Source organism: Kribbella sp. CA-294648 (assembly GCF_050943845.1).
GTDB lineage: Bacteria > Actinomycetota > Actinomycetes > Propionibacteriales > Kribbellaceae > Kribbella.
Genome location: NZ_CP191981.1, coordinates 1,918,871 through 2,033,529, shown reverse-complemented (window position 1 = coordinate 2,033,529; position 114,659 = coordinate 1,918,871). Strand labels below are relative to the sequence as shown.

The 114,659-nt window shown below is 64.7% G+C and carries 105 protein-coding genes and 10 pseudogenes (1 of these 115 cut by a window edge); 40 read left to right on the top strand and 75 right to left on the bottom strand.

The annotated features are described in order from the left end of the window. Positions 1-27: 27 nt before the first annotated feature. The 5 genes from ACQPYM_RS09880 to ACQPYM_RS09860 all read right to left on the bottom strand — a co-directional run bounded on the left by ACQPYM_RS09880 (position 28) and on the right by ACQPYM_RS09860 (position 3,209). On the bottom strand, positions 28-600 hold the full coding sequence (locus ACQPYM_RS09880) for a hypothetical protein (protein ID WP_433018168.1): 573 nt from the start codon (positions 598-600) through the stop codon (positions 28-30). Between the two features lie 74 nt (positions 601-674). After that, positions 675-1,313: a COG4315 family predicted lipoprotein gene (locus tag ACQPYM_RS09875; protein WP_433018165.1), complete on the bottom strand. Its 639-nt coding sequence runs from the start codon at positions 1,311-1,313 to the stop codon at positions 675-677. An 11-nt stretch (positions 1,314-1,324) separates the two neighbouring features. Next, positions 1,325-1,816, bottom strand: coding sequence for a Rieske (2Fe-2S) protein (locus ACQPYM_RS09870; RefSeq protein WP_433018162.1), 492 nt, complete (start codon positions 1,814-1,816; stop codon positions 1,325-1,327). Between the two features lie 23 nt (positions 1,817-1,839). Further along, complete coding sequence (locus ACQPYM_RS09865) at positions 1,840-2,454, bottom strand: DUF6529 family protein (RefSeq protein ID WP_433023236.1); 615 nt, start codon at positions 2,452-2,454, stop codon at positions 1,840-1,842. Positions 2,455-2,783: 329 nt separating this feature from the next. Then, on the bottom strand, positions 2,784-3,209 hold the full coding sequence (locus tag ACQPYM_RS09860) for a hypothetical protein (RefSeq protein WP_433018159.1): 426 nt from the start codon (positions 3,207-3,209) through the stop codon (positions 2,784-2,786). A 170-nt stretch (positions 3,210-3,379) separates the two neighbouring features. On the opposite strand from ACQPYM_RS09860, the gene ACQPYM_RS09855 reads away from it, so the two are divergent. Beyond that, positions 3,380-3,979, top strand: coding sequence for an anti-sigma factor (locus ACQPYM_RS09855; protein WP_433018156.1), 600 nt, complete (start codon positions 3,380-3,382; stop codon positions 3,977-3,979). 71 nt (positions 3,980-4,050) lie between these two features. Here the strand turns inward: ACQPYM_RS09855 and ACQPYM_RS09850 are convergent, their stop codons facing one another. From ACQPYM_RS09850 to ACQPYM_RS09825, 6 genes are all read right to left on the bottom strand, one after another. After that, on the bottom strand, positions 4,051-4,647 hold the full coding sequence (locus tag ACQPYM_RS09850) for an RICIN domain-containing protein (protein WP_433018153.1): 597 nt from the start codon (positions 4,645-4,647) through the stop codon (positions 4,051-4,053). 12 nt (positions 4,648-4,659) lie between these two features. Further along, complete coding sequence (locus ACQPYM_RS09845; protein ID WP_433018150.1) at positions 4,660-5,412, bottom strand: hypothetical protein; 753 nt, start codon at positions 5,410-5,412, stop codon at positions 4,660-4,662. Between the two features lie 141 nt (positions 5,413-5,553). After that, positions 5,554-5,838, bottom strand: coding sequence for a GNAT family N-acetyltransferase (locus ACQPYM_RS09840; RefSeq protein WP_433018147.1), 285 nt, complete (start codon positions 5,836-5,838; stop codon positions 5,554-5,556). A 417-nt stretch (positions 5,839-6,255) separates the two neighbouring features. Continuing rightward, positions 6,256-7,461, bottom strand: a complete 1,206-nt coding sequence (locus ACQPYM_RS09835) for an aminoglycoside phosphotransferase family protein (RefSeq protein ID WP_433018144.1) — start codon at positions 7,459-7,461, stop codon at positions 6,256-6,258. Beyond that, a complete protein-coding gene (locus ACQPYM_RS09830; RefSeq protein WP_433018141.1) occupies positions 7,458-8,033 on the bottom strand; it encodes an RNA polymerase sigma factor in 576 nt (191 codons plus the stop codon). The genes ACQPYM_RS09835 and ACQPYM_RS09830 overlap by 4 nt, the downstream gene beginning before the upstream one ends. 278 nt (positions 8,034-8,311) lie before the next feature. Then, on the bottom strand, positions 8,312-9,301 hold the full coding sequence (locus ACQPYM_RS09825; RefSeq protein ID WP_433018138.1) for a methyltransferase: 990 nt from the start codon (positions 9,299-9,301) through the stop codon (positions 8,312-8,314). Positions 9,302-9,359: 58 nt separating this feature from the next. Between ACQPYM_RS09825 and ACQPYM_RS09820 the strand changes: the two genes are divergently transcribed. Both ACQPYM_RS09820 and ACQPYM_RS09815 read left to right on the top strand, forming a co-directional pair. Beyond that, complete coding sequence (locus ACQPYM_RS09820) at positions 9,360-9,827, top strand: MarR family winged helix-turn-helix transcriptional regulator (RefSeq protein ID WP_433018135.1); 468 nt, start codon at positions 9,360-9,362, stop codon at positions 9,825-9,827. 102 nt (positions 9,828-9,929) lie between these two features. Beyond that, positions 9,930-11,072, top strand: a pseudogene (locus ACQPYM_RS09815) (IS3 family transposase). Positions 11,073-11,615: 543 nt separating this feature from the next. On the opposite strand, the gene ACQPYM_RS09810 reads toward ACQPYM_RS09815, so the two are convergent. Further along, positions 11,616-11,741: a hypothetical protein gene (locus ACQPYM_RS09810; RefSeq protein ID WP_433018132.1), complete on the bottom strand. Its 126-nt coding sequence runs from the start codon at positions 11,739-11,741 to the stop codon at positions 11,616-11,618. Between the two features lie 329 nt (positions 11,742-12,070). Here ACQPYM_RS09810 and ACQPYM_RS09805 point away from each other — a divergent pair, with 329 nt between their 5' ends. Both ACQPYM_RS09805 and ACQPYM_RS09800 read left to right on the top strand, forming a co-directional pair. After that, positions 12,071-12,817, top strand: a complete 747-nt coding sequence (locus ACQPYM_RS09805) for a helix-turn-helix domain-containing protein (RefSeq protein WP_433018129.1) — start codon at positions 12,071-12,073, stop codon at positions 12,815-12,817. Beyond that, positions 12,817-13,293 (top strand): NUDIX hydrolase, encoded by a 477-nt coding sequence (locus tag ACQPYM_RS09800; RefSeq protein WP_433018126.1) that lies wholly within the window; start codon positions 12,817-12,819, stop codon positions 13,291-13,293. The genes ACQPYM_RS09805 and ACQPYM_RS09800 overlap by 1 nt, the downstream gene beginning before the upstream one ends. Positions 13,294-13,297: 4 nt before the next feature. On the opposite strand, the gene ACQPYM_RS09795 is transcribed toward ACQPYM_RS09800, so the two are convergent. From ACQPYM_RS09795 to ACQPYM_RS09780, 4 genes are all read right to left on the bottom strand, one after another. Then, entirely contained in the window at positions 13,298-13,759 is a 462-nt protein-coding gene (locus tag ACQPYM_RS09795) for a PPC domain-containing DNA-binding protein (protein WP_433018123.1), read from the bottom strand. After that, positions 13,746-15,191: a helix-turn-helix transcriptional regulator gene (locus ACQPYM_RS09790; RefSeq protein WP_433018120.1), complete on the bottom strand. Its 1,446-nt coding sequence runs from the start codon at positions 15,189-15,191 to the stop codon at positions 13,746-13,748. The genes ACQPYM_RS09795 and ACQPYM_RS09790 overlap by 14 nt, the downstream gene beginning before the upstream one ends. Before the next feature lie 84 nt (positions 15,192-15,275). Further along, complete coding sequence (locus ACQPYM_RS09785) at positions 15,276-15,821, bottom strand: HD domain-containing protein (RefSeq protein WP_433018117.1); 546 nt, start codon at positions 15,819-15,821, stop codon at positions 15,276-15,278. Between the two features lie 10 nt (positions 15,822-15,831). Beyond that, positions 15,832-16,578, bottom strand: coding sequence for an XRE family transcriptional regulator (locus tag ACQPYM_RS09780; protein ID WP_433018114.1), 747 nt, complete (start codon positions 16,576-16,578; stop codon positions 15,832-15,834). A gap of 716 nt (positions 16,579-17,294) precedes the next feature. Between ACQPYM_RS09780 and ACQPYM_RS09775 the strand changes: the two genes are divergently transcribed. Beyond that, positions 17,295-17,486: a hypothetical protein gene (locus ACQPYM_RS09775; protein ID WP_433018111.1), complete on the top strand. Its 192-nt coding sequence runs from the start codon at positions 17,295-17,297 to the stop codon at positions 17,484-17,486. Beyond that, positions 17,452-18,279, top strand: a complete 828-nt coding sequence (locus ACQPYM_RS09770) for an SAM-dependent methyltransferase (protein WP_433018108.1) — start codon at positions 17,452-17,454, stop codon at positions 18,277-18,279. The genes ACQPYM_RS09775 and ACQPYM_RS09770 overlap by 35 nt, the downstream gene beginning before the upstream one ends. A 477-nt stretch (positions 18,280-18,756) precedes the next feature. Here the strand turns inward: ACQPYM_RS09770 and ACQPYM_RS09765 are convergent, their stop codons facing one another. The 5 genes from ACQPYM_RS09765 to ACQPYM_RS09745 form a co-directional block, all read right to left on the bottom strand. Further along, entirely contained in the window at positions 18,757-18,969 is a 213-nt protein-coding gene (locus ACQPYM_RS09765) for a helix-turn-helix domain-containing protein (RefSeq protein ID WP_433018105.1), read from the bottom strand. Next, positions 18,953-19,279: a hypothetical protein gene (locus ACQPYM_RS09760; RefSeq protein WP_433018102.1), complete on the bottom strand. Its 327-nt coding sequence runs from the start codon at positions 19,277-19,279 to the stop codon at positions 18,953-18,955. The genes ACQPYM_RS09765 and ACQPYM_RS09760 overlap by 17 nt, the downstream gene beginning before the upstream one ends. Before the next feature lie 7 nt (positions 19,280-19,286). Then, the gene (locus ACQPYM_RS09755) at positions 19,287-20,210 is read right to left on the bottom strand and encodes an ImmA/IrrE family metallo-endopeptidase (protein WP_433018099.1); all 924 of its coding nucleotides are present in this window, start codon (positions 20,208-20,210) and stop codon (positions 19,287-19,289) included. Positions 20,211-20,241: 31 nt separating this feature from the next. Then, positions 20,242-21,441 carry a hypothetical protein gene (locus ACQPYM_RS09750; RefSeq protein ID WP_433018096.1) on the bottom strand — a complete coding sequence of 400 codons (1,200 nt, stop codon included), beginning with the start codon at positions 21,439-21,441 and terminating at the stop codon, positions 20,242-20,244. A 124-nt stretch (positions 21,442-21,565) separates the two neighbouring features. Continuing rightward, positions 21,566-21,910: a hypothetical protein gene (locus tag ACQPYM_RS09745; protein ID WP_433018093.1), complete on the bottom strand. Its 345-nt coding sequence runs from the start codon at positions 21,908-21,910 to the stop codon at positions 21,566-21,568. 38 nt (positions 21,911-21,948) lie between these two features. On the opposite strand from ACQPYM_RS09745, the gene ACQPYM_RS09740 reads away from it, so the two are divergent. Continuing rightward, positions 21,949-23,367, top strand: coding sequence for a tyrosine-type recombinase/integrase (locus ACQPYM_RS09740; protein WP_433018090.1), 1,419 nt, complete (start codon positions 21,949-21,951; stop codon positions 23,365-23,367). After that, entirely contained in the window at positions 23,364-23,705 is a 342-nt protein-coding gene (locus ACQPYM_RS09735; protein ID WP_433018087.1) for a helix-turn-helix domain-containing protein, read from the top strand. Before ACQPYM_RS09740 ends, ACQPYM_RS09735 begins: the two co-directional genes overlap by 4 nt. 865 nt (positions 23,706-24,570) lie before the next feature. Here the strand turns inward: ACQPYM_RS09735 and ACQPYM_RS09730 are convergent. Next, positions 24,571-24,870 carry a hypothetical protein gene (locus ACQPYM_RS09730; protein WP_433018084.1) on the bottom strand — a complete coding sequence of 100 codons (300 nt, stop codon included), beginning with the start codon at positions 24,868-24,870 and terminating at the stop codon, positions 24,571-24,573. 257 nt (positions 24,871-25,127) lie between these two features. Here ACQPYM_RS09730 and ACQPYM_RS09725 point away from each other — a divergent pair, with 257 nt between their 5' ends. Further along, a complete protein-coding gene (locus ACQPYM_RS09725) occupies positions 25,128-25,253 on the top strand; it encodes a hypothetical protein (protein WP_433018081.1) in 126 nt (41 codons plus the stop codon). Between the two features lie 397 nt (positions 25,254-25,650). Beyond that, complete coding sequence (gene mobF / locus ACQPYM_RS09720; protein WP_433018078.1) at positions 25,651-29,205, top strand: MobF family relaxase; 3,555 nt, start codon at positions 25,651-25,653, stop codon at positions 29,203-29,205. Positions 29,206-29,926: 721 nt separating this feature from the next. On the opposite strand, the gene ACQPYM_RS09715 is transcribed toward mobF, so the two are convergent. Beyond that, positions 29,927-30,076 carry a hypothetical protein gene (locus ACQPYM_RS09715; protein WP_433018075.1) on the bottom strand — a complete coding sequence of 50 codons (150 nt, stop codon included), beginning with the start codon at positions 30,074-30,076 and terminating at the stop codon, positions 29,927-29,929. A 606-nt stretch (positions 30,077-30,682) separates the two neighbouring features. On the opposite strand from ACQPYM_RS09715, the gene ACQPYM_RS09710 reads away from it, so the two are divergent. After that, positions 30,683-30,844, top strand: a complete 162-nt coding sequence (locus ACQPYM_RS09710) for a hypothetical protein (RefSeq protein ID WP_433018072.1) — start codon at positions 30,683-30,685, stop codon at positions 30,842-30,844. A gap of 477 nt (positions 30,845-31,321) precedes the next feature. Here the strand turns inward: ACQPYM_RS09710 and ACQPYM_RS09705 are convergent, their stop codons facing one another. Further along, positions 31,322-31,750 (bottom strand): SRPBCC family protein, encoded by a 429-nt coding sequence (locus tag ACQPYM_RS09705; RefSeq protein WP_433018070.1) that lies wholly within the window; start codon positions 31,748-31,750, stop codon positions 31,322-31,324. Between the two features lie 509 nt (positions 31,751-32,259). On the opposite strand from ACQPYM_RS09705, the gene ACQPYM_RS09700 reads away from it, so the two are divergent. After that, positions 32,260-32,475: an IS3 family transposase gene (locus ACQPYM_RS09700; RefSeq protein ID WP_433018067.1), complete on the top strand. Its 216-nt coding sequence runs from the start codon at positions 32,260-32,262 to the stop codon at positions 32,473-32,475. Positions 32,476-32,948: 473 nt separating this feature from the next. Next, on the top strand, positions 32,949-34,205 hold the full coding sequence (locus tag ACQPYM_RS09695) for a cytochrome P450 (RefSeq protein ID WP_433018064.1): 1,257 nt from the start codon (positions 32,949-32,951) through the stop codon (positions 34,203-34,205). Between the two features lie 868 nt (positions 34,206-35,073). Here ACQPYM_RS09695 and ACQPYM_RS09690 read toward each other — a convergent pair. The 3 genes from ACQPYM_RS09690 to ACQPYM_RS09680 all read right to left on the bottom strand — a co-directional run bounded on the left by ACQPYM_RS09690 (position 35,074) and on the right by ACQPYM_RS09680 (position 39,814). Beyond that, positions 35,074-37,665 carry an ATP-binding protein gene (locus ACQPYM_RS09690; protein ID WP_433018061.1) on the bottom strand — a complete coding sequence of 864 codons (2,592 nt, stop codon included), beginning with the start codon at positions 37,663-37,665 and terminating at the stop codon, positions 35,074-35,076. 64 nt (positions 37,666-37,729) lie between these two features. Then, positions 37,730-38,740, bottom strand: a complete 1,011-nt coding sequence (locus ACQPYM_RS09685) for an N-acetylmuramoyl-L-alanine amidase (protein ID WP_433018058.1) — start codon at positions 38,738-38,740, stop codon at positions 37,730-37,732. A 150-nt stretch (positions 38,741-38,890) separates the two neighbouring features. Then, positions 38,891-39,814, bottom strand: coding sequence for a hypothetical protein (locus ACQPYM_RS09680; RefSeq protein ID WP_433018055.1), 924 nt, complete (start codon positions 39,812-39,814; stop codon positions 38,891-38,893). 939 nt (positions 39,815-40,753) lie between these two features. Between ACQPYM_RS09680 and thrS the strand changes: the two genes are divergently transcribed. The 3 genes and pseudogenes from thrS (at position 40,754) to ACQPYM_RS09665 (ending at position 43,684) form a co-directional block, all read left to right on the top strand. Further along, entirely contained in the window at positions 40,754-42,013 is a 1,260-nt protein-coding gene (gene thrS / locus ACQPYM_RS09675) for a threonine--tRNA ligase (protein WP_433018052.1), read from the top strand. Between the two features lie 216 nt (positions 42,014-42,229). Next, positions 42,230-42,469: pseudogene (locus ACQPYM_RS09670) on the top strand (transposase); the annotation flags it as partial. Positions 42,470-42,826: 357 nt separating this feature from the next. Next, on the top strand, positions 42,827-43,684 hold the full coding sequence (locus ACQPYM_RS09665) for a hypothetical protein (RefSeq protein WP_433018049.1): 858 nt from the start codon (positions 42,827-42,829) through the stop codon (positions 43,682-43,684). Between the two features lies 1 nt (position 43,685). On the opposite strand, the pseudogene ACQPYM_RS09660 reads toward ACQPYM_RS09665, so the two are convergent. The 9 genes and pseudogenes from ACQPYM_RS09660 to ACQPYM_RS09620 all read right to left on the bottom strand — a co-directional run. After that, positions 43,686-44,506, bottom strand: a pseudogene (locus ACQPYM_RS09660) (transposase); the annotation flags it as partial. Between the two features lie 788 nt (positions 44,507-45,294). Further along, a pseudogene (locus tag ACQPYM_RS09655) lies at positions 45,295-46,538 on the bottom strand (IS256 family transposase). 1,464 nt (positions 46,539-48,002) lie between these two features. Next, positions 48,003-49,643 carry a 2-succinyl-5-enolpyruvyl-6-hydroxy-3-cyclohexene-1-carboxylic-acid synthase gene (gene menD / locus ACQPYM_RS09650; RefSeq protein ID WP_433018046.1) on the bottom strand — a complete coding sequence of 547 codons (1,641 nt, stop codon included), beginning with the start codon at positions 49,641-49,643 and terminating at the stop codon, positions 48,003-48,005. Continuing rightward, positions 49,640-50,566, bottom strand: coding sequence for an o-succinylbenzoate synthase (locus tag ACQPYM_RS09645; protein WP_433018043.1), 927 nt, complete (start codon positions 50,564-50,566; stop codon positions 49,640-49,642). Before ACQPYM_RS09645 ends, menD begins: the two co-directional genes overlap by 4 nt. Before the next feature lie 15 nt (positions 50,567-50,581). Continuing rightward, complete coding sequence (locus ACQPYM_RS09640; RefSeq protein ID WP_433018040.1) at positions 50,582-51,490, bottom strand: 1,4-dihydroxy-2-naphthoyl-CoA synthase; 909 nt, start codon at positions 51,488-51,490, stop codon at positions 50,582-50,584. Next, on the bottom strand, positions 51,487-52,545 hold the full coding sequence (gene hisC / locus ACQPYM_RS09635) for a histidinol-phosphate transaminase (RefSeq protein WP_433018037.1): 1,059 nt from the start codon (positions 52,543-52,545) through the stop codon (positions 51,487-51,489). Before hisC ends, ACQPYM_RS09640 begins: the two co-directional genes overlap by 4 nt. Positions 52,546-52,590: 45 nt before the next feature. Further along, positions 52,591-53,868 carry an isochorismate synthase gene (locus ACQPYM_RS09630; RefSeq protein ID WP_433018034.1) on the bottom strand — a complete coding sequence of 426 codons (1,278 nt, stop codon included), beginning with the start codon at positions 53,866-53,868 and terminating at the stop codon, positions 52,591-52,593. Between the two features lie 149 nt (positions 53,869-54,017). Then, a complete protein-coding gene (locus tag ACQPYM_RS09625) occupies positions 54,018-55,304 on the bottom strand; it encodes a threonine aldolase family protein (RefSeq protein WP_433023234.1) in 1,287 nt (428 codons plus the stop codon). Next, positions 55,189-56,136 carry a cupin domain-containing protein gene (locus tag ACQPYM_RS09620; protein ID WP_433018031.1) on the bottom strand — a complete coding sequence of 316 codons (948 nt, stop codon included), beginning with the start codon at positions 56,134-56,136 and terminating at the stop codon, positions 55,189-55,191. The genes ACQPYM_RS09625 and ACQPYM_RS09620 overlap by 116 nt, the downstream gene beginning before the upstream one ends. Before the next feature lie 205 nt (positions 56,137-56,341). On the opposite strand from ACQPYM_RS09620, the gene ACQPYM_RS09615 reads away from it, so the two are divergent. Continuing rightward, positions 56,342-56,788, top strand: coding sequence for a riboflavin kinase (locus ACQPYM_RS09615; protein ID WP_433018028.1), 447 nt, complete (start codon positions 56,342-56,344; stop codon positions 56,786-56,788). A 30-nt stretch (positions 56,789-56,818) separates the two neighbouring features. Here the strand turns inward: ACQPYM_RS09615 and ACQPYM_RS09610 are convergent. After that, a pseudogene (locus tag ACQPYM_RS09610) lies at positions 56,819-57,286 on the bottom strand (RNA polymerase sigma factor). Positions 57,287-58,070: 784 nt separating this feature from the next. Then, positions 58,071-58,463: a response regulator transcription factor gene (locus ACQPYM_RS09605; protein ID WP_433023233.1), complete on the bottom strand. Its 393-nt coding sequence runs from the start codon at positions 58,461-58,463 to the stop codon at positions 58,071-58,073. A gap of 217 nt (positions 58,464-58,680) precedes the next feature. Between ACQPYM_RS09605 and ACQPYM_RS09600 the strand changes: the two genes are divergently transcribed. After that, positions 58,681-58,914 (top strand): hypothetical protein, encoded by a 234-nt coding sequence (locus tag ACQPYM_RS09600; RefSeq protein ID WP_433018025.1) that lies wholly within the window; start codon positions 58,681-58,683, stop codon positions 58,912-58,914. A 30-nt stretch (positions 58,915-58,944) separates the two neighbouring features. Here ACQPYM_RS09600 and ACQPYM_RS09595 read toward each other — a convergent pair whose 3' ends face one another. From ACQPYM_RS09595 to ACQPYM_RS09580, 4 genes are all read right to left on the bottom strand, one after another. Continuing rightward, positions 58,945-59,199 carry a hypothetical protein gene (locus ACQPYM_RS09595; protein WP_433018023.1) on the bottom strand — a complete coding sequence of 85 codons (255 nt, stop codon included), beginning with the start codon at positions 59,197-59,199 and terminating at the stop codon, positions 58,945-58,947. Between the two features lie 335 nt (positions 59,200-59,534). Further along, positions 59,535-60,263, bottom strand: a complete 729-nt coding sequence (locus ACQPYM_RS09590; protein ID WP_433018020.1) for a hypothetical protein — start codon at positions 60,261-60,263, stop codon at positions 59,535-59,537. A gap of 5 nt (positions 60,264-60,268) precedes the next feature. Continuing rightward, positions 60,269-60,574 (bottom strand): AAA family ATPase, encoded by a 306-nt coding sequence (locus ACQPYM_RS09585; RefSeq protein ID WP_433018017.1) that lies wholly within the window; start codon positions 60,572-60,574, stop codon positions 60,269-60,271. A gap of 9 nt (positions 60,575-60,583) precedes the next feature. Further along, entirely contained in the window at positions 60,584-60,733 is a 150-nt protein-coding gene (locus ACQPYM_RS09580; RefSeq protein WP_433018014.1) for a hypothetical protein, read from the bottom strand. Between ACQPYM_RS09580 and ACQPYM_RS09575 the strand changes: the two genes are divergently transcribed. The 3 genes from ACQPYM_RS09575 to ACQPYM_RS09565 all read left to right on the top strand — a co-directional run bounded on the left by ACQPYM_RS09575 (position 60,722) and on the right by ACQPYM_RS09565 (position 61,860). Then, complete coding sequence (locus ACQPYM_RS09575; RefSeq protein WP_433018011.1) at positions 60,722-61,195, top strand: sensor histidine kinase; 474 nt, start codon at positions 60,722-60,724, stop codon at positions 61,193-61,195. The two genes, ACQPYM_RS09580 and ACQPYM_RS09575, sit on opposite strands and share 12 nt — an antisense overlap. A gap of 197 nt (positions 61,196-61,392) precedes the next feature. Next, on the top strand, positions 61,393-61,515 hold the full coding sequence (locus ACQPYM_RS09570; RefSeq protein ID WP_433018007.1) for a hypothetical protein: 123 nt from the start codon (positions 61,393-61,395) through the stop codon (positions 61,513-61,515). Positions 61,516-61,539: 24 nt separating this feature from the next. After that, the gene (locus ACQPYM_RS09565; protein ID WP_433018004.1) at positions 61,540-61,860 is read left to right on the top strand and encodes a helix-turn-helix domain-containing protein; all 321 of its coding nucleotides are present in this window, start codon (positions 61,540-61,542) and stop codon (positions 61,858-61,860) included. 8 nt (positions 61,861-61,868) lie between these two features. Here the strand turns inward: ACQPYM_RS09565 and ACQPYM_RS09560 are convergent, their stop codons facing one another. Continuing rightward, positions 61,869-62,321, bottom strand: a complete 453-nt coding sequence (locus ACQPYM_RS09560) for a gamma-glutamylcyclotransferase family protein (protein WP_433018001.1) — start codon at positions 62,319-62,321, stop codon at positions 61,869-61,871. After that, positions 62,302-63,006, bottom strand: a pseudogene (locus ACQPYM_RS09555) (cupin-like domain-containing protein); the annotation flags it as partial. The pseudogene ACQPYM_RS09555 and the gene ACQPYM_RS09560, both read right to left, overlap by 20 nt. 359 nt (positions 63,007-63,365) lie before the next feature. On the opposite strand from ACQPYM_RS09555, the gene istA (ACQPYM_RS09550) reads away from it, so the two are divergent. From istA (ACQPYM_RS09550) to ACQPYM_RS09525, 6 genes and pseudogenes are all read left to right on the top strand, one after another. Beyond that, complete coding sequence (gene istA, locus ACQPYM_RS09550; protein ID WP_433017860.1) at positions 63,366-64,601, top strand: IS21 family transposase; 1,236 nt, start codon at positions 63,366-63,368, stop codon at positions 64,599-64,601. Continuing rightward, positions 64,601-65,401, top strand: coding sequence for an IS21-like element helper ATPase IstB (gene istB / locus ACQPYM_RS09545; protein ID WP_433017863.1), 801 nt, complete (start codon positions 64,601-64,603; stop codon positions 65,399-65,401). The genes istA (ACQPYM_RS09550) and istB overlap by 1 nt, the downstream gene beginning before the upstream one ends. Positions 65,402-65,876: 475 nt before the next feature. Further along, a pseudogene (locus tag ACQPYM_RS09540) lies at positions 65,877-65,990 on the top strand (helix-turn-helix domain-containing protein); the annotation flags it as partial. A 137-nt stretch (positions 65,991-66,127) separates the two neighbouring features. Further along, a complete protein-coding gene (locus tag ACQPYM_RS09535) occupies positions 66,128-66,292 on the top strand; it encodes a hypothetical protein (protein ID WP_433017998.1) in 165 nt (54 codons plus the stop codon). A gap of 162 nt (positions 66,293-66,454) precedes the next feature. After that, positions 66,455-67,279 (top strand): hypothetical protein, encoded by an 825-nt coding sequence (locus ACQPYM_RS09530; RefSeq protein ID WP_433017995.1) that lies wholly within the window; start codon positions 66,455-66,457, stop codon positions 67,277-67,279. A gap of 116 nt (positions 67,280-67,395) precedes the next feature. Then, on the top strand, positions 67,396-67,599 hold the full coding sequence (locus ACQPYM_RS09525; protein ID WP_433017992.1) for a hypothetical protein: 204 nt from the start codon (positions 67,396-67,398) through the stop codon (positions 67,597-67,599). Here ACQPYM_RS09525 and ACQPYM_RS09520 read toward each other — a convergent pair. Next, the gene (locus ACQPYM_RS09520) at positions 67,589-67,873 is read right to left on the bottom strand and encodes a hypothetical protein (RefSeq protein ID WP_433017989.1); all 285 of its coding nucleotides are present in this window, start codon (positions 67,871-67,873) and stop codon (positions 67,589-67,591) included. The two genes, ACQPYM_RS09525 and ACQPYM_RS09520, sit on opposite strands and share 11 nt — an antisense overlap. Positions 67,874-68,055: 182 nt before the next feature. Between ACQPYM_RS09520 and ACQPYM_RS09515 the strand changes: the two genes are divergently transcribed. Together ACQPYM_RS09515 and ACQPYM_RS09510 are read left to right on the top strand one after the other, a co-directional pair. Continuing rightward, a complete protein-coding gene (locus ACQPYM_RS09515; protein WP_433023231.1) occupies positions 68,056-68,241 on the top strand; it encodes an aromatic amino acid lyase in 186 nt (61 codons plus the stop codon). A 71-nt stretch (positions 68,242-68,312) separates the two neighbouring features. Beyond that, the gene (locus ACQPYM_RS09510; protein WP_433017986.1) at positions 68,313-68,906 is read left to right on the top strand and encodes an aromatic amino acid lyase; all 594 of its coding nucleotides are present in this window, start codon (positions 68,313-68,315) and stop codon (positions 68,904-68,906) included. A 522-nt stretch (positions 68,907-69,428) separates the two neighbouring features. Here ACQPYM_RS09510 and ACQPYM_RS09505 read toward each other — a convergent pair. Continuing rightward, complete coding sequence (locus tag ACQPYM_RS09505; protein WP_433017983.1) at positions 69,429-69,686, bottom strand: WhiB family transcriptional regulator; 258 nt, start codon at positions 69,684-69,686, stop codon at positions 69,429-69,431. A 223-nt stretch (positions 69,687-69,909) separates the two neighbouring features. On the opposite strand from ACQPYM_RS09505, the pseudogene ACQPYM_RS09500 reads away from it, so the two are divergent. Next, positions 69,910-71,237: pseudogene (locus ACQPYM_RS09500) on the top strand (IS3 family transposase). 505 nt (positions 71,238-71,742) lie between these two features. Here ACQPYM_RS09500 and ACQPYM_RS09495 read toward each other — a convergent pair. The 19 genes from ACQPYM_RS09495 to ACQPYM_RS09405 form a co-directional block, all read right to left on the bottom strand. Then, entirely contained in the window at positions 71,743-72,021 is a 279-nt protein-coding gene (locus tag ACQPYM_RS09495; RefSeq protein WP_433017980.1) for a hypothetical protein, read from the bottom strand. Further along, complete coding sequence (locus ACQPYM_RS09490) at positions 72,018-78,665, bottom strand: polymorphic toxin type 17 domain-containing protein (RefSeq protein ID WP_433017977.1); 6,648 nt, start codon at positions 78,663-78,665, stop codon at positions 72,018-72,020. Before ACQPYM_RS09490 ends, ACQPYM_RS09495 begins: the two co-directional genes overlap by 4 nt. Continuing rightward, complete coding sequence (locus ACQPYM_RS09485) at positions 78,658-79,077, bottom strand: DoxX family protein (RefSeq protein ID WP_433017974.1); 420 nt, start codon at positions 79,075-79,077, stop codon at positions 78,658-78,660. Before ACQPYM_RS09485 ends, ACQPYM_RS09490 begins: the two co-directional genes overlap by 8 nt. 894 nt (positions 79,078-79,971) lie before the next feature. Next, entirely contained in the window at positions 79,972-80,277 is a 306-nt protein-coding gene (locus ACQPYM_RS09480) for a hypothetical protein (protein WP_433017971.1), read from the bottom strand. A 690-nt stretch (positions 80,278-80,967) separates the two neighbouring features. Continuing rightward, complete coding sequence (locus ACQPYM_RS09475; RefSeq protein WP_433017968.1) at positions 80,968-81,342, bottom strand: hypothetical protein; 375 nt, start codon at positions 81,340-81,342, stop codon at positions 80,968-80,970. Further along, positions 81,339-82,838, bottom strand: a complete 1,500-nt coding sequence (locus ACQPYM_RS09470; protein WP_433023229.1) for a type IV secretory system conjugative DNA transfer family protein — start codon at positions 82,836-82,838, stop codon at positions 81,339-81,341. The genes ACQPYM_RS09475 and ACQPYM_RS09470 overlap by 4 nt, the downstream gene beginning before the upstream one ends. A gap of 257 nt (positions 82,839-83,095) precedes the next feature. Further along, positions 83,096-84,361: an ATP-binding protein gene (locus tag ACQPYM_RS09465; RefSeq protein ID WP_433017965.1), complete on the bottom strand. Its 1,266-nt coding sequence runs from the start codon at positions 84,359-84,361 to the stop codon at positions 83,096-83,098. Continuing rightward, positions 84,361-85,761, bottom strand: coding sequence for an SCO6880 family protein (locus ACQPYM_RS09460; protein ID WP_433017962.1), 1,401 nt, complete (start codon positions 85,759-85,761; stop codon positions 84,361-84,363). The genes ACQPYM_RS09465 and ACQPYM_RS09460 overlap by 1 nt, the downstream gene beginning before the upstream one ends. Next, positions 85,761-86,873 (bottom strand): hypothetical protein, encoded by a 1,113-nt coding sequence (locus tag ACQPYM_RS09455; RefSeq protein WP_433017959.1) that lies wholly within the window; start codon positions 86,871-86,873, stop codon positions 85,761-85,763. The genes ACQPYM_RS09460 and ACQPYM_RS09455 overlap by 1 nt, the downstream gene beginning before the upstream one ends. Before the next feature lie 208 nt (positions 86,874-87,081). After that, positions 87,082-87,369, bottom strand: a complete 288-nt coding sequence (locus ACQPYM_RS09450) for a DUF6112 family protein (protein WP_433017956.1) — start codon at positions 87,367-87,369, stop codon at positions 87,082-87,084. A 12-nt stretch (positions 87,370-87,381) separates the two neighbouring features. Then, positions 87,382-87,936 carry a CHAP domain-containing protein gene (locus ACQPYM_RS09445; protein ID WP_433017953.1) on the bottom strand — a complete coding sequence of 185 codons (555 nt, stop codon included), beginning with the start codon at positions 87,934-87,936 and terminating at the stop codon, positions 87,382-87,384. After that, positions 87,933-88,535 carry a hypothetical protein gene (locus ACQPYM_RS09440; protein ID WP_433017950.1) on the bottom strand — a complete coding sequence of 201 codons (603 nt, stop codon included), beginning with the start codon at positions 88,533-88,535 and terminating at the stop codon, positions 87,933-87,935. Before ACQPYM_RS09440 ends, ACQPYM_RS09445 begins: the two co-directional genes overlap by 4 nt. 198 nt (positions 88,536-88,733) lie before the next feature. Then, positions 88,734-89,447 (bottom strand): hypothetical protein, encoded by a 714-nt coding sequence (locus ACQPYM_RS09435; protein ID WP_433017947.1) that lies wholly within the window; start codon positions 89,445-89,447, stop codon positions 88,734-88,736. A gap of 50 nt (positions 89,448-89,497) precedes the next feature. Next, the gene (locus tag ACQPYM_RS09430) at positions 89,498-90,541 is read right to left on the bottom strand and encodes a toprim domain-containing protein (protein ID WP_433017945.1); all 1,044 of its coding nucleotides are present in this window, start codon (positions 90,539-90,541) and stop codon (positions 89,498-89,500) included. Positions 90,542-90,544: 3 nt separating this feature from the next. Further along, on the bottom strand, positions 90,545-91,450 hold the full coding sequence (locus ACQPYM_RS09425; protein WP_433017942.1) for a hypothetical protein: 906 nt from the start codon (positions 91,448-91,450) through the stop codon (positions 90,545-90,547). Between the two features lie 88 nt (positions 91,451-91,538). Continuing rightward, the gene (locus ACQPYM_RS09420; protein ID WP_433017939.1) at positions 91,539-91,718 is read right to left on the bottom strand and encodes a hypothetical protein; all 180 of its coding nucleotides are present in this window, start codon (positions 91,716-91,718) and stop codon (positions 91,539-91,541) included. Positions 91,719-92,457: 739 nt separating this feature from the next. Then, complete coding sequence (locus tag ACQPYM_RS09415; RefSeq protein ID WP_433017936.1) at positions 92,458-93,174, bottom strand: aspartyl/asparaginyl beta-hydroxylase domain-containing protein; 717 nt, start codon at positions 93,172-93,174, stop codon at positions 92,458-92,460. A gap of 29 nt (positions 93,175-93,203) precedes the next feature. Continuing rightward, positions 93,204-94,058 carry a TauD/TfdA family dioxygenase gene (locus tag ACQPYM_RS09410; RefSeq protein ID WP_433017934.1) on the bottom strand — a complete coding sequence of 285 codons (855 nt, stop codon included), beginning with the start codon at positions 94,056-94,058 and terminating at the stop codon, positions 93,204-93,206. A gap of 274 nt (positions 94,059-94,332) precedes the next feature. Next, entirely contained in the window at positions 94,333-95,217 is an 885-nt protein-coding gene (locus tag ACQPYM_RS09405; protein ID WP_433017931.1) for an AAA family ATPase, read from the bottom strand. A gap of 17 nt (positions 95,218-95,234) precedes the next feature. Between ACQPYM_RS09405 and ACQPYM_RS09400 the strand changes: the two genes are divergently transcribed. Then, complete coding sequence (locus tag ACQPYM_RS09400) at positions 95,235-95,564, top strand: hypothetical protein (RefSeq protein WP_433017928.1); 330 nt, start codon at positions 95,235-95,237, stop codon at positions 95,562-95,564. A gap of 385 nt (positions 95,565-95,949) precedes the next feature. Here the strand turns inward: ACQPYM_RS09400 and pepN are convergent, their stop codons facing one another. The 4 genes from pepN to ACQPYM_RS09380 form a co-directional block, all read right to left on the bottom strand. Then, positions 95,950-98,367 (bottom strand): aminopeptidase N, encoded by a 2,418-nt coding sequence (gene pepN, locus ACQPYM_RS09395; RefSeq protein ID WP_433017925.1) that lies wholly within the window; start codon positions 98,365-98,367, stop codon positions 95,950-95,952. A 623-nt stretch (positions 98,368-98,990) separates the two neighbouring features. Next, on the bottom strand, positions 98,991-99,839 hold the full coding sequence (locus tag ACQPYM_RS09390) for a hypothetical protein (RefSeq protein WP_433017922.1): 849 nt from the start codon (positions 99,837-99,839) through the stop codon (positions 98,991-98,993). 355 nt (positions 99,840-100,194) lie between these two features. Continuing rightward, positions 100,195-100,857, bottom strand: coding sequence for a DDE-type integrase/transposase/recombinase (locus ACQPYM_RS09385; protein ID WP_433017919.1), 663 nt, complete (start codon positions 100,855-100,857; stop codon positions 100,195-100,197). A 105-nt stretch (positions 100,858-100,962) separates the two neighbouring features. Next, complete coding sequence (locus ACQPYM_RS09380) at positions 100,963-101,406, bottom strand: transposase (protein WP_433017916.1); 444 nt, start codon at positions 101,404-101,406, stop codon at positions 100,963-100,965. 211 nt (positions 101,407-101,617) lie between these two features. Between ACQPYM_RS09380 and ACQPYM_RS09375 the strand changes: the two genes are divergently transcribed. The 4 genes from ACQPYM_RS09375 to ACQPYM_RS09360 all read left to right on the top strand — a co-directional run bounded on the left by ACQPYM_RS09375 (position 101,618) and on the right by ACQPYM_RS09360 (position 106,576). Continuing rightward, positions 101,618-102,133 (top strand): GNAT family N-acetyltransferase, encoded by a 516-nt coding sequence (locus ACQPYM_RS09375; RefSeq protein ID WP_433017913.1) that lies wholly within the window; start codon positions 101,618-101,620, stop codon positions 102,131-102,133. An 828-nt stretch (positions 102,134-102,961) separates the two neighbouring features. Continuing rightward, entirely contained in the window at positions 102,962-103,954 is a 993-nt protein-coding gene (locus ACQPYM_RS09370; protein WP_433008778.1) for an IS481 family transposase, read from the top strand. Positions 103,955-104,162: 208 nt separating this feature from the next. Then, complete coding sequence (locus ACQPYM_RS09365) at positions 104,163-105,791, top strand: MFS transporter (protein ID WP_433017910.1); 1,629 nt, start codon at positions 104,163-104,165, stop codon at positions 105,789-105,791. A 599-nt stretch (positions 105,792-106,390) separates the two neighbouring features. Beyond that, positions 106,391-106,576, top strand: coding sequence for a hypothetical protein (locus tag ACQPYM_RS09360; RefSeq protein WP_433017908.1), 186 nt, complete (start codon positions 106,391-106,393; stop codon positions 106,574-106,576). Positions 106,577-107,694: 1,118 nt separating this feature from the next. On the opposite strand, the gene ACQPYM_RS09355 is transcribed toward ACQPYM_RS09360, so the two are convergent. Next, a complete protein-coding gene (locus tag ACQPYM_RS09355) occupies positions 107,695-107,952 on the bottom strand; it encodes a WhiB family transcriptional regulator (protein WP_433023227.1) in 258 nt (85 codons plus the stop codon). Between the two features lie 201 nt (positions 107,953-108,153). On the opposite strand from ACQPYM_RS09355, the gene ACQPYM_RS09350 reads away from it, so the two are divergent. Next, complete coding sequence (locus ACQPYM_RS09350) at positions 108,154-109,032, top strand: tetratricopeptide repeat protein (protein WP_433017905.1); 879 nt, start codon at positions 108,154-108,156, stop codon at positions 109,030-109,032. Between the two features lie 868 nt (positions 109,033-109,900). Here the strand turns inward: ACQPYM_RS09350 and ACQPYM_RS09345 are convergent. Beyond that, positions 109,901-110,278: a hypothetical protein gene (locus tag ACQPYM_RS09345; protein ID WP_433017902.1), complete on the bottom strand. Its 378-nt coding sequence runs from the start codon at positions 110,276-110,278 to the stop codon at positions 109,901-109,903. A 900-nt stretch (positions 110,279-111,178) separates the two neighbouring features. Beyond that, a pseudogene (locus ACQPYM_RS09340) lies at positions 111,179-111,572 on the bottom strand (SDR family NAD(P)-dependent oxidoreductase). Between the two features lie 832 nt (positions 111,573-112,404). On the opposite strand from ACQPYM_RS09340, the gene ACQPYM_RS09335 reads away from it, so the two are divergent. Both ACQPYM_RS09335 and ACQPYM_RS09330 read left to right on the top strand, forming a co-directional pair. Continuing rightward, complete coding sequence (locus ACQPYM_RS09335; RefSeq protein WP_433017899.1) at positions 112,405-112,863, top strand: COG4315 family predicted lipoprotein; 459 nt, start codon at positions 112,405-112,407, stop codon at positions 112,861-112,863. 170 nt (positions 112,864-113,033) lie between these two features. Further along, on the top strand, positions 113,034-113,558 hold the full coding sequence (locus tag ACQPYM_RS09330) for an RICIN domain-containing protein (protein WP_433017896.1): 525 nt from the start codon (positions 113,034-113,036) through the stop codon (positions 113,556-113,558). A 94-nt stretch (positions 113,559-113,652) separates the two neighbouring features. Here the strand turns inward: ACQPYM_RS09330 and ACQPYM_RS09325 are convergent, their stop codons facing one another. After that, positions 113,653-113,727, bottom strand: coding sequence for a hypothetical protein (locus ACQPYM_RS09325; protein ID WP_433023225.1), 75 nt, complete (start codon positions 113,725-113,727; stop codon positions 113,653-113,655). Here ACQPYM_RS09325 and ACQPYM_RS09320 point away from each other — a divergent pair. Then, positions 113,726-113,938: a hypothetical protein gene (locus ACQPYM_RS09320; RefSeq protein WP_433023530.1), complete on the top strand. Its 213-nt coding sequence runs from the start codon at positions 113,726-113,728 to the stop codon at positions 113,936-113,938. The two genes, ACQPYM_RS09325 and ACQPYM_RS09320, sit on opposite strands and share 2 nt — an antisense overlap. Here ACQPYM_RS09320 and ACQPYM_RS09315 read toward each other — a convergent pair. Next, positions 113,917-114,438 carry an ATP-binding protein gene (locus tag ACQPYM_RS09315; protein WP_433017893.1) on the bottom strand — a complete coding sequence of 174 codons (522 nt, stop codon included), beginning with the start codon at positions 114,436-114,438 and terminating at the stop codon, positions 113,917-113,919. The two genes, ACQPYM_RS09320 and ACQPYM_RS09315, sit on opposite strands and share 22 nt — an antisense overlap. A gap of 85 nt (positions 114,439-114,523) precedes the next feature. After that, positions 114,524-114,659: pseudogene (istA, locus tag ACQPYM_RS09310) on the bottom strand (IS21 family transposase); it runs 1,393 nt beyond the window's last position.

Below are 114,659 nucleotides of genomic sequence, written 5' to 3'. Positions count from 1 at the left end.
CGAGGCAGCGGATGAGGGGCTCGTCGCTCAGTTGCCCTTCGGCACCACGGGCTTGCCGTCCGGGCGGACCGCCGACCAGTTTCCGGCGGCTCCCTCGCCCAAGGTGTCCGTCGCGGTCTTGTCGTCCTTGAACCGGTACAGCGGCCACCCGTTGAGGGTCACCTGCTGGTAGCCGTCGGCCCGAGTCACCGTGCCGACTAGTTGCGGATCGATTCCTGTGATTTGCAGCTTGCTGCTATCGGTCACCGCGGGCGGCCAGGTGAGGACACAGTCGTTGGCGCAGTTCACCTTCGGCGGTTTGTCCTCGTCTTTCTCGAACCGGTACGCCGTCCAGCCGTTGATCGTGACGATGTCCGTCTGTCGGCCCGCTACCGTCCCGGTCCGCACCGCCAGCGAGATCGGGGCCGGCGTCACCTGGATCGACGGTGACTCCGCCACCGCCGACGGTGCGGGCGCCGATGTCGTCGCGGACGCGACCGGCGTACCGGATCCCGCCGGCGGCGTCGCCGGGCCGGTAGCCGGCGTACTGCTCTGACCGCAGCCGGTCAGTCCTGCGATCACCGCGCCCGCGGCGATCCCGAACCACAGTTTCTTCATCATGTCCCCTGGTATCGGGTCGGTCTGGTGCCGAGCAGTACGAGTGCTCGGTGCGAATCGGATCGCAGGTTTCGCCCTCAACCGGCTGACACTGCGTTCTTGCCGTTGGGCGAGATCGCGCGCCACGTGCCCTTGAGGCCCTCACCCAGGACGTCACCCGGGAGCTGGTCCTGCGCGAACGTGTACAGCGGCCAACCGTTCAGAGTCGCCTGGCGGCTGCCGTCCGGTCGAGAGACAGCACCGAGCAACGCGGGATCGACACCGTCACCAGCGACCGGCTTCTCCTGGTCTTTCGACAGGTACAGCGGCTTCCACGCCGCCAGGCATGCCGCGCTTCGGCACACCGATCGCGGCGGGTCGCGGTCGTCGAGGACGGACAGGTACAACGTCTTCCCTGCCGCGTCTACGGCGGTCTGCCCGAGTTTCGTCGTACCAGCCTTCACGAGCGCACCAGCCACCTCGGCCGAAGGGTCATCGGTGGCGGTCGGCATGCCTGGAGCCGGAGTCCCGGACGCACCGGCCGATGGTTCCGCGGACGGGGTGGGGGTCGGGGTCAGTTGCTCGGCAGTCGGCGGAGTCGGCGCTGTTGCCGGCGCGGAGGGCTGTACTGCGGCCGTGGGCGCGGCGGTCACGACCTGGCCGACGACAGGACTGAAACAAGTGATCGTCACCGCCGCGCCCAGTAGCCAGACGGTGGTGGGGAGGTTCTTCAGCATCGCTACCGCCCTCAGGCCTGGAAGATGGCGCCGTTGCGCTCTTCGACGGCGATCGGAGGAAGCGGCTTCTTCGCCGGGCCGCCAACGGGTTCCCCGCTGCTGACATCGAACTTGCTGCCATGACATCGGCAGTTGATCGTGCCGCCCTCGACCGAAGTGACAAGACATCCCTGGTGGGTACACACCGCCGAGAACGCGTGCGGTGCACCGCTTCCGTCCCGGGTGACCACGACCTTCTGGTCGGCCAGTACGACGCCCCCGCCTGCGGGCACCTTGTCAGCGCTGGTCAGTGCGGCGGCACCACCACCGGCCGGGCCTTCCGAAGCGGGCGCCGAGCTCGGCTGACCGCCCGAGCTGGGCTGACCAGCAGGCGCGGGATTCGGGGCAGCCGGCGGAGCAGCCTGCTCCACGACGCACCCGGTCAGCACCACGCCGACGGCCAGACTGCCGCCGGTCAGGAGCACCGATCGCCGGCTCATGTCGTTGCCGGGTTGGTCTTTCATGACATCTCCTTTGATCTTCCGGGTCATCGCAACGGCACGTCGGACTGGCTGAAGTACCACACTGAGGCGGTCGCCCACGCGCCGATAAGCAGGGCGAACAGCAGGCCACCGCACAACGGCAGAGCCCAGCCGGGCAACCGCTTGGTGCGGAGGGCAAGCATCTTGGTAGCGAACGCGCCGTAGAACGCGCAGCCGAAGACCGAGTGCAATCCGGTCCGGAGGTCGAAGGTGCTGAACCCCAGACTCCACAGGCAGTGGTAGGCGACCGGGAGCGTCAGCACAAACGCGATCGAACCGCTCCAGCGGTGTGCCTGCGCAAGCCACTGAGGTGCCGTGCGTTCGGTCGGCAGCCTCCCCCACATCCACGCCGCGGAGATCACCTGGGCGATCGCCAGCACCGCGGCGAAGGTGGCCAGCCATGCCTTCATCGGTGTCATTGCCGTGAACCCGATCAGCAATGCCAGCGGCCGACCCGTCGGAGCATGGGAACGTCCATACGTCCCGAGGGCGACTGCCACCAGTCCACCCGCCAGAGCCGGCACGATGAGCGTGCCCGCTCCCGGCGATCGAGGTCGTTGATGCCGTCGGGTACCGCTGCGCAGAACGACCGTATCGACCTGCTCCGCCTTCGAGTCCATGATTGTGCGCCCCATCCGTGATGTGTTCTCACGCGGCTGTACGTCGCCCCGGGCGCGATCGGATCACCAGCGGCGGCCGTGAAAGATAGGTAGCGATCACCGATTCACGGACGCCGTCGGCAAGCCAACGCTCGACCCAGGACACCGCGAGCGGAGGGTCGACGACCGAGGAACGAATCGAAGATGTCGGCGGAATGACCTGCCCCGGGTGCGGCGAACCGGCGAGGGTCGAGGATCGATTTGTGCTGTATTGAGCTACTGGACGACCGGTACTGCATGTGCGGACGGTCTGTAACGCCCAGCACAACTTCGAGGAACCGCTGACGGGACTAGCGGGGTAGCTCGCCGACCAGAATCGGCCCGTCCTCGCCGGGCATCGTGACGGTGATCGTCGCGCCAGGCGGGGCAGCAGCAGGCCGAAGCACAGCTTGGCCCTTGCCGCCGGAGAGCCGGAACTCCCCGATCGCCCGTACGTCGGCGCCGTCACCTTCGCCGAGCCAGGCCCGGTAGACCGCCTTGGCCGAAGGCAGGCCGGTGAAGTACAGAGTGATTTCGAGGCTGCCGTCGGGCACCTGCCGCAGCGTGCCCTTGGCGCGAGCAGTTGGCATCAGTGCGGTCCCGGTCAGGCCGATCGCGACGCGATCGGCCCGAATCTCTCCGAGGATCCGCTGCTCGAGGTCGCCCGGGAGGAGTGCCCAGACAGCCTCGCTCCTCAGAATGTCCCCGATCTCATCGAGCTCGTCGTCCCTCGCCATCACTCACCTTTCCTGATCCACATGCTACAAGCGTTTCGGACAACCGGTCTGCTGTGCGTCGGCGTAGTGCTCAGCAAGCAACGGTTCCGAGTCTCCGAGCTCGGTCGACAGGGAAAGTGGGATTGAGGTCGATGTACGACGAGAACGGTCTCGGGGATTCGCGAGAGGCGATGCCTGCGCATTCCCTCGGCCTTGACACCGACGTGACCGAGATCCTCCGGGATGACACGGTATGGAAGCAGCCTCCGGCGTGGCTCGAGGCGAAGGTGACCGAACAGCTCAGGGAGTCGGCCGCTCCGCGGTCGACCAACGTGGTGCCGCTCCGGCGCAGACTCAGCGGTGCGGGGGGCGGTGTACGGCTGGCCGCGGCTGCGGCCGCATTGTTGGCGTCGGCCGGTGCCGTGACCGCCGTGCTTGCCGGCTCGAGAGGTGCTGAGATGACCATGGCCGGTACGGCTCTCGCGCAGGGCGCCTCTGCCAAGGCCTCCGTTATGGAGACGGTGTCGGGCATCGAGTTCGCGCTGGACGTTGATGGTCTTCCGCCGGCACCGGCCGACAGCTACTACCAGGGCTGGGTCAAGGGCAGCAAAGGTCTCGTGTCCATCGGCACCTTTCACCTGCGCGGCGGCTCGAAGAACGTTGTCCTCTGGTCCGGCGTCTCACCAAGTGACTACCCAACAGTGACTGTGACTCTTCAGCACATCGGCGAAGGTCCGGCATCGTCCGGCCGAATCGTGCTCACCGGGGACATCCCGGACCTGACCGGCTGATCCGGACAGCACGAAGGCCGGGGCGCCCTGTAGGGGCCCCGGCCTTCGTGTTTTCGTCAGTGTCGGTACTGTCAACCGATCTCGACGAACCTCTGGAAGAACTTTTGATTGGTGAGCCCGCGGGCGATCGGCTGGAGCGTCGCGGCCGTGCCGGACTTGGTGAAGATCAGCTTGGTCCAGTTGTTCTGGAAGGTGTGTGGATTGGTCTGGCCGCGCGACAGGTCCTTCCATTGCTGGCTCAGGCTGCCGTCGCATTGACGCGCGACGAGTCTGGCGCCGACCCCACCGCTCTGATCTGATCCACCCGCCAACCCGGCCTCCCGACCAAGCTCGATGTCCAGGCACAGCCGGGTCGCCCGATTGCGGAGCAGCCGGAACCCCGTGTTCGGAGCGGGGATCTCGGCCCACTGCAGGGTCTTGGGCGTGTTCGGGTCACCGACGTTCGCGCCGGTGAACCGCCGGTCAGGGGTGAACGCCTTGACGAACTGAATCGGCGTGTTATTGCGTGCCGACGCCGGCTCGAACTGCTTGAGATCGGCGCTGACACGGCTACCGTCGGCCAACGTCCGGAACGTATCGGCGGCGTACGACGGCTGGACGAACGAAACGCCCGCGATGACGGTGGCGCCCGCCATCAGCGCCGTTCGACGGGTGAACGGGAACTTCATCGTGACGACCTCTCAGAGGGTTGCGGCCAGGTGCTCTCGAACCGCTGTACGTCGCCTCACCGGCTGCTGGATCGTTTCGACCGGAACCTTGGGAGCCATCACGGCCTGCGTCGTGGCCGTCGACATCAGCGCGAGCGCATGTCCCGCCTTCGAACTCGTCTCGTCCCGACTCACGTACCGGATGCATTTATTCCCGTCGACCACTTCGAAACCGCTGCGCCGCGCCAACGTGGTCAGGCGCTGGAGATTCGCGCCGTCCAGCACCATCGGCTGGACGTACACCTTCTCGCCGGTGAGCGTCTCGACGTAGGGCCATTCGATCGGGCCGCCGATCGCCCGGTGGTAGCGGTAGCGGCCAGTCGTGTTCACTGGGGCGCAGATGAGGTAGCTCAACGCGGTAGTCGCGCCGGCCAACTCCACCGCGATCGTCGCGGCCTGGACCGCGAGCGGACCGGCACCGGGATGGATCGACCACACCTCGCCCACCTCCACCACGTCGTCCGGCGGCAGGTGAGTCAGATCGGGCAGGCAATGGCTCTGACCGAACCGGTCCAGCCTGTGCATCGCGAACCCGGCGAGCATCCGGTCCGGCGTACTGCTCGTCTCGTCGAACAGAGCCCACAGCTCGCCAAACGCCAGATGCAGTCTGCCCACCATCGACGACGGCTTCTCGACGAAACCGTCGGCACGCGCTGCACGCGCCTGGGTCATTCCTTGCTCGAACTGTTCGCGTTCGGTCTCACTTTGAAGCAGCCGAAGTTCCATGGCGTTCCTCCTGGCGGACGGGATCGGGTCGTTGCCGCCTGCATCGATCAGCAGACCCGTGTCGGTTCGACACCACGAAGAGTGCCCGACCGACTCCGCCACCGGATGGGGATTACCCACCAATCTCCCACCCAATCTCGGTCACGACCGACGGACGAACGCTGCCTGTTCGTACTGGGCGAACGTCGAGAAGCCAAGTCCCCAGTAGCACGCCACCGCCGCGGCAATGCAGGCAGCAACGTCCAGCGTGATTTCGTCGGCGGTCTCCATCAGCTCCTGACAGAGCCGCGCACAGGTGGCTGTCGCCAGTCCCAGTCCCAGTCCGCGGTATGCCGGATGCGTCGCGACATTACCGAGTTCTTGAACAGCAAGTTCGAGCTGCAGAACAGGCTCTCGCTGATGCGGCTGGCCTTCAATGGACAGCACATGGTCGAGATCGGCCCGGGTGTTAACGGGCTGAGGATGATCAAGGTGTCGTGACGACCCACCCGACTACACCCAGGCGGGGTGCTCGGCGCGGCACCCCGCCTGGTGACTCCCGAGATTTTCAGGAAGCCTCGGCGTGTGCGGTCTCACGCAGGTGGGCAGAAGCTGAGCCAAGCGCCGCTGGGGCTGGAATCTCGAGTGAAACCTGGTGACGGTGGAGGCCACGGGAAGCGGCCCTGGACGCCGATATGTACATCATCAACGACGAAGACCTGACCTCGCCTCGACGATACCGGGTCAGCGACCGACAAGTGGGGTCTTGCTCAGGATTGGTTCTAAACTCGACCGATATCGGGTGGACGCGCGAGTATCACCGGACAGGAACTTGGTCAACGCCGGCATGAGTGCCGCCCGGCACTACTCGCCGCGCAGTTGTGCGTACGCGGTCAGGGCCGCGCGGATCTGGGCCGCAGGGTCGCCCTCGTGGTATACGCGCTCGTCTGGTTCGATGTTGTCGAGGAAGCGCTGGTAGGTGACGGCGCCGATGAGGCGGGCGAGGACCCGCATCGGCAACAGCGACAGGTGCGGCTGGCTGTTCGGGTACTGCTCGCGCCAGGCCACGGCCCAGGTTTCGATCAGCGAGGGGTGCTGGTCCGCTGGTAGCCAGCCCAGTAGTCGGTCGAGGTCCGTGGCTGGGTGGCCGCGGTAGCTGTCCGCCCAGTCGACGATCAGCCGCCGCGTTCCATCCGAGCGCCAGTTCCCTGGGTGGAAGTCGCCGTGCACCAAAGTGATCGGGAGTCCGGCGGATTCCAAATCGGCAACGATATCCGGCAGACCGTGCAGGAGTTGCTCTGCCTGTGCGCGCTCGTCGGCGGTCAACTGCCGGCCGGCGTCGCCGGCCAGGAGTTTGTCCAGTTCGCCATATAGGTCGTGCGGCAGCAGTTCCGGCACGTTCACAACGCGCTGAGCGAGCGCCGCTTGGACCGCCACCCACCGACTGACGACGTCGTGTGCGGTTTCGGGGTCCGGTTCCCAGCAGTCGACCCCGGGCGCGTGTTCGAGCAGCGACCAGCGGTTGACCGTGTCTACGGCGACCACTCGCGGCGCAAGCCCGGGATCGTGCCTCCGCACCTGGTCGATGACCTCGGCGTCGATGCTCTGGAAGCTCCTGGTCGCTTTGGCCCAGACGTCCTCGAGTCGGATCAGGCAGGAAAGGTTCCACGTCTTCACCTGCACGGGCCGACGTACCCCTACCTGCTCGGTGGCCCACTCGATCAGGTGGTGCGGACCGTCGGCGTCCGCCCATGGCGCCCGGAGCGGATGAGATCGCGCAATTTCCGGCCACTCGGCCATCGGGGTTCGGTCGAGCGCGTCGGATCGGGGCTGTGAGGTGACCTGGACGTGGTAGACGACCCGGCCCCCGTACCCGACATCGGTCCGGTCGGCGTGGACGAGGCGCAGGACCAGGGCGGGAACGCCCAGCAACGTTTCCAGACGTGCGGTGGTGTCGGCGATCTCTGACCACCACGGCCGGTCGGCCTCGAACGGAGCTGTACGGCCGAGGTACTGGTCGCCGAGGCTGACGAGCCCCTCGACTGTCTTCGTGTCCGTCGCGAGAGTCATTCCGAGTCCTTGAGGTGGGTCAGGAGAGCGGCCAGATTGCGTTGGGCGCGGGCGGTGCGGCTCTTGACGGTACCGAGGGCGATGTTGAGCAGGCTGGCGATCTCGCTCTGGGAGTAGCCGTCGTAATAGGCCAGTTGGAGGACGTTGCGTTCGTCGGGGTGAAGCTGGTCGAGCGCCTCGCGCACCTGCCAGGTCTTCCACACCATGTCGACGTCCAGCTCGCGGGTCGGTTTATTATCGGCCGTGGAGTCGGTCTCGTGGTAGCCGAACACGTTGAGCGACAGGTGGTCCGTGTGCCGGCGTTCGCGGCGGTAGACGTCGATCGCGGCGCGTCGCGTGATGGCGTAAAGCCAGGGTTTGAGGCTGCGGGCGGGATCGTAGGTCGACGCGGCCTGCCACGCCTGGACGAAGGCACGTTGGACGGCGTCCGCCGCCATATCCCGGTTACCGAGCATGCTGTACGCCGCGGAGTACATCGGGCCGGAATAGAGCCGGAAGATTTCGGAGATGACGGTCTCGTCGCCGCGGTAAAAGCGCGCTTCGAGGCTCGCCAAGTCGGGGGTGGTCGTCATCTCGTTCCTTGTCTGGGTCGCGGCCGGCGAAAGGCGCCGCCTACTCAAAGCGAGCGCTCCTTTGAATTTTCGGGCGGACCGCAGCAGTACGACATCGGTAGCCACTACGTACTCAATCTCGAGGACGAAACCGGCATGATCATCGTCATCGTCTCCCAAAGCTGACAGTCATCTGGCGGGGTACTGGGGCAGGAGCTCGACGTACGCCACCGGGGATGGACGGATGTACGGCAGATTGCCACACCAGTCGTCCACCGCGCCGGGGACTCGGCTCTCCCTTACCTTGGGAACGCCTCGAGCAATGTAAACCGGTCGTCGCATGGGAAGATGCCACCAGACTGGAAGCCTGCCGCGGTGACAAGTGTGGCCCACTCGGCCTCGGTCCTGTCGTTGCCGCCAGCAATCACCATCATCTCGATGTCGTCGAACTTCGAGTAGTGCGAGCCGTTGCCGGCCGGGATCATCGTCTCCACTACGAGGACCGGCCCACCGCCGCGTCGGATCGAGCGGAGCATCTCCACGGCCTGTTCATCACCGAAGTTGTGCAAGCAACTCTTGACCAAATAGGCATCCCCCGCCGGGACCTCGACGAAGAAGTCACCGGCGACCAGTTCGACTCGGTCCAGGAGACCCGCTGCCTCGAAAGTCTCACGAGCCTTTGGCAGGACAGACTCCATCTCCAGCAGCACACCGCGCACCGCGGGATACGCCCGAAGGAGCTCGACTAGCAGCTCTCCCGAGCCACCTCCGACATCGACCACTGTCCCGAAGCTCGAGAAGTCGTACGACGCGATGATCGGCGCCATCGCTTGGCCATGGAAGCCCGCGGCCGCCGCCCCGAAAATCTGCGCATGCTCGGGATGTTCTTGCAAGTATTCATAGATGCTCTGCCCAAAGACGTGGTCGAATGCCGGCTCACCGGTGCGCGCTGTGTGCGCGACCTGCGCATACGGCGACCAGAACGGCTCGAGCCCGAACATTATCGCCGCCGAGCGCAATGAGCCGGACACATCAGCGCGAAGGAAATGCGCCGTCTCGGTCAAGCCGAAGCGACCATCCTCATCCTCCTCGAAGACGCCGATGCTCGACGCTGCACGCATGAGTCGGTAGAGCGCTCGTGGCTGCGCACCAACGCGCTCAGCTAGCTCGCCCACCGGTAGCGACTTGTCCACCAACTGATCCGCGACGCCGAGCTCAGCCAGCGCTGCGAGCACCGGCGGCACCCACTTCCCCGTCAGGTACTGCATTAGCTGCTGCCGAGCCGTCATCTGAAATCTCTCCCCTAGTCAGGTTGCCTGACCATGAGGGTAAGGTAACCTGACTGCCATGTCAACTCCGATACCCAGGTACTTCGGCCTGTTGCGGCTCGCCTTCGACCAAGCACTCAATGCGATCCTGGCCGAGGTCGGTCCGCTCCATCCTGAACTCCGTCCGGCCCACGTTCAGCTGTTTCGATTCGGCGGAATCGACGGCTCACACACGGCTGAGTTGGCGGTGCACGCCGGCATGACAAAGCAATCCATGCATGAACTGATCACACATCTGGAGAGGCACGGCTACCTGGTGCGCGAGCCGGATCCCGCTGACACCAGGGCACGACTAGTCCGACTCACTCCCGCCGGTCGCAAGCTAGAGCAGCAAATCAGCCACGCGATAGCCAAGGTGCTGGACACGTGGGAGCAGGATCTCGGCACCGAACGCTTCGATCAACTGTGGGAGACGCTCCAGCAATTGACTGGCGGCACGACACCTATCCCAGACCGTTCACGAATCCGCCTAACCGAGTTGGGATGACGACAAGCAGTTGACTCATAGATAGCCGGGGACGGGACTGCCCCCGGTTCGGTTGACTCCTGACCTGTGAGGACTTGGGTCCTTGCTGGAAGGATGTCTGTCATGCCGAAACCTTTTCCTGAGGAGTTCCGTTGTGACGTGGTCGCGGTCGCCCGCAAAGGGGAGGCGCCGATCACGCAGATCGCGAAGGACTTCGGGATCTCCCAGTGGTGTCTGACTCGTTGGCTGAAACTGGCTGACATCGAAGACGGCAACCGACCAGGTGCGACCCAGCAGGAGTCGGCCGAGCTGCGCGAACTGAAGAAGCGCAACCGGCAGTTGGAGCAGGAGAACGAGATCCTGCGCCGGGCCACTGCCTACTTCGCCCGGGACATCAACCCGTAATGAGCTACCCGCTGGTCCTTGATCTGGCCGCTGACGGTATCGCCGTCGCGGTGACCTGCCGGGTGCTCGGCTTCACCAAGCAAGCCTTCTACAAGTGGCGCGCAAGCCCTGTCACACAAGGCGATTACGACGATGCGCACCCGATCAACGCCGCCCGCGAGATCCATGACGACAACCCCGGGTTCGGGTACCGGTTCATCGCCGACGAACTCCCCGCCAAGGGCATCACCGCGGGCGAGAACCGGGTCGCGAGGCTGTGTTCGCAGGAACGGATCTGGTCGGTCCACGCCAAGAAGCGCCTGAATCGCAAGGCCGGTCCGCCCGTGCACGACGACCTGGTCAAGAAGGTGTTCACCGCGCCGGCGCCGAATCTCGTCTGGCTGACCGACATTACTGATAACGCCACCGCCGAGGGCAAGCTGTATCTGTGCGCGATCAAGGACGTCTACTCCAACCGAATCGTCGGCTACTCCATCGACTCGCGCATGAAGGCCTCCCTGGCCTTAGCAGCGCTGCGGAACGCGCTCGCGTTGAGAACGCGGGCTGCCGGTCTGATCGTTCATTCCGACCGGGTAGCCAGTTCCGGTCCAAGAAGTTCGTGAGGTCCTCAAAGCCCACCAGTTACGCGGCTCGATGGGCAGGGTGGGCGCCTGCGGCGACAACGCCGCCATGGAATCCTTCTTCGCCCTGCTGCAGAAGAACGTCCTTGACCGGCAACGCGGGACCAACCGGCACCAACTACGCCTGCCCATCGTGTCCTAGATCGAAACACGCCACCACCGACGGCGCCGGCAACGCGGCCTGGGTAGACTCACGCCCATCGAGTTTGAGACAATCCAACCCGTCGCACTCGCGGCCTGAACCACCAAACCCCGCGAGTCAACTGAACTCGGTGCAGTCCCGACTCCCTGATCGTCGTCGTCGCATCGACCGTCAGTAGACCTACATCCTGCTTTGGCTCGTGACAGTGGAACGGCGGTGGTGGCCCCGAGCAGGTAGAGGTTCATCGGCAGCAGGAACCACCTGGGATCAGTGGGGTCTGGGCGACTGGCAGCTTCCGCTGGTGTCGACGTGGGCACCACAAAGTCGTCTCCGATCTTGGTGAGCATGCGGTCCACCGTCTGTTGTGCGAGCACCGTCCTCACGAGAGCAGATTTTCCACTGGGTGGTACTTCGAGGGCTGTGGCGATCGGGATCCTGAGATCCGCGATCAGTATCGCCTTTCGGTGCCGAGGCGAATCGACAGCATGATGCCGTGGACGGTCGTGACGTAGGCGATCAAGATATCCCGGAACAGATTGGATAGGCGGGGGCGAAGTCGCCGACGTTGTCCATCAGTGCCCGGGACTGGCTCTGCAGCACTCGTACTGCCGGTCACGTTTGGTGTTCCACCCCCGTTGGAGGTCAGTCCGCGGGATAGATGGCATGTCCTTCCCGTACAGCTGTGCGCCAGGTCAGCTTGGTGATCATTATCAGGAGCTCCTGGCGTGCTTTGAGGATGCCGAAGTACCGCTCCTTGCGCGCTTCCATCCGTGGCTCTACGAAGTACTCGATCGCCAGCGGACGAAGACCGCCGTCGCACCGGAGGTGACGATGGAGTCCCAGTTGATCGTCGGCATGTTGCTCCCAGCCTCGGTGAAACGAGCTGACCAGAGCAACTATCGACCGGCCCGAAGATCATAGTTTCACCACGGAAGCGTTGCCCTGACCGCGCGGGGAAGTTATCCACAGGTGGAGGCGTTGGTTCGGCCTTGTCAGCCGTCGAGTTAGTAGCGTGTTGGCGAAGGTGGGGCGGTCAGAGACTCTCGGCGTGTCGCGGGTCGCCTCGAAATGTCCCCAAATGTCTTAGGTTAGGGTCTGTGGCGAACGAACGGCTGCGGGCGGCGATGGTGGAGCACGGGCTCACTAATCTCGCGCTCGCCGAGGAGCTCGGTGTGAACGTGAAGACGGTCGAGCGCTGGGTCGTGGGTGACTTCGTGCCATTCCCCCGCAACCGGCATCGGCTGGCGATCAGGCTCGGCCGGGATGAGTCGTACCTCTGGCCTGACGCGGTGCCGCGGGATCGGGTCACGGCGCTGTCGGAGAGCGAAGTCATCAGGGTCTACCCGCACCGCTCCGACATGCCGAGAGACGAGTGGCTGCGGCTGTTCGAGTCGGCCACGAAAGAGATCGGCGTCTTGGTGTACGCCGGGCTCTTCTTCGCAGAAGACACAGGGCTCGAGCAGATCCTGTTGAAGAAGGCCAAGGCCGGCCTCCGGATCCGGATGTTGCTCGGCGATCCGGACGACCCGCACATCGCCGAGCGCGGCGACGAGGAGGGCATCGGCGACAGTATCGCGTTCAAGATCCGCAATGCCCTGGTGCTCTTCAGCCGACTCCGCGAAACCGACGGCATCGAGTTCCGCCTGCACCGCACGGTGCTCTACAACTCGATCTACATCATCGACGACCAACTCCTCGTCAACACCCACATCTACGGCCTACCCGCACCACGCGCGCCGATTTGGCAGCTCCGCAAGGTCCCGGGCGGCGAACTCGCGCAGCTCTACCGGGACAGCTTCGATCGTGTGTGGGACGTTGCTCAGCCGCTGAACGAGGAGGACTGATGAACCGCCGGATCGACTATTACGACGACCCTGAAGCGCCCACTGCGAACAGCATGGTGCCGTCGGTCAACGTGGTCATCGAAAACCAGGCCAGCGAGATCTTGATGATCCGCCGCTCCGACAACGGCAACTGGGCATTTCCGGGTGGTGCAATCGACCTGGGCGAGTCTGCCTCGCAGGCCGCCGTACGCGAGACCAAGGAAGAATCAGGCATCGACTGCGAAGTGATCGACGTGGTGGGCATCTACACCGACCCCAAGCACATCATCTTGTACACCAGCAACGGCGAGGCCCGGCAAGAGTTCTCGATCGTCCTCCGTGCCCGCGCCACCGGCGGACAACCCACCCCCAGCTCCGAGTCCACCGACGTCCGCTGGGTCCCTCGTTCAGAACTCGCTGACTTGCAGATGGACCGGTCGATGCGGCGCCGGATCGATCACTACCTTCAGAAGGCGGCCACCCCGCACATCGACTGAGCTTTCACTGCTCGAAGGAGAGCAGCGGTACGTCGTACAGGTCTGCGCGAGGGACGCGGCTGAAGCTCGGCGATTTCACCTCGACGACGTACATCTCGGTTAGGAACTGGATCTTCGCTCCGAGCAAGTGGCTGGTGTGCGCGGTGGCTGACTGCGCCTTGAGTCCGACCGAGACGTGGATGTGCGGGAGGACGTTGCCGGTGGCTTCGTCGTACGCCAAGGTGCCGCCGCCAAAGGCCTCGGCGTTCTCGAGGTGGACCGAGCTCCAGACTGGCGCATCCGGGTTCTCGAGCTTGTCACAGGTCCCGACGAGTTGCACCTCGCGCAGGCCGGCGATGAACATCGGGATGAAGCCTTGCCGTACGTCGTGTTCGGCGCAGAATTCGGCCACAGCCGCGTAGAAGTCGTCGCCGTGATCGAAGTGGACGGCGAAGGTGCGGCCCATGGTGAGCTCAGCAGCGTGCAAGACAGACTCCTTCAATCGTGTTGATGTGGGCGATGTAGCGGATCGCGGTATCGAGTCCTCTGGTGGACAGATGCCGGCTGCGCGGTTGAGCGATCCCATCGATACCAGCGGCGGCCAGTTCCTCGCATCTTCGCCGGAACCAGGACCAGGAGATGCCGAGGTAGTCCGCCATCGCTTCCAGTCGTCCAGCAGATCTCTCGCAGGCGATCACAGACTCCACTTCGAGACGTCTGGCGATGTCCCGGTACGTCGACTGGCGCTCCGGCCGGGGACGCGCATCCACGCGCCAAATCCGATCACCCCCAAGCCAGTTGGCCTCGATCGCCCCATCGGCCAGGACGAAGCCTCCAACCTCGCCCGCCGCGGGGTCGGCGGTGAGCTCCACAGTTATCCCGAACGCCTCCATCAGGGCCATCGTGAGAAGCAGAAGGACCCGCTCGTAGCGGGGCGACGTCTCGACCTCCTGCTCCGGCACGCAGAACGCGCGTCGGATGCCGGTGAAGCGCTTGGAGGTGGATCGGAGGTATTCGAGTTTGTGGTTCCACAGAAGCCAGTTGGCGGCCTCCTCTCCGCACTGCTCTCGTGTCCAGAAGAACGGCGCTTCCGACAGCCTTCCCAGATGTGCGCTGATGTGACGCGAGCAGAACGTGGAGCCCAACCACTGGCCGGCTACCGGGTTCAGGTCCGGCACCTCACTCATGGATGCCTCTGATACCGGCTGCTCCACATAGTGAGCCAATCTCATCTGACTGATTTCCAACTGAGCATCGTCAGCTAGCAACGCAGTGTCTGTATTGACCACAGCCCAGATGATGCCAGTCGTGAGTTCATCGATGACATGGGCCGAGGCCACCGGCTGACGATTGGCATGGCGGCCTCGCCGCGGCGCGAACCGGCGACCGTCTGACACGTAGTACTTGCCATCGGCATCGGATGTGACGATAGCGTTCCAGCGATCAGTACGGCGCAGCGACGCCGAAAGCTGGTCTGTGAGTTCGATCATCAGCCAACCGCGTCCACTCGCTTCAGCGACGCAATGATGCAACATCAGTTCGGCGCCCGAGAAAGACCGCCCGGCCTGCAACTCGATGGCTCTGCTCGCCTCGGCTGGAATGACGCCGCGGCTCTCGATCAAGTCAGAAAGGACAACCGGATGTAGCTCGGGCAAGCCGCGGACGGTGCGCCGCTTGTAGAAGCCGAGTTCTTCGGGGTCAGAGGCCCCGAGAATCCGGCAGAGTGCCGCGCGGACGTCAGCGGAAGGCCAGGTGTACCAGCCGCGTTCCCAGTCGGAGATCGATTTGGCGGTGATCACAGTCACCTCGCCTGTGGCCCGATAGATCTCCGCGTTGACCTGATCAGCCAACGCGCCTTGCGTCATCCCGCTGCGCGCAGCCCGCAATGCCTTGTTGGGTTGTCGGTCGGTAGTCCTCATGCGCCCACAATGCAGTACTCGGGAAGAAATCGTTACGGCATCACGGGACATCTGGTCGACATCTCAACGTGTCCGAAATTGCTCTCAGCTATCAGCCAGTCGTAGGCGTACGTTCCGGGCAACTTCTAGCAGGCTTGGCATTGCCCGAGTGATTGACCGATGAACAACGTGGCCCGCCGGATAGCGCTGCAGGATCTCCCCCAGCCGCTCCTCGACATCCACCGGCCGACCATCGACATCAGCAGTCAGGTCGCAGTAGGTCAGCGCCTCGAGCAGTTCGTCTTCCGGAGGCGGGAACTCCTCGATGAGGCTGCCGATACCTCGCTCTGCCGCCTCGATGACGGCGCAGGTGTGCTGGGCGACCAGCCGGTAGACGACCTCGTCTACGCCGAGGACGTCGCGAAGGTACCGCGCGCCGTCAAGCGGATGGAACCCACAGACCACGAGTGTTGAGGAGTAGCCGATGTCGTGGAGCCAGGCGGCCACTTCGATCAACTCAGCATCCGGGCCCAGTACACGGGTCAGCTCGCGCGCACGCCCGGCAACGCCCTGAGTGTGTGCCCATCGCCTGGGCAGTTCCTCAGCGAGCAAGTCCCGAGCCACCAGTTGCGCCTCGGCCGAGCTGATCACCCAGCCGACATTACCTGGAGCCGGCGTCTACCGCAGCCGCCCTTCCAAGAGTCCAGATCCGCTCAAAGCTGGTCAGGTAGGACCGGAACATCTCGCTGTCGACCCCATCGCGGAAGTGGTAGACCGGCGACTGCGCCGCGGGGATGCCGAAGGCGTGCTGGTTCACCAACAGTTGATCGTCGGACCTGTACATGGAGTTGTACAAAACGGTGTCATGCAGTCGCAACTCCACGCCGTCCTGCTGAAGGAGAAGGCTCAGCCAAGCGATCGCATTGCGGATCTTCATGCTCATCGCCTCGCCAATCTCCTCTTCGACGCCTCGACGATCGACGTTCCGGCCCTCCGGATCACCCAAAGCGATTCGTACTCTCACGCCTTGGGCGGCCTTCTGGCCCAGAAGGCCGACGAGCCTCGCATCCTCGGCGAGGAACAGCGCGCTATAGGCAAGGACGCCGATCTCGGACTGCGCCGCGGAGAAGAGCGCCAGCCAACTCTGCTGACTGATTGCCATCCTCCGTGGGTAGACAGCGGCCAATTCGGAGGGCCGCTCTCTGCCTGCACCGAGCGTGCAGAGGCTGGGCCAGAGAGCCGTCTCCTCGATCCCGAGGAGACGGGTAATCGCCGCGCGGGTCTGCGGATGCGGCATCTGACCCTTCAGCCAGTTCCGCACGGTCTTCGGATCCACAGCAAGGCGCGCTGACAGGTCCACCTCCGTCAGTTGCGCGTCGAACATCGCGCGCCGCAGGACTTCGTTCACAATGCCGCACCCTTACCAGCGAGTAGATGTCGGTAAATGTCCACTATGAACGTTAGCACGAAATGTCCCTAAATGTCCGTCGATACGGTCCCGCTGTCCGGTCCCCGCAGGCAGGCTTGGACCACTCTCGGCGGTAGGCGCCGAGTTGTTTGAGAGCGAAGGATCGGCAGCTATGGCCACGAGCGCGGTGCCCTTACCGAGGGTCCGCTCCGTGCGACCGGCTTGGAGCATCTGATGGCCGACCACATCTCCGTGCCGGACGCTGCGACGCGCCAAGGAGTCGCGATGCGCCGAACGTTCCGCAACCTGATCGGCCCACCTAGAGCCGCTGGCGTGCCGTCGAAATGCGCCAACTCCTTTAGGAGCCAACGCCTGAGTCCTCCTAGCGCAAACACCATGATCGAGGCGGGATCGACCCGGACTTCCTCATCCGGCACCCGGCGGCTCACCGCCCGGTCTCGGTCCCGCCTCTATGACCGGAGTCCCTGGCTTGCTCAGCACCCCTGGCTGAGGCCCCTCCCCTGAGAGTCAGGGACTCCACCAGACCGGCAGGTGGGCGCTAGGACCATCATCGACGCCCACCTGCCGTTCCACCTGCCGCCGAGCCCATGTCGCCATCGACTACGTGGGCTCGCCGCGCAGGATTCATCAAATCGGCGGCCCCAAACAGCGGCGTAACCGCTGCCCGGGCCGGACCGGATATAGGAGATCCGATCTTGACGAGCGACATACCCGGAACCGACGCGCAGCTCGCGCAACAGATCAACGCTGTACTCGGACGAGGGCTCCCGGACGGCGAGACCCTGCAGCTGATCCGCCGGCTCGTAGAACCAGCGAGCGCCGAGGCTGCCGGGACCGCGTGGGAGCGGCACGATGACCCGGAGCAGTCCGGCGGCGATCGTGCCTGACGCGATACCGGATCTCTGCCTGGCCGAGGCGAGGATCTGGCGCGTCTGGAACGCGCTTCTCGGCGAGAAGGACAACTTCGCCGCTGACCGAGAGGTCGCTGCCCGGCTCCTCAGGCTCAGCCCTCAGATCGGCGACCTGGCGTCGACGAGCCACTCATTTTCCCAACACGTGTGCGAGTACCTAGCGATGCAGGAAATCGACCAGTTCATCGACTGCAACCCCCGCATGACCAATCCCACCCACGACACTGTGCAGAGGGTGAACAAGAACGCACGGGTTCTCTACGTCAGCGGTGACCCTATCGAACTGGCTCATGCACAGGCACTGCTGAACCCTGACCACCGAACGCATGTGGTCGCCGCGAATATATTCAACGTCAAGGAGCTCTACGTCCGCACCGACGCCGCCGAATACCTCGACTGGTCACGCCCGATCGCACTACTCCTCACTGGGCCCCTTCCACTCGCCCCCGGCACTGCAGCTAATGCTGCCGCGATCATGAAGGCCCACGTTGACCAGCTCTGTCCCGGGTCCTACACAGCTGTAACCCACTGGCTGCAACCGTCAACGGCGGCCAAACGGCGAACCGCCAGCCTCATAGAAGACGAACTCGTCAGCGAGTTCGGCGCGGGAAGGTTCCGGACGCGCAATGAGATCAAGGCTTTGTTCCCCGACCAAGTCCTCGTCGATCCCGGTCTCGTGCAGTGCGACGACTGGCCAATGAAAACAGACGGCCACAAGCGGAACTGGGTCGAGAAGTCCTCTGTCGGAGCCCTGGGCCGAAAGGTCTGACTATGGACACTGACCGATACCGAGGACCACGGCCTGAAGCAAGGCATGGCGGCGGAACTGATAAGAGATGTCGGCTTAGGTAGTAGGCACGCTGAACAGGAGGACAGGATGGAGCCCACCGGTGGAAGGCAGAGCCGGCCGGACGGAGACGCCGCCCGGCTCAGCGGTCACGCCGACGAGCAAGGCGCCGGCTACACACCATTCACCACGGTGGCCTCACCAGCCAGGGTCAGCGAGCGCTGGAGGACCGCAGCCAGGCTCGTGTGGCTCGAGCGATGGTCAGTTCGGCGCGGAGTCCGGTGGTACTTGCCGGATGCATTCAGGCGGCGTGCGAGTGCGCCCGGCCGAGCACCAACTGACCGTGACCCACGACGACGCCGGCCGCTGATGGCCGCTGGGGCAGCGGGTCTCGAGATCTCCAGGCGGCATCATCTGCCTTTCCCAGGCGTTGCCGACGGCCTCGACTCATGATGGGCGTCATGGTGGGTCGTCGTCGGTGAGGTGGCTTTGGAGATTGTTGAACCAGTCGGCGACTTCGCTCGGGTTGTAGCGAAGGTAGCGGCCGACCCTCCGCGCGGGCGGACCGACCTTCTTGGTCCGCCAGCGGTACAAGGTTGCCTTTGGCACCTTCAGGTACGCCGCTACTTCGGCGGCATCCCAGAGCGGTTCCGGTTCAGTCGCCGACGGCATCGGAGCCTCTGCCGGCGCGACGCTCACGCTCTGACTTGATGGTTCGGCGGACCTGGCGAACGCTCCAGCCGAGAATCTCCGCCGCAGCGTCGGCGGAACCGCAGACCTGCGCCAGCTCCGCTATCTCGACCGCCGACCGAGCCTCTGCGGCGGTGATACGTTCATCGCACCGGCGGATCGCAGTCTCCTTAGCCTGGATTGCGCGAGCCAAGGAGGTCTGTGCCTTGATCGCTCGCGCGGTGGCCGCTTCTATCCTCGTCTGGCGCTGACGTGCCCGCAGTAGCGCGGCGACCCTCTCGCTGGCTCCCATCGCCGACTCACAGCTCGGGACCGGAGTATCGCACCAGCCGGTCAGTGTCTTGGGAGATCCCTCTGCTGGCCATTCCCAGCGGGGGCGCTACCTGGTGGCCGGTCGATTCCAGGAACCGCCTTGCAGCGATCACCGCGCGCGTACCGACCGCCTTGATCACCGACTCAGGAGAGCGTGGCTCCTCCGAGACAGCTCGGCTCATGACTTCTTCGAAAGACGGCATTCGCGTCGAGCGTCCGTAGTGAGCCAGCGCGATGTGCGCGAAAGAGTCCGCCTCGATCTCGGCCAGGCCACGACAGGCTCTGGCCTCGCCTGGTGCAGCCGAATGCATGCGCAGGTGGCCAACCTCGTGCGCCAGGCGGCCAATGACGGACAATGTGTCGAGCTGATTCGAGATGATGATCTGCCGAGCGCGATGATCTGTATAGCCGTCAATCTCGGCTGTCCTCGGCCCAACGTCAATGGTGTATCCCTTCGCATACGCGTCACGAATCAGGGACTCCCAGAGGCCGTCGATTGTTGGTGGCAACGGCGTTGGTGATAGCGCGGTCCTGGGGCCGACGGTATGCGCCACATCCCAGACGTTGGCCACTTTGAAGCCGATGATCCCCTGCCGGATCGAGCCTTGTGGATCCATCGTCAGTTCCCCGTCCTTATCCTCGAAGAGGACGCGCGATCTGACCGGTGCGAGGATCTTGATCGCCCCACTCTTCACTACTCGGCGCCCCAGCCTTTCCCACCCGGGCGCCGCGGCGATGAAGTTCGCCTGAGGCATCTGGAGATTGATCAGAACGGCGTTGCCGAAGCCGTACGTCGGGAACTGTGCTGCCGTATCAAGCCAGCGAGCCCACTCGGCTCCAGAGTTCGCCTTGCGGACCTCCTGTGTGAGCACAGTGTGCAAGACCTCGGCACTCACATTCATCCTGCCCATGAGAGAACCTCCTAATGGTTGGCCTAATAACTCAACGGTCAGGACCCGCGGGTTCTTGTCCTTGATCTGAGAATCTGGGGCTCTGGGCAACGAACCGAGTAGACTTCGACAGCTGCGGCGGTGCTGCACGCGCGTGAGTGTCGCCCAGTGGTCGCCGGTGATGAGCCGTGCCGGACAGTTCACGTGCCACGCCGGCCGCCATCGCGAGTTGGTCGGCGCTCTGAGCAAGCGTGTTGGTCAGCTCGGTGAAGTGCATGGGCAGCTCTGAGCGCATCCAGCGCCTGCCTATGCCGGGGCGCACCACGAGGCGAAGCGAGAGAGGCAAGATGCTGGCCACATCACGGCGGGGAACAAAGAAGGTGCCGCTGTAGATCAGGTCGTTCATCGCGAACTGCTGGAATCTCGCGACCCGTGCGGCGGCGTCGACCAACTCGTCGAGAGTATCCAGGGCCTCGAGGGCTCGTCGGCCGTCCGGCACGAGATCCTGCGGAACCAGCAGATCGCCACTGGGACGAAGAAGTGCCTCGAATGCAGCCTTCAGATCGAGGAACGCGACTTCGCCCGGAGTACCGCTCTGACCGCCGACGTCCGACAGCCGTCGCTGCCATGAGCGTGATACTCGAGCGGCCCCGGCATCGAACGCACGTAAAGCCTTCTTCAGTCGACCGAGCACGAATGGGACCTGCGACTCGAAATCTCCGGCGACGGACTCGACGCACTCCGCAAGGTGCCAGGCATATCCAGAGACGGTACGAAGTTGAGAGGTGACGGATCGCAGGTCACGGGTCAGCAGGGTCGCTGGTGCGATGTCCTGGTGTGCTCGTTCCCATCGCACGGCTAACCAGGCGACCTCCGACCACCTGTCCGTCCCATGCCGCGGACGAGTGGTTGTGAGGTTCCGGATAGCGCCAAGACCCGGGCTGTTACGACCCGCCGCGACGACTCGCTCCAGCTGAGCCATCCTTCTGGCCACCCGCCGGTAGTCCTCGGTCCGCTTCGGAACCCCCAGATCACGCAACACGGCCCGCCCCGCGATCAGCGCGATCGCGGCTACCTCCGCACGCGCGGCAACAAGGCCGGCTTGGTCGTCTAGAGCGGTCGCGTTGTAGGAGTCCTGCGCCGCCAGTAGATCGGCACCAGTTCCGAGTACCACGGCGAGTCGCGACAATGCGCCGTCTGCGTCGACGTCTGGCGTGGGTGGCTCGTCGTCGAGGTTGAACTCATCACGCAACCAGCCAAGGTGGTTGCTCGTTGCCCTCAGCACCCCACGCCATCCAGCAATGAGGGCATCTCTGTCCGGCTGCCGGCTCCGATGAACCTCCACCGCTGCGCGTCTCGCGGCACGGAGGAGGTCCTCATATGTCGCGCGCATCCTGGACACTCCGGACGTCTGCCGCGGCCGACCTGAGTGCGTCACCGAGTGCGAGCCGCCAACTGACGTCCTCGATCGGCACGTCCAGGTCGCTCAGCGCCTCGGCGGCTTCGTCGTACAGGGCGGCTGGATCGGCGCTGAGATCGCCGTCGTAGCGGAGGTACGGGACGATCTGGAGGAGTTCACAGACTCGGTACCGGCTGAACGCCGTCATCGCCCATCTGCCATCCGTGGCGGTCAGTTCCGCCGCCTCGACTATCGCCTCGGCTTGGGTGGCCAGCTCGGTCACCCGTCGGCGGGCGTCATCGGCGTCAATGAGGTCGTTCATCACACATCCCTTCGGTTGCTCACGGCCACTCAACGGACGTGCACCCGAAAGTTCGGGACAACCGACAGGCCAAACACCGTCACACTTCTTGCAATCAAGGCGTTTCTAGCGCCGAAACGGCTGGATGCGATCTGGCGACGGTGTGGGATGTGCCGGGTTTTGCGCTCTACCGCTTGTCAGCGGGAGGCCGGTTGTCGCGATCCGGAAGTGACGTTAGCGGAGATCTTGCTGCTCGGGTATCTGGAGAGTTGGCTGACCTGCGCTCTTCCCAGCGCCTCGCGTCTGATGCGATGATCCCGCATCTGATGCGGGCGAGTGGAGAGTGGTTTCCGGTGCAGGATCGCGGTCAGGTTCCGGGCGCGGCCGGCCCGGTTTTGGTCGATGGGGTGTCGCTGTTGCACCCGGAGGAGCAGGTGTTCGAGGCGATGCTGGAGGGGTTTGCGAATCAGCAGTTGGCCAGGAATTTGGCGTTCCCGACGGTGCAGAATCGCGAGCATCACCTGCGGGCGTTTACCCGTCACGCGGATGCTTTCCCGTGGGCGTGGTCGTCGCATCTGGCCGATGACTGGTTCGGTGATCTGCGCGCCGTGCGGCACGTGTCGCGGTCGACCATACGCAGTTACCAGGTTGCGATCCGCGGCTTCTGCAGCTATCTGATCGACCCGGCCTATGGCTGGGCGAGCGAGTGCGAACACCGGTTCGGGACGCATCCGATCCAGGTCATTCACGAGGTCAACGCGGCCGCGCATGTGGCTGATTGCGAGGCCGCGCCGGCGCGGCGGGCGTTCACCCGGGCCGAGTTGCAGGCGCTGTTCGACCATGCCGACGACGAGGTCGCGCGCAAACGTGCCCTCGGTCGCAAGGGTTGGCTGTCGGCGTTTCGCGACGCGACGATCTTCAAGATCGCCTACGGCTACGGGACCCGCCGCAACGAAACCCGGATGCTTGATGCCGCCGATTTCGGCCGCAACCCCGACGGGCCCGAGTTCGGCGAGTACGGCGTCTGCTACGTCCGGCACGGCAAAGCACAACGCGGATCACCACCCAAACGACGCTCCGTCCTGGCGGTCTGGGCCTGGACCAGCGAGGTCCTCGAGCAGTGGTTCACCGAGATCCGTCCCTGCTTCGGGACACCGAACAACTCAGCCGCCTGGCCGTCAGAGCGCGGACCGCGGGTCGGGGTGCAGCAACTGAACAAGCGGCTCGCGGCCTACCGCGACGCACTCGGAATGGAACCTGGCCTGGACTTCCATTCGCTGCGCCGCTCCTATGTGACGCACCTGATCGAGGACGGCTGGGATCCGCGGTTCGTGCAAGAACAGGTCGGCCACGACCACGCCTCGACCACCTCGATCTACACCTGCGTGTCCTCGGACTACCGCACCCGCACACTCCGCAAAGCCCTAGACACCATCGTGTCCGAGGCCTTGAACCCACCAACAGGAGGCACCCGATGAAAGGCCAGAAACGCGCCGTCAGCTACCAGTGGCGGCTGCGGGAAGTGATGGCCGAACACCAGATCTACGCCACCACCGAACTCGTCCCCCTGCTTCACGAACGCGGCATCGACCTGTCCGCCTCGCAAGTCCACCGACTCGTCACCGGCACACCCGAACGCCTGTCAATGGCCGTGCTCGCAGCGCTCTGCGACATCTTCGCCATCGAACCCAGCGAGCTGATCACCACCGACGCAGTCAACATCGGCGTCCGCAAAACAGCCGGCGGCAACCCTCCGGCCAGGGCAGCTGCTGCCGGGCTACGACCCAAACGCGCCCGCATCACCGACCAGCGGTGACTGGCACACCCGATCGCGGACAGACCCGAACAATATGCGCCCGCTGTCACCGGCCCTTACGATCCACAGGCCCTTCACAGCCGGGCGAAGGTCTCCCAACCGGCCGGACAGTGGTCGCCAACAAGCACTGGCCGGAGGGACCGATCTGCTCGGGATGCTTCGCGCGGGCCTGCGAAACCTACGGCCACTGCACCGGCTGCGGCGTCGACCGGATGCTCCCCGGCCTCAGCGCCATCGGCCAAGGATTGTGCACCGACTGCGCCGGCGGCCTCGGTGACTACATCTGCACCCGGTGCGGACAAGAAGGCTGGCGCCACTACGCCGGCATCTGCGGCCGCTGCGTCCTCACCGACCGGCTCACCACCATCCTCGACAACGGCACCGGCACCATCCGCCCCGAACTCACACCACTGTTCGAGTCGATCTGCGCCATGCCCAGACCACGCTCCGGGATCCTCTGGCTGTCCAGACCCCACGTCCCACACCGATCCTGCAAGCTCTCGCCCACGGCAATGTTCTGCTCACCCACGACGGGCTCAGCACCCTCACGCCCTGGCGCTCGATCGCCTACGTCCGCGACCTCCTCGTCGCCTGCGGAACCCTGCCGCCGATCGACCGTTTCCTGTTCCTGTTCGAGCAATGGCTACCGACATGGCTCAACGACATCCACGATCCCGAGCACCGCAAGCTACTGCACCGCTTCGGCACCTGGCACCTGCTCCGACGCCTCAGAACCGTCGCACAAACAGGTCCGATCGGGCACTGCCGCAACCAGAACGCCCGATCCCACCTCCGCCAAGCAGCCGCGTTCCTCACCGACCTATCCACTCGCGGACGCGACCCGGAACAGTGCACCCAAGCAGACCTAGATCGCTGGTTCGCCGCCGCGCCGCGCAGCGCCGGACAAGGCGCCAGGGCCTTTCTGCGCTGGGCCATCGACCACCACCACATCCCACGCCTCGCGCTGCCCGCCACCGTCACCGTCACCGGCCACTCCCCACCGATCAGCAACCGCCAACGCACAGACCTCATCCGACGCATCCACACCGACCACACCATCGCACCGATCGACCGAGTGATCGCGCTGCCCATCCTGCTCTACGCCCAACCACTCACCCGGATCGTCCGCCTCACCCTGGCCGACATCACCCACGACGGCAACCACTTACTGATCCGCCTCGGCGACCCACCCATCCCCGTCCCCGAACCCTTCGCCGACATCATCACCACCTACGTGAGCGGCCGCCCCAACCTCGCTACCGCCACCAACCCCGACAGCCAACTACTGTTCCCCGGCCGACGCGCAGGCCAACCCATCCACCCCACCAGCATCCGACTCCGCCTGCAGAAACTCGACATCCCGACCTCAACGCCAGAACCAGAGCAATCCGCGAACTGCTGCTCCAAGCACCAGCCCCCGTCGTGGCAACAATGCTCAACTACAACAACCAACGCGCAACAAGGATCGCCGCCGAAGCCGGCACCACCTACAAGACCTACGCCGCCAACCGGACCTCCAGCACCACAACAACCACCAGCCAACCCTGACGACCGCAAACCCGCCCCACACCAACCGTTGAACCCACATGAGCTCTGGCGACAGTCGAACAGGACCCACCACCAGTATTCAGTCGCTGAAATGGCTTTATCGAGCTCTTCTCCCGCTCACCGTTGATCCAATTATGGACAACCTCGACAGCCGATACAGCAACGATCCCGGGCCACTGCATCGCGCCTGCGAGTACTGCGCCGCGGTCTTCCTTTCAGGCAGATCCGACCGGAGGTTCTGTTCGGATTCATGCAGGCTCCGCAACTGGCGCAGTCGTCAGAAGCCGACCGGCCGTACTGCGGAATTGCTCGCTGAGATCGAGCGCCTCAAGCACCAAGTGGCAGAACTCGAGCGCACTAACGCTTCTCTCCAGCGCGCTGGTTTGCGGCCAGACTCATGCTGACCATCCACCGGCTGACGGCGGGGGAGGGATACAAGTACCTGCTCCGCCATGTCGCATCGGGCGACATCGACCGCCACCTGTCCACGCCGCTGACGGCGTACTACGCCGACGCGGGATACCCACCTGGCCGCTGGACCGGCAACGGCTTGGCCTGCTTGGGGAACGGTGAGATACGCTCCGGATCGCGCGTGACCGAGAGCCAGATGGCCGCCTTGTTCGGTCGAGCCAAGGACCCGATCACAGGACAGACACTCGGTCGTCCTCACCGGGTTTTCAAGAGCCCCTCTGCGCAGATTCAAGCTCAGATTGACGCGCTGGATTCAGGCTTGGGGGACATCGAGCAACGCGCAGCCATCGAAGACATCCGAGCTTCAGTCATGCGGCAGAAGAGCCAGCAGGCAGTCGCTGGATTCGACCTCACCTTCTCACCCGTCAAGTCAGTTTCGGCGCTCTGGGCGACAACTGATGTAGGTACCCAGGAGCAGATCGTCGCCGCCCATCACGACGCGGTTGCTGACGTACTTAGGCTGATTGAGCAGCACGCAATCCGGACCCGCACCGCAGATGAGGGCATATCACAGATCGACACCCGAGGGATCATCGGCGCAGCATTCGATCACTGGGACACGCGATCGGGTGATCCACAGCTGCACACCCACGTCGTCGTCGCAAACCGCGTACAAGGGCCAGACCTGCACTGGCGAGCCATCGACGGCCGAGTACTTTTCCAATCGATCGTCACCATGTCCGAGATACACAACGTCCTTCTAGCCGACAAGCTGAGCACACGGCTGGGCGTGAACTGGGAACTGAGGCCACGCGGTAGGCGCAGGAACCCCGCCTTCGAGATGACCACTATTCCGGATGAGTTAATCGAGGAGTTCTCAGCCAGAACCGAGCAGATCGAGTCCAATCTCGCGGCTCTTCTCGCCGAGCGCGGAGATGGCCTCGCACCACCTGGCAGGAAAGGGATGTACGTACTACGGCAACGCGCGACCCTGATGAATCGCCCGCCCAAGCACCTCGCACAACCGCTCGAATCACTCATGCACGAGTGGCGCCGTAGAGCTGTCACGAAGATTGGCCGAGAGGTGCTCGAGACCATTCAGCAGTCACTCGACCAAGCGAGTGATCGACCGATGTCTGCGGCAGATCTCAGCCCACAGACGATCGAGGCATACGCAGCCGCAACGGTTATCACGTTGCAAACCAAACGGTCCACCTGGACTCGCTGGAACCTGCTGGCAGAAGCAGCACGGCAGACCCGCCTCATCCGCATGGTGTCGTCTGCCGAGCGATTCGCAGTACTGGAGTCGATCGCGATGAGCGCTGAGCAGCAGTCGATCAGCCTAACTGCACCGGAGATCGTCACGGTGCCAGTGACGAGAGCTGACGGCGCGAGCGTGTTCACGATGCACAACGGCCAGATCTTCACATCACCGGTGATCCTCGGCGCAGAAGCCCTCATGCTGGACCTCGCCCGCGACGTCACCGGTCCCAAGATCCCCGCACCATCGTGTCACGGCCTGAGCTCGGACAAGATAGCGGCGCTTCACCGGATCGCTACCAGCGGTCAGAAGGTCGAGGCGCTGGTCGGCCCCGCGGGCACAGGCAAGACCAGCCTCCTTTCAGCGATGGCGAGTGGCTGGGAATCCGCACATGGCGAGACCTCGGTCATCGCATTGGCGCCGTCTTCGGCCGCGTCGGCAGTGCTATCCGACGCGATCGGGTCGCCGGCCGAGAACATCGCCAAGTGGATTTACGAATCGGCCGGACTCGGAGCCGAGGAACGCCGCGACCGCATCCGGCAGACAGAGAACGCAGTACAAGAAGCTCGCCAAGCTGGACGTCGACGCCGAGAACACCAGCTAGCAGAACTTCTTGCCGCCCTGCGCGCCGAAGAGGATCGCTGGAAGTTTCGATCCGGCCAACTGGTCATCGTCGACGAGGCATCGATGGCCGGCACGATGGAACTCGCCACCCTTGCTCGACAGGCGGACACGGCCGGCGGGAAACTCCTGCTCGTCGGCGACGACGCACAACTCAGTGCAGCCGACACCGGTGGAGCATTCCGGCTTGTTGCACGCGACACCGAGGCCGCCGAACTCAGCGACGTCTGGCGATTCAGCAACACCTGGGAGCGCGAAGCCAGTCTCGAACTACGCGCAGGTGCGCTCGAGGTCATCGATCGATACGACGAACAGAACCGCCTCGACGCGGGTTCGACCGACGACATGGAAGACGCGGCGTACCACGCCTGGCGGGCTGACATCGCAGCTGGCAAATCCAGCCTGCTAGTCGCCGCAGACAACGCCAGGGTCGCCAGGCTCAACGCCCGAGCCCGACTCGACCGGATCATCGCCGGCGAGGTCGAGCCGGACGGAGTCGTCCTCCACAACACCAACCACGTCGGAGTCGGCGACCGCATCGTCACCCGCCTCAACAACCGCCGCCTGCGCTACGGACACCGTCACTTCGTCCAAAACGGCGACGAGTGGACCGTCGTTCATCGCTGGGAGGACGGCTCACTCACGGTCGAAAACGCACACCAGAACCAGGTCACCCTCCCGACCACCTATGTCCAAGAATCCGTCGAACTAGCCTACGCAACAACCGCCCACCGAGCCCAAGGATCCACCGTCGACACCGCCCACCTACTCGTCACCGACCAATTCACTCGAGCCCTCCTCTACGTCGGCATGACCCGAGGCCGCCACAGCAACCACGCCTACGTGGCAACCCACCAATCAACCACCGACCTCCACGAACCACACCCCGAACAGACCATGCAAGACGTCCTCGAAGCCATCCTCGAAAACCCAGGCGTCGAATTCTCCGCCCACGAAGTCATGCGCCAAGAATTCGACAACGCCACCCGCCTCGACCGCCTGATCCCCATCCACGAACACCTCTGCCAACTGGACGCCCGCAACCGCTTCTCCCCCGCCATCTCCACCAGCGGCCTGGACCGCGCCGACCTGGCCGCGCTCGAAGCCTCACCGGCATACGGCCCCCTCATCTCCGCCCTACGCCGCGCAGAAACCGCCGGCCTAGACGTCGCCCAGGTACTACGCCGGACCGTCCAACAGTCATCGCTCAATAACGCCACCGACGTCGCCGCGGTCCTGCACACCAGAGTCGGGCGGCTGACCGCCAGAGCGATCCGCCGCACGAGCCATCACCCACCACTCATCGCCGGACTCGTCACCCCAGCCGATCGCGTCTCCGACCCCACCCTCATCGCCCCGCTCCGCGAACTCGAGGCCCAGATAGCCCAACGCGCAACCTGGCTGGCCGACAACGCGGCGGCTAAAAGGCCGCCCTGGTACCGACCCATCGCCCGAGAACTGCTTATCGAGGTTGCCGCCTACCGCGAGCGCTACAGCATCAGGAGCCGAACACTTCTCGGCGACAAACCACCAGCCAACGCCTTCGCTCAATCCGCTCACTACCAGCGTCTCAGGGCATCGATTCACGAGCCCGCTTGGACGGGTAAGCCTCGCCGTCTAGACGACGGCAGCAGTACGCAGCCATTCCTGCAGATGTAAGCGTGCCATCGGCGGGTACCTCATTTCCGGCGGATGGGAGTCCAAATCCACCCTGGCGGTGGAACTGAGATCTCTACATCGATACTCGGGCCGTAGCGCCAGTGACCGGTCACTACGGGCCCGTGCGCGCAGGTCGAGTTCAGCAACCAGGGCGGATGCTCGGGCGTCATTGGGCGTGCAGGCGCCCTGCGCGCCGTCATCGAAGTTCAGGCCGCGATGCTCGCAGCAGCTCGGCGTGGCTGGTCACATTGTCTGGGTCTCTTCGGTCGGGCCTGCTGCTACCGGACCGTCGCTGTGCGCAATTGTCGAAGTCCGCACCGGTGCTCTCCGTGCAAAGCGTCGGTCACCTGGAAGCCGCCTCGGCGAGCGCAGCCTCGTAGGCGTCCGCGACCTGGAGACAAATGGTCAGGAGTAGGTCCACGCGTGCCGGTGTCAGCCAACCTGGAACGGTACGCGCCTGCTTCTCGGTTCCGGCGAACCCAAACAGTTGGTCGGCTGCGGCACGGAGCTCCGGTGTAGTGAGCGACTCGATGGGGATCCCACTGTTCGTGCCGGCGTAGGAGCTGAAGGGCACCAGGACACGGCCGTCATTGAGGACGGCGACGACCGTCCGACACCTACAACTGATGGACTGCTCGCCTCCAGGACGACATGCTCTGGGGCCGAGCCTTGCCCGATATCCTGCAGCCTGCCATTGCCTGACCAATGCCTTGGCCGCCCGTCACAAGTCCGCGACATCGAACTGATCGAAGCACTCCTCTAGCGTGCAGACCATCTCGGACTGCTTGGCCATTTCGACGGTCGCCGTGAACTGGTTCGGCTCGACCACCGCAGTGAAGAGTGGCGCCCAGGCGCTGTTCTCGATGCGCACTGCTTTGCCTCCACCGGCCACACGGCGATACCTCGTTCATTGTCGGGCTCAGCAAGCTCGTTCAGGTACTGAGCAACCGCGCGGAATTTATCGCGATGCTCCTCCGCCACCACAACCAGTCCACGCGCCCGGCGTGCCACGGCGTAGGCCAGCCCGCGGGTCAGATGATCGTGTCCGCCCGGCCGTATCGGTTCTCAATGACGAACTCCGACCCGTCCTCAACCCGCGCGCCGATGTCGAGGCAAACATGTGTCCGTGTCTGGGCGCCACCCTTTAGCGACTGACCCAGTCGACTGTTGCTTGGCCAAGCATCGCGGCGCGATAGTAGCGCAGCTACGCTCGGCCGCTTCAGCACGGATGCGCGGGCCGCTTTTCAGGAGCGGCACACTCTGTCGTGGGATGTCAATTGAACGCGGGGAGTCCTCCGATTGTCACCGACGTCAGTGGCCGGACCGCGCCGATCCTGACCGCTCATGCCCACGACGCCGGCCCCAGACCCTCGACTACATACGTACAGCACTACCGTCCTGTTCGCCGCCCTAGACCTGTGAAGCGGTCGGTGAGCGCCCGGCAGCACCGCCGGCACCGCACGAGGAGTTGCTACGCTTGCTGAAACTCGTCGACTCCGCCGACCCCAAACCTCTCGACCTGCAACTGGTGCTGGAGAACTACGCAACCCGCGAGATCCGCGAGATGAAGGACTGGCTGATCCGCCTCCCCCGGATCCGCCTGCACTTCGCCCCAAACAACTCGCTGACCGGGGTGTAACGGTGGTTCGCCGGACTCACCAAGCGCAAGTCCGCCGCTCCGCGCACCGCAGCATCACGGAACTCGAGGCCGATGTACGCCAGTGGGATCAACGACTGGAACGCCGACCCCCGCCCTCGTCTGGAGCGAGACCGCCGATGAGATCCTCGACACCCTCGCCGCACACACTGATGACTCACGACGCTAGCGGCGCAACGATAGGTTCGAGGCCGAGCGGGCCACCCTGCGCCACTGCTGCGCGCTTCCGGCTTGGCCGCATTCCGATGCGACGACTGCCTGACGGCGCTCGAAGCCGTCCGCTACAGAGCCTGTCACCAGTGAGCGGCATCATGGTGATCTGCCAGCGCAGGCGGCATGTCGAAAGGGGGCCTGATCTCCCGCAGCTGTGCGCCGCTGGGTATATATGTTGCCGTGGTGCGCTCTCCGGTGTCGGGAACGCCGCCTGCAGTGTCGGGAGTTCCGACTGGTCCCGAGTGGCTACTTGGGTGACGCTGACTCAGCGATCTTCTTCAGACTCTCGACCTCGAGAGCAATGTACTCTCTGGTGAGTTTCGCCATCATTCGGCCGAGAACCCAGCCGAGCGGTCCCTCCTGAATGAGCGTCGCGGTAGCGACCGTGCTTCCAGACACCTCGGAGACTCGATGGCCGCCGGTTGTCTTCACGCCGGGGCCACGTGCGACCCATTCGAAGTACTCACCCTCGATGAGCTCTGTCACCTCCCAGACTGCAACCGGCAGCTTGGGCTGCCGGATCCGGGTACGAGCGCCGATGTAGATCGGACCCTCGTCCAGCCGCTCGACTGAGTCGATCGTCGGACTCCAGGCGGCCCACCTAGCAACGTCACTAAAGATCTCCCACACCCGTCCCGGTGTAGCCTGAATTGTAGCTGAATAATCGAAACGCATGCACACATTGTACAGGGAATTCGCTCCGGTTGCCGCCTGGGATCCCGGCGAGGCCTGTGCGTGAACCGATTGGATGTGGTGATCCGTACTGCGTATCGGACAGGTCTGCTTGAGCGGGCTTTGGGGCGCGGGTGGGATCGCAGCAATTACGGTAGGGCCAGCGATTTGAATAATTGCAATGGCGCGCGTTCGGAGCTTCGTGGGCGAGAATTTCACGGTCTGCTATTGAGAGCGTCTTCGTCTGGCTTGCCCCACTATTGACCGGGCGGTCACGTCCTCCCTTGGGCAAGTTTGGCAACGCCCTAGACGCTCGAGCCACCTCGACGACGGGCTTCAAGATGTCTAACAGACGCGCTGCTGGCGGTGGCGCCGATGGTGCCAACCGCGTCTGCGGAGGAGGTGGTCAACCGTGCGCGGGAAAGAATCTTGCAAGCATGCCCCCTAACGGCCTCGACGTCGATCCATCGCGGCCTTTGGGTGTCATCTTTGTCGGTCGGACGCGAGGGCCAGTGCTGGGACAACGCCGTGATCGAGTCCTTTTCTCCACCATCAAGACCGAACTCATCCGCCGCCACGCCTGGCTTACCCGCAAAACCGCCACCAGCGCGATCTTCGACTACATCGAAGGCTGGCACAACACCCGCCGACGCCACTCCACCCTCGGCTACCTCAGCCCAACACAGTACGAATCCACCATCGCGGAGACGGCCAAGCAGATAGCCTGACCACCTCCTCGACCTAGTCGGTCGAGATGGGTCAATCCTACGGGTCGTAAAGTGCGGCCCGAGATGCGTGAAACATGTTCGGCAACTGCCTTGCCTCATCACGATGTGCCCACGGAGTGGAGATAGTTGTTCCCTTCAATCAGTCAATGGTGTTCCGGGTCACCTCCAGCGCCACAGGCGGCGGGCTGATATCTGTGTCCAGGTTCTCAAGGCGTAGGAGGCCGGGATCTGACACCGCGTCCGCGGCATCTCCAACCTAGTCGACCCCAATCCCTGGAATATCGCGCACAACGCGAGACGCTAATGATGCCCTTCGGCAGGTGCCAGTGACTTGGCGATGTCTTCGGTGCCGACGCCGTGCGCCTGCCATGCATCCGGAAGGCGAGGGCCTGCCGTCGACGCGAACCGATCGGCGCCCGGGCCGCGTATTGGTTGTGACTCGGGGTTGCACGTCGACGCATTGGGGGTTGCCGATGACCGAAACACCGGACCGTATCGGGGTTCCGCCGTTTCCGCTCAACAGACCAACCGGTTGCCCGTTCGACCCGGCCGCCGAATACGCGCCGCTTCGGGATCTCGAGGGCCCGGTAGAGATGTCGACCCCGGCTGGCGTGAATGCGTGGGTGTTCACCCGGTTCGATGACGTCCGCCGTGTGTTGGCCGATCCCCGCCTAAGTTCGCGGTTAGCGCCGTCTGCACACGCCGTACCGGGGGCCGACCTCGACCGCCAGATCGGCACGGCCGCGATACTGCAGGATGACGGAGAACACCACTTGCGACTGCGCCGACTGCTGGCTAGCGAGTTCACAATCAAGCGCATGGAGGCGCTCCGGCCGCGAATTGCGCAGCTGATCGAGGATCGCCTCGACTCGATGCTGCGGAGCGATAGGCCGGTCGACCTGGTCGAGGTGTTCGCATTGCCGATCCCATCGCTGGTCATTTGCGAACTGCTCGGGGTGCCGTACGAGGAGCGCGACCAGTTCCAGCACCGCTCCGCGATCCTCGGCACGGTCGACCGCCGACCGGAGGAGCTCGAACGAGCCGGCGTAGAGCTTGGTCAATACGCCGCCGGCCTAGTACTAGCCAGGCAGGCCAAGCGTGAGGATGACCTGTTGTCACGCCTGATCACCCGCGCAGAGGAACAAGGTGACGCGCTCGCTGTCCCCGAACTCGTGTCAATCGTTCTCACGCTCCTCATCGCCGGGCACGAAACGACTGCGAACATGATTGCGCTAAGCACGCTTGCGTTACTGGGAGAACCGGAGCTGCTTCGAACACTGAGGCACCAGCCCGAGATCTCCGCACAGGCGGTCGAGGAGATGCTGCGGTACCTCTCAGTGCTCCAGTTCGGCCTGTTCCGCCAAATCGAAGACGACATCCCACTCATACACTCGACGCCTGCCGCGATCCCAGCGGACATCAAAGCAGGCGAATACCTGATCGCGGCTCTGCCAGCCGCGAACCGTGACGACCGGGTCTTCCCCGATCCGGATCGAATCGACCTGACTCGCCAAGGGCCAGCGCACCTGGCATTCGGTTTCGGGAGACATCAGTGCCTTGGGCAACAGCTCGCGAGGGTCATGCTCCAAGAAGTCTTCAACCGGCTCTTCCGTCGCATCCCAACACTCAGGCTCGCCGTGCCCGTCGAGCAGATCAGATTCAAGGACAACGCGATGACGTACGGCGTCGCCACGCTGCCCGTAACCTGGGAGCGGGAAAGCCACCGCTGACAAGCCCGAGGTCGACCGCGACGGACGCGTCGACCGTGGACCCACGTACCGGAGGCAGTAGACGACTCGTGCCGTGTTGAGGCTCTGTAGGCGCGTTGGCCGGTGTTGGTGTTGGATCGCCGACTTGTACCTTAGTGTAACGCCTGACCACGCCTGAGAGGCTGACGTCATAGCCGCGTTGAAGGACGGTGCTCGTGCTGCTGCGCGTGGACGCGCGCAGATCAACTCCACACGGCGTGGAGCTAACCCCTCGATCACCGACTGCGGGAGAACACTTACGGCGCCCTCAGCCGACCAGGTCTCGTTGATCCGCGCAGTGATTCACCTCTGCCGAGTGGTCATCAAGCCAGAGGCACTGGATCCGCCGATCTCAGGATGGCCGCTCCCCCTCGGAGCCTCGTTGAGCAAGCTCGTCGCACTCCCAAGCAGGGTCAGCCGTAGCTACTCCCGGGCTACACGATGATCGCCTACTATCTTGCTGAGCGCGTAGTTATGCTGCGCAGCCAGGTCTCGCGCTGCTTCGGGTAAGACCCGAGCGGAAAGCGGGATTCGCAGTGCTGGTCAGGAAATCTCCGACAGCCAGCAAACCATCGATGCTCGGCACGGCCGGCCGACGCTTGCCGAGAGCAACTAAGAGGAACTGCTTGGCCAGTTGCATCACACCGCGGTGGATCACCAAGTTGGTCGATCTGTGCTTCTGATTCACGGCGGCACAGAGGATGGCGACATGCCTGTCCCGCAAGGAGCCGCATCAAGCGACGTAGTCGACAGCTACCTGATGTGGCCGGTGCGACACGGGAAGGAGCCCCGGACACGCTGGTCCGGTTCCGGAGCACACCAACACGCAGACCCGGCGCGGCCGTCGATCTCATGCTCCGTTGAGCTTCTGTGCGTGGCTCGCGGCCTCTCGACGTGTTTTGACGCCTAGACGGCGGAGGATCGCTGAGACATGATGGTCGACGGTCCGGACCGAGATGAAGAGCTGCTCGGCGATCTCGACATTGGTCCTGCCTGTCGCGAGGAGGTGCAGGATCTCCACTTGTCGCTCGGTGAGTTCGTCCGTGGGTCTGCGCCGTTTGCGCGGTATGGACACACCCATGCTCCGGAGCCGTTGACGGACCATCGCAGCAGCCGGCTTGGCGTCGAGGTCGTCGAGGACCTGCACGGCCTCCGTCATGCAGACGACCTCGCCCGAGTCCGCCAGCTCAAGCGCCCGCTCGTAGGGGTCGCCGATCAGCTCCCATGCGGCAGCGGCGCCGCGCCAATCCCCATTTAGCCCCAGCATATACGCCGCCGGCCTCACGTGAGCGGCGGGAGTGATCACGCCTGCTCTGGCCAGGAATCTGAACATCTCACCGAAATCGGCGCGGATCTTCCATGCCGACGCGACGGCATACACCTCCTGCAGAACGTCCTCACGGTTGTTCAGCCATGCCCACTCGGCATACGCCGACGCCGCGTACACCTGAGTCGACCAACTCGGAAGCTCGTTGGACAACGTCCAGGCTTCGGCCAGGACCTTGTCAGCTCCTTGTTCACCGAGCCTGGTCAATATGCGACCATGAATTGCAAGATTAGTGACGATCAGCGCATTTACCGGCTGCTGGCGAGCGGACTCGTTCGATTTACTTACGTGCTCGGCTGCCTCATGGTAGCGGCCTTCTCTAACGGCCAAGAGCGCAGCGTGACACTGTAGGTGCGCAAGATGCATGGCCAACTCATGCTTCGCAGCGAATGACAGCCCGTCATCGAGACATTGCCGCATTTCGTCCAGTTGACATTCGCAGTACAACGCCTCACTCAGAAGGTTGTACGCCAATGCGATGCGCTCGTGAGTCTGCGCCGCTGAGTACGGGCGCCACGGTGGCTCTTCTCCAGACAGGCCCACCGAAATTGCCCTCGCCAAGTGCTGACGGAGGTATTCAAGACCGATCGCGTGCCCCATCTGAGAGTGAGCCACACCTAGGTACTGCAGAGCCTTCCACTCCCCACCCGACTGCAGCGTCAACTCGTGGGCAGCCTCCAGCGCAGCTATGCTTTCCTCGGTCCGTCCGGCACGCAACAGGAAAGAACCGCGTACGATCCCCGAATCGATCTGAAGGTGCATCGAGCCGATTTCACACGACAGCAGATATGCGCGAGTCGCAACTGCCAAAGCCGCTCCGTACTCGTCAGCGAAATGCAGGTATCTGGATTGGCGTATCAGCGCCTCGATCAGCGCAGCGTCTTGGCCGGCCGCCTCGTACAAGCTGATCGCTTCCTCGCCGATGCGTCGCGCGTCGTCCAATCGGCCCGCGACGGCTAGTTCCCAGGCATAGTCGGAGACAAGTGGAGCACGGTCATCCACGGGCAACTCGTCCCAGTACGGCCGTACACCCTCAAGATGGGCCAGAGCCTGGCGATGAGCTCCCGCGTCACTCGCTTCTCGTGCGGCTCGTGGCGCGAAGCGCAAGAGCGCCTTCCGATCGGCGGCCCGATCGGCGTGATGGACGATAGCGGCAGCCGGGGCATCGTCGACCGTCATCAGATACCGAAGAACAACCGAATCAAGCCGGCGTTGGCGCAGGCGCGGAAGCGATTGCTCGACGGCTCGGCGAACCAGTTCGTGTCGGAACTCCACGCCATCCTGTGTAACCTTCAGCAGCTCGCCACGCTCGCCGTCCTCGACGAACTTTACGGTGTCCCCAAGTAAACCTGCCAGGTGCTCCACCGGCATCGGGCCAGGTATAACAGACAGCTGCTCGACGGCGGCTACAGCCTCGTCGCCCAGAGCATGCAGGCGCCTGAGTACAGCGTCTGTGACGGAGTTGGGAATGTCTCCGTCCGGTGCGTCAAGCACTTCGCTCAAATAGAAGGGATTGCCGCCTGTGAGCCGGTACAGCTCTTCTGGGTCACGCCCACTCCCGGCGGCAAGCTGCCGCACTCCCTCGATCGAGAGGGGCTCGAGCTCGATCCGGTGGACCCACGACTCGGTCAGCGTGCCCATGGTCCGGCGAAGCGGGTGTCCATCAATCTCTGCCGAGCGATAACTCATCACCAGGATGGCCGGCAGCCGGTTGATTCGTCGTGCGAGATAGCGGATCACGTCGAGGGTGGCGTCATCCGCCCATTGGACGTCCTCGAGGATTAGCACGGTTGGGCTGGCCAGTTCGTCGATCACTGCCGTCGGCAGGTCCAGATGCTCCTCGGCCGCCAAGGCACGCTCCAGAAGCCCCCCAGAGTCCCGCGCCGCCTCCCGCAACGGCCGCAGCGGTGCGGCAATGAGCATGTCATCGCAGCGCCCCCGCAGCACTCGAATCCGGCGGTCAAGAGACGACGCGAAGAGCTCGATCAATGTTGTCTTGCCGATGCCGGCTTGACCCGCCAGCAGCGCGACAGAACCTTGTCCTCTCAGCGCAGCCTCGGCCAGATCTGACAGCCGCTGGAGATGGCGAGCACGCTCAACGACGGTGGCCTCCATGCCAAGAGCATGGCAGAGAATCCGGCGGCTTGTCCCTGATGATCAGCCAGCGCTTCAACCAGAACTACGGAGTGTCACACGGTTGAGCAATACCGTCACGCGGAGTCAAATGCGAAACGACACTCGCCCGAATCGCGGGCATCGCCACATCGATCGCCGCTCCGAGACAGGTGGAACCAGTCCATTCGCGATGGCTGGAGATCACCGGAACAAACTGGCTAGCTCCGGTCACTGGATTGACGTACCAAGTCTGACCCTGCGGATCCAGTCCGTACGTTTCAACAAGGTCAGCCAAGAGGCGCACCAGGCTCTGCCGCATCACCTCTGGCGTGAACCCAACCTCGCAATCGGTCATCAGTGCAATACCAATGTTGCCGGCGTTGAAGCCCGCAAGATGCGCGGCACTCTCGACAAGTCGCCTGTCGGCACCGGCAGCAGAAGTAAGCAGTCCACCATTGGATCCCACGTATACAACGCCATCGCCGTCAATCAGCCAGTGATATCCGATATCACCGAGACGTTCACAATCCGTATGAAGGAAATAGATAGCTCGCATGAGTGCGGCCGACTCTAGCCCGTCGCAACCTGCGGCGACCTGGTGCAGCGTAATCACTTGCGCCGGCGAAGCGCCGCGAAGCGACTTCGCATCGCGCGATCGAAGGCTCTCGTCCGCTCCCCACCCCGCCCGAGTCACGTGGTAGCCGCCCGCCGGAATTCCTGGAGAACCTCGGCCCGCCCCGTGATCCTCAAGGGCCGCGGCACCCGAAGCCCCTTCGGTGGTGTTCAGGGCGACGACCTGCACCTCAGAAACAGATGCAAGGAACTCTACATTGACCGAGGCGGCCTTTCGTGCGGGCACGACCGACAGGAATCGGCCCTTTCGAAGCTGCTCACCATTTGGGATCTCAGTCCATTCGCCCCACTGGCCGTCAGGGCCGAACCGAACTCTCCCCGCGACTCCGGCCCCCGTCCAAGCGATCCCAACGTAATCGAGAGGAAATCCTGGCTCCATGATCTCCTGCCCCTCATGTGCATATTCGACGAGTGTCGGTGGCGCGTCGGCGACGGGCACCATGTCAATCGGTGACTCACCATCTCGGGGCCACGACGGAAGAGGAACTGTCATTGTTGGGATCTTCCTGCATTGGCTGGATCTGATGCTTTCAGTCGCCCTGACCCACACACAGCGCATGAACCGCCGGCCGCTCTGCATGATCCGGCCAGCTCAGTTGCGCAGCGCCGTGGTCTCGAAGCTCGAAGGCTGATCGGCTCGGCCGGCACGAATCGTTCGCTCCCGCCCGTTGTCGAGGTACTGGATCAGTGCTATTGGGCCGAGGGCCACGTGCCAGCGGGCCGACCAGCCAAGCGGGCCGCTCGCGCCCGTCGATAACGGCCAGCACGCGGGCAGGCAACGGCACCTGCAAGATGGGGCGAGGATCGAATCGAGCTGATCGGCCAATGCGGTCCGCCATCGCCGTATCACCCCTGCCGTGAGGTCAGCGACAGGGAACCGTTGATGCCTGCTCCATTGTTTCGACGGCCCGCGCTGCCGGCAGGAGGTAAACGGATCCCCGAACTTGATCAGCTCTTGCGGCAGAACGTTCCAGTGACGACGCAATTGAAACGTCTTGTCTTCGGCTGGTGCGACAAGCGTCGGGGGCGGCGCCACTGCGCTCGAACGGTCCTGCTCTTCACCAAGCCTAGGGATCGCAATCAGGAGGCGATCTCGCTCTGGGAAAGGCACTCGAAGTAGGCCAGATGGAGAACGCCTTCCACCTGTCTTGGCAAACAGCTGAGGCCCTTCACGAACTCGCCAGCCGCACCGGATCTCATCCATCGATGGCCAGTCGTCCGACAGATCCAAGACCGGATCGACGGAAAGCCCCACGTTTGTGCGCAGCAAGCGTCTGGAGATGTCGACAATAGACCTTCGAATGATCGCTAGAGCCATGGCTTCAAGCCGCGTTCCGGATCGAACGTGCTGTGCGCACGCCAGACCTGGACGGCGAACGCTGCACAACGTCATCCCGACCAGGTTCATCGCCGTGGCGAACGTCGGACCGGCAAGGCGATTGTTTGTCTCCGGCAGTGCGTCATCGTTTCCCGGCTGGCACCGCACCTCAAGCGACGTCTCATCGGTCACGCTCACCGGTCCGCCCTCCTCAAGTCTCCTTCCAAGACTCGGACAAGGGCGGCATCTGAGCATCGGTAATTGCTGCCTATCAAATTCGCCCAACTGCCACACAGCTGCCTACCTGCATGATTTCCCGTGGCACTGCGCCCTGACGGCACCGGCACGCCGCGAAGCTCCCGGAGCGACGGGATATTCATCTCCAAGATCGAGCAGCAACGCTCGTAGGCACCGAGCACTCGCCATTTTCACTGACGTAGCTACAGCAAGACGCAGAGGCAGCCGGGACCTGACCGTCTGCCAGCCCATCGTGCGTTGGGACGAGGGAACCGAGATGGCCCGCTAGTCCGCCATCGCCGCCACAGCCCTTGCGGGCGGTAGAAACCAAGAACCACCCGCCCAGTCACATCCTCGACGACCGCTCACCCCCGAGCGGTTCACTACGCTGGTAGCCTCGGCCGACCACCACGTGTTGCAACGTTGACTAGAACCCGCCTTGCCGCCAACTGGTCAGCATTCGCTGCCGCCGACACGGGCACCGCGTTTCGCGGACCATCGCCGTGGCGCAAGCCGGGGATGCTCTAACTGCTCGCCCACGACCTAGGCGCGGTCGATCCGGGCGACTTCTTTGCGCACCGATGACTCAGGCGAGTCCGCAGGGCACGGCGCGTCAACGAACCTCTGGCGCGTACAACCCTTCGCTGCGCCCCTGACTCTGCCGCCCAAGCATCATCCGCAGTCGATGTCGCGAAACATCCACATAGGGATCGGCCGTGACTATTGACTGTGGTCGGATCCAACTGCGCTGTGACCAACGTATTGCTGCCTGACTGGCAAGGTCGGTACTTGGAACCAAGCTGCAGGTGCGCAGGGATGCGGTAGGCCACAGCACGAAGAAGTCCAGGGCTCCTTCGTGCTCTGTGCTTCCTCGCCGCCCATCATTCGAGGAGCCACACCATGTATGACCATCGCAAGGTCGGGCGGGAGCTCGGTCTGTTCGACTCGGATCCGCTGATTGGAGCCGGCCTGCCCTACTGGTTGCCCGCCGGTGCGGCGATTCGCCACGCCTTGGAGAGGTACATCGCCGAGGTGGAACGAAGAGCCGGCTATCAACAGGTCTATTCACCCGTTCTCGGCAAGCGCGAGCTCTATGAGATCTCAGGCCACTGGGCGAAGTACAGCCACGACATGTATCCGCCGATGGACATGGGCGGCGAGCAACTCGTCCTGCGGCCGAGCATCTGCCCGCACCACGCGCTCATATACCGATCACGCTCACACAGCTATCGCGAGCTCCCACTGCGGTACTCCGAGCTCGGTGGGCAGTACCGGGCCGAGCTGTCCGGAGCGATCGGCGGCCTGAGCCGGGTCCGCGCGATGCAACTCAACGACGCCCACATCTTCTGCAGCCTCGACCAGGTCGCCGAGGAGGCAGGCAACGCGCTCAACCTGATCAACCGGGCGTACGACGACATGGGGATCAGCGCATCGCGGTACGTCCTGGCCCTCCCGTCCGAGGACGCCCCGATCGGCTCGGAGAGCAGCAAGTACGTCGGTGATGCCGCCAGCTGGGCCCACGCCGCCGGACTGCTTCGCGAGGTGCTCGACAACGCCGGCGTGGACTACGAGGAATCACCGGGCGACGCCGCGTTCTACGGGCCGAAGATCGACGTCCAGCTGGCGGATTCGGCCAGCCGTGAGTTCAGCCTGTCGACCGTCCAGATCGACTTCCACCAGCCGGAACGCTTCGGCCTCGAGTACGTCGGTGCCGACGGCAACAAACACCGTCCGGTGATGGTCCACCGGGCGATCGTCGGCAGCATCGAACGCGCCGTCGCCCAGCTGATCGAAGTACATGGCGGCGCCTTCCCGGCCTGGCTCGCGCCGGTGCAACTCGTCGTACTGCCGATCTCCGACGACGAGGAGAAGCTCGCCGTCGAGGTCGCCCGGCGCGCGTCGGACCGCGGCCTCCGGGTCGAGGTCGCACACGCCGACGAAGGCAGCCTCGGCGCCCGCATCCGCGAAAACCGCCTCGCGCCGTATCAAGCCGTCATCGGAGCCCGTGAGGCGGCAGCTGGCGAGCTCGCCATCCGCGACCGCAATGGCCGACAGCGCGACCCGGAACCGGCATGCTCGGCCCTAGACCATATCCGTGCAGAGGTAGATGTGTTGGCGGACCGCCAGGCGATCGCAATTGGCGCCGCCGCGGCGAGCTGAGCGTGCCGACCGCTGGGGTCGGCACATTGTGATGGACTCTTCGCCTGTCCTATTGGATGGACGTCCGGGATCAGCAGCCCTATGCTCCGGGAAGTGGCGTCCAGCAGAGTGGTGTACGGCAGGCCCGGTGACGGGCGTGGCGTAGACGCTTGAAGGCGGTCATCGCGTGATCCTTTGGAAGACTTCTCACAGTGCTTTTGAAGGAGAACTCACGCGATGACCACGAACACCGGTATCGCCCCTGCCCGGTTCCTGCACGACCAGTTGGAGACCGCGTCGCCGGATCTGTTGCGCGACATGCTCAGCACGTGTGTGAACGCGTTGATGGGTGCCGAGGCCGACGCGATCTGCGGCGCGCGGTGCGGGCTGCCCAGCGGCGATCGAACCAGCCAGCGCAACGGCTATCGGCACCGCGATTCCGACACCCGCGCCGGCACCGTGGACCCGGCGATTCCAGCTCCCGGGTTGGTGACCAATGGGGGTGATCAAGTCAGTGGGTGGGAGGCGATCACCAGGGTCGCGGGGCGGCTGGGATGACGACCGAGACGCTGCGCCTGTGGTACGCCAGGCCGCGGTCTATGCCGAGCGCCAGGCCCCGCCCGCAGGACTGATTCGAAGGGCGAGTCCTGGCTCGGGGCGTTTGGTGTCGGTTTGCCGCTTCAGTCAGGGATGGGATCGTCGATCCGTAGCCAGTTCAAACCATCTGCAGGCGGGGTAGGGCGACGTTGGGCTCACGGCAGTGGCACGGCGAACCAATGCCGGGAGCCGGTGCGTACAGCGGTCAGAAGGATCTCTCGATCGAATGGAGTACCTATGCGCCGGTTACTTGCTGGTTTGACCGTACTTGCCGCCGCGGGTGTCGGTGTCATCGCACCCGCCACGGGAGCCGAGGCGGTGGTCAATCCGCTGCGCAACCTTGAACTGACGCAATCTACCGGCTATGCCGGTGTGAGTGAGGCCTACTGTTCGGTGGGCAAGGTGGTGATCGGAGGTTCGTTCCGGAGCAGTCCCGGTGTCTCTACGACATCGAGACTTGGGACATTCAAACCTGTGAGCAAGGTCAACGCAGAAGGCCACCTCGTCTATGGATTCCGCGTGAGCGCGAGTAGGCAGTACGTGACCGCCACCACCCCCCCAATTACCGTGAAAGCCCTCTGCGCCGACTGGGTACATGGATACGAGATCGTTCAACGTTGGGGGTTCAAGAACGCGGTATGGGAGAAGACGTCTAAAGCGACGTGTCCTGCAGGAAAGGTGGTTATCGGATCGGGAGTCGAGGCGACTGGTGGCAACGTCAGCGTGGATGAGGTCCTCCCAAGCACGAACCAGGTTGGTGTCAAGGCGTTCGGCAAGCCTGGCTCATCGGTCGCTTGGGAGCTAGGAGCATATGCGATCTGCTCCTACCCGCTGATTAACCGTTCGGTGGTCAACACGGGCGTAGGCACTGTCGATTCCACAGGAAAGGCGGAAGGCCGCTCACTCTGCCCATATGGAACGAATGTACTGAGCGCAGGGTTTGATCTGATCGAATCACTCGGCCGCGCTGGAATGTACGAGGCATTCTTCGATCAGGTTGGAAGCCGAACCGGCGTCTCGGTGCGCGCAGTACAGGCAGTCTATCCTTCAGCGACATGGCGGACGGCGGCATACGCCGTGTGTGCAGAATGGTGATCTAGCCCGGATCTTTCGTGACTGCGATGTTCGTGGTGGTGGTGGTGGTGGCTTGATGGCCGGTGTGCGGGAGGGTGGTCGAGGCGGCGTTGTGGGTGAGGTGGACGACGGTGCGGCGGCCGGTGCGAGCGATCCTGGCTGCGGTGGAGAATAGCCGCGGGCGTAGGTGTTTGGGTTGCCGCCGGTGTGCCTGGTGGGTGGTTTCGCCGTTGTCGGTGAAGGCGAGTAGTTGCATCCAGGCGGTGAGTTCGCAGGCCAGCGCCGATGGCGCACCAGATCTGGTTCTGGGTGAAGTCGTGCAGTGGCAGGTTTCTGAGTCCGGTTGTTTTGGCGCAGCGAATGCGGTCTTCGGCGCGGGTCCGGCGGCGGTGGCGTAGCTCGGGGTCGGCGAGCTGGCCGCGGGCGGTGTGGGTCGCGAACGCGGTAACCCGCATGCCGTCGATGTCGGTGAGGCGCGGTTGGGTGCCAGGATGAGGGCGTTCCTTGCGGTTGATCACCGGCATCCCGGCCGGGCATGTCGACAGGTTGATCAGGGCGGAGATGTCGGCGACCCCGGCGCCGTCACGGACCCGGCTATCGCTGTCGATCGCCGATGTCCAGGTGTGTTTCGGGATCCGCGGGCAGGGCTTGGGGTGAAGTCGTCGGGCAGGGTGAGCCCGACCGAGTACGACAGCCGGTGGACGAGGATCCAGTCGAGGAACTCGTGGGTGCAGCCGGCCGAGTCGGTACGGATCAGCGCAGGCAGCCGGGCCTGCTCCCGGCCCGACAGCACGGGAGTTGTTTGAGGGCGTCACGGACCACGGCGATGTGGTCGGCGGCAGTCGCGCCAAGAACTCGCGTCCACTCCCCAGCAGGTTCGACCATCACCCTGCCCTATACGACGGACTCCCACTGGTCGGATCGCATGCCCTCGATCACAGCGCTTCCTGGGGCGGGGCTGGGTTCGCGCTCGAAGGGGCGATCGGAGCGAGCAGGCAGGGCGTGCTCGACCCTGCGCACAAGCGCGGGCCAGGTTACCGACTCGAAAGGAAGTGAACGATCCCTTGTCCATAGTCAGTGGTGTCTGTCTGCACCGGCCGCCGCTACCAGCTCCCACTCGGTCCCGTAGCCCGGATGGTTTCGGGGGACCGCAAGCACGCACTAGTCCGGGACGCCGCCAGTTCATCTTGTTGCCATGGCAAAGACGCAGAGGTTGACACCCAGCACGACGCAGAAGACGGCGAGAGGAGCCGCCAGAACCGTCATGCTCTCTTTGACATCGCGCCAAAGAGTACAGCCTTCGCTCGACCGAGCATGCTCACAGCCATCTTCGGCAGGCGACCGCGATATCGGAGTGAAACCCAGAGTCACAGGGGCGATGCAGTCGAGGAGTACCGACAACGAGAAGGGACGATGCACCGCCGACCTGAGCGGACGGGTCGGCCTACAGGTGGGCAGCCCGTCTGGGTGCCGCTGACACGGCGCCACGGTGGTCGCAGGACGATGCCGTTGCTGTCATCTCGGCCGCCAATCTTCACCCGAGGCAATACGGGCTCAGGTGGGGCATCGGTTCGCGGCGGGTCAAGTCCTTTGGAGTGGTGTACGACGGTTTGTGATTCGTCGTTGTCTGGTTAGGCGCTGATCGCGCCGGCGGTAGGGGTGGTGTTGTTCTCCTCGGGGTTGGTGATGAGGGTGAGTCGGCTGCGGTGGAGGACTTCGAGGCCGAGGTAGCGGCGTCCGTCGGCCCATTCGTCGTTGTTCGGCCAGGACGGCGCCGACGAGGCGGATGATCGAGCCGCGGTCGGGGAAGATGCCGACGACGTCGGTTCGGCGGCGGATCTCGCGGTTCAGGCGCTCGTTGGGGTTGTTGGACCAGATTTGTCGCCAGACGTCGCGAGGGAACGCGGTGAACGCGAGCACCTCGTCGCGGGCGTCGTCGAGATGGGCATGCACGGCCGGAAGGCTGGTTTCGATTTGGTCGAGGAGTTTGTCGTACTGCGCGTGGACGGCCGCGGCATCGATCTGGTCGAACACCGAGTGCAGCATCGCCTTGACCCCGCCCCAGGCGTGTTTGGGGCACACGGCCATCAGGTTGGCGGTGTAGTGGGTCCGGCACCGCTGCCAGGAGGCGCCGGGCAGGTTCGCGCCGATCGCATCGACCAGGCCCGCGTGCGCATCGGAGGTGACCAGCGCGACGCCGTTGAGGCCACGGGCGACCAGGTCCTTGAAGAAACTGTTCCAGCCGGCCCCGGATTCCGCAGTACTGGTCGCGACACCGAGGATCTCGCGGAACCCGTCGGCGTTGACGCCGGTCGCGACCATGACCGCGATCTTGATCACGCGGCCTCCTTCGCGGACCTTCATCGTCAACGCATCAGCCGCCAGGAACGTGTACGGCCCCTCGGCCAGCGGCCGTTCCCGGAAGTCGCGGACCAACTCGTCGAGATCCCTGGCCATCACTGACACCTGCGACCTGGACAGGCCGGTGATCCCTAACGACTGCACGAGGCGGTCCATCCGCCGGGTCGAGACCCCGAGCAGGTAACACGTCGCCACCACCGACGTGAGAGCTGCCTCAGCACGGCGGCGCCGCTCCAACAACCAGTCGGGGAAGTACGTGCCTTCACGCAGTTTCGGGACCGCGACATCCAATGTGCCGACCCTTGTGTCGAGCTCGCGGTGCCGGTATCCGTTGCGGGAGTTTCACCCGATCGGGGTCACGCACCCCATACGAGGCACCACAGACACTGTCGGCGTCGGCGGACAACAGCTTGTTGATGAACCCTTCCATCAACTCCCGGAGCAGATCCGGGCCGGCCTGCTCGAGATGCTCGTGCAAGAACTCGGCAGGGTCGATACTGGGTGATGCGGTCATCGCAGTGCTCTTCTCTTCGAGTGGGTTGTGAGAGATTCCTCGAAGAATCACGCGGTGACCGCACCCACGTCTAGGACCGGGTCAGCCACCACTTCGCCGTACACCACTCTGCTGGACGCAACTTCGCCGAGACCTCCGGAGACCGACCGTCACGGCCCAGCCATCGCAACACCAGTCTGCGACCGGGGCCGAATTGTCACCTACAAGGTCAGGGCGTCGCCGAGCTAAGCCGTCTGCCGGGCAGAAGGCGCCGGAAGTTGCCTGACTCGATGGGGCTCCACCGCTCAGGGAGTCATGAGCCGGCAAAATCTGGGCGATGTCTCCAGCTTTAGGTCACCGCCCCGGGCCGACTTCCCTAGGGCCATCGGCTGGACCTGACAGTCTCAGTGCCTGGCTTGAAGTCGCTGTAGTACGGCGCAAGCTGTGGCCAGTGTGATGAAGAGAGGGCGGAGAACAGAGTCGATTCCCAAGCCCGCTTCGGATCGCTGAACGATCTGGCGAGCATCCCTGGCACGATCGCGAAGCCGATTGTGCCCGCTGCAAGTCGCCTCCACCGTGATCCGCGCCCCGACATCGAGTGACCAGCCAACATCGCCAGGACCACCACACCAATGGATGCACTACCCTCCCCCGTTGCCAGCAGGTGAGGAATCGCTCCCGGAATCGACAGAGTGCCGATGGCGAAGAGCATAGGGGTCCACACCAGCCAACCGGGGATTCGAGCGCCCGTACGTCCCAAGTGCACTGCCCAGCCGACGGAGCCACCCACAAGAACGCCTGGCAGGAGCAGGCAAGCGAAGGTGCCGACCCAGGTGAAGCGCGAATCCGCCCCGGCAAGGTGGATCATCCAGCCGCGAAGGCTCGCGGCCCAGATGAGCCCGAGAAGCGCACCAACCCCGGCGGCGATGGTCAAGTCGCGGTCGAGCCGCTGGTGCAGACTCGTGCCGTCAACGCCCGGCGCCGTCGTGGCCGGGATCTCATCATCGGGTATCCGCTTCCTCATGTCCGGACTGCCCCTCGACGCTGCGCAGCCGCCAACCCGAGAATCGAGACCATCGCCATTCTTCCGGCGATCACCCGTTGCTCAAGGACAGCCAGCCCGAGGTCGCGCAAACGAGGGAAGACCTGGCGGGATGTTTTGCTCGCTGTACCGTAGGGAGAGCTGTACGGCGCCTCGTCCAGGAATGGTGAGTAGGCGAGCGCCGCCGTAGCAGCGCCTACGCTCGGCGCCCCAGCGAAGAATCCGCAGATACCGACGGCGGACGTCAATCGATGGAACACACCTGATCCTTCCCCTTCGCTTCCTCGGCCAACCGCCGTTCGGACGGACGGCGCGCGACGGCATGTCCGGTTTCTGGCTCAACGAGCAGTACGACCCGGGTAGCGACAGGTGGTTCATCATCGCGTCCATCTGCACGATCATCCAAGCCCCCTGGGTCGTACCGCCGATCACCGCCGTTGTGGCTACAACTGGCTGACGGCAGCCCGCAGCTCGGCTTGCAGGTCGCGGTGCGTGGACCGGTCGACCCGTACTTCGATGATGTCGATGCCGGCGACTGTTTGGGCTAGGGCGTCTCTTAGTGCGTCTGTTGTCTCGACCAGCTTGTAGGGGGTGCTGGTGGCGGCGGCGAGTGCGGAGAGGTCGACGTTGTGCGGGGTGCCGAAGACGCGCTCGAAGTGGGTGGCGTGGTCGGTGCCGCCTTGTTCGAGGGTGCTGAAGATGCCGCCGCCGTTGTCGTTGACGACCACTATGCGCAGGTCGGGGCGCGGTTCGGCTGGGCCGATCACCAGGCCGTTGGCGTCGTGCAGGAAGGCGAGGTCACCGACCAGCGCGTAGGTTGGGCCGGCGTTGGCGAGGGCGGCGCCGACGGCGGTGGAGAGGGTGCCGTCGATGCCTGCGAGGCCGCGGTTGGCCACTGTCCGGATCGGTACGACGGGCGCCAGGTCGAGGTCGCGCACTGGGTTGGAGGAGGCGACGACGAGCATGCCGTCGGCGCCGATCACCTCGCCCATCAGGGCTGCGACGGCTGGGCCGTTGAGGCTGCCGGCCAGGACCTTGTCGATCGCCGGGCGGGCCTGCTGGTCGGCTTGCAGCCAGCGGTCCAGCCAGTCGGTGGTGTCCGCGCCGATCACTTCGAGACCGGTGACGACGGCCGCGGCCCGGCGTCCGGCGTCGGGCCACAGACCGGTCGGTGACACGACGATGACCTCGACCTCGGGGCGCGCGAGGAGCTTGGTGACCGGCCGCGAGAGGGTCGGGTGCCCGAACACGAGCACCCGCTCGATCTCATCGTTGAGAGAGGTTGCTGCTAGCAACAATCGGTAGGCCGAGATGACGGCGGGGCCGGTTCTGGCGCGGCTGGACGGTTCGGCGAACAACGGCCAGTTGCCGGCCTCGGCCGCGAGCCGCGCCGCCTGCGAGGCGCCGTCGCCGGCAACCACCACGGTCTTGGGTCCGGGCGCGACTGCCGAGGGCTGGGCGGCGGTGGCGTGCACGCTGGTCCATGGGCCGGTGCTGCGCCCGTCGAGCGGTTCTGGCCAGTCACCGTCGTCTGTGGGCACCAGGGGTTCTACCAGCGGGCAGTTGAGTTGCACCGGTCCGGGGTCGGCTGTGCGGGCGCCGACTGCTGTGGACACGGCGCGGGCGATCTGGGAGCGCCAGTACGCGACCTGGCCCAGCTGCCTGGTCGGCGTTCCGAGCTCGTGGAAGAGGCGGACGGCGTCGCCGAACACCTTCAGCTGGTCGGTGGTCTGGTTGGCGCCGGTCCCCCGCAGCTCCGGTGGGCGGTCGGCGCTCAGCACGATCAGGGGCAGGCCGCTGTGGGATGCCTCGAGAACGGCCGGGTAGAGGTTGGCGACCGCGGTACCGGACGTTGTCACGACCGGCACCGGCAGCCCGGTGCCACGGATGAGTCCGAGAGCCAGGAAACCCGCCGTACGCTCGTCGATCCGCACGTGGAGGCGCAGGCGCCCGTCTCGGTCGGCCGTGGCGAGAGCCAAGGCCAGCGGGGTGCTGCGCGAGCCGGGAGCCAGCACCGCCTCGCGGACGCCGGACCTGATCAGCTCGTCGACCACCACTGTCGCGAACGCCGTGGACGGGTTCATTCGTTTCCTCTCAATGCGTCGACCCTCGCGAACCGCGCTTCCCACTTGGCGGTGGTCGCCCGGTCGGCAGTTGGCACCTCTGGAGCCGGTTGAAGGCGCTTCACCGGCAAGAACCCGTCGACGGGCAGCAGCGGCTCGTCGACGACCTCTGCCGTGAACATGGAGACAGTGGCCAGGCCGCACGCGTACGGGAGCTCAGGCAGTGCTGCCGCGAGAGCTACCCCTGCAGCGATACCTATCGAGGTCTCCAGCGCAGAGGACACGACCACCGGCAGGCCGATCTGCTCAGCGATGTCCAGACAGGCCCGGACGCCGCCTATCGGCTGCACCTTCAGTACTGCGATGTCAGCAGCCTCAAGCTTCTTCACCAGCAAGGGATCCTCGGCCCGCCGGATCGACTCGTCTGCCGCGACCAGCACATCGGTACGGCGCCGGACGGCCGCCAGGTCCTCCACCGCAGCGCACGGCTGCTCGACATACTCCAAGTCAAAGCGGCTCAGTTCCTTCAACGCCCGCAAGGCTTCCTCGACAGACCAGGCACCGTTGGCATCGATCCGCACCTGCCCACGGCCGATCGCATCCCTGACCGCCTCCACGCGCTCCACGTCATCGGCAAGCGACTGACCGGGCTCAGCCACCTTCACCTTCGCCGTCGCACACCCCGACGCCCGCACAATCGCAGCAGCCTTCTCGGGATCTACCGCCGGCACCGTGCAATTCACCGGTACGACGTCCCGCACCGCCGGCGGCCAGCCGTCGAAGGCCGCCTCCCGAGCGGCGCGGAGCCAGGCCACGCACGTCGCGTCGTCATAGTCCAGGAACGGCGACCACTCCGCCCATCCCGCCGGCCCCTCGAACAACATCCCCTCGCGCACCGTGATCCCACGGAACTTGTTCTTCAACCCAATCGCATAGGTGATCACCGCACACCCTCGCCGTTAGAACGCGTAGGGGTAGTCAGACCAGTCGGCCGGCCGCTTCTCCAGGAACGAGTCGCGGCCCTCGGCCGCCTCGTCGGTGCCGTAGGCCAGCCGGGTCGCCTCACCGGCGAAGATCTGCTGCCCGACCAGCCCGTCGTCGATCAGGTTGAACGAGTACTTCAGCATCCGCTGCCCGGTCGGCGACTTCGCGCAGATCTTCTTGCCCCACTCCAGCGCCACCGCCTCGAGCTCGGCGTGCGGCACCACCTTGTTCACCATGCCCATCCGGTACGCGTCCTCGGCGGAGTACTCATTACCCAGGAAGAAGATCTCCCGAGCGAACTTCTGCCCCACCTGCCGAGCCAGGTACGCCGACCCGAAACCCCCGTCGAACGACGCCACATCCGCATCGGTCTGCTTGAACCGCGCATGCTCGGCCGACGCCAGCGTCAGATCGCACACGACATGCAAACTGTGCCCGCCACCGGCCGCCCAGCCCGGTACGACGCAGATGACCACCTTCGACATGAACCGGATCAACCGCTGCACCTCGAGAATGTGCAACCGGCCCGCCTTCGCCGGGTCGATCGTGTCGGCCGTGGTGCCCTCGGCGTACTTGTACCCGTCCTTGCCCCGGATCCGCTGATCGCCACCCGAACAGAACGCCCAACCGCCGTCGCGCGGGGAAGGCCCGTTGCCGGTGATCAGCACACAGCCGACATCGGTCGACATCCGGACATGGTCGAGCACCCGGTACAACTCGTCAACGGTCTGCGGCCGGAACGCGTTACGCACCTCGGGCCGGTTGAACGCGATCCGGACCACACCGGCATCGACCGCCCGGTGATAGGTGATGTCGGTCAGGTCGAACCCGTCCACCTGCTTCCAGGCCGACGGGTCGAAGATCTCGGACACCTGCGCATTCACCGTGCCGACCGCATCTTCTGCTCGGCGGCCGCCGCTGCCAGATCAAGAAACGCGTCGTTCTCCTCCGGGAGGCCGATCGAGACCCGGATCCCATCGGATCCGAACGCTCGTACGTGAACTCCCGCCGCCTGGCAGGCCGCGACGTAGCTGGCTGTCGCTTCGCCGAGGGGCAGCCACAGGAAGTTGCCGCCGCTGGGTGGCACAGACCAACCCTGAGCCAAGAGGGCGCTACGGACGCGATCTCGTTCGGCGACGGTACTTTCGACCCGGGAGAGAAGTTCATCCTCCGCGGCGAGCGACGCGACGGCCGCAGCCTGAGCAATGTTGGTTACGCTGAAAGGCAAGCGTGCCGCGCGGACCGCAGCGACCATATCTGGGTCGCCGACGAGAAAACCTACTCGCAGCCCAGCCATGCCGTAGGCCTTCGAGAATGTGCGCAGGACCGCCACGTTCGGCCGGCCGCGACAGAGGCCGAGACCGTCGGGGAAGTCCTCGTCCTGGACGTACTCCCGGTAGGCCTCGTCCAGTATCACGAGGCAATCGGTCGGCACCTCGTTCAGGAACCTCTCGAGTTCGGCGCGGCTGACGGTTGTGCCGGTTGGATTGTTGGGGTTGCAGATGATGACCGCTCGGGTCTTGTCGGTGATGGCGTTCGCCATCGCGATCAGATCGTGCTTGTCGTCGCCGAGGGGGACCTCGACGGCGGTAGCACCAGACAGGCCCACCAACAGCGGATACGCTCCGAATGATCGCCACGCGTACACCACCTCAGCGCCAGGCTCGCCAAGTGCCTCCAGCACCATCTGGAGGACACCGGCGGAGCCGCTGCCGACCGCAACATGCGCCTGTGGGACACCGAAGCGAGCCGCCAGTGCAGCAACCAGTGCGGTGTGCTCGTCGTCCGGGTAACGGTTGATCTCACTCGCAGCGCTCTGAATTGCCTCCAGCACCGACGGCAGGGGCCCGAAAGGCGACTCGTTGGCGGACAGCCTGGTCGATCTGGCGCCGGAGGCAACCAACGGGGCAGTTCGCCGGCCAGCGGATCGCTTAAGCACCGAGCGGAAGGTGAAGGCCCTTGGACGGTGAATCCCTATCCATGGTCAGTGGCTCCTGCCTACACCGGCCTTCGTCGCGGGCTTTGGCCGGGCCGACCTTCGACCTGGCGGCAAGAGGCCCAGGGCCTCTCTCATCACCGACAGCTTCCAGTTGGTTTCGGCCAGCTCGACCACGGGGTCGGAGTCACTGACGATGCCACCGCCCGCGAACATGGTGGCGGTGTCTCCGGCCAGCAGTGCGCAGCGCAAAGCGACCCAGCAGTCGCCGTCTCCGGCAGCGTCAGCCCATCCGACTGGGCCGGTGTACCAGCCTCGATCGAGGTTCTCCAGCTCTGCGATCAGCGCCCGCGCCGCCGGAAGTGGGTGGCCACCGATTGCCGGCGTCGGGTGAAGCCACTGCGCCACGCTGAGTACCGATGCATCCACGGGCAAGTGGGCGCTGATATCCGTTCTGAGGTGGCGAATATTGCGGAGGCTGACCACTCTGGGCCGCTGATCTCTGCGGACCGATTCGCACCGCTTTCCCAAGGTCTGCTCGATGTGATCAGCTACGATCGAATGCTCTCTGCGCAGCTTGGGATCCGACATGACCAGCTCATCGCCAGTATCTGCGGGCACCGACCCGGCGAGTGCCATCGTTCGAGCTAGACGGCCCCGCACGCTGCACAGTAGTTCAGGCGTCGCTCCCAGGAAGGTGGTCTCGTCCAGAGCGACGGCGAACCGGCATGTGTCGGGATAGAGGCTGTCGAGTCGACTCAAAATGGCGGCGGGCTCCATGCCTGGTGTCTTTGCCTGCACAGCCCGCGCCAGGACTACCTTCTCCAGATTTCCCTGCTTCAGGCGCCCAATGGCCCGTTCGAGGGCACTTACAAATGCGGCTTCCGCACCGGCCCGCAATGGCCGAGGCTGTCGCGACGGCTCCGGACCAACTATCGGCGGTTTCCCGGGAAGGTCCCGCGTCCCGACGATCGCGGATGCAGTGGCGACCAACTTGCCGTCGATCACCCGGATCGAGGTCTGCGGAATACTCGTGCGGGACCGGCCGAAGTTCCGCCAAGGTCCCAGCGGGTCGTACTCGTCGGCGAAGGAGTGACCGAAAACGACAATGGGGCTCGCCGTCTGTACAGACAGCTCGTCGCGCACAGCATCGGCAACGAGTTCGCTCCAGTCCTGGTCGACAACAGCGAGATCCGCGTTGTCGCTTAGGCGCCCAGCCGAACCCCAGGCGATGAGATTCGCCTCGTTGCCAGCAAGACTTGCCCACTCCGGGTTGCCCGTCGCCAGCCACAAAAACCGCTGCGGCGGGCCCGCAATGTCGAGCACCGCACTGGCACAGGCGAGTACTGGTTTCCGGAGTCGGTGGGCCCGCTGTCGCGCTTTGGGTACGAGTTGTTCAAGCGACTCTTCAAGCCTTGCAAGGGCCTGGACGGTGGCAATCTCCCAAGTTGTCATCGCGGTGCCCGCCCCGGTCACTAGAACACCCCCACGGGCGCAGGCCACCCCGGGCCCGTGAGGAGCACAGACCCCCGGTCCGGCGCGATGCTGGTGCAGGAGCGGACGGCCGAAGTCAGTACGTCGGCGGCCCGTTCGCAGTCTTCGCGCGACACGTCGAGGTGCGTGCACGCCCGAAGCCTCCGCGGTCCGAACGGCAGAACTTTCACCCCGGCCTTCAACGCGTACTCCGCCACGGCCACCGCATCCGGGACGTCGCAGACGATCAGGTTCGTTTCCAGTCGTTCGAGTTCGATGGACACTCCCGGCAGTTCGGCCAACGCCTCACTGATCAGGCGTGCGTGCGCATGGTCCTCGGCCAGCCGCTCGACGTGGTGGTCGAGCGCGTACAGGCCGGCTGCGGCTGCAATCCCAGCCTGGTGCAGGGTGCCACCCAGCATGCGTCGATAGCGCACAAGTCTGTTGATGTGCTCGGCCGACCCGACCAGCACCGAACCGATCGGGCAGCCCAGTCCTTTCGTGAGCGACACGGCCACCAGGTCGAACCCGTCCGCGAGCAAAGCAGGGTCCACCGAGAGGGCGACCGCCGCGTTGAAGATTCTTGCGCCATCGCAGAACGCAGCGACGCCACGTTCCTCGGCCAGCGCACAGACCTCCTGCATCTGAGCCAGATCCCAGACCCGCCCGCCCATCCGGTTGTGCGTGTTCTCCACCTGGATCAGCGTGGTCGGCGGATACAGCATGTGGCCTCGCGGTTTGAGGACGGCCTCGACATCCTCGGCAGTGAAGGTGCCGTCCTGTCCGATGGTTGTGAACTGCACTCCGGCCAGAGCAGCCCCCGAGCCTGTCTCATGCCATAGCGAATGGCTTTCCCGGCCCACGATGACGTCGTCTCCCGGCTGGCAGAAAAGCTTTAAGGCCAGCTGATTCGCCATTGTCCCGCTGGGCACGAACAGGCCGGCCTGCTTGCCGAGTAGGTCAGCCATCCGCTCCTGCAGCGAGTTCACACTCGGGTCCTCACCGAACTGGTCGCTGCCGACCACAGCCACCGCGATGGCCTCACGCATGCCCGAGGTCGGCTGAACCACCGCGTCGGTTCGCAGGTCAATCCATCGATGGGGAGTCATGAGCTTTCCTGCCTTCTCGAGCAGACCTTCAACATGGGTTGGATGAGTAAGCTGTGCGCCGCGTTCACTCGATCGCGTATTCCTCGCGATAAATCTCAAGAGCCACCAGCGCGGGCTGATCGGAAAGCCGGAAGAGTAAGGCCGGGCTACTGGCGTGATGTTGCTGCCAACTCCACGCAGGTACGGCAACCACGTCCCCCTCCCCCCAGGTGACGGTGGCTCCTTCGACCTCGCTAGTTCCGTTGCCTTCGACGACCATCACGATGCTCGAGGACGCCTCACGCCACTTCGGTGTCGAGCACCCCGCGTCGATCGCCGCGATCTCACAGCCCAGCGTCCCCGTCACGCGGCCGTCATCGCCGTATGGCACACGGCGGACTCCGTCGATCGCAACCGTGCGATCAATCGCTGCCTGCATCTCTTCCCAGCGATACAAGGTGGGGCGAGGATGCTCCTGACTGGTCTCGATCGGGCCGTCAGCCAGTTCGAACCACACTGCCGCGAGGCGGGACACCAGGGGAAGGTCGAGGCCGTCAAGCCAGACACCGCGCCCGCGCCCGTTGTTCTGATGCGCGTGCCAGTCGCCTGCCTGCTGAACCAGAAGGTCGCGTGGTCGCAGAGGCACGGAAGTACCGTTCACCAGTGCTACAACACCGTCGCCTTCCATGCCGAACCGGATCGACGACATCGAGTGGCGGTGGGGAGGCACCCGCTCCCCAGGGTGGACGATCTGGACCGCCGCAAACAACGTGTCTGTAGTCGCGACCACTCCGTCTCCCTCGACACCAGGGTTGGCCAGGCCGACAATGCGCCGTTCCGTTCGACCTTCGGCAACGACCTGTGCCGCGTTCTCCACAGCATTCCGGATCACTGAAGACGGCCAGTGGTGCGCGACCGCGTCGGTCAATGGCGCTGTCGGCACGTCACGCGCAGCAGCGATCCATAGCGGCACCAAGTGATTGTTTCGGGCCCACGAGGCGACAGTGTCTTCCGGATCAGTGACGGCGCTCATTGGCATTCTCCGATCGACAAGTGTCGGTGTCACCGTGCGCACAGCTCCGGCGTGCCATGTGACGACCTTCTGACCGGCTGTACGCACGGAAGCGCATGCCCGGTTCACCTTCTACACGCCAGGCCGCGCAGTCGACCGCGAACCGCTCGAACTGTGACGGCGTATACATGTCTGCCAGACGAGAACGCAAACCACGGAAGGTGTCATGACATCACTCGCTGCTCGCCCGGTGGAGCGCGGGTTCCGCGAGCGATCTCGTCGCGCACAAGTCAGTACCCGGCTGATGGCCGCGGAGCGAGCCCATGCCGGGCAGGAGGCCGCAGCATCGGCAGCGGAATGGCGGGTCATCGGTCTGGTCGTCCATCCCGATGACTTCAATCGGTCCTTGGGCCTTGCTTCCTTTGACATCCGGCTCGAGCCAGGCTCGAGCCTGCCCGCACCAGGCATCTACGCCGGCTGGCTGAGGACAACCGATCAAATTCTGCCGTCGACCATTTCCGTTGGCGGCCTGGACACCTGCGCTGATTTCGATCGACGTCTGGAGATCTGCCCCTCAGGAGTGACAGATCTCGACTTCTTCGGCGCTACAGTGTCCATCACCTTCGTCGCGGCCCTGTGGACAGCCACAAGCAGGACATTCACGGCGATTTGATCTCCCTGGTCGAGTCTGGCCGAGCACAGCTCAGAGGCTCAGATCGTCACGAAGATGGGTCAACTTCTGGGCCAAACGCCGTTGGGCTCGCGAGGTCCGGCTCTTCACCGTGCCCAACGCGATCCCCAGCCGGTCCGCTACCTCACTCTGCGAAAGTCCTTCGTGATACGCCAGCCGCAGAACATCTCGCTCGTCCGTCGGCAACTCGTCGAGCGCTCAGCGTACCTGCCAAGTTCGCCAGCAGGCCCCCATCGTCACGCCTTCAACCGACATGACGCGATCCAGTTGCTCTGGCTCGAGCGGCAGTGTCTCGGAGGCGCGGCGTTCGCGACGGAAGACGTCGATCGCGGCGCGCCTGGTGATCGCGTACAGCCAAGGCTGCAGATCGCGCTCCCCATCGAATCGACCTGCGACCTGCCATGCCTGCACGAAAGCTCGCTGCACGGCGTCTGCCGCCAGGTCCCGTTGACCGAGTTGCTTCAACGCGATCGTGAACATCGGCGCGGAGTACTTCCGGTACATCTCCGGCAACGCCGACGGAGCACCGAGCCGGAACCGCTCGCCCAGATTCGCCTCGGTACCGGACAACTCAACCATGAGTTGCCTCGTTCAACCATCCGCTGTCGCCCCATCCAGCACGCACATCGACGCCGCGGCCCCAACTGAAATGTAAACACCACATCGGCGTATCCCCCGCTCCTTCTCGACCCACACTTCGCTGACACGTCGACGATGCGACGTGCCGCGATCTGGTGGCATCTGCAAGCGCTGCCCATTCCCGCTGCGAGGTCCTTGCCTATGCGGAGGTCAGGCATAGGCACAGCGGTCAACCAGCAGTACGCCACCTGCCTGGTTGACGGTTCTCTGTTGGAGGCCGGTCGAGGGCTCATCGGTCTCCGGTGGAGACGACACCACGCAGCACAACTCGTTGGGAGGAGGCCGGCCCTGCACCCTCGGACTGAGTCGTTGCGGGGATCGGCAGATAGGCGGCCGCATCAACTCCCGGGCGGCACTCTCGAGATTCTTCGTTTCAGACGGACCTGCACACCACCAGGCGTGTCGCACCTCCGCTCGCGCACTTGCTCCAGCCGCCAACGGTGAACCCGCCCATGCGACGACATCATTGCTGCTGGCAACGCCTCCACCTGCGAGCCCCCGCAGTACACCAAAAGACTGGTGGCGGTTCGGCTGGCGCCGCGCATGGCGGTCGGCCGATCGGCCGCGTGGGCGTCGATATCGTCGACTGCACGTGCGACACGGACGGGATCCGCGCGGCAAGCGCTCAGGCAGCCGGGATGCGCTGGCCGAGCGAGGGTCGAACGATTCTCATCGAGGCGGTCAACGCGTGAGCGTCTGCGACCCGCGCTCCGCCGGCCACCGGAGACAGCCCCGTTACCTTCGCCGTTGCTATCGCCCCTTGGCGCGATCGAACTCCCAACCTCGCAAGAATTGCAGAGACATGCTGATCTACGGTCCGCACGGAGACGACGAGAGTTCTCGCGATCTCGGCATTGGTCAGCTCCTGAACCAGCAGCTCGAGAACCTCGCTCTGCCGTCGAGTCAGCGACGCATCGATGGCCGGCCCGTCAAGTGTGTTATGGCCTCGGCCAGAGGGCCTTTCGGGCCGTCTCCTAACGAGTCTGACGGCAGCGACTGCGCCGAGTTTCTCGAGCATCGACACCGCTCGCCGCGTCGCACTCGGCGATCCGTCGCAGATGAGCGAGATGGCCTCCTCATAAGGATCGGTGCTGCGCCGCCGGGACATCTGCGCCATGCCGGCTGACTTACCGCGCGAAACCGCCTGGTTTACGATCTCTGTCCCAGCACCGGCAAGAGACAGGTAGCGATGAAGTTAGGCAACCAGATCATCGGAGCTCTTGGGCAGTGCGTCGATGGACACCTTGGCGTGTATCTCCCGGGCAACGTCGGTACTCCCGCTGAGCCAGGCCCACTCCGCGCAGGCGACCGACGAATACAGGATCCCGATCGACGACCTCTGCCGCCACGCGTCGCCACGCTTCAGCGAGGAGTGGCTTCGCAGCATCTACTTCGCCGCGGCGCGCCAGAAGCCTGGCGTAGAAGGCGACGCTGTAGAGCCGCAGCGCTCCGAGATCTCCGGTTGCTGACAGCAACCGACGCAGTCGCCACTCGGCGCCCTACGGATCACCCGAGCGCATGCTGAGCAGCGCCTGATACACCTCGAGCGGAGCGAGGGAACCCAAACCATGCGCTTCAGCGAACCGCCGCCCATCGTCCAGACACTTCTCCAGTTCGTCGATCCTGGCCTGGAGAAACAGAACCTCGGCCAGGTGTGCATAGACCGATACCGCACTGTCGACCTCACCCGAATCAAGGGCCGTACGCAGGGCGTCGCAGATAGCCGACGCCCCGTGGATCGCCCGAGTTCGCAAGGGCAGTCCCGAGGTAGGCCCAGGGCCAGGAGATCCGGTCTTCCGACCGCGGAAGTCAGCCCGCGTGCCCGGTCCAGCATCACAAGGGCCTCTTGCCAGTGCCCCATCTGCACCGGCAACATGCCGCGGTACGTCGACACGACAGCTTCTGCCGTTTCCGATCCCGTCGCCTCTGCGAGTTCCTCAGCCCGGCTCACAGCGGTGAGGGCACCATCGCTATCGCCCGCCGCGAACCGGTACTGCGACAGCCGGACAAGCGAGTCCACAAGAGCCGTGCTCTCGCCCTCACGTTCGAGCAACGAGGCCGTCTCCATCGCTGAGTTCGACCGCCTCGGTCAAGCGTTGCGCCCTCTGGAGGTCGCGGGCATACTCAATTTGGGTCTTCGCACGCGTCGCCGGATCGGTTGGGTGGCCGGCCAGGACTGCTTGAAGCGCCTTCGGTTGAGGTCGATTCGTCTGATCTGCCCGATGCTTCGCTCGACGGCACGCCGTTCCAGCCCCCGCCGGAATTCGACGATGCCTGCGCGGACCGCGATGATTCCGCAGCGCTCCAGCTGGCTGAGGAACCTGAACTGAGGCCCCAGGAGCCTCTCGGCCGACGCGATGTCGACGGCCCTTGGTACGACAGACAGCTGCTCCAAGACGGCCAGGCACTCGGTGCCCAAGAGATGGAGCCTGGCAACAACCGACTCAGCAACTCTGGCCGAGGCGCCGCCGGCGGGATCGGCCAATAGCTCGGTCACATAGAACGGGTTCCCCGCAGTGAGGTGATGCAGGTCGTCCGGGTCCCAGGGAGACCCTTGCGACAGGACGCCCACGGCTGCCGGTGACAGGGGTTCGAGCTCGATCCGCCGAGCACGACCGCTGGCAAGTTCTCCGAGCAGCGCGCGCTGGGAATCACCCAGGTCAGGGACGTCCGAGCGCATGGTGAGTACCAGCGCAACAGACAACCGTTCGAGTCGCCGCGCCAGGTACCGGATGACGTCGACCGAGGCGGAATCCGACCACTGCATGTCCTCCACAACCAAGACCGCCGGGCTGTCACCAGCGAGATCGTTGATCAAGGCATCTAGAGCCTGTTGTGTGACGCTCGACTCAGGGCCTCGGCGACAGCGCTTCCCCGGTAGGCGTCCCGAAGCGGACCAAGCGTCGGCGGTTCTGACATTCGGTCACAGCTACCGGTCAGTATCCGCACATCCTCGCCCATCCTCGTCACCAGGGATCGGACCAGGCTTGTCTTGCCGGCTCCAGCTTGGCCTGTGACCAGCGCGACCGCACCGTTCCCAACGACTGATGCCCTGACGGCATCCAGCAGCTCGGCCAATGGAGCATCTCTCTCCAGTAGCGATGGCGTGACCACCTGGCAGCCAGACATGCCGAGACGTCACGCCCGCGCGCGGTCGAGGTCGACCCCGGGGAGGCGGTTCCGGCGGCGCGCCCCGACGCGGTGTCCGACGGCTACCAGGCCGAGCCCGAGGAGGATCACGGCTGTGACGACAAGGTACTCCGCGGGGAACGTAGCATGCAGCAGCACCTGACGCGATCTGCGTTAGACCGGCTGATGAACCAGGAGATCGACGAACTTGTGGAACATCTGGAGGACACGATCAACGAGCTGCGACGGATCGCACATGGTGTACGGCCCAGCGGCCTGGACGACGGCCTCTCGGTCGCACTGCGGCGGTTGGCGGGAGACAGCTCCGTGCCCGTGAGTCTCAACGTCGACGACATGGATGTCCCGGAGAACGTTGCCAGCGTCATCTATTTCACCGTGGGCGAGGCTCTCACCAACACGATGAAACACGCCCGCGCCAGTCAGATCGTGGTCGACGTCCTTCGCCGTGATGGTCTGGTCAGCGTGGCGATCCGTGACGACGGCGTGGGCGGCGCGCGCGAGGGCTTCGGCCTGACATCGCTCCGGGATCGGATCGCCTCCGTCGGCGGCGAATTCAGCGTCGCCAGCCACCAGGGATCCGTACGACCCTGCAGGCGGTGATCCCGTCCTGCAGGCGGTGATCCCGTGCGAGTCGTGATCGGTGAGGACTCTGCTCTGTTCCGCGAGGGTTTGGCCCGGCTGCTCGCAGAAAACGGGCACGAGGTGGTCTCCTCGGCCGCCGATGCTCATTCCCTGGTTGCCGAGGTGATGGCGAAGACTCCTGTCTCGCCATCATCGACGTGCGGATGCCGCCACGGATGAACGACGACGGCGCTCGCGCTGCGAAGGAACTGCGCGACTGGTCATCGACGTTGCCGATCCTGATGCTTTCGCAGCACGTCGAGACACGCCATATCGTCGACCTGGTCACGGCCGGCTGATTCGGCTATCTCCTGAAAGACCGCGTGCTCCGCGTCTCCGACTTCCTTGATGCCATGCAGCGGGTCGCCGCGGGTGACTCTGCGCTGGATCCGGCCATCGTGGCTGCCTTGATGACCCCGCCGCAGCCGAACGGTCCTCTCGCGGCGCTGACCGAACGCGAACGCGAGGTATTGGCTCTTGCCGCGGAGGGCCTGACCAATGCGGCGATCGCTGCGCGGCTGTTCGTCGCGGAGCGAACCGTCGAGACCCGGGTCCGCACGATCTTCCAGATGCTGCAGCTACCGGAAACACCGGACAGCAACAGACGAGTGCTGGCCGTCCTCACCTACCTCACGGCCTCCTGACCCGGCTGCTACGGGCGCACGACTGACGGAAGTTGTCCGGTAGGCAGTCCGAGGCGTTGCATCGTGGCGATGAGAAGCTCCGCGTAGTCCGGATTCGCTTCGCCTTCCCCGGGAGGACTCACCAAGTTGCAACACAGAGCGGGGACGAAGTCCCCGCTCTGTGTTCGAGCCAGCACGGGCTCAGCCCGATAGGTCCGTAGCTCCCCTTGATACAGGAGGTCCAGCTCGTCGTGGGTCAACGCGTAGACGATGCCCCACGCCTGCGCGCCCGCGTACCGGAGGAGAGTGGCCTGCGTTCCGATCCGCAAGGAGTAGCCCGTGACGGAGGCAGGTCGCGGATCACGCGGCTGAACGCCGCGATCGATCAGCACATCAGGGTCCATGTAGAGCCCATAGAAGAACACGTTGACAAGCCTTCGCCTCGAGTTGTCACCTTCGGGCTCAATCGAATCGGCTTTCATCGGGACCTCCCACGATAATCATGCGCCATCTACCAGTACGGCCCGACCTCGCCTGCTGGTTCAGATCAGCAGTTGCGCCACTACGACCGGCTTGAGCGGCGTGATCGAACGCGGGCGATCTTCTTGCCTGCCGGGCGACGAATGGCATGGCTTGCACGAACTCGGGGAAGTATCGCGTGTTCTTCCATGGCGAGGCGAGCCAGATGTAGTTCATCGACACGTTGTGCTCGGCTGTCGATTCGACATGATGCCAGTAGAACGCCGGGATGTAGAGCAACTCTCCGGCGTGCAGCTCGAACTCGATCGGCCGGACATGCTTCCAGCGTGGGAAGGCCGACATGTCGGGTGCCATCGGATCGACCTTGCTGAACATCGGGGCCTTGGTGTGGACTCCGTGCGGATAGAAGTTCTTCAGCCCGGGGCGGAAGCACAACCAGCGTTTGCTGCCCTCCATCATCCAGTGAAGTACCTCGACCGGGTCATAGTGGAGCGGCGTGACAAGCCCGTTCCCGCTGACCCAGAGCCTCGTCCGAACGATTGCGGTGTTTCGGAGATATCTCGGCACCTCGTAGCTCGAGCGAAACGAGGGCAGGTTGCGGACGTCATCCTGTAGGTAGGTGCGTAGGCCTCGCTCTCGATCCGTGCGCGAAACTCCCCGAAAGAGATTCGGTCGAAATTCGGACGAGCGTCGGGATCCTGCGGAGTGTTCCTCGGCGGCCGCCGGTCGACCTCGACGCGATGCCTGCCGATCGCGTTCTGAAGATCGTCGAGAGAGTACGAGTTGCCCCGCGAGAGTTCGCGCGAGACGCCGGTAATCACCACAGCCTGCTTGCCTTCACCGCGCGCTGGAACTCGCTTTGGGTCGGGCGGTGAAGGCGTAGCACACGGTCAGCGGTTCGCGCAGTACTCATCAAGCGTTCTTTCCCGAGTGATGTGTTCAGGCCGTCGTCGGTGTCGACGGCACGTGGAAACTGACCCCCAGGCGGCAACTGAAAACTGACCCCGTCCGAGACGCTGGCCTCAGACGAGGTCAGGAGGAAGCCGGTGCTGACTGTGGAGGATTGGGCTGAGATTCGGCGGCTTCATCGGTCCGAGGGGATGCCGATCAAGGTGATCGCTCGGGCGATGGGGTGTTCGAAGAATACGGTGAGGCAGGCGCTGCGCAGCGATGGTGCGCCTCGGTACGTGCGTGCGGCGCGGGGCTCGGTGGTCGACGAGGTGGAACCGCGGATTCGGGAGTTGTTGCGGGCGTGGCCGACGATGCCGGCGACGGTCGTCGCGGAGCGGATCGGGTGGCAGCACTCGATCCGGATTCTGCGGGACCGGGTCAGCGACCTGCGGCCGGCGTATCTGCCGCCCGATCCTGCGTCGCGAACGACGTATCTCCCGGGCGAGTTGGTGCAGTGTGATTTCTGGTTCCCGGAGGTGAACTTGCCGGTGGGGTTCGGCCAGACCAGGTCGCCGATGCAGCTGCCGGTGCTGGTGATGGCGTCGGGCTACTCGCGCTGGCTGTCGGCGCAACTGCTGCCGTCGCGGGCGGCCGAGGATCTGTTCGCCGGCTGGTGGGCGCTGCTCGAGCGGCTCGGTGGTGTTCCCAAGGTGCTGGTCTGGGACGGCGAGGGGGCGATCGGCAGGTGGCGCCGTGGCGCTGCGGAGCTGACCGGTGATTGCCAGGCGTTCCGCGGCACGCTGGGCGCCAAAGTGATCGTTTGCAAGCCCGCCGACCCTGAGGCCAAAGGGCTGATCGAGCGCGCCAACGGCTACCTGGAGACCTCGTTCCTGCCGGGCCGGACTTTCGCCGGTCCGGACGACTTCAACGCCCAACTGGTCGGCTGGCTGCCGAAGGCGAATGCCCGCCGGATGCGGGTGCTGGGCTGCTCACCAGGCGATCGGGTCGAGGCGGACCGGGCCGCGATGCTCAGCCTGCCACCGGTCGCACCGGTGACCGGGTGGCGCAGGTCGCAGCGGCTGCCGCGGGACTACTACGTCCGGGTGGACTCCAACGACTACTCGGTGCACCCGAAGGTGGTCGGCCGGAGGATCGAGATCGTTGCCGACCTGGACCGGGTGCGGGTGTTCTGCCAAGGCAGCATCGTGGCCGACCATCAACGCTGCTGGGCCTACCACCAGTCGATCACCGACACCGCCCATGCCCAGGCCGCGACCGCGTTGCGGCACGACCGGTTCACCGTCATCACCCCGGCAGCGGCGACCGAGGTGGAGCAGCGGCCGCTGACCGACTACGACAACGCCTTCGGGCTGGACCAGCAGGTGATGTGATGCCACCCCGCACCAAAGCCACACCGATCAAGAACCTGACCGCCGAGATCGCCTACCTGACCAGGGCGTTAAAGGCACCTACCCTGCGCGATTCGGTGGACCGGCTGGCCGAACGAGCCCGCGCTGAATCCTGGACCCACGAGGAATACCTGGTCGCCTGCCTCCAACGAGAGGTCGCCGCCCGCGACGCCCACGGCGGCGAAGGCCGGATCAGGTCGGCGAGGTTCCCAGCCCGCAAAAGCCTGGAGGAGTTCGACTTCGACCACGCCCGCGGCCTGGCCCGCGACCTGATCGCCCACCTGGGCACCCTCGACTTCGTCACCGCGAAAGAGAACGTCGTCTTCCTCGGCCCGCCCGGCACCGGCAAAACCCACCTGGCCATCGGCCTCGGCATCCGCGCCTGCCAAGCAGGACACCGGGTCCTGTTCGCCACCGCCTCCGGCTGGGTCGCCCGGCTCGCCGATGCCCACCACGCCGGCCGCCTGCAAGACGAACTCGTCCGGCTCGCCCGCTACCCACTACTCATCATCGATGAGGTCGGCTACATCCCCTTCGAGCCCGAAGCAGCGAACCTGTTCTTCCAACTCGTCTCGTCCCGCTACGAACGCGCCTCGCTGATCGTCACCAGCAACAAACCCTTCGGCCGCTGGGGCGAAGTCTTCGGCGATGACGTTGTCGCCGCCGCCATGATCGACAGACTCGTCCACCACGCCGACGTCGTCGCACTCAAAGGCGATTCCTACCGACTCAAGAACCGAGACCTCGGCCGCGTCCCAGCCGCCAACACAGACGAACCATGACCACCAAGGGGTCAACTTTCAACCGCCGCCAGGGGGTCAGTTTTCAGCTGCCGTTGACAGTCGGGTGAAATGCACACGGGCACCGGTCCCCCGAGAACTCGTGCCGGCAGCGTCATGCTGAACCCCCCGCCTCGACTGTCACCGGCAGCTGAATGTTGATCAGCTGGCGGCAAGGTGGTTTCTATTGACGGTTGCAACACTTCGTCCTGGATTGGGAGGTTGTGTTGCGTCTCGTCGTGTGAAGAAGGAGCCGGTCGTCGGCCGCTGTCAGACAAGCGTGAGCGATTCATGGAGCTGCGTGGTCGTGGGTGGAGCATCTTGGCCGCGGCCCGCGAGGTCGGTGTGTTGAGGACCACGGGAAACAACTGGTCGCGTGGCTACAAGACCTATCGCAAGGGCCATGTCATCGGTTTTCGTTGCTGCCCTCGACCGGCTCGCAGTGCGGCAGGTCAGCTTGCGGTTCCTTTCGGAATAGGAGCGGATCGAGCTCGCGGATCTGCGCCAGGCTGGTCTGAGCATCCGCGAGATCGCGAAGCGGCTAGGTCGGTCGCCGTCGACGATTTCGCGGGAGCTGCGCCCAACAGCAGCAGAGGCGGCAGTCATCGGCCGTTCGATGCGCACCGTCAGGCCACCGCTCGCAGGGCCCGGCGGCATCGCCGTCGGCTCACCTGTGTCAAAGGAGTCGGTGAGGTCTGGATCGCGCCTCAGGGGCGGATCATGCGTGACATGTCGGAGAACACCGCAACCGGGATCGGCAACTGCATGGTCCACGCCAGCACCGAAACCGAGCGTCGTCAGGTGATGGACACGGTGGTCGCCACGGTCAGGGAGCTCCATCAGCGCACAGCCGCGTCCGAACCCCCAGTCGCCGAAGGAGACGTGCCACGATGAAGGTGCTGGTTGCCACCTGCATCGATCTCTTCGAACGCACCGATCCGCGGGCCTGGACCCAGCGAGTGTTCTGGTTCGCCGAAAAGGGTGACGTCGTGATTCGGTCCCGACAATCCGGATCAGGCCTTCGTAGACCATGTCGGGAAGGTCAAAGGAACCGACATGGCCAGGGTGAAGGTCTTCGTCAGCCCGGAGGGTCGTTTCGGCCGGCGGCAGATCGATCCGCTCACCCTGCTCGACAGCGGATTCGTACGCTCCGTGGCGGACCACCTCGAGGGTGAGACGGAGCTGTTCGCTCTCTTCCCATCGGCTCAGCTGAGCGAGTTCGGGGCGAAGCTGGGACTCACCCACAGCATTCCAGGTGCTGCGTACTTCGAACAAGGCGGGACCGCATTGGCCAACAGCAAGGCGGTGTTCCGGGCCGTGGCTGCTGGAGCGGGCGTTCCGACCTCTCCGGGGGCCGTGTGCCAGACCGCGGCGGAAGCCGCCAACGCCATGCAGAGGTTGATCGACCAAGGGCATGACGTGATGGTGAAGAAGGCACAGCACGGAGGCGCGGCCGGAAACGAAATCGTTCTCCGGACCGGCAGCCCGGTTCCCACGAACATCGGTGGACGGCACGTCCATCGCCTCACCGGACCGGATGCTGTCGGCCGATACTGGGACGAACGCTGGGAGTGGGCATCCGCAGGTGGTACCTATCCCGCCATCGTTGAGGGTCTCCTCGACGTCATCGCGAGCTGCTATGCCGAGTACGAGGTGACCGACTGCGGCGTCGAGTTGGCCGGTACGGGACGCCTGTCATACATGGACAGAATGCTGATGTCCGACACTTTGACACCTGCGCCCACCGAAGCGGACCCCCACCATCCACTCGTCGCCGGGGCTGGGGCGCTTGCTCGTTCCTATCAAGCACTGGGCTACCGCGGGTACCTCTGCGCGGACGCCGTGGCCACGGTGAACGGGAAATCCTGTTCACCGAAGTGAATGCCAGGACAACCACCTCCACGCACCTCTACAGCGTTGTCAGAGACCGCCTGCTGGGACAGGCGGCGCCTTCGCGCACCATCCGGCAGATCGCCGCGAGCGAGAACTGGAGATCCGTGACAACCGACGATTTCCTGACCGCGGTCGAGGCGGCCGGACTCGGGTACGACGACGGTGAACGAGTGGGCCTGCTGATGACGATGCCTGTGCCCGTGTCTGCAGGTGGCGGGAACGGCGGGTTTCTGTACGTCCTCATCTGTCATGGTGAGGAAGACGAGGAGGTGTTCTCCGCGAGACTGGAAGAACTGTTCAGAACGTAGGCTCGTAGTGCGGATCTCCGAGGTGGGTGAGCAGGTCGGCCAACCGGCGTCGGGCTCGGTCGGTGCGGCTTTTCACAGTGCCCAGGGCGAGGTTGAGTATGTTGGCGATCTCGGTTTGTGAACCGCTGAGCCACCCCCTGAAGGGATCGGAGAACGCCCTCTTCATTGTCGCGGCGGCCTCCGCCCCTGGTTGGCGCGGACCCGTGCTCCTCGTGGCTCCCCTTGACCTCGCGTCGGCGTCCGCAGGCTCCACGTACGACGAGTTCTTCTCCAAGCGATGCAGCTTTGCCGGTCGGTGCTCCGGACGCCGTTGCCGAAGTGACCGCTCGTCTGGCAGGGGCCCGCCGTCCTCTGGTGGTCGTCGGGGCGGCCTGCCGAGAGTTCGCGGGCGATGTGCAGGAGTTCGTCGAGACCCTGCGACTTCCCTTTGTGACCGCGGGTCCCTTACGCCTCGAGATGCCGACCGCGGCGCGCACGGCCGTCGTGGACTGCCACGAGTTCGTCACCCGGAAAGCCTCGAGCGGGGAGCCGATCTACGGCATCACGACCGGCTACGGGGCACTGGTAGAGCACGCCGGCAACGAGGACCCCCCGAGAACGAGGCCGGGGACTCATCGACTTCCTCACCGCAGGGCAAGGTGAGGCTTTGCCCCCAACAGTCGCCCGGGGGATGCTGCTCGCCCGGCTGCTCGGGCTTGCCCGAGCAGCCGGGAGTGTCCTTGCAGGTCGTGGACGCCCTCGCCGCGTTCTTGGAAACACCGTTGGCGCCCGTGGTCCCGGAGTACGGCTCGGTCGGGGCCAGCGGTGACCTGGTGCCGCTGGCGCACGCGATACAGGCCCTCGCGGGCCGTGGTGAGGTCCTCCTCGAGGGCGAACGGATCTCCGCTGCGGTCGGGCTGCGCCTCATGGGTCTGAACACTATGCGGTTGACGGGACGGGATGCACTGGCTTTGGTCAACGGCACCGCGTTGACGGCAGCAGCCTCTGCCCTGGCGGTGGCCCAGGCCAAGCGTTCTGCCCTGGCCGCGCTCTACCTGACCGCGGGACTCGTCGAGGTGCTCGGCGCGGCGCCTGCGTTCGCCGATGATCGCCTGACAGCTGCCAGCGGCCATGCCGGTGTTCGGTGGGCCGCGCGGCGGCTCCGCGAACTCCTTGCCCGCGGGCGGGTGTGCCCGCAAAGGCCGCTGCAGACCAACTTACGCGTGGACGCATCCGGCGACGTTCGCCGGAGCCGCACATGCTCGAAGGAAACGCTGTTGGCCGACGTGACCACCAATTGCAGGCGACGTGATGCAGAACGGTGGTAGGGGTCTGTGGCGCGACGTGAAGGAAACCGTGTCAGCGGTTGTGGCCGCAACGGGCCGTCCTGGGTGTGATTCTCGTCGTCAATCTTGTGTCCTCCCGCGATGACAGGGAGGGCTGACTGTTGGTGAACCTCCTGACCAGGCCTGCCGCGGCGACTTCCTCGCACATCGGAGGGAGGTGCGACCGCTGCCCACGCGGGGGGAGAGTGGACAGCGGCCGCGGCGGAGAGTCATCTACACCGCTGGGGCCAGTGCGGCCGGATGACTCGTAAGGCGTGGATCTCCGATATCGTTTCGTCGGATGGCCGCTCATTCTTCGACCGGAATCCCGTCTTGCCGAGCAATACGCATCGTGGCTGACGTTCGGTTCCTGCGGGCCGGGCCCTCAGTAAAGCCGTCTTGGGTCACGCCTGCCGGGGCAACACATCTCGAGGTGCGCGAACAACGGCGGGCGCCCGGAACACCCAGTCGCCGGAGCAGAACCGGCTTGCCCTGCCCGCCTCGAGGGCGACTCCTGAGTCGGTGTCAGGTGCCCGTGGCGGTTGTCCGCTGTCTCCGGGTCCGTCGCCGAAGGGCGTCTCGCTCGTCGGGGCTGAGCCCGCCCCAGACACCATGGTCCTGGCCGATCCTCAAGGCCCAATCGAGACATTCGGCGCGAACGTCACATCGATGACAGACTGCTTTTGCCTCGTCGATCTGCTGATACGCGGCATCGCTGCTGCCGATCGGGAAGAACAGGTCAGCCTCCTCGCTCAGGCAGGCTGCACGATGACGCCAATCCATGGCGGAGTCCTAACTCTACGAAGCGGCTCTGGCCGCGCGATGGCCGTACCAGTCGTTACAAGTACGGATGAATCGCATCGATGACAGGCGCCCCAGGACGCGATTCCTCTGTCATTACGCGACGAACCCAGCTTCAGATCGCGCCAAGCGGTCGCGCGTCGTGCAGCCTCGTTGAACCACCTCGGGTTTGATGCACACCTCCTTCGTTGGGAAGGTGGCAGTCATGCCGAGGAAGTATGACGAGCAGACCAAGGCCAAGGCGGTCCGGTTGGTGACCGAGCACCGTGGCGATTACGCCAGCGAGGGGGAGGCGATTAGTACGGTCGCGGGCCGGTTGGGGATGACGCCGGAGACGCTGCGCAGGTGGGTTCGTCAGACCGCGGTCGACGCCGGTGAGGTCGATGGGGTGTCGACGGTCCAGGCGCGGGGGATCCGGGAGTAGAAGCGGAAGAACGCCGAGCTGGAGCAGACGATAGAGATCCTCAAGGCGACGAGTTTCTTCGTGCGGGAGAGCGACCCGCGACAGCGGTGATCTGCCGGTTCATCGCCGAGCACAAGGCCCGGTTCGGGTCGCTTCGATCTGCCGTGCGCTGACCGGGCACGGCTGCCAGATCGCCCCGAGAACCTACTACGCCTGGGTCGGGCGGGCGCCGTCGAAACGTGGCTTGTGGGAGGTGGCGGTGACCGAGGTGTTGGCCGGGTACAACGAACCCGACCGGGACGGCCGCCGGCCGCCGGAGTCGCTCTACGGATCGCTGAAGATGTGGGCCCACCTGCAACGCGACGGCATCCAGGTCGCGCGCTGCACCGTTGAGCGGCTGATGAAGGCGAACGGCTGCGGGGGTGCGACCAGGACCAAGAAGGTCCGCACCACGACACCGGACCCGTCCGCGACCCGAGCTCCGGACCTGGTCGAGCGGCAGTTCCGGGTGCCGGCACCGAACCGGCTCCTGGTCGCCGACTTCACCTACGTGCGCCTGGTGACCGGCGCGTTCGCCTACACAGCCTTCGTCATCGACGCCTTCGCCGGACGGATCGTCGGCTGGGACTGCTCGAGGTCCAAGCACACCGCCTTCGTCGAACGCGCCATTTCCCAAGTCGCGGCACTCCGCGCGAGGCAGGGTAAATCGCTGAACACCCTACAAAACAGGGTGATTCATCACTCCGATGCCGGGTCTCAATATACGTCGGTGCACCTCGCTGAAACCCTGCACCTGCATGGTCTCAGCCCGTCGATCGGGTCGGGCGGTGACGCCTACGACAACGCGCTGGCCGAGACCACCATCGGGCTCTACAAGACCGAATGCATCCGCGACGACTCACCGTTCCGGCGCGGACCCCTGACCGGCCTCAGCCACCTCGAGACCATCACCGCCAACTGGGTCCACTGGTACAACACCCAGCCGGCTCATGCACCGCCGCGACCGACGCCCACCCGCCGAGGCCGCCAGTGACGACCGACCGGTCGCACTCACACAACCGAGGGTGCATCAAACCCGGGACGGTTCACTAGCGATCAAACTGCAGGAAAAGTCGATACTCATGCGATAGGACATCGCGATGTCTTATCGCATGGGCCCGTCGATGACTACGGCTTGCTGTCCAGCCGCTAATACCGGGCGACACTCCGGAGCCATCGCAACGCTCTCTTAAGACGTAGTCACACTTCGGCGAGCCCAGCGGCGCACTCAGGCCGTCGATCCGAGAACACCACATCTGGACTAGTACTACGCATGCCGCCAGATCACCGGATCACGGGGATCGGCGTGAACGGGCAATCGGGACAACTCGGGGTGGCCTGGACCCCCGTGGGCTCGCCTGAGCACGCCTGACTCGAATGGAACGGCTCGACGACATCCGCCGAACGCGGCGCAGCAGAACGAGATGCTTCGCCTGTCAACTCATCCAAGAGGCCGACCGCGAACTCACACCTGCGGACTCCCTCAATGGCAGCCGTCGCGACCAATAGAGTCCGTCCGATCAAATCAGATCGGTTCAAATACACGCCGGTGTGGCGAAGACTTCACTTCCACCACACCGGCGTCGAAGAGCAGACTCAATCGACCAGATCGCCGCGTCCTTCTTCGTCAACTACGATCCGCATGGTCGTGCCGTCGAATATCGACTTGCGATCAACGAATCTGCCGAGCGAGACAAGTTCCGCCTTCGGGAGGATCACCACCTCGCCAAGTTCCAAGAACATCACCGTCACACAGGCCGTTCCAGCAAAACCCGTCGCCGAACCGAGCACCACTCCGCATTTTCCGGCATAGTCGACGAATTCGGACAGCGCATGAACTCGCACCTCTTCGAGAAACCTCACTGCATCAGTCACTTATGCGTAATCCGGCCATCGAGAGAAACGTTTGCATGGGTGCCGTCCCGAGTCAATGGTCCGAGCTGGCTACGGCCGGTCGAACTGAGTTGAACATCCCACTCGAAGGCCTGGCCTTTCGTCCGACTAGGCCCTCTGACCCACTCATTCCCAAAAGCGTCCCAGTACCCGTTCTGCGGACCTCTTGGCAATGGCTGCGCCGGGTTGTAATTCTTCGGGGCAATGTAGCGGATCTTGCCTTCGATCGGGAGTCCAGCTTCCTTGAGGCGACCCTTCAGGCTGAAACCTCGCGCTGCAACCTTGGCCTCCGCCTTGCTCGCTTGCCTGGCGGCCTTGGCTGCTCGCTGTGCAGCCTTGACCTCTGCCCTGGCCACGTACTTGCTCTCCGCCGCTAAGAAGCGGACGGCCATGCGGACGATGCCTGCGGCCGGAACTCCCGCCTCGAGGTGCTCAAGGCCGGTCTCCGGATCGATATCAGGTGCGCTGAGCTCCCGCCATCCTTGATATGCAGGAGTAACTTCAAGAACCGTCGACAGGGAGGCGTAAGCAAACTTGGCCCAGTCGATCAGCGAAGGGCTCTCCAGCTTCGGCCCGACGACGGCGATCTCGTCTCCGATATAGCTGGCGGTGCAGTTGCCTGCGGCGTCACACACCGGACCGCTTTCCCAATACCCGTCAGCGACCTTGTGGCTCGTTCCGGGCTCTGATAGTCGGACCGAAGAGGTCGCATCGGCCGCCCTGTCGCTACCGTCCTCCCGGTTGAGGCTCGGGCGGCTGCTGTCGGCGACGGCCTCAGCTGGTCGTCCATGAGTGATGTGGATGCGGCCGATTTGGTAGTTGACGCCGCGGCCTGGGTTTCCGGACCCGCCTGGTGTTGAGCCGAAGATATTTCCGCCTGCGCCGTCGCAGCCGAACTCGAGGATGCCGCCGGCGCAGATTTGGTAGCCGGTGGGGTCGGTGTATTTGTGGGGGTTGTTGCCGACGTAGGTGTAGCGGTTCCAGGCTTGGGAGGGGTTGGCTCCGTCGACGTTGGGGTCGGGGGTGGTGAAGCGGGCCAGGGTGGGGTCGTAGATGCGTCCCTTCATGTTGACGAGGCCGAGTTCGCGGTCGTCTTCGTGTCCGGTGAAGCCCTGTTCGAGGGTTTCGGGCTGGATCCCGGTGGTGTAGCCGGCGTCGCTGGTGCGCCAGTCGGGGTTGCGGGCCAGTCCGTAGGTGTCGTAGGAGCGGTTCTCCTCGACTTTGGCTTTGTAGCCGGTGGTGGCGTTGTGGCTGGTGACCAGGCTGGTCGAGCCGAGCCGGTCGGTGTGGTTGTAGAGCGTCGGATTCTTGAGCACGACCGACGCGCCGGCCGGTTGGGTGTAGCGCAGGGTCGCGCTGCCGGTCCCGCCACCAGCGACGAGCAACCGGTGCTCGGTCTTGGTGGCGGTTGTGTGCCGCTCGTAGAGACCGGGCAGGTAGGTCGTGGTGATGTTCCTGGTGGTCTTGCGGACACGCTGACCCGAACCGTCGTAGAGGAACTCCGCGGTCGTGCCACCGGTGGTGTTGGTCATCTTCGACGGCAGGTCGAAGTCGTTGTAGGCGACGGCGGTATTGGGCCGCTTTGTTTGGCGTCCGATGGCGTCGTACCCGTACGAGCGGCCGCCGAAGATGCCGCCGGTGATCGAGGTGACCTGGGTCGGTTTGTTCTGGTCGTAGGTATAGGTCCCCCGGCGCTTGCTGGTGCTGATGTTGCCGAGCTTGTCGTAATCCCATTTGTCGGCCAGGACGATGGTCTGCGGCTGACCGGGGTTCTGGTAGCTGTTGGTTGCGGTCGAGACCCGGTCGAGCGGGTCGTGAGTAAAGGTCTCCATAACCGGCGGCTGGGCCGGGTTATGCCGGCTCCGGGTCCGCAGGTTGCCGACCGGGTCGTAGGTGTAGTGCTCGGCTTGCAGTTGCGCCGACGGTTCAGCGTCCGTCACGTTGGTGCGGTTGGTGATCGACGTTGCCCGGTTCATCTGGTCGAACACCGTGGTGGTGGTGACCCCGTCACCGGATTCCTCCGTGGTGAGCCGGTCACGGTCATCGGTCTGCCTCGCGGTCCACAACACGCCCGCGACACCGGCCGGCTCGAGGGTGCGCACCTTCTCCAGGCGTCCGTTGCTGGCGGCGTAGTCGTAAACAACCTTTACCGCGGCGCTCTGACCAGGCAGCTTCGGGTATCGAACGCCAGTGGTGCGGTCGAAGGCGTCGTACTCGAACGACGCCGACAATGTCTCAGTCTGGGCGCCCAGGATCGTGCTAGCCACCGATTCGCGGCGATGGAGGGTGTCGTACGTGTAGCCGGTCTTGACGGTGCGGTTGGTGCCACCGGTCAGATCAGTCAACTCCATGCTGATCAACTGGCCCCTGCTGGTACCAGGTGTGCCGTCGCCGTCGTAGACGTTCGTGCGAACGCTGGTCACGGTGCCGTTGGTGGTGGTTGTCGCGGTAGTCGCTCGGCCGAGTACGTCGTAGTCGGTGATGGTCACCCGCCCCAGCGCATCGGTGCTGCGGACCGGTTCGCCGAAGGCGTTGTGGCCGATGGTGGTGGTGCCGCGTTCGGCGTCCGTGCTAGTCAGCACGTTGCCGAGATCGTCGTACGTGAAGGTGCTACGACTGGCAGGCACCCCTTCGGTCTCCGAGTTGAGCAAGGTGCCGAACGCACCGAAGCTGTAGATCCTCGACGCCGCCTTCGCCGACCCAGCACCGTCAGTGATCCGAACTGTCTGACCGCGCTGGTCGACACTCGAGATCCTGACATTGCCACGAGCATCGGTCTGGGTCGTCTCCAGCCCGTTGTAGGCCCACGACGTAATCTGGTTGTCGGGTGTCCTCTGGTGGCGGATCCGTCCGGTGTCGTCGTACGCAGTGACCGTCCGGGTGATCGCAGCCGTCGACCCGACCGTGACCGGATCGGTGTGCTGGGTCAGGTTGCCGGCAGCCTCATAGGTGTTCTCGGACTGGCGAACCTTGCCGTCAAAGCCCTTGAACCGGTCGAACTTGACTCGCCCGAACCGGTCCAGCACCGATTCGCGCATCGCACCCGAACCGTCGGTGACGGTGATCTTGGGCAGGATCTCGCCGCCAACAGGCTCCGTGCCATAGGCAGTCGTCTGTTCCGCGCCACTGGGGGCGCGGACCTTGCGCACACGCCCCAAGGTGTCGTAGGTCACGTCGGTACGTAGATCGTTGATGTCGACCGCGACCTTCGGCACGCCGAGAATGGGGTCATAACCGATCCGCGACACTTGACCGGCACCGTTCATCACGGCATGCGGGAAACCCAACGGGTCGGTGACCGCGGTGGACTCGCGCACCTTCCCAGTGGTCATGTCCTCGGCGCGAACCCGATTTACGCCACCCGAGGCGTCGTATCCGTAGTCGACCGCGAGCACCTGGCCGGACGACGAACTCGGCCCGTAGGTCTTTTGCTGCTTGACCCGCACGTGCCCCGCATCGTAAGAGAATTCCTCCGTGCGCGTCTGCGCCGGCGGTGGCGGACCCAAGAACGGCGTGTTCTGATCAGTCACCGTGATCTTCTTCGGCCGGTTCACCAACCAGTTCCCGAGATCCACATCGGGCACCATCGTCGTCGAAGTGGTGGAGTCCGGCATTGCGCCGGTCCCGGTCTTTTGCGATTCGCTCGTGACATTGCCGTAGATATCGACGACGTTGACAAAGCGATGCGACTGCCGCAGGGGACTCCTGCCCTGGGCATCGAATTGTGTCGGCGACCACGTGGTCAAGCAGCACATAGATGCGAACTCGTAGGACCGCTGCTGGGTCATCGAGACGTAGTGGAAGAAGCTTCCGCCGGGCGTGAGCTTCTTGCCCCAGCCCAGCGTGGTCCGCTCCAGGGACTGTTTGCCAGCGGGCAGCGCGCGAATCACCCACCGCTCGTCCAGCCGCGGGTCGGCCTGCCGCGTGGTGTTGGTGAAGAAGGAACGCTCGATCGTGGCACCGTCACGTCCGGGCACGGAAGTCGTGACACTCTGCTCGGCGAATCCGAGAAACTCCCGGAACATTCTGTCATAGCGTCCGTCGCGGTACCTGTAGGCAGAACTCGTCTGCTGGTTCAGGGAATCTGTCCCGGCATCGCGCATGACCCGGTGCACCACGTAACGGTCGCCGTCGCCGCGCGAGCAGCTCACATGCTGGGTCTGTCCGCACGAACCAGGCTTGTAGACACCCGCATCGGTCGTCGGCGCATACGTCACGCTGACCGTCGGCTTCGGCTGCGTCGAGCCAGTCGGAGACTGGTTGCCCTCACGGATCTCGGTCAACAAATCCGGCTTCGCGTTACTGCCCGAACCCGCATGGGTGTAAAGCATCAACCTGGTCGGGTCATCGTTGGTGTCCGGGTTGTCAACCAGCACTACATCATCCAGACCATCACCATTCGCGTCCACCGTCCGGACACCCTGCACCGCCAACACCGCGGCCGAACGCTGCGCAAAACCGATCGGCGTCGCCGACTTCACAAACACCAACCCACCACCAGCCGAAAAGGCGGGACGAACCAGCTCCATCCCGTCATAGTTCGGAGAATTCAGGGCCTGCTTCGGAATCAGCAGGTCGTGACGGCCGTCACCATCGGCATCCACAACCTCCGAGACCGGCAAACCATCAACCGGCAACGAAACCCCCATCGGCTGAGGATCAGCAAAACCACGACCAGTATTCAGCCAGTAATACAACTTCGTGTCCGGTCCTCCACTCCCGCCATTGGTGACGACGTCAGCCAGACCATCGCCATTCAGATCCAAAACCTTCATATCCAACTTAAAAGCGTCCGAGTGAAAGGCTCCAGCGACCGGATGCGGCAGCGACGGCCTCGCCACATCCAGCACCCCAGCCTTCTGGAGTGACCGCCGATAAACCACCTCGTCGCGACCGTCGCCATCCACATCAAGGACGATGACGTCCCGCGGGCTCAGCCCGCTAAGCACACCACCGGGGCCCAGGTGGATCGGCGCACTGAACGCCAACTTCTCCGGATTCTGCGGATCAGTACCCAACACACCAACCAGCCCAGAACGGTGCCGCCACGACCAGATGAACCCACCGGCCTGAGCCTGGTTGTACTCAAGCACATCCTGGTACCCGTCACCGTCGAAATCACCGAACATCCCACCATGAGCACGACCGTCAACCGTGCTGCCGTTAGTCAAACCACCGAAATAGCTCGTCCGGGCCCGCAACGGCGCACTCAGATCATCCCGAGACAGCCACGGCCGCCAATCAATGTTCTGCGGCTCCCGCGGCAACAAATCAACCCTGCCATCAAGGTCGAAATCGAACGGATACCCCGTCACCTTCGTATTCGCACCGGTCGACCCAGCAGTCACATGTCTCAAGTAGCGGCCCGGACCATTCGTAACCGACTCCGCCCTCAAATAACGCCAGCCATCCTCCTCCGGCCACGCCAGATCCGTCCGCCCATCACCATTCAGATCCGCCGACACCAACTGACTGTCCTCCGTCGACGGCACCAACGACTGCGTCGGCGACAACTGCTCCACCCCGGCATCGAACCCGACACCACCCAGCGACCACTTAAACAACGTCGGACGCCGACACTCCGTATCGACCGCGCCACACTCGGTGATTCGCTCCAGCTTGCTGACCTTTGTCGACCCCAGGTTCTGATACACCAACTTGTATTGCCGGGCCTGCTTCCAGCCACCCGCATCGATACTCATCGTCACCGACCGCAACCGCTGCAAACCCTCACGTCGAATCCCGTACTGGAACCCGAAGGCCGGATCCGGTCGTGTCTCGTAGCCGAAAACAACTCGACGATCCAGCTTTCCCAGACCGCCGTATTCGATCGACGACAACCAGCGCTCGATTTCCGAACCTCCGCCAACGCGCGACTGGTAGTTGTAGCGAATCAGGCCGCCCGACCGGTTCACTGCCTGGGCCACCGACCACGTCACGGCGACTTGGTTGCCACCGACCTGGACGTACGTCGTCGAACCGTCGGTTCCGAAGGTTTCCTTCACCCCGTCAGGCGATTCAACCGTGAATGAGGCCGGACCCTCAGCCCCCGTCCCAGCCGGCCGCAACGAAAAGACCCGTCGCTGCGTGTCCGGAACTGTCCGGTACTCGGTGTGATTGGCGCCGTAGATGCCGACGACTGCCTTCAGCCGCAGACCATCGAGACAGAACCGGTCATCATCGTCGAAGCGCGGACCCTCCGATCTCGCGTCGAACCCGATGTTCTTCGCGCACCGAGTGATCTTGGATAGCCCACCAAGGGAAAACCCCACACCGACCTGACCGTCGCCGGCCTCGCTGCTGTAATTCAAGGACAGACCAGGCTGGAAGCCGCCACGCCCAGGCACGACGCGCAGCGGCACGGAGTAGTTCGCAGATCCCCTTTCTGATACAGAGAACTCGCCCCGGGTCGAATCCGTCACCTCGCCGGCTGCCGTCGTCGCCGATGGGTTGGCTACCGCGGCAGCGTCATACGACGGCAAGGGCAACGGGCCGGATTCCGCCGCGACGGCGGCGGTGCCTTGCGCACCAGGTACTACCGACAACGACAACATGGCGCCGATGGCGAGAAGCGCGGCTCTTGTCGATCGCCGCGAGGTCCACTGAGGCATCCAGCGTTTACGCATCAAAAAGCCCTTCAGACGGAGGGAACAAAGGCGGAAAGACAACTCGCCGGTCGGAGCTGGTATATCGGCGTCGTTGAGTAAAGTTGTCAGGCGGCTCGGACGGCCAGCACGGCGGGCGAGAGCGCGCCGAGAACGATGACCGTGAGAAGTCCAGCGAGTCCGTCGCCGCGATGCGGCACAACGCGGCTCCGGTCATCAGCGCCACCAGGCCGAAGCCCGCGGCCCCACCGAGCAATCGGAGAAAAGATGCCGGCGACCAGTCCCAGACTGCTGCCGACTCAAGCAAGGCGATGACGGTCGCCAGCCACTTGCCGACTCTAACCTTGGCCATCGCGTCGACAGAGAGCCGCACGTTGATCAGCGCCCCGAATGCGCGGGCGCCCACGCCCAACGCCAGGACAGTGGACAGCATGCTGTAGAGCATGGTCGTGTCACTCTCGACGACGAGCCGGTCTTCTCCATGACCTGCAGTACGACGATGCAGCGGCCGCCGGTTCACGGGCGTGAGAGCGCACAGTGTGATCACGGCATCAGCAGAAGATGGCCGCCGAGCCGTCCTTGCTCGAGTGCCGGTGGGCGGCCAGCACTTGTGAGCGAATAGGTGCCGCTCCGCTCCCCCGCGGCGTCAGTTCACCGCGGGAAATTCATAGCCGTCGACGAGACACTTACGGTCGGTTGCGTCCAAACCGTGCTCGCAGAGATGCCGCGTGCCCGGGGGCTCAGCACCGGCCGCCAGCGTGACGAATTAGCCGTCGTCGACGACGGCCAAGAGCGCAGGCTCATGGACGGCCGCGGCGTCGATCACGCCATCGGCTCCGCCCGGCCCGCAATCTCGGCCGCGGCCGGTCCGAGCTCGGCGTCACGGGGATGAAGTAGTGCGCTCCGAGTCCGTCCAGGATCGATCAATCCTCGGCTGTCGTTCGTCCCGATGTCCCGGATGCCTTGATGGACGGCCAGCTCGACGGTTTAGCCCCCGCCGCAGCCAGCGGCGGCCGTGATCAGCACAGTCTGCCCAGGTCGCAGTACCCAGCCGACGCCTTCGTCCCCTGGCTCGAAGCCGTGTGCGTCGGCGCGCAACCGACGACCGGACCACCCGCACTCCGGCCGAGGGCATGATGCACGTTCGGATCTCGGAGGAGCCCGTGAGGTGACTCTGCCCGGGTGTCGATGTCCACCGGCCTGACCGGAGCAGCTTCAAACATTCACGAGCATCTCGTGCGGAGCCGGCCGAGGGAACATCCGTCGGTGACGTCCAGGGCCTCAAGGGCTCCGAAGGTCCGAACGGCAACTGCTCGCATGCTCGTCCTCACGAGTTCTCCGATCGCAGAACGATGTGACCAAGCAGGACGAAGAGCACCATCCAGTCGGCGATGACGAGTTGGCCGCGGACGAAGGCGTCGACCCATATCGGCATCATCGGCACGAGTACGTAGAGCCCGACTACGATCGGCACGTGGCGATGCACCCGATCCACATCCCCGCCCAGGGATTCCGCAATGCCTGCGAGCATCGCGAACAGGCCGATGGCGAGCCAGGACAGACCGTAGGCGGCGCCGATCGTCGCGGTGTCGGTAACGACGATGGCACCGCCTCCAGCACGGCTAGGGACCATACCGGCGTACGTCGAGCTTTGTCACCCGCTTGCAGGACTGCCGCTGGCGATTGAACTTGCGGTTGCGCAGTGGCGACTGCTCTCCCCCATAGCGCTGCTGGATCGGCTGGAGTCCGAAAGAGCAGGGCTGCGGGCGCTCGTGATCTGCCGGAGCGGAAGCGGACCATGCAAGGTTACGGGCTGCTCGATGCCGGTCAGGAGCGGCTGTCACGCTGCTGCGGTTCCGTGGTGGGGGACGCTGGAGACCGTCGAGGCGGTTGCGGAGGATGGCGGTGACATTGCCTCTGGCAACGTCCTTGGGATCTGCAGGAGCTTGCCGAGCACTCGCTGATCCGAGTCCGGGTCGATCGGCTCGAGCCGGTCGCGCAGATCGCCCGGAGTCTGCTCCTTGGTGAGCGCACGGCGCGGATCGGGCGGGCGCACTCTCGGATCTGCGAGGATCCCGCCAAGGAGGCGGCGGCTGGGGACGAGTAGGCCTCCACTCCAACCACTCGACCTGGTCCAGCGTCTCAGGTTCATCGCTCAGAGCCAGATCACCGCTTTGGCTCGCGGGCTACTGGAAAGACATCACGCTCCCGCAGATGCCCATGGGTCAGGCGTCCTCACCTTTCGCGATATGCCGTGGGAAGCGTCGTGCGGGACGGTGCGGTGGCGATCAAGGGGCCGACAGGTTCGCTGGTTTGGATCAGGTCAGCTAGGCGGATGTTCCGGTCTGTGGGTGGTTCGGGAGCAGCCGAGGGTTGAGCTCCAGTCTCGGAGGCGGCGGATGGCTAGGGTGAGGTCGCGGTGGAAGCTCATGGGGTCTGAGGGGGCTGAGTCTTCGAGGTAGCAGGCCTCCCAGAAGGTTCTGAGGGCGGAGAGTTCTTCGATGAGGGCTCCGTGGTCTGGCCAGCAGGGTGGGATGACTTTGTGGTCGAGGCGGTAGCGGTCGGTGGCCCAGTCGACCCAGCTGGCTAGGCGTTTCAGTTCGTCGCGTGTTTCGGTGGGGTCGAGGTCGCGCCAGCAGACGACGTACGGGTCGTTGGGTGGTGTCAGACCGAGCGCTTGGGTGAGGTCGTCGGTCATGTGGTCTCGAGGATGCTTTCGCGGATCTGGTCGGCGTCTGGGCGGTCGGTCCATCGGGTCATCTGCAGGAGGATTGGTGGGGCTGTGCGGGCGAGTAGTACGCCGGTGCCGAAAGGCAGGGTGCGGATGACGTCGGGTGGGAGGATCGGTAGTCGGCGGGTGCTGGTGGAGATGGTTCGGGCTCCGTCTGCTCCGCGGCTCCAGTTGCGCAGCTCCTCGTCTCGTTCGCCGCAGACTGCGCTGAGGTCTTGCAGGTCTCGGGTTTGAGCGGAGCCGCCGAGGATGAGGCGGAGGGTGGCTGCGTCCCACATGGCTGCCGCGGCTTGTTCACCCCAGCGTTCGCGGGCTTGTGCGAGGGATTGGATGACGACGAGGGTGGAAATGCCGGTGCCTCCGCCGTCTGCCATGAGGGATGGGAGGGACGGTACGGCGCAGAGGTTGGCGATCTCGTCGAGCACGAGGGCGAGCGGGGGTTCGAGCCGGCCGCCGGGATTCTTGGCGGCTAGTTGGCGGGCTGATTCGGTGATGTCCTCGAGGAGGGCGGCGATGAACGACGAGGTCGCGCTGGCTCCGGCGCCGGTGCCGAGGAGATAGATGGTGCCCTTCGCTCGGATGAATTCGCTGGGGTCTAGCCCCTCCCCTGGTGGTGGGTCGAAGGCCTTGCGGACGGCAGGGTCGGCCAGCGCTGACAGGGCCGAGCGGACGCCGGCCCAGATGGCGTCGCGGGTTCGGCTTTCCATTCGGACGATGCCGTCCAGGGTGTCGCCCCAGCCTTCGGCGGCGATCGTGGATTGGTTGAGGATGGTGACGGCTTCGATGGCTGAGGCTGGCTCGAGGCCCCAGCGGTAGAGCTGGCCGATGCCGGTGTCGTCGATCGCCGCGGCGTGCAGCAGGCCGCGGAGGGCCATCTCGGTTTGGCCGTGCCAGAACGCGCCGTCGGAGACTCCGCCTTTCGCGAAGCCGGCGCCGGCCGCGAGACCGCTGGCTCTGACCATTGCGGTGGTGGGGTTTTCGCAGCCTCGGACCGGGGACCATCGGATTCCTTCTGCCTTTGATAGTCCTTGGGGATCGAAGACGGCCACTGGGCCGGTCTTTCGGCGGAGGGCGAGTGTTGCGACCAGGTTGTCGGGGCGGGTGGAGGTCGTGACGACGGCGCCAGGTGCGTCGATGATGGAGCCGATGATCTGGTGCAGGCCTTTGCCGGAGCGCGGTGGTCCGACGACGATCAATGAGTCCTCGACCGATGCCCAGCATTCTCGTCCTCGTGAATTCCCGAGCAGTGTGCCGACTTCGGATGGTGAGTTGCTTGGCGCAAGTGGCCGAGCCGACCGTCCGCGGCGTATGACCTGGTGGCGTCCCACTGCCGCTTCCACGTCGGCCTTGGTAGCCAGGCCCGGCCGTCGTGCAATGGCGCGACTTCGGCTGGTGGTACCTGCTCTGCGTCGGAGAACGAAGTGGCCGATGACGAGGCCACACAGGACTGGCCCTCCGATCATCAGACTCAGGACTGCCCAGTACGTCGTGGGCGGCAGCTCGCTGCGTTCCAGACCGAAGGCGTCGGCCGGGTTGCCGGGATCAAGCAACACGTCTAGGGCGTCGATCCACTCGGTTTCAACCCACCGGCCGGTGGTCAGTAGACAGCCCACGCCGCCAGCCAGATGCAACATGCCTGCGCAGGCGACCAGGACGAGTGCTCCCGCGATCACGAGGTCCGTCGTGTCGAGCGGCGCGGTGTTGCGTGGCCGCGGCATCGCTACATCCGCCCGTCGGTATCGAAGAGTTCGACCTCACGTACGTGGCGAACCAACTGCACGACGAACGATCGGTTCGGCAGTCGCCACAGAGCACGTCCTTTCGGCAGCTTTGCGATGGTCGCGATCTCGACGTCTGTGAGCCCCAGCAGGCTGGCGGTCCGGGCGAGTTGGTCTGACTCTTGGCGTAGCATGATTCGGGTCGAGCAGTCAGCGAGAAGTCCTTCCGCCAAACCTCTTGCCTCCGAGCCGAGGTCGCCGACGGCCGCAAGGTCGGACAGGCGGTGGACGATCAGCACGTTGGAGATGCCCCAAGCGCGAGACAGCTTCCACTGCTCCTGCATCCGGCGCAGCAGGGCCGGGTCTCGCATGACGCGCCAGCCCTCGTCGTACACGATGTAGCGGTTGCCGCCGGCGGGGTCGGCGACGGCTGCCTCTAGCCATGATGATGCGCATGCCAGGGTTAGGCGGAGTGCGTGGTCGTTGCCGCTGCTGCCTATCCAGGACGAGTCGAGCGAGACCATCGGCGCCGATGGGTCGAACTCGGTGGTCGACGGCCCGTCGAACATGCCGGAGAGATCGCCGTGAACGAGGCGTCTGATCGCGTGGGCGACCTCGCGGCCGTCGTTGGTCAAGCTGGACGTCGTTAGGCCAGCTCGCTGTGCCCAGTCGGGGTCCGGGGTGAAGAGTGCGACGACGACGTCCGGGATTGTCGGGGCGTCCACTTGGGCGGACACGGTCTCCAAGGCCAGGTCCAAGGCGGTGTGTTCGATGGCGGCGAGCGGGCGGCCAAGGGTCGATTCCGCCAAGGTGCCCAGCAGAGCACGTCGACGGGACCAGACGATGCGATCCCACTCCTCACTTGCGATGGCATGCGGGCGACGGCCGCCGTCGAGTGGATTCAGCCGAGCCGGCAAGCCGGGGCCGAGCTTGATCGTCGTGCCGCCCATTGCTTCGGCGACCTGAGTCCACTCCCCCTTTGGGTCGCACGGCACATAGGCCTTGTGGCCGAGGGCAATCGATCTGGTGATCAGGGCCTTGGCTGTGGACGACTTACCGCTGCCGATGACGCCTGCCAGCAGAACGTTGGGGTTGGTGATGACGCGGGCCTGGTACAGGACCCATGGGTCGTACACGAACGAGCCCCCGCTGAAGACATCAGACCCGATGTAGGTGCCGTCGGCGCCTAGGCCTCCTTCGGCAAGGAAGGGGTATGCGACCTGGGCTATCCGCGTTGTTGCTCGGTGCGTGTCGACCAGAAGTGCCATCAGAGGCCGATCCCGAATGGCAGAGCGGCGGCTAGGAACCCGTCGGCCTGTTGTCCGACCAGCCGACGCAGGTCTAGCAACGCTTGGGTGGCCGCGATCTCGATCTCCATACAGGCGTCATCGAGACTCTCTTCGTCGTCAGCGGAGACGACGATGAGGCCGAGCCAGCGGACGTCGCCGTGTCCGGCGGCGAGGTCACGTTCGCGCTGGGCGACGTCCGCGTCTTGTTGCCGATCTTCTTCGGTCTCGAGCTGGCCGATGCGTGCGCGGGTGGCGCGGTCGGTGATGCGCTCGACTCGGTGGCGTCGGGCGTCACGTAGTGCTTTGGCCATCGGGATGGGCTGCAGAACGAGCGTGAACGTGCGCCGGATTCCTGGCCTGAGCAGTAGAGGGCTCAGGAAGGACGGCGTGGTCCGTACCCGCGGCCATTCGGTGATGACGTAGACCCTGTGGAACGACGAGTCGGTCCGTAGGAGGTCCCAGTCGGCGTCGATGGCGAGTGGGCCGGCATCGGCGCCGTCAAGTGCTCTCGAGCTCCGGGCGGCGGCCGGGTCGAAGGCGAGCCGCACGCTCATGGCCACCTCGTCGGCAGACAGCCAAGTGCCTGTGACTCCGGCGGCTGCGAGTGAGGTCTGGAAGGCGCGCGCTTCAGATTCCAGTACTGCGACCGCTCCCGTGATCCCACCGCCGTGCTTGCGCACCTCCCGGGACACGGCGTCGAGGTTGACCGCGAAGGCGAACAACGTCTCGTGCCGTGCGGTTGCGGGTGCTGCTTGTTCCAGCAACTCGGTGTAGATCGCACCTGCAGGCGTCGTCGGGTCGACGTTCCGCTTCCTGGCCCACTCCCCTACTTCGTCACCTGGGTCGGGCAGCGTGCGTTCGAGGATCTGAGCTCTGGCGATCCGGTTTCCGTGACAAAGCCCTGCAATCATTCGTCCGTACGCCGTGACGCGCCGCTCTTGTTCGTCGGTGTTCTGCAGGAGGTGGGCGGGTCCTTCGATCCTGGCTACCGCGATGAGACGTCGACGTCGTCGGTCGTGGACAACGCCGATCGCGGTGTTCCAGCTCAGCAGGCGCATGTTCTCGCCGGGCAGGTGGATTCGGCTGTGTTCACGTGGACGCATGACCCGAGATCGGAAGGACCGCGGCCGCGAGAGGTAGCGGGTGCGTAGTACAAGCCATCTGTACATCGGCAGGCCGTCGGCCCGGGCGAACGCGACAGCAAGGAACGTCGCCGCGATGGTGAGGCTGATCGCTTTCAGCGTCAGGGCCGTCTGGGTGACGGCCGTGAGGGTCATGGTGATGACGGACGCCGTGACGAGTGCGACCTGGATGGGCCGGAGCCCGAGAAGGATTGCGTTGCTCTCAGGTCGGGGAAACCGCGTGGACAGTGTGGACATCAGCGGCCACCGCCGTCAGTGTCTTGATCCGCAGGCCTGCCAGGAGCTTCAGGGGCGTTGACGGACACCTCGCTGGTGGACGTGGCGTTTGCGATGGCCGTCGCGTCGTCGCCGCCAGAGGCCGGCGGTGCAGGAGCGGTGGCCGGCTCAGCGGGCGCTGATGATCCGCCCGACATGTCTGGGGTTGCCACGACAACCGCTGGCTCGACGGACGAAACGCCACCATCGCCGTTCTCTGCCGTAGATCGAGACGAGTCGCCTCCATTCACACCACTCTCGTCGGTTGATTGCTGCATCTCCTCCTCGTGCTCGGACCAGTTGCCCGCGGGGTCTTGGGTGTCCCCCCCGACGACTGGGCTCGATGTGTCGCCCCCGCTGCCGCCGAAGTGGTCTGCGCGCCATTGCTGCGCCTGGCTGTACTGGTCTTTCACCGCATTGGCTCCCGTGAGACCTAGTTGAATGGCATGGCTGGCTGACTGCCCGTGGTCGCCCGCCCAGTGAATGAAGGTGAAGGTCGCGAACGGCGCGAGCGCCGCCATGGCGAGGAGAAGGATGCCTGCCAGGAACGTGCCGATGCTGGTCTCGCCGCCCGGGTCAGCGTTGCCTGTGGCCGAGATGCCGAGCGCGAACACGACCGCCATCGCGATCTTCGAGAACACCAGCGCCCCGACGACCTCGATCCAGCGCCGTAACCAGTGCCTGGTGGCCGACCAGGTCCAACTGGCCAAGGCGATGGGGGCGAACACGACGAAGGCAACGATCGCGACTTCCCGCAGCAGCATCACGACGTACAAACCGATCGTTGCGATGAGGCCGAGGAACACGGCGACGAGCAGGAACCCGCCTAGTGTTCCTGCGGACAGCAGCGCGCCGATGTCGACCATGCGCTTCAGTCCGTCGGTGGTCGCTTGGTTTCCGAGGATGGCCAGCGAGATCTCGTCGACCGCCTTGCCGCTGGAGGCGACGATTGCGATCGCGAACGGTACGCCGGCAGTGCCGATCAGTGCGCCGACGAGAGCGTGTCCGAGTCGGCCGGGTTCTCGGCGTACGGCGGCTGAGACGCATTGCAGGATGAACAGTCCGACCAGCAGCGGCAGCGAGATGGTGATCATCAGGCCGAGGTTGTCGCTCCACCACTGCTGGTCGAATCGTGGTGACGTGCTCGAACTGAAGGCCTGGAAGACGTAGGTGGTGACGTCGGACAGGCCGCGGGCCGCCCAGCGTAGGAACGAATCCCACGCTGAGTTGGCCGCCGCGTCCGTGCCGCTCGAGATGGCGCACGACACCGGGTTGAGGAGACAGTCGGACCAGGACATCGGGTCAGCCGAGGTTGACGCTGCTGGCCCAGCGGATCAGCGCGTTCGCCGAGCCGATGAGGATCGCGGCGCCCGCTGCCACCAGGCAGCCCATCTTGCCCTTGCCGGAGTAGTGAGCGTTGCTGTTGAAGCTTCCCAACGCCCAGGCTGCGGCGGAGATGACGAACGCCGCGACGCAGATGACCAGGCTGAAGGTCAGCAAGGCGCCGACCATCTGCCGCAGTGCGGCCAGACCGGGGAGGCCGTTGCTGTTCGGACTGATACCCGGGTCTTGGAGCGGGAATAGGTACACGAGAGGGGTCCTTCAATAGATGGGTGGCGCCCAGCCGAGGTACGTCGCACCCCAGCGGGATTCGATGAGGCCGAAGTCGACGTCGTACACGCCGCCTTCGCCTGGAAAGCGGTCCAAGATGTCGTTAGAGACGACGTGGCCGTTGCCGATGTAAACGGCGACGTGCCCGTACGGGCCTCCGGTGTCCCAGAAGACGAGTCCGCCGACGGGCGGTTGTCGGTCGTTGGTGTGTGCCTTGCCGATGGCAACCATGTGCTGCCATTGCTTTGCGGCGGAGTAGTAGCCCGAGCGTGGCCGGCCCCAGATGTTCGCTGCCAGTCGGGCGCAGAGCTGGTAGTAGCCGTGGCCGCCGACCAGTCGAAGCGCTCGGGCTACCGCATCCGCTGCACCCGGCAGTTCCCCGCTCTCGGGCCCGGGTTCCTGAGCTGGTGCCTTGCACCCGTCCGGTACTGCTTCGGTGGGTGTCGCGATGCAGAGATCGGAACCGCCGGCCGCGAGCGCAAGAGGTGCGACGAGACCGACACCGCTGGAGAAGAGCGCGGCAGCGAGTACGACCTTGCTGATCACGGCTCGATTTGTGGGGAGGCGGACCAGAACTTGCAGATCGACGTACAGACCACACCCACCGCGGCTCGGCGATCTGTGACGACGTGCTCGTTGTCGATCACCGTGGTCTGCTTGCCCTGTACGACGAAGCCGGTCCATCCCTTGGGAGCCGCGGCACTGTCCTGCAGTCTCTTCATGGCCGGGGTGACCTCTGCGGTGATGTCATCGGCTGTGGCTCGGGCCTTGCGCAACTCGAGCTGTTGCCACTCTCGAAAGTGAGGCAGCAAGCTGCGAGCGATGCGCGGGCCCTCGCCCATGGGGTCGGCGAAGACGCTGACAGCGTTTTGCCAGTCGTCGAGGCCGTGCTTGGCGGTGTCGTAGGTCCAGATCGCTCGCCCGTAGGCGATCGCGACCACCCTGGGATCGGTCGAAACCGGCCGGGTCCAGGCGTCGAGTCGCGCCGCGGACTCCTGGCCCTCGCCGCGCAGGATCGTGGGCTCGGCCGTCTTGATGTCTGGCTCGTTGCTGTCGGGTGAGCCGACGAAGGCCACGACGAGCGTGACGACGGTGAGCACGATGGCCACGGGGATCACGAGCTGTGGCCGGATGGAATGGTTCACGTCACTTTCCTCTCTTGGGAACCTGCGTACGCCGTAGCCACGCGAGGCCGGCTCGCGCCACGGGCGGTGGGAGCAGGCGCAGACCTGCGAGTAGGCGCAGGTAGAACCCGAGCTGGGCCCGGTAGTAGCGGATGAGCCAGTTGTGTCGGCGTGTATCTGTCATGCCGGGCTCAACGGTTGAGCTCCCGAACTTTGGGATCAGGCGGATCTAGCGAGGTCGAGCCAGCGGTTCTCGCTAGTCCATTGGCCGAAAAACAGCAGGTCACCGCCACTTGCCGCCTTCAGCCAGTTACGGATCGTGCGGTCGGCGAACACCTGGCCGGCTGGTTCTCCGGCCGCGAGCCTGGCCAGCGCCGATGGTCGGGACGGGCTGCCGCGGACCAGCCAGGCCAAGGCGACGGCTTGGTTCTCGGTGATGCCGCTCAGTCGCAGTCGGGCGATGATGGTGGAGCGGTAGAAAGGGGGTCCGTCGGCTGCGGTACGGAGCAGCTCGCGACTCACGGCCGGCGACAAGCCGTACCGCTCGAGCTCGGTGACGATCCGCTCCAGGTGAGGGCCGAGGGGCGACGGCTCTTCGGACTGGACGTCTGGTGGCTCTGGGGTGGCCGGGTGGCGGTGGCGGCGTAGTACCTCAGCCCGTACTGCGTCGATGAGACGCCAACGGACCAGATTGGCCAGGTAGCCCCAGGACACGCCTGCCGCGGGCCGCTTCACCGCGAGCTCGTGACACCTTTCCCAGGCGATCACCCGGGCGAGCTGAGCCGCTTCGTCGCGGCCCAGACTCGACCTCAGCCAGAACGGCAGCGGTACGACGATGTGTTGCTCGATCGCGTCGGCCAACCGCCGGGACGGCTCCTTGGCCCAGCCCGCTTTGGCTGCGGCGTTGATGAGTTCCTCCAGCTCGTCATCCATGGCACTCAATGTGCTGGCCACGCACCTGGATCAGAACCTGGATTCCGAAATCAAGGACTCCTGGAATCCAGATCCGGGTCTACCTCCAGGTCACGATCAGAGGCCCCCGTATTAGCGCGTCGGCTGACAGCGGCGACCAACTCCCACGAGACGACCCGCTCTTCGAGCCCAAGCCGCTGAGAAAGCCGCGCGACCTGACCGGCGACACGATCTGGCGGCAGCTTGACGACCAGCGGAGCGACCGCCCGCAAAGCACCGACCTGGCCACTCAGGTGATCGAGCACCTTGTCCCAGCGCGCCAACTCGACATCGATCGCAAACTCGATCCCCAACCGCGGACTCTGCAGGCTGGCGCGCAACAGATCCGGATAAGCCGCGAACAGCGACGCCGGGTCCCGGCCATCAGGCAGCTCCGCAACCAGCACGGAGCCGAAATACCTGGACAAGACATCGACACTCCGTACGGCGGCGTTGCGACCGGCTAGATCCGCGTCCAGCATGACAATCACGGTATCTGTCACCGCGTGCCGTTTGACGATCGCCGCCTGGTGCCGCGTGATCGCCGTACCGCACGGCGAGATCCCCGCCCACGGACCGTTCAGCAGACTGATGGCGATCGCATCGGTGGGTCCCTCGACCATGACCGGGACCGCGCCGCTGGACAGCTGGTCCAGCTGAGCATCGATACCAACCAGCGATCGTCCCTTGGTGTAGATCTGGGTGCGCGGCGAGTTGACATACTTGGGGTGCGCAGCACGAGCTCGGGCAACGAATCCGACAGGTCTCAGGTCGATGTCATGAGCAACAAACGTCAGCCGGTCATGGAAGCGATCCACCAGGTACCCCGACCGCAGTGGCTTTGCCAGACCGGCCGCCAGCATCGTGTCATCGTCGAACCCCGTTGCCCGCAGGTGATCCACCAGCCGGGCCCAACGTGCCGGCGCATAACCAACCGACCACTTACTGTCAGAGGCCAGTACTGCGCCTAGCTGGCGCCCGACGAGTTGGCGAGCCGCCCAACCCTTGCGATAGATGTGCAACTGATGGCGATAGAACGCCGACGCAACCTCATGCGCCCGAATCAGTTCCTTCATGTGTCACAGACTCGGTCCCGGGTCTTCCAGCCCTAGCGAGGTGTGCTGGTTGCCGATGTCGTTGAAGCCGCTGCGATGACCGACCAGCGGCCGCGCCAACGACAGATAAGCCCGCAACTGCTGCAGCCCAGCAGGAGTGTGCAGCTGCCCCGCCAACGCATGGTCAGGAAGTGCAAGTGCCCGGATGCGGTCGAAGAAGAACGCGAGATCGATCGCAGATCCGATCGCCCGCTCACGGCTTTCCTTCTCGGTCGGCACCATCACGATCACCCGGTCGGTCTCACTCAACCGCCGCAACAGCCGCGCTTGAGCAGTCGACATCGCCGACATGCACAGAGGAACTCCGACGTACTCCTTCTCTGTTGAACGGCTGAGTTGCTCGATCGCCATCGCATCCACCGGATGGTCGACGATCACCGGCGTCGCACCGTTGTGCAGCAGGTCGATCTGTTCTTGCAAGCCGACGAGCGCATTCGAAGGCCGATGCACCGCCGTGGCCGGCGTCACCGACCGCACCTGACCATCGCGATTGATACCGACGAACCCCACCGGGTCCAGCCGCTGATCCCGTGACAAAAGCATCAGGTGGTCGCGATGCCGGTCGACCGGCGTACCCTCATCCGTCCAGCTCGTCAGCCCCGCTCGAACCAGCGTCGCGAACGGGAACCCGCGCTTCTGCAGGTAGTCCGTCAACCGTGAATACGTGTCCGGCGCATATCCGACCTTCCACGACGCACCAGGTGCGAGCACCCTTTCCATGCCGCGCTCCTTCAGGAAGGCCACAGGCCACGAGCCCGTTGCCCTGAGCAACTCTGCCCGAAAGAACCGGCCGGCTTCTTCAATCGCCGCATGCATCCTCCGGCGCTCTTCCTGCGGTACATCGAATCCCGGATCAACGACCTCACCCATCACAACCTCCGAAGGCAACCCACTGCTGTCGCACTCGAAGATCTCGGCCCAAGACCGCCGTCAGAACCCGGATCTGAGATTCAAGGACTCACAACCCCATACCCGGACCCGCATCGATCTCATCATCAGCAGGCATCGGCCCCCGCCACACCAGCCGACTCTCGGACCGCGCAAGCTGCTCCCCTGCCGAATCGATGCCCTCATCAAGCAACTCGATCACCCGCCGAATACTCCACCGCAGCTTCTGAAGCTCAAGATCACCAGTCATGCCACGAAGATCACCGCGCCAACGAGACCGCAGAACCCAGATCCACAGATCAAGGAACCAGCCACATTGCAAGTGTTCTACCACCGGATAGGCATGGATCAAGCCCTCAGGCAACCGACGCCAAGGCGCTGGCCTGCTCGCGACCGCCGTAGGTCCGCCAGCCGCGGCCGGATATCAGGCATGTCTTCGGTGGAGAGGAGCCCGCGTAACTACAGAACCCCAGCCCGCGCCTCGGCGTACAGCACGCGAGCCGCCCATCCTTTCTGGGGATGGGTCAGGGGGCTGGCGGGTCGTGACCACACCTTCGATTTCGTATGGCTGTCTGAGGCCAGTGTTTCCGCTGTACGGTGCACTATCGATCCGGGACTCGATCCGTACCGTCACCGACCTCCGGCTCGCCCCCCAAACCTGGCGCCAGTGACCACGGATGCGGACGTGGTCGCCAGCATTGACAGAGTTCCGCCGGTACAACCCACCCGCCTCCCACTTGTCGATCAGACGCTGGACGCCGGTCACGTCCGCTCAATAACACGGCGCATCCAATGCGAAGGCCGCTTTGCATCCCACAAAGGGCCAACTGGTACCAGACGTTCAGCGCCACGACAGCATGCCCTCGCATGGGTCAGGTATCCACCCTGCGCCAACGTCCCATAGCCCTACCGGGTCGACCTCGAGAGTTAGCTGATTTGGTTCAGTTCCCACCTGCGAAAGCCAACGGAGCTAACTGATCACGCGCGTGTCACGATCGGCCTGAGCGAAGGCGACCGGCCCGTGATGCTTTCATCTGGACCTCGCGCACGTCGGGCGAGTGCTTGGCGGCCTGAAAGAAGGCGCGATTGAAGAGGTCCAGTCCCCTGGGCAGCGGCCGCACTACATCGACGAAGAGGACGACCCGATCACCAGGCCCATGATTCCAGGCTTCGTGTTCGAAGGTGTCATCGAAGAGCAGGCTTTTGCCTTCTTGCCACGAACGGACTTGGTCGTCGACTCGGAGGCGGGCACCGGATGGCACCTTAAGGCCCAGGTGATAGCGCAGGATCCCTTTGTAGGGACCGAAATGGGGTGGGATATGAGCGCCTTCGCTGAGAATCGAGAACATCGCTGTTGTCAGGTCGGGCACGCGAGACAGGATCTCTGACGTTCGTGGGAAGCGCTCACAGTTGGCGTTGACACGGCGACCGAAGAAGTGAAAGACGAGCGTTTGCCAGCGGCTGTCGGCGATCTCCTTTTGGCGGCTGGAGATTGCTGAGAACTCCGGCACTTCATCGCGGCGCGACAGCGCGACGTCCAGGTCGCCGCGGATGACCTGCCATTCCCTTTCCAGTTCGGCCGCCCACGGAAAGTCCGCTGGATCGAAGAACCGAACCTGGGCGGTGGGATCGAAGCGATCGATCAACCGCCGATGAACGTCTAGTACGGCGTTCGTCTTTCGTACAGGCACGAGTTTGTTGTCCACTGCTGTTCCAATCTGTGTCACTGCCGCCCTCAGTTGGCGACAGCGGCCGCCCGTAGTTCTGCCTTTAGGTGGCCCATGCGGAGCAAGATGCGGCGAGCTGGATCGCTGTAGGCACGGCGACCGTGCATAAACCTCGTGTTGTCCACGATGACGATGTCCCCCGGTCTCCAGGCGATCTCGATCGCCAGCGACTCGGCGGTTTCCTGGAGAATCGTAAGCACGTGCTCCGGATAAGTGCTCCCGTCCTCGAGTTGCAGCTTCACCAGATTCAGCGCGTTGAACTCACCCGGGGCCCGATACCGGTGGGCAAGGAGTGTGCTGCCGAACGCCGGCTGACCCGTGAACTGACTGGGTGCGACAGCCTTCGTCCGGAAGACTGCATGCATGGTGTCGCCCTCGAACTCCGCGCTGAACGACTGCCACGACGGCAAGGCGGCCTGGATGGCGGGCAGAGCGGACTTGGCGTGCTCCACGCTTGACATGTTCAAGCCTGCCTTCCATCTCGGTCCAGGGGCCCGTAGAAGCCAGACCAATGTCTCCTCGATGACGAAGGTCCTGATACTTGGATCCAGCCGACTAAGCAGCTCGATGCCGTCACAGATCGTCGTCTCACCTCCTGTCTCCGCAGGCCGTTCGCAATAGAAGGCAAGCAGGCCGGGCGAGCCCGGATACATCGCCGCCTCGCGGTGAAGAGGGATGGCATCGTCGCCTCTGTTGACAGTTGCGATGGTGGTGTTCCCCTCGATGGGCTCACGGTCGGTGGTCCCCGTTGCTTCGTGCACCACGGCGTCCATCAGTTGATCGGTGAGCGACGTGAAAGCCTCCACGGTCTGGCCAGGCGCGCGCAGCAAAACGGCACCGTGCCGCGCCAGCTCGCTGGTCACGAGGGAAGGGTTATAGTCCTCGAGAATTCGAAGTCGATCAGGTGAGATCACTGCTGCTCCAGTCTGTCCGCGCACACTTGTGTGAGCCAGTGCGGCCGTAGCCTAGAGGCGAGGGGACGTCGCGGAACGGAGTGAAACCACCCAATTCTGCGTGGTCCGGCTGCTAACCAGTGATCGAGCCCGGAAGCTCGAAGGGCATCGAGGCGGGGGTCTGGTACCTGCGGTACGGCCGATAGTGAGCAATAGGTGCGTCACCCACCGCGTCCTCGGGTGCTCAAGCATCGTGCGGAGTCGTGGCTGGTGACCCGATGTGCGTGGTCGGCACTGCGGTCAGGGTGAACGCGACCATGCTGATTAGCGGGCGACGGCGCGGGTTCTCGCTCAGTGCGCCACCGCCGAGCCGGGCGACGCCGTCGGCTGCGTTGGCCAGGCCCTCGATCAGGCCGAGCGCTAGTGGGGACGCGCCGAGGGTGCCAACCACGAACGCAGGTAGCAATGCGGTCGCTGCCTCGTCAGACGCGGTGGACAGGTGGGATGCGGTGCTGGTGGCCCGGCGCCGGGTCCGAGCGGACCCGCGCCTGCGTTCGTCGCCTTCGGCACCGGATGAGGGCGCGGGCTGTGTGCCCATGGCGATCAAGAGCTCGCCGGCAATCCGTGGGTTGGCGTCGAGCAGCTGGCGGAACACGGGCCAGGGCATGGCGAGGCAGCGCATGTCGGTCAGCGCGGTCACCAGGGCACCTCGCGGTAGTCCAACAAGGGCGGCCGCTCCGATGTGGTCACCGGGACCTAGCGAGCGAACCGGGTTCCCGTCGACGGTCAGGCTCGCCCGGCCGGCCGCAATGAGAAGGAACCCTGCCTCGGCGAATTCGCTGCCCGCCGGAAAGACCCTCTCGACGAGCATCGCAAGTGAGGTGACGGTTTTTGAGTCGGGGTGACGGTGGCATCGTCGGCGGCAATTAGGGGCGCCGTTGCGCAGGGTGAGCCTGGCCTCGCGTTGCCAGGCGTGGTTGAAACGCCAGACCTCAGTTAGTGGGGCAGCTATGACTTCCTTGGCGCTGAGGCGGAAGGCGCCGCCGGTTTCGATCGCTCCGATTTGGGCGTCGTCGCCGACGAGGAGGAGTCGGCGCCAGCCTTGGGAGCCTTCCCAGCGAGGTGGCAAGATCCATGGTTCCGGCCGTGGAGACTTCGTCGATGATGACGAGCTGGTTTCGCGGAGTCGCCGACACGACCGGCGCGGAGGGCGAAGTGGACTTCGGCGAGGTCGTTGTCCAGCTGCGCGGGGAGTCGGTGAAGTGCATGCTTTTCTGTCTGCGGTTGTCGTACCCGGGCAAGGCAGTGCACCGGATGTTCGTATCCGGCGGTCAGGAGGCATTCTTCGAGGGCCACGCGCACGCCTTCAGCGTGCTGTGCGGGGTGCCGTTCGGCAAGATCCGCTACGACAACCTGAAGGCCGCAGTCGCGCGGGTTCTCGGGTTCCCGCGGGCGAGAGTGGAGACCGAACGGTGAACGGCGTTCCGGTCCCACTGGGTCATTGAGGCCTTCTACTGTCAGCCAGGTATCGAGGGCGCCCACGAGAAGGGTGGTGTCGAGAGACAGATCGGATACTTCCGCCGCAATCACTTCGTCCCGGTCCCGGAGATCGACTCGCTGGCACAACTGAACGAGCTGATCATTTGCTGCTCCTGGCCGAGTTGGACAACAAGGTCGTCGGTAGCTCGCCGAGACTCTGGCACAGCCGGTAACCAACCCATCCGATCGGTTTCGCGCGTGGCCGAGGAGTGGCTCGATTGTAAGTGTGATGAGAGTGGGATGGTGGGCGCGGACGTTGACGCTGACTCGGCCGTACGTCCGAGCGTTCGACAACCGTCGCTTGGAAGCGCTTCGGACGACCTCAGTCGCGGGAGCGCAGCATGCGAGCCAGTCGGTCTGTACGCTCGAGGAGGGCGGCGCGGACGACGGGGACAGCTTGTGCTGCCAGCGCCTGTGCCTGTTCCACGAAGGTCAGGTTGGCACCGAACTGGGGGAAGAGACCTCTGGTGAGAGTCGTCGCGGGCATGGTTCCGCCGAGGTGGATGGTCGGCACGAGCTCCAGGTACGCCTCCGTATAGGGCCTCAGCAGCTCATCCTGGCCTGCGGTCCAGAACAGCGGGGTAAACGAGTAGACCGACGCCAACGGCACTGCACGCTGGATCGCCAGCGTCTGCCACACTGCCTTCTTCTCGGCTGGGTCCGGGGTCGCCGCGCGGACCTGCAGCCTACTGATCCACGCATCGGGATCCGGGTCGCGATCCAGGAGCGCCTGCGACTCGGCCGCCGTCGAGCTTCCAAGCTGAGCCTTCCGGACCAGAGCTCGCCACTGGAGATCGACGTCCTCACCGGCCTCGGCCTGCAGCCAGGCGACCTCGTCGAGGTCGGCTGCAGTACGGGCGAATCCGCGCAGTGCCGCTTTGCGGTAGGCGCCGACGTCGGAGAGCCGGCGGCAAGCCGCGGCTACGGCTCGCATCAGCGCGTTGCGCTCCGAGGCCGGGCTCCACAGGTCTGCGGCCTCGACCGAGAGGTTGAGATACGGCTCGATCACCGATGCCGAGGTCTCGACGGCGAGCACCCCGGTCAGGCATCGCACAGCCTCGGCGGCAGTCGCCTCGCCGTTGATCAGCATGTCCCAGGCCGTGGCGACGGCGACCCCACGCGAGATCGGTGAGGGCAGGCGGGCGGCATTGATGAAGAACGCATCTCTCGTGGTGGCGTCGGGTCTGGTCGAGGCGAAGGTCAGGTCCTCGTCATTGACCAGATAGAGGTCGGCGCCGGTCGGCAGATCAAGCCGAGTTCGTTGGCCGGCGACCTCTACCTGGACGAGCGCGGTTCGCTCGAGGTGGTTGCCCGACGCCCGGTAGGCGCCGACGGCGAGCACATGTGGCCGCGGCGGGCCGCCCGGACCATGAGCGACGAGGGTGAGCCCGTCCTTGTCGTTGTCCAGAGTCAGCCGGTCCGTACCGGCTGTCTCCAGCCACCCTGCGCTCCAGTGCATCAGGTCACGTCCGCTGGCCTCGGCGATCGCATCGATCAGATCCTGCAGTGTGGTGTTTCCCCAGGCATGCTTGGCGAAGTACGTGGTCAGGCCTGCGGAGAACTCCGCCTCTCCGACGTAGGTCATCAGCTGTTGCAGCACCGATGCGGCTTTGGGATAGGTGATGGCGTCGAAGGTCGCTTCAGCCTCGGAGACATCGCGGACATGCTGGCGGATCGGGTGAGTGGTCGGCCCCTGATCGACGAGGTATGCCTTGAGTTTTTCGCTGGCCAGGTGCGCGGTCCAGGCATCGGTGTACGACGTCGCGCGGACGGCGGCCCAGTTGCTGGCGAACTCCGCGAAGGCCTCGTTGAGCCACAGATCGTCCCACCAGCGCATCGTGACGATGTTTCCGAACCACATGTGCGCTAGTTCGTGCAGCAGGTACCGCGAGAAGATGTCCCACTCCGCCCTAGTGGGCGTGGTCCGGCGCAAGAACCAGTCCATCCAGGTGACACAGCCGAAATTCTCCATCGCGCCGGCATACTCCGGGGCGAAGACCTGGTCGTACTTGCGCTGCGGGAACGGCATGCCGAACTTGTCGGCAAAGAACTCGAGGCCCTGAGTGGTGAGCTTGAAGAGCTCGTCGGCGTCGCGGTCCAGGATCGACGCCAGGGATTGCCGAGCGAACAGCCCGAGATCATGGCCTGCCGCGGGCCGGCGCAGTTCGTAGTACGGGCCTGCGTTGATCACAGTGTTGTACGTCGACAGCGGTGGGGTCGGCGGGAAGGTCCAACGGCGAGCGGAGCCGAGATCTACGATCTGTGGATTACCGCTGTTACTCAGGACCAGCCAACCTGATGGGGCCGTCACCGTGAACCTGTGCGGCGCCTTGAGATCGGGCTGATCGAAGCAGGCAAAGACGTGCCGTGCGTAATCAGGAACGAAGTCCGTGTAGAAGTACACCTCGCCGTCGGCCGGATCGACGACCTTCCGAACACCCAGTTGCTCGGTCGAGCAGTCCAGGACGGTGACCACGGTGAGCACGTTGCGCTCGCCGAGATCGGTCAAGGCGATCCTGCCGTCCACGGCGGCCTGCAGCGGAAGTCCGTTGAGCTCTACGCTCTCGACCTCTGCGGCGCAGTCGACGAAGGTACCGGACCCGGGGTGGTGACACCCGAATGTAACCGTCGACTCACACCGGACCTGTGTGCCGTGGCGTAGGTCCGTCAGGTCGACGGCAATGTCGTAGCGTTCAACTGCCAGCAGGCTCGCGCGTTCGTCAGCCTCTGTCTGGGTCAAGCTCCGGACGCTCATCGCTTCCCCTCTCGAGATCTCACTCAAGCTTGCGCCGGCCGCTGGACCGACCGATAGGGCCGCGAGCGACATGCCATCTCCACTACGGACTCAAGCCTCCGATCGGTTCACGGAGCCAACAGAGATGCGCTGCGGATCATTGTTCAAGGCGGAGGATGCAAACCCATCGCCACAGGCCACCGCACATCACCAGAGGTGACCGCGGCTACCCTCAGGGCGCGGGTCGACAGCAGATCCAGCCGCTGACCGGACCACATGTCGCCAAGAGCGCGCGTCGGATTCACCTACGGCCAGGTCGGCATCAGCATCCGCGCCACTCCGCCACTAACACCCACTTTCGCGGTGAAACGACACCGGAATTCGCGGTCAGGATCAATCTTGTAGGTCGCCGACTGATGCGGGCTGAACACCTGCTCCAGACCAGTGATAGTCATAGCCCTTCTGGCCCGGTCCTGGATGATCGGGTGTGATGGGACCGGCGAACTCGCAGCAAGCCAAGGCGGACGTCCAGGACTGGGCGACCCATCGTCGTGCCTGGCATCGGCAAGTGACGGGTGAACGATTGTCAAGTCGGCCGCACCCGCTCACCCGCCACCTGGAACTGGATTCTAGTTGGTCACTGTCGAGGCGCAGATCGCATACGACGCAACCCCCCATTGATTATTGGTGCCCCCGAGCTGCTCGACAGCATCCGTGAAGGCGACGCTCTTGAGCCCCGTGCGAAGCGTCGAGGCTGGGCTGGCTTGTCCCAGCGACCCGATCATGTCGAATGCCGTGCTGATCACAGCTGTGCCAGGCTGACAGGTGGCCCTTGCCTGGTTGGACGTGTTCGAGTTGATGCCGGAGCTGGTCGTGGCGACATGGCGCCCCGGCAACGGGTTGGAGCACACCGCAAACGCGGTGATGCGCCACTTGGCGCCGTTGCCGGCGTCCTCCTCGAAGCCCTTCACCGAGACAGACTGTTTTCCGCCAGAGCCCAATGAAGGCAAGATCTCGTCTAGCACGACGTCTCCCGGCGAACCATCCAGTCGCGCCCCTGCTCCAATAACTTGCTTACCGGTGGGGCAGGTAGCCGTCGCCCTCTGCTCGAAACTGGTGACGGTCGATGTCATCGGAGACTTTACGATCTGGTATCCCTTCGGCTCGGCAGCGCACATAGCTATGGCAACGATCGACCATGGGGCGAATTGGGGATCCGCCGCCTGGACCGCGACACGGAACTGAGTCTTACTGATCGGCGCCATATCGTCGAGCACCAAGCCGGCCGACAGGCTGCTGCCGTAGGCGCCACCGATCACCACGGTCCCGGGGGGACACTCAGCCGTTTCGACCTTTCCCGGGCTCATGGTCGTGTCGCTGATCGCCCGGACTTCAAACGGAATGGTGCCTGCAGCGGCGGCGGGCGCTGCAGTCAGCGCGGTGGCGCCAACTCCTCCCATCAGCGTCGCTGCCATCATCGCAACGCCGATAATTCGACGCCGAGTACTCCTATGCATAGAGACTTCCTTATCTGTGCGTGTAGGCGATCGCCTATCACTCAGCACTACGGCCTGGCTTAGCTTGCGGTTCGGACGTACGGCTGTCTGGCCGATCTCGTTGCATAGGCGAGGGCACGCTCGACCGCCCGTTCGTGCTACGAAAGGCCTCCCGCAGCGGGCCGGGTGCCCTCAGCCAAGCGGTCGTCGCACCGCCGATCAGCACCTGGGTTCCGCAGCCTGCAGCGGCCTGGAAAGCCCAGGTAACGCTCGTTGCCCGATCTACGCCCCTCCGGCCAGCAGCAAGAATTCCGATGCCTCCACGCCTCGATGACAGCTACATTGGGGTTGACTCGGTTCGACGGACGGGGTTGGTGTGAGGTTGGTTGGCGTTATTTGTTCGAGGGGTGGCGTGGGTTGATTCGTAGGTGGCGGGGCTGAGGTCTCCGAGGGTGGAGTGGCGTCGGCGGGTGTTGTGCCAGCTTTCGATGTAGTCGAAGAGCGCGCTGGTGGCGGCCTTGCGGGTGAGCCTGGCCCGGCGGTGGATGAGTTCGGTCTTGACGGTGGCTCGGCGACCGGGTTGTCCCAGCACTGCCCCTTGCGTCCGACCGACAACGTGACGCCCAGATCCCTTGCCAGGTTGGCGAACTGGGCCGACGTGTATTGGCAGCCCCTGTCGGAGTGGAACACCACTCCGGGGCGCGGGCCGGCGCCGGTTGACTGCGTCGGTGAGCGCGTCGGTGACGTCGGCGATCAGGTCGGTGTGCAGGTGGTCGGCGGTGGCCCAGCCGACCACTCGGCGCGAGGCCAGGTCGCTCACCGTGGCCAGGTAGGGCCAGCCTTGCCAGGTGTGGGTGTAGGTGATGATGTCGCCGCACCAGCGGCGGTCCAGCGCCGCGGGCCGGCCGGGGCCGATAGCGAAGTCGCGGCCGATCAGACCAGGTCTGGTGTTCGCGCCCGGGTCGGCGATGGTGGTCGGGTCCCGCGACGGCCGGGCCACCCGTTTGCGGGAACACCGCTCACCCTTGGGCTCGGAGCTCGCGGTGAACCCGCAAAGAGCCGTAGGTCGGGCGGGACTCGTCGGGGAGCTCGATGATCTTTCCGGTCAGGACGGCGTCGCGCTGCACACGGCCAGACGGTCGGCCGGCGCGGTCGGGGTAGTGGCCGCACGGGAGACCTGCAGCAACTCACACGCACACTTCACACTGTGGTCGCCTTGCTCTTCCGCCTCGATGAACGGGTAACAGTTCACCGGGTCTCCTTCGCAAAAGGCCGTGGCCCGCTTGAGGATCTCGACATCCTCACGCAGCCTGCGAACCTCCCGCCGCAACTGGCTAAGCTCTTCACGCTCGCTCGTGGTCAACCCACCATCACCGGTACCGGCATCGCGCTCAGCCTGCTTCAGCCACTCCCGCACCGCGGTCTCGGTCAGATCAAAGTCCCTCGCGACCTGACCCACCGACCGATCACCGCGCTGACCCAGCTCGACGATCTCGGCCATGAACTCAGGCGTGAACCAACGACCAGACCGCGGCTCCTTCGTGCCCATAGACTCCATGATGAACATCCTTCCGGAGCACAAGCCCCCTGATCTCGGATATCCGTCAAACGGGTCAGACTCAAGTCGAATTGAGACCGACTCTGCTATGCAGGCCGGTTGGCGGCGCTGTCGAGCCTCAGACCAAGACCACCTCCGGCCTCGCAGGTGACGGCTATTGCGCGTGTCGTGAACCGAGTGGGTTGATCAGAGCGTACTTCCGGTGACAGTTGTCGGCGATATGGGAGTATCGATGATTCTGCGATCATTTGAGAGCGAGTTCACAACTCTGGTGGCCGGTTGGGCGAGCTCAGCACAGGAGGTTGGACTCCTGTCAGGACGGGATGAGTTCCCGTTCCCGGCTGAGCTGCTGTCGAGCTGGCGGCAGACCACCGAAGACATCAAGGCCTACTTGTTCTTCGACGGACAGACGCCGATTGGCTATGGCGAACTATGGCTCGACGACGAGGAGGATGAGGTCGAACTGGCGCGGATCATCGTCGCTCCTGAGTTGCGCGGCAACGGGATCGGAACTGCGTTTGTCCGGGCGCTTCTAGTCCGCGCTCTCGATGCTGGCTATTCGGATGTTTTCCTGCGGGTGCGTCCCGACAACGAGCCGGCGATCCGGACCTACCTTCGAGTTGGTTTTCAACCCGTCGACCAGGCCCTGGCCGACGAGTGGAACGAACCCCAGCCCATCAAATACACCTGGCTGCAGTACCCGGTGACCGCCAGGTAGCCGGAGCCGAATGAGCACGCTCATGTGCACACGCATTGGTCGAGGTAGGAAGGGTGCGCGATGGAGCAATCCAGTTCTCTTGGTGTAGACACGACCGACAGGATTCGACTGCGGCGGGATAGGCCGTTTGCTTTCCTTGGCTAGCCCAACTGCTCTAAGATGCCGGGACACAGGTGAGCGAGCTCTCGATCCCACCGATCGCCTTCGTCACACTCTCCGCCGGACCAAAAGCGCAATGGTGTTCTGAGGACGTTGGGCAGTTTGCCAAGCCTCCTGCTCGTGGCACTCCTCGGCGATTCGTCGACCGAATTCCGGCCCGGCCGGATGTTGTTCTGGTGCAACATCAAGCAGGGGCCTACTTATAGGCGCCGTTCCTTGACCGCCGCTCTCGACCTACTCACCATGATCCATGTAAGGCCCGTATCTCACTGACGACCCGCGGCCTGACTAGCCGGAGACCAGGTACGGCTGAGCAGCAACCAGGCCAGCGCGATCGCGGCCGACTCGACGCCTTGGCCGCGGCCAACTCCCGGGCCCGTCGAAGCGGCCCACACCACCTGCCAACGGGCAGGGCGAATCACCTCACATCAACCAGTCGACCGGGTCAACTCATGTCGAGAGGGGAACCAGATGGCAGGTTCCGTGCGTACAGACGGTTGACGCGGCGCTGGCCATGTAGGCGGTGTGTGCCGTCGATGCTAGGCGCTCTAGGTGTGATGTCCAGGGAGGTTGGCCCGCCTTGTGGCGGTGAGTCGGTGTGACAGGTGAAGGCCTCCGGTTGTGAAGTGGAGCTGTCTAAGGAACCGCTTCACCAAACCGGAGGCCTTCGTGTCCCACGTTAACGCGACTCTGACCCCACGCACCCGGCTACGGCTGGCGCGTCTGATCGTCGATCAGGGCTGGACCTACGCCGCGGCGGCGAAAATGTTCATGGTTGCCGCCAAGACGGCGCGCAAGTGGGCCGAGCGGTACCGGGCCGAAGGGGCCGCTGGGATGGCTGACCGCAGCTCCCGCCCACACCACAGCCCCGCCAAGACACCGCCGCATCTGGTACGCCGGATCGTGCGACTGCGCTGGCGCCACCGGCTCGGCCCGGTCCAGATCGCCGGCCGGCTCGGCGTCGCGGCCTCGACCGTGCACGCCGTACTGGTCCGCTGCCGGGTCAACCGCCTGTCCCGCGTCGACCGGGTCACCGGCGAACCGCTGCGCCGCTACGAACACGACCACCCCGGCTCGCTGATACACGTCGATGTCACCAAGTTCGCCAACATCCCCGACGGCGGAGGCCACCGCTTCGTCGGCCGCCAGCAGGGCTACCAAAATCAGCTCGCCACACCCGGCCTGCCCAAGGGCAAGGACTACAAACCCCGCACCGGCAAAGCCTTCCTGCACACCGTCATCGACGACCACTCCCGCGTCGCCTACGCCGAGATCCACACCGACGAGAAAGCCGACACCGCCGCCGGAGTACTCCAGCGGGCCGTCGCCTGGTACGCCGACCACGGCGTCACCGTCGAACGCGTCCTGTCCGACAACGGGTCCTGCTACCGCTCATTCGCCTGGCGCGACACCTGCGCAGCACTCGGCATCACCCCGAAACGGACCCGGCCCTACCGGCCACAAACCAACGGCAAGATCGAACGCTTCCACCGCACCCTGGCCGACGGCTGGGCCTACGCCCGGTTCTACACCTCAACCGACCAACGCAACACAGCCCTGCCCGGCTGGCTCCACTTCTACAATCATCACCGAGCCCACTCCGCAATCGGCGGCAGGCCACCAGTCAGCCGACTGACCAACGTCCCTGGACATCACATCTAGGCCAAGCAGCGTCGTTGCAAAAACCATGACCGAGATATCGGCTGGCTTGGCGCTGGGCCGGGCCACAAGCGCGGGCCGGTGAGGCGCACCGGTCCTGGCTCACGGGCGCACTGTCGTACTTCTCGACCGGGCTCATCCAGCGGCCGCGGAGCGGGTTGACCACGCAGATTTGGGCACCGATGTCACTCGGAGAAGGGGACGCACGGGTATGGCGATGCATGAGGCATTGCGGCTCTCACCGCTGTTTCGGGCTCTCGGCAACCGCGAATGCGAAGAAGTCGCCGCTCTGCTCGTCGAGAGGGTCTTTCCGGCGGGCAGCGAATTCGCCGAGGCAGGGTTCCTTCTCATTGCGGCCGGCCGGGCGAGCCTGACCGTCGACGGGAACCCGGTTCGCTCGCTAGGTCCCGGTGACCACATCGGAGCGGCCGCCCTTGTTGGACTACCGCGAGGTGCCCTGGTGACCGCGCTGACCGACATGCGCTGCCTCGCCATGCCCTGGCCCGTGTTCCGCCAGCTGCTCGACGCCAACCCACGGATTGCCGGCGAGCTCTTGATCGCCATGGGCACACAGCCCGCGCCCTCATCCGGTGCCGAAGGCGACGAACGCAGGCGCGGGTCCGCTCGGACCCGGCGCCGGGCCACCAGCACCGCATCCCACCTGTCCACCGCGTCTGACGAGGCAGCGACCGCATTGCTACCTGCGTTCGTGGTTGGCACCCTCGGCGCGTCCCCACTAGCGCTCGGCCTGATCGAGGGCCTGGCCAACGCAGCCGACGGCGTCGCCCGGCTCGGCGGTGGCGCACTGAGCGAGAACCCGCGCCGTCGCCCGCTAATCAGCATGGTCGCGTTCACCCTGACCGCACTGCTCAATGGGCTGGTTGCGGTCGCCACCACCAGTCCGCAAGTAGGCGTGCTACGGGCCGGCGCGTCTGGGGCCCGCGGGCTGCGCTCCCCACAGCGCTACGCAGCCGTGCCGGAACGTGCCGGCACCAACGGCTACGGCAAGGAGTTTGGTCGTGAGCGCGCGATCCACCATTTGGTCTCGGTCGCCGGACCGCTGCTCGCGTTCACGATCCTTGCCCTCGCCGATGTCCGGTCGGCGCTCGTGGCCACACTCGTGCCAGGTCTGCTGGCGGTGACAATCGGGACATGGGTGATCCGCCGAACACCGCCTCCGCCGGACGTCGTCAGCCCGCCACCCCGGTTGCGGGTTCGTGCCGTCTTTCAGGGCCCGCTCGGCCGGTTCATGACCGGCATCACCCTGTTCGAACTCGCGAATTTCGCCGCGGTCCTGCTGATCCTGCGCACTACCAAGTTGCTCGAGCAACGCGACGTGCCGTTCGGAGCGTCCGCGATGGCTGTCCTGCTCTACCTGCTGTGGCGGCTGGCGGCCAGCGCCACGACCTACCTATCCGGCCACCTGCTGGACCATCGTCGGCCGGTCGTCGTGATGCGGGCCGGGGTGATCACGCTCTTGATCTCGTACGCCGGCTTCGCGTTGCTGCCCGGCACGGTGCTCGGGCTGGCAATGTGCTTCGTGCTCGCTGGCGCGGCCAGCGGCGCAGTGGACGTCGCCGAGCACGTCGGCGTCGCCCAGGTTGCCCCGGAACCGCTGCGCTGGTCGGCCTTCGGATCGCTGTCCGCTGTGCGCAGCTTTGGTCGGCTTACCGCCACCATCGGAGCCACTGCTGTCTGGACGTTCCTCGGCGCCGAGTTCGGTCTGCTACTTGCCGCCCCGCTGATGCTCGCCGCGCTGGCCGTAATGAGCAGCCGCCATTCTGGCAGACGCCGTCAAAAGCGGGGCGGCTCCGCCGAAGGACCGACCACCTGCGGGTAGCGGTCGAGGTACTTGCCGCTCCACCTGGCCATAGCAATTTTTCGGTTGCTGGTGCTGGGTCCGCTGCTCACAATGGGCGCCAGTAGTCCGTCGTGCCGACCACGCCATCGGGTCGCGCCAGGCACGACTCCGCACGGATGCTTGAGCACCTGGCCGATGAGGTGCGTGACGAACCTATTGCGACCATCGGCGTCATCTGGGTGCTCTGGGCCGAGGCTGCGTCGTAGGTCTCCACCCCGAGCTGAATCAGCCCACCGCCGCCGTGACCTCGCCTAGTGTCGACGGCACGTGGAAACTGACCCCTAGGCGGCCAAGGTGGCTTCTACTGACGGTTGCAACACTTCGTCTGATTGGGGCGGTTGTGCTGTCGTCTTGTCGTGTGAAGAGGGGGCCGCGGCGTCGGCCGTTGTCGGCCACGCGTTCGCGGTTCATGGAGTTGCATGGGCGTGGGTGGAGCATCTTGGCCGCGGCCCGCGAGGTTGGTGTGCCGAGGACCACGGGGAACAACTTGTCGCGTGGCTACAAGACCTATCGCGAGGTCGTCGGTTTCGTTGCCCCACCACAAGACCGAACGTCGCCGGCCCCGCTTCGAGCAACCCATGCTGTCGATCCACGAACAGCCCTTCCCGCCGCAGGACCGATCCCAAGCCGCCCACTGCGAGGGCGATCTCATCACCGGCAAGAACCAGCAGTCAGCGATAGCAACCCTGGTCGAGCGCACAACCAAATCATCCGTCTACTGCACCTTCAGCATCGCGACAGCAACGCCCGACACGCCGCCTTGACACAGCGAATGAGCGATCTGCCGGCGACGCTGCTGCGTTCGATCACCTGGGACCAAGGAACCGAGATGGCCCGCCACACCGCGATCGCCGCCACCCTCGCCGCACCGATCCACCTCTGCGACCCCCACTCGTCCGGCAGCGCAGCTCGAACCCCCACGGGCTCCTACGCCAGTACTTCCCGAAAGGGAACCAACCCGAGCATCCACACCCCACACCACCCAAGGGGTGGTCGAGAACGAGATCAAGCACCGTCCCCGACACGTCTCCAAGATCGCTCGCCCGCCGAGCTGTTCACCGCGCTACTAGCCTCGCCCGAGCACCCCGTGTTGCGACGTTGACCAGAACCCACAGCGCCACCAGCTGATCAACTTTCGGCTGCCGTTGACACGTGCCTCGGCGCTGCTCAGCGATCTCGGCATCACCCGGTCGCACTCACGCCCCCGGTGTCCAACGACAACCCGTTCTCCGACGCATTGGGGGCACCGAACAGCATTGACGATAGTCGGTCCCGCTGCTGACGGCTACCGCCCGCAGGGGCGCTTGTCAGTTGCCATAGGCAAACTTTGCTGACCGCACCGGCGGCACAGTGCATGCCTAGACGCGTCAGGTGCACGAATTGGCCTCGCCGCTTGAGGGTGATGGCCAGTACGAGGGCAGCGCCGACCGGGTCCGACCTGATCAGCAGGTCGCCGACGGAATCGTCCGGCTGAGAGCTGTGCCGGCCCAGTCATCAGCGGCGTCGTGACCCCGAAACTCCAGGTGACGACGTTAGGACGGGCGCGGTCGGCAGTTACCTCCCAGGGTGGTTCCGTTCCGACCGAAATTGCACGAAGGACGGCCGCCAGGGGCAGCAGCAGTTCCGGCATTCGAGGCCTCCGTTGTTCCGCGTTCCGTGCCTTCCACGACGTACGATCGATGGGAACGGGTTCGTTCGCGTCGCTCGGGCGGGTCGAGATCCGGATCCGCCGGCTGGCACGTACTGGGATGCATACGGCACCTGCTGCGGCAACTGCCCCTATCTGCCGGCGGGGCGGATGTGCTGGAGATCCGCCCGCATCCGTTCCGCCCACCAACCCAGGAGACCGTTGACGGATCGCGAGGCAAAGTCCGCCCCACGGTCAGAAAGCGTGTGCCCTCTGCTGCGTCCGCCGTGCGCGGGTGCGCATTGCCGCCCGCTCCAGCTCGCTCGTGCCGCCCCAGACGCCCTGCACTTGATTTATCTTCAATGCCCAGGCAAGGCATTGCTCACGGACCGCGCAGCGGCCGCAGACCTGCCTGGCCGCCTCGACCTGGACGTACGCCGCGTCGCTGCTGCCGATTGGGAAAAACAGTTCCGGGTCCTCATCAAGGCATGCGCCCCTGCTCCGCCAGTCCATCGACCCCACTCCGATCAGGCCATCCAGCCCTTCCACGTCATCACCCAATACGTATCGCGCTCCCGACCGGATCGTTGCGAGGATTCGGATGATCGTTACTTTCTGTACATACCGGCCCAAAACCGGACGGCGCGCCCCGGCGTACTGCCAAGGACGACAAACAACGGAAACGCACTACGCCGATCCACGAAGGCGGACGCTATGACGAATCTCCATCCAGCCGCGATCCTCAAGCAGCCGACCACTGAGCACCACGGCTCCTGTGCCGTGTGCACGACAGTGCAGGCCCTCTACGCCCGTGCTCGCGCTCACACGCGAAGTGGAGACTACCGCGCCGCAGAGGACACGCTATGGCGTGCTCTGTGGTTCGGCGAGCAGTCCGGTATCGCCGAACTGGATCGCGCCGTACTGCTCAACGAGCTCGGCGTGGCCGCTAAGACTCTGGGCGACCACGACCGTGCAGATTCCTGCTTCCGCGCAGCGCTCGATCTGGCAGAAGAGGCCGGCCACGACATCTTCGTCACTACGGTCTGCCACAATCTCGGCGGACTCGCCCACTCTGAGGGACAGTACGCCGAGGCCGAGCGGTGGGCTCGTAAGGCAGCCGAACTACGCACCATCCTGCTCGGATCCGGCCACGTCGAGGTTGCCGTTGACAACGCGGCGCTGGCCGCGATCCTGATGGAGCTCGGCAGGCTTGACGAGGCAAGTCGCCTCCTTCGGTCTGCGTTGACGACATACGAGGCGGCATACGGCGAGAACTGCCTCGAGGTGGCCGTCATGCTGAACAACTTCGGTGCCCTGTCCCACCAGCTCGGCATGCACGCCCTCGCCCGGCAGCAGCTTGAACGAGCGCTCCGCATCAAAGAAGCGGTTCTCGGCCGAGAACACCCTGAGGTAGCGATCACACTGGCCAATCTCAGTTTTCTGAACGAAACCCGCGGGTCGCGGTTGGCTGCTGAGCGGCACTGCCGCCGGGCGATCGCCATCCTGACGAGTACGGTCGGTCAGACACACCCATCGCTCGTCGCCTGCAAAAGCCAGCTGCAGCGATTGACGAGCGGTGCCAAGGAGGGCTGACCCGGGGCATTCTCAGCGGTCGCCCGATGGGATCTGACCGCTGAGCACCAGCCAGCCGACGATTGAGGTCGCGTCTTGGTCTGCAGAGTCGCGGGGATCTTCGGGCAGTCGCGCGGGGCGACACCGGCCCGAGAGCACAAGTTCACCGAGGCCCTCGGGCAGATGGAAGGTGCAGATGGTGGCCGAACCACCGACGGCAGCCACCCAGCCCTAGTAGTAGCGACCGGCCGACGCCGCACCAACCTTGTTGTTTCAAGAAGCCCTCAGCCCGGGGGGCGACTCCGAGGTCAAGTTATGGGTGATGTCCGTCGTTGCTCCCGCGGCTGTACATCGCTACCTGCGATCGAATCGCGAGTCAGCGGTGAAAAATAGGTTGCGATCACCGATTCACGAGCACCCGGGCTGACGGCATGCTCGGCACATGGCCTGCGATCTGACCGACGAACAAGTCGAGAATGTTTCTGTGGGGCCGACATGCCCCGATTGCGGGCAACCCGCCAAGGTCGTGGACCGGTTCGTACTGTGCTGCGCCACCGGACGCCGGGTGCTGCACGTGCGGACAGTGTGCAACGGCCCAGGACCACTTCATAGATGCGCCCCAGGGTGAACCGCTGAGGGGGAGGATCTCGGCGGATCCTGATGCCGCGGCAGACAACGAAACGCACTCCTTGGCGGACTAGTGAGGAAGCTCGCCCGTCAGAACGGTACTGCCCGTTGTGTACTCGTCCTCGTCGTCGCCGTGCATGGTGACGACGATCGTCGTATAGCCGTCCAGGCCTTCCGCAGAACGAAGCGAATCGCCATCGTTCGTCTCCCTCTCTCGTCAGCCGCGGTCGTGGATCGCGAAACCATGAGCTGCATCAGCTCGTCAATGACGATGAGCAAACACCCGCCCACTGCCGTGTGGCAGCTGGAAGGACCCGATCGGCACACCGTCGCCACCGACTGTGAGCCATGCTCGGTAGACGGGGCCCCGAGCGGAGGGCAGACCGGTGAAGTCCAAGGTGAGCTCCACACCGCGAGGGCGGCAATTCGCCGTACCTTCGGCACGCGCCTGCCGCATCAGGGAGGTCCCGGTCAAGAACACCTCGGCGCAGGCATCGTCGTCCGGCCGCCGGCTTCCGCTTGGACGATCAGACCGTAGCTCGCTGAGGATCCGCTGCTCGACATCCGCCGGAGTCTGTTCCCACACCGCCCGGTCCTGAAGCACGTCCTCGAGCGCGCCGAGTTCGTCGTCCCGCGTCATGCTCCTCCTTCGCCTGACTCGGCCTTAAAACCGAGATCCTCCAGCACCAAGCGGTCTAGCAACAGCCTCTGGAGTGGCTCAGGGCTAAGGCGACCGAACAGAGGGGTCCCGCCTTGCCGCGCACATTGATTGTGGGGCCCTTCCAGCGTACGTCTTGCACTGACGGCTACGGAATGTGCCTACCGTTGGTGGCGGTGGTGACCTCTCAGGGCTGCTCTCGAAACCGCCACCCGGCCCATACGAGTTGCTGGATTGTCTCGAGGGACTCCTTCGGAGCGATATCGGAGAGGTCGCGGGACGTTGCCGTGCGATCTCGATGGCAGGTTCGACCTGAGGATCGTGGTCCAGCGGCGGCTGACGGACGTAGACGAGATGGTGATCTCATGTCAGCCAAGGCGGCCAACGCGTGGCACCCGTTAGACTCCGCGTGCATCTGCCGAGGGTGCGGAGCGGAGGTACTGCGGGAGACGATCTCCACGATCACCGGCGCCGGCAGAGAGCTCGAAGTCTTGTCTGCGGGTGCTGAACGACCCAACAACCCCGGTCGGTCCAACGTGATGATGGTTGTGTGTGACGGACTCGCCGACCCGCCCGCGTTCGACGAGGGCGTGAGTGGCACTGACCCAGCGTTGACGAAGTTCATCTCGTGCTGCGCGATAGGAACCGTGGAACAACGAGAGGGGTTCGACCGAAATGTCCACACACGAACCGACACGCTCGTAGTCCCGATCCACCGATGCCCACGTCGATGGTCAACTCGTGGCCGGTGATAGCTCCACCTCTCTCGAATCGCATAAGTACGCACACCCCTCGGCCACCTGCATCGCGTCGACTGTCGTGGCGAGCGGTGCTCGTGCCACCCACCGCCCATACCCGTCCGGCCACTGGGTCGCCAGCCCGTCACGCCAGACCAGTCCGGGCAAGACCGCATTGACCCCTGATTTCTCGCTGGGCCAGTGCCTGTGCACCAGTCTTTGTCAGCGACAGCAGGGCCGCCTTGCTACTCGCGTACGCGGCTTGGTCGGGATCGGAGCGGTGTGCGGCGATGGTCGTCACATTCACGATTGCTGCCGCGGCCCCGTGACATGATGCGCGCAGCCTGCCGCATGCACAGGAATGAAGCGATCACGTTCACCGCCTGGGTCCTGTTCCAGTCGTCGACGGTAGCGGCGAGGAAAGGACTCGACGGGTAGATCTCGGCGTTGTTGACTAGGACCTCGACCGGTCCGCTGTCATCTGCGACATGGAACTGACGTTCGATGGCGGCCTCGTTGGTGAGCTCGGCCTCAACCACCGTGGCGACGCCACCCGAGTCGGCGCGTAACTTGGTCAGCAAGTTCACGCGGGAACACCGGGTCCTAGCGGTACTGGAGAATCAGGTGATAACCGCAATCGGCGAAGCATCGCGCGATAGCTTGCCCGAGGCCACCGGTCGCACCGGTGATCACGGCAACCTTGCTCCGATGCGCCGCTGATGCCTGGCCTGCAGAGCTGTCGTTCACAGTTCGTGTGGACCGGCGTCACATCGGCGGGCAATCAGTCGGCATGCTCGAACCGGTCGAATGTAGCTCCTTCGAGTACGCCGGTGGCTGTGATGGTGAGTTCTGAGAGCGTTTGATGGCGAGTTTCGACAGCGCTTGTGGCTGGTTGGGGCTGGTAATCATGGTGGGAACTGACAGCACCTGGGCGGCGGTTCAAGGAGGTTTCGTGCGGGAGTGTTGGGCATGGCCGTGGAGGTTCTGGTCTGTCAGCTGGTAGGAGTTCGGCTTCATTTCGTCGCTTCACGCGCGGTATCGAGTGGGACTCGGGACGGCTCGAGTCCGCCGGGGATCGTCTGGGTCCGGGGTCGTTGTGGTGTGAACCGGTGGATGTAAGCGTGCGTACTGGTTGATAGAGGCGGCGCTAGCACCGCGAGGCAGTCTGGTCAAGGAGTGAAGATGTTGAGGATGTTCAGGTGCGTGGCTGTGCTGGTCGGCACGGGGACGCTGATGCTGGCGATTGGCGCGTGTGGCACTGATGCAGGCAGTGATGCTGGCGCTGGGACGTCTAGCTCGCCGACTCCCGCTCCTGTGTCGTCGACTGCCGCGCCCGGTGCGGGTGGCGACCCGAGCGGGGTGCCGGAATCGGTGAGCACGGCGCCGGAGGAGCCCGAGACGGTGGCTCCGCTGAAGGTTGGCCCGGCCAGCCTGGCGGTCACGTCGCACACCTTCGCGCGGGAGCGCACCGAACTGGTCGATATTCCGGGCGGCTCGTTCGACATCGTGACGGTGAACGGGAAGACCGCGTACCGGTTCGAGGAAGACGACGACAACCCCACCAAGGTGAACTGCCACGGCGACTGTCCGATCACCTGGCCGCCGGTGGTCGTCGACGGCGCCGAGGTGACCAGCTTGCCTGGTATCGACCGTGGACTGGTGGGGACCGTGAAGCGCCCTGATGGGCACCTGCAAGTCACCTACAACGGCTGGCCGCTGTACTGGTTCTTCAAGGACAAGACCCCGTCCGACGCCAACGGCGAGGGCCTAGGCAAGAACTGGTCCACGATCAAGGCCGACGGCAAACCGGTGTTCAAGAAGAAGCCGTAGACCAAACCCGCCTCACTCAGCACATACCAGGCAGGGACACTACCCGTCCGGCGGCAGAGCCAGCTCTCTGTCGCGCTACCGGGATGGGGTGCTGCTGCCTGCCACAAACAGCACGCACGCAACATCCCGCTATCGATAATCAACTATTCCTGAAACGGAGCACTGCCTCGATGAAGATCCAATCCTCCCACCGTGTTCTGGCCGGCGCTCTGCTGGCCGCTACCGGTCTCGGCCTCGCGGCCGCGCCGGCCATCGCCGCCACTAACTCCACAATCAGCCCGGCCTCCTCGCCGCGGGCGAAGGTCATCGGCCAGGGCATCAACAGTGGCCTGGGCAGCTCGACCAACCCGTCGTCGGCGGCAAGTAACTGGACGCTGGTCGAGTCGAGCAGCTTCGCCGGCACCTACCTGATCCGGCAGAAAGACCCGCTGGGCAGTGGTAAGAACCTGTACGTGGACATCTCCGGCGGTAGCTCAACCGCGGCCGGGATGCCGATCGTGACCCGCGTGTTCGACGGGACCTCTTCGCAGCACTGGCGCCTAGTCAAGGTGTCGAGTGGCCGCTACACCGTCCAGAACAACCACTCCAAGAAGTTCCTCACCTTTACCCCCAACGGCGGCAGTGTCCCGCTGCGCCAGCAGTCGCGCAGCAGCACCGCCGGCGAGCAGCGCTTCGACCTGCCGGGTAAGCCCTGACACACCCCGGCAATACCCGTCGACTGCCCGACCGGAACCGCTGCCCGGTCGGGCAGTCGACGATCGCCAGGTTTCCGGGATGGACTCAGCGGGCCTAGCTGTGGGTGAGCTGGTAGGACTCGGTGCCGGTTTCGAGGATGTTGCCGCCGAAGGTCAGGCGGTCGACGATGGCTGCGCAGAGCCGCGGGTCGGTGAAGGTCTTGCCCCAACCGGCGAATGACTCGTTCGGCGATCGCGACGGAGTTCTTCTCCTCGCGTTCGGTGAGGACCTGGAACAGCAGTTCGGCGCCACGGCGGACAGACCTCGACGGACCAGACGCCCGTCGGTCCAGTTGCAGGTAGCCGAGTTCGTCGATCATCAGCAGCTCGACCCGCCGTAGCGGGCGATCGTCTTGCTCAAGACCAAGTCGTCGGCGGCTTCGACGAGTTCGTTCACGAGCTTGGCGGCGAGGGTGTATTTGACTCGGTAGCCGGCCATCGCGGCCTCGGTTCCCAGCGAGATGAGCAGGTGGGACTTGCCGGTGCTGGAGTCCCCGATCAGACACAGTGGCAGACCCTTCTTGACCCACTCACTGGTGGCCAGGGTGTGGATAACGGCCGGGTCGATATTGGGATTGGCATTGAAGTCGAACTCGCGCAGCGACTTCTCCCGTGGGAACTGGGCGGCCTTGATCCGGCGTTCGGACCGGCGCCGGGCGCGGTCGTCGCACTCGGCCAGCAGCAGTTCGGCCAGGAACACCCGGTAGGACATCTGGTCGTTGGTGGCCTTGGTTGCGAGCTCTGGGAACTGGCCGCGGATGGTCGGCAATCGCAAGACCCGGCAGGCCTGATCAACAGCTGCTTCGGCGGCCTGTTCACTCATGCGGCGGCGAGGACTCATCAGCGGCGCTTCTTCCGGGAACTGGGGTTGGTGCTGGCGGTGCTGCAGCGCGTCGGCTGGGCAGCAGTTGGTCGTAGGCTTCCAGCTACGGCAACGGCCGGGTGTCGGGCGGCAACTGGGCCAGTCGTCGCTCGGTCAGCGAGGTCACCGGTGCCGGTGGCGTCTTCGGGCTGGCTTTCAACGGCTCCTTCGAAGTTTGGGCGTGTCTTGGTTCGGCATGC

Excerpts from the sequence above, each read along its gene's own strand:
- ACQPYM_RS09880 (WP_433018168.1), bottom strand. The coding sequence starts at position 600 with ATGATGAAGAAACTGTGGTTCGGGATCGCCGCGGGCGCGGTGATCGCA.
- ACQPYM_RS09875 (WP_433018165.1), bottom strand. The coding sequence starts at position 1,313 with ATGCTGAAGAACCTCCCCACCACCGTCTGGCTACTGGGCGCGGCGGTG.
- ACQPYM_RS09870 (WP_433018162.1), bottom strand. The coding sequence starts at position 1,816 with ATGAAAGACCAACCCGGCAACGACATGAGCCGGCGATCGGTGCTCCTG.
- ACQPYM_RS09865 (WP_433023236.1), bottom strand. The coding sequence starts at position 2,454 with ATGGACTCGAAGGCGGAGCAGGTCGATACGGTCGTTCTGCGCAGCGGT.
- ACQPYM_RS09860 (WP_433018159.1), bottom strand. The coding sequence starts at position 3,209 with ATGGCGAGGGACGACGAGCTCGATGAGATCGGGGACATTCTGAGGAGC.
- ACQPYM_RS09855 (WP_433018156.1), top strand. The coding sequence starts at position 3,380 with ATGCCTGCGCATTCCCTCGGCCTTGACACCGACGTGACCGAGATCCTC.
- ACQPYM_RS09850 (WP_433018153.1), bottom strand. The coding sequence starts at position 4,647 with ATGAAGTTCCCGTTCACCCGTCGAACGGCGCTGATGGCGGGCGCCACC.
- ACQPYM_RS09845 (WP_433018150.1), bottom strand. The coding sequence starts at position 5,412 with ATGGAACTTCGGCTGCTTCAAAGTGAGACCGAACGCGAACAGTTCGAG.
- ACQPYM_RS09835 (WP_433018144.1), bottom strand. The coding sequence starts at position 7,461 with ATGACTCTCGCGACGGACACGAAGACAGTCGAGGGGCTCGTCAGCCTC.
- ACQPYM_RS09830 (WP_433018141.1), bottom strand. The coding sequence starts at position 8,033 with ATGACGACCACCCCCGACTTGGCGAGCCTCGAAGCGCGCTTTTACCGC.
- ACQPYM_RS09825 (WP_433018138.1), bottom strand. The coding sequence starts at position 9,301 with ATGACGGCTCGGCAGCAGCTAATGCAGTACCTGACGGGGAAGTGGGTG.
- ACQPYM_RS09820 (WP_433018135.1), top strand. The coding sequence starts at position 9,360 with ATGTCAACTCCGATACCCAGGTACTTCGGCCTGTTGCGGCTCGCCTTC.
- ACQPYM_RS09810 (WP_433018132.1), bottom strand. The coding sequence starts at position 11,741 with ATGGAAGCGCGCAAGGAGCGGTACTTCGGCATCCTCAAAGCACGCCAG.
- ACQPYM_RS09800 (WP_433018126.1), top strand. The coding sequence starts at position 12,817 with ATGAACCGCCGGATCGACTATTACGACGACCCTGAAGCGCCCACTGCG.
- ACQPYM_RS09790 (WP_433018120.1), bottom strand. The coding sequence starts at position 15,191 with ATGAGGACTACCGACCGACAACCCAACAAGGCATTGCGGGCTGCGCGC.
- ACQPYM_RS09770 (WP_433018108.1), top strand. The coding sequence starts at position 17,452 with ATGACCCGGAGCAGTCCGGCGGCGATCGTGCCTGACGCGATACCGGAT.
- ACQPYM_RS09765 (WP_433018105.1), bottom strand. The coding sequence starts at position 18,969 with ATGCCGTCGGCGACTGAACCGGAACCGCTCTGGGATGCCGCCGAAGTA.
- ACQPYM_RS09760 (WP_433018102.1), bottom strand. The coding sequence starts at position 19,279 with ATGGGAGCCAGCGAGAGGGTCGCCGCGCTACTGCGGGCACGTCAGCGC.
- ACQPYM_RS09755 (WP_433018099.1), bottom strand. The coding sequence starts at position 20,210 with ATGGGCAGGATGAATGTGAGTGCCGAGGTCTTGCACACTGTGCTCACA.
- ACQPYM_RS09745 (WP_433018093.1), bottom strand. The coding sequence starts at position 21,910 with ATGAACGACCTCATTGACGCCGATGACGCCCGCCGACGGGTGACCGAG.
- ACQPYM_RS09735 (WP_433018087.1), top strand. The coding sequence starts at position 23,364 with ATGAAAGGCCAGAAACGCGCCGTCAGCTACCAGTGGCGGCTGCGGGAA.
- mobF (WP_433018078.1), top strand. The coding sequence starts at position 25,651 with ATGCTGACCATCCACCGGCTGACGGCGGGGGAGGGATACAAGTACCTG.
- ACQPYM_RS09705 (WP_433018070.1), bottom strand. The coding sequence starts at position 31,750 with ATGCGTTTCGATTATTCAGCTACAATTCAGGCTACACCGGGACGGGTG.
- ACQPYM_RS09695 (WP_433018064.1), top strand. The coding sequence starts at position 32,949 with ATGACCGAAACACCGGACCGTATCGGGGTTCCGCCGTTTCCGCTCAAC.
- ACQPYM_RS09690 (WP_433018061.1), bottom strand. The coding sequence starts at position 37,665 with ATGGAGGCCACCGTCGTTGAGCGTGCTCGCCATCTCCAGCGGCTGTCA.
- ACQPYM_RS09685 (WP_433018058.1), bottom strand. The coding sequence starts at position 38,740 with ATGGTGCCCGTCGCCGACGCGCCACCGACACTCGTCGAATATGCACAT.
- thrS (WP_433018052.1), top strand. The coding sequence starts at position 40,754 with ATGTATGACCATCGCAAGGTCGGGCGGGAGCTCGGTCTGTTCGACTCG.
- ACQPYM_RS09665 (WP_433018049.1), top strand. The coding sequence starts at position 42,827 with ATGCGCCGGTTACTTGCTGGTTTGACCGTACTTGCCGCCGCGGGTGTC.
- menD (WP_433018046.1), bottom strand. The coding sequence starts at position 49,643 with ATGAACCCGTCCACGGCGTTCGCGACAGTGGTGGTCGACGAGCTGATC.
- ACQPYM_RS09620 (WP_433018031.1), bottom strand. The coding sequence starts at position 56,136 with ATGAGCGCCGTCACTGATCCGGAAGACACTGTCGCCTCGTGGGCCCGA.
- ACQPYM_RS09615 (WP_433018028.1), top strand. The coding sequence starts at position 56,342 with ATGACATCACTCGCTGCTCGCCCGGTGGAGCGCGGGTTCCGCGAGCGA.
- ACQPYM_RS09605 (WP_433023233.1), bottom strand. The coding sequence starts at position 58,463 with ATGCTCGAGAAACTCGGCGCAGTCGCTGCCGTCAGACTCGTTAGGAGA.
- ACQPYM_RS09600 (WP_433018025.1), top strand. The coding sequence starts at position 58,681 with ATGGACACCTTGGCGTGTATCTCCCGGGCAACGTCGGTACTCCCGCTG.
- ACQPYM_RS09585 (WP_433018017.1), bottom strand. The coding sequence starts at position 60,574 with ATGTCTGGCTGCCAGGTGGTCACGCCATCGCTACTGGAGAGAGATGCT.
- ACQPYM_RS09575 (WP_433018011.1), top strand. The coding sequence starts at position 60,722 with ATGCAGCAGCACCTGACGCGATCTGCGTTAGACCGGCTGATGAACCAG.
- ACQPYM_RS09570 (WP_433018007.1), top strand. The coding sequence starts at position 61,393 with ATGAACGACGACGGCGCTCGCGCTGCGAAGGAACTGCGCGACTGGTCA.
- ACQPYM_RS09560 (WP_433018001.1), bottom strand. The coding sequence starts at position 62,321 with ATGAAAGCCGATTCGATTGAGCCCGAAGGTGACAACTCGAGGCGAAGG.
- istB (WP_433017863.1), top strand. The coding sequence starts at position 64,601 with ATGCCACCCCGCACCAAAGCCACACCGATCAAGAACCTGACCGCCGAG.
- ACQPYM_RS09535 (WP_433017998.1), top strand. The coding sequence starts at position 66,128 with ATGTCGGAGAACACCGCAACCGGGATCGGCAACTGCATGGTCCACGCC.
- ACQPYM_RS09530 (WP_433017995.1), top strand. The coding sequence starts at position 66,455 with ATGGCCAGGGTGAAGGTCTTCGTCAGCCCGGAGGGTCGTTTCGGCCGG.
- ACQPYM_RS09515 (WP_433023231.1), top strand. The coding sequence starts at position 68,056 with ATGCCGACCGCGGCGCGCACGGCCGTCGTGGACTGCCACGAGTTCGTC.
- ACQPYM_RS09505 (WP_433017983.1), bottom strand. The coding sequence starts at position 69,686 with ATGGATTGGCGTCATCGTGCAGCCTGCCTGAGCGAGGAGGCTGACCTG.
- ACQPYM_RS09490 (WP_433017977.1), bottom strand. The coding sequence starts at position 78,665 with ATGCGTAAACGCTGGATGCCTCAGTGGACCTCGCGGCGATCGACAAGA.
- ACQPYM_RS09485 (WP_433017974.1), bottom strand. The coding sequence starts at position 79,077 with ATGCTGTCCACTGTCCTGGCGTTGGGCGTGGGCGCCCGCGCATTCGGG.
- ACQPYM_RS09480 (WP_433017971.1), bottom strand. The coding sequence starts at position 80,277 with ATGGTCCCTAGCCGTGCTGGAGGCGGTGCCATCGTCGTTACCGACACC.
- ACQPYM_RS09475 (WP_433017968.1), bottom strand. The coding sequence starts at position 81,342 with ATGACCGACGACCTCACCCAAGCGCTCGGTCTGACACCACCCAACGAC.
- ACQPYM_RS09470 (WP_433023229.1), bottom strand. The coding sequence starts at position 82,838 with ATGATCGGAGGGCCAGTCCTGTGTGGCCTCGTCATCGGCCACTTCGTT.
- ACQPYM_RS09465 (WP_433017965.1), bottom strand. The coding sequence starts at position 84,361 with ATGGCACTTCTGGTCGACACGCACCGAGCAACAACGCGGATAGCCCAG.
- ACQPYM_RS09460 (WP_433017962.1), bottom strand. The coding sequence starts at position 85,761 with ATGTCCACACTGTCCACGCGGTTTCCCCGACCTGAGAGCAACGCAATC.
- ACQPYM_RS09455 (WP_433017959.1), bottom strand. The coding sequence starts at position 86,873 with ATGATCACCATCTCGCTGCCGCTGCTGGTCGGACTGTTCATCCTGCAA.
- ACQPYM_RS09435 (WP_433017947.1), bottom strand. The coding sequence starts at position 89,447 with ATGGATGACGAGCTGGAGGAACTCATCAACGCCGCAGCCAAAGCGGGC.
- ACQPYM_RS09430 (WP_433017945.1), bottom strand. The coding sequence starts at position 90,541 with ATGAAGGAACTGATTCGGGCGCATGAGGTTGCGTCGGCGTTCTATCGC.
- ACQPYM_RS09425 (WP_433017942.1), bottom strand. The coding sequence starts at position 91,450 with ATGGGTGAGGTCGTTGATCCGGGATTCGATGTACCGCAGGAAGAGCGC.
- ACQPYM_RS09420 (WP_433017939.1), bottom strand. The coding sequence starts at position 91,718 with ATGACTGGTGATCTTGAGCTTCAGAAGCTGCGGTGGAGTATTCGGCGG.
- ACQPYM_RS09390 (WP_433017922.1), bottom strand. The coding sequence starts at position 99,839 with ATGATGGCAGCGACGCTGATGGGAGGAGTTGGCGCCACCGCGCTGACT.
- ACQPYM_RS09380 (WP_433017916.1), bottom strand. The coding sequence starts at position 101,406 with ATGGGCACGAAGGAGCCGCGGTCTGGTCGTTGGTTCACGCCTGAGTTC.
- ACQPYM_RS09365 (WP_433017910.1), top strand. The coding sequence starts at position 104,163 with ATGGCGATGCATGAGGCATTGCGGCTCTCACCGCTGTTTCGGGCTCTC.
- ACQPYM_RS09360 (WP_433017908.1), top strand. The coding sequence starts at position 106,391 with ATGCTGTCGATCCACGAACAGCCCTTCCCGCCGCAGGACCGATCCCAA.
- ACQPYM_RS09355 (WP_433023227.1), bottom strand. The coding sequence starts at position 107,952 with ATGGACTGGCGGAGCAGGGGCGCATGCCTTGATGAGGACCCGGAACTG.
- ACQPYM_RS09350 (WP_433017905.1), top strand. The coding sequence starts at position 108,154 with ATGACGAATCTCCATCCAGCCGCGATCCTCAAGCAGCCGACCACTGAG.
- ACQPYM_RS09345 (WP_433017902.1), bottom strand. The coding sequence starts at position 110,278 with ATGACGCGGGACGACGAACTCGGCGCGCTCGAGGACGTGCTTCAGGAC.
- ACQPYM_RS09330 (WP_433017896.1), top strand. The coding sequence starts at position 113,034 with ATGAAGATCCAATCCTCCCACCGTGTTCTGGCCGGCGCTCTGCTGGCC.
- ACQPYM_RS09320 (WP_433023530.1), top strand. The coding sequence starts at position 113,726 with ATGGCTGCGCAGAGCCGCGGGTCGGTGAAGGTCTTGCCCCAACCGGCG.
- ACQPYM_RS09315 (WP_433017893.1), bottom strand. The coding sequence starts at position 114,438 with ATGAGTCCTCGCCGCCGCATGAGTGAACAGGCCGCCGAAGCAGCTGTT.